The 113,476-nt window shown below is 67.9% G+C and carries 102 protein-coding genes, 1 tRNA gene, 1 pseudogene and 1 riboswitch (2 of these 105 only partly in view); of the genes and pseudogenes, 53 read left to right on the forward strand and 51 right to left on the reverse strand.

Annotated elements, in window-relative coordinates:
• Window positions 1-155 carry the 3' portion of a winged helix-turn-helix transcriptional regulator gene (locus tag G1H11_RS09540; protein ID WP_163818316.1) on the forward strand. It extends 568 nt beyond the left edge of the window, so the window shows 155 of its 723 coding nt (coding positions 569-723); its start codon lies off the left edge, out of view; the stop codon is at window positions 153-155.
• Between the two features lie 103 nt (window positions 156-258).
• Here G1H11_RS09540 and G1H11_RS09545 read toward each other — a convergent pair whose 3' ends face one another.
• Window positions 259-741 carry an OsmC family protein gene (locus tag G1H11_RS09545; RefSeq protein ID WP_163818317.1) on the reverse strand — a complete coding sequence of 161 codons (483 nt, stop codon included), beginning with the start codon at window positions 739-741 and terminating at the stop codon, window positions 259-261.
• A 67-nt stretch (window positions 742-808) separates the two neighbouring features.
• Between G1H11_RS09545 and G1H11_RS09550 the strand changes: the two genes are divergently transcribed.
• A complete protein-coding gene (locus G1H11_RS09550; RefSeq protein WP_163818318.1) occupies window positions 809-1,525 on the forward strand; it encodes a VOC family protein in 717 nt (238 codons plus the stop codon).
• Complete coding sequence (locus G1H11_RS09555) at window positions 1,522-2,229, forward strand: GNAT family N-acetyltransferase (protein WP_163818319.1); 708 nt, start codon at window positions 1,522-1,524, stop codon at window positions 2,227-2,229. Before G1H11_RS09550 ends, G1H11_RS09555 begins: the two co-directional genes overlap by 4 nt.
• Before the next feature lie 307 nt (window positions 2,230-2,536).
• On the opposite strand, the gene G1H11_RS09560 is transcribed toward G1H11_RS09555, so the two are convergent.
• The 5 genes from G1H11_RS09560 to G1H11_RS09580 form a co-directional block, all read right to left on the reverse strand.
• On the reverse strand, window positions 2,537-5,917 hold the full coding sequence (locus G1H11_RS09560) for an ATP-binding protein (protein WP_163818320.1): 3,381 nt from the start codon (window positions 5,915-5,917) through the stop codon (window positions 2,537-2,539).
• The gene (locus tag G1H11_RS09565) at window positions 5,914-6,711 is read right to left on the reverse strand and encodes a DUF4194 domain-containing protein (RefSeq protein WP_163818321.1); all 798 of its coding nucleotides are present in this window, start codon (window positions 6,709-6,711) and stop codon (window positions 5,914-5,916) included. Before G1H11_RS09565 ends, G1H11_RS09560 begins: the two co-directional genes overlap by 4 nt.
• The gene (locus G1H11_RS09570; protein ID WP_246211216.1) at window positions 6,704-8,245 is read right to left on the reverse strand and encodes a DUF3375 family protein; all 1,542 of its coding nucleotides are present in this window, start codon (window positions 8,243-8,245) and stop codon (window positions 6,704-6,706) included. Before G1H11_RS09570 ends, G1H11_RS09565 begins: the two co-directional genes overlap by 8 nt.
• 82 nt (window positions 8,246-8,327) lie before the next feature.
• Complete coding sequence (locus G1H11_RS09575) at window positions 8,328-9,914, reverse strand: cobyric acid synthase (protein ID WP_163818323.1); 1,587 nt, start codon at window positions 9,912-9,914, stop codon at window positions 8,328-8,330.
• Complete coding sequence (locus tag G1H11_RS09580) at window positions 9,911-10,927, reverse strand: cobalamin biosynthesis protein (protein ID WP_163818324.1); 1,017 nt, start codon at window positions 10,925-10,927, stop codon at window positions 9,911-9,913. The genes G1H11_RS09575 and G1H11_RS09580 overlap by 4 nt, the downstream gene beginning before the upstream one ends.
• A gap of 380 nt (window positions 10,928-11,307) precedes the next feature.
• On the opposite strand from G1H11_RS09580, the gene G1H11_RS09585 reads away from it, so the two are divergent.
• From G1H11_RS09585 to G1H11_RS09615, 7 genes are all read left to right on the forward strand, one after another.
• Window positions 11,308-12,057 carry an SCO2322 family protein gene (locus G1H11_RS09585; protein ID WP_163818325.1) on the forward strand — a complete coding sequence of 250 codons (750 nt, stop codon included), beginning with the start codon at window positions 11,308-11,310 and terminating at the stop codon, window positions 12,055-12,057.
• 46 nt (window positions 12,058-12,103) lie between these two features.
• Window positions 12,104-13,204 carry a CbiQ family ECF transporter T component gene (locus G1H11_RS09590; RefSeq protein ID WP_163818326.1) on the forward strand — a complete coding sequence of 367 codons (1,101 nt, stop codon included), beginning with the start codon at window positions 12,104-12,106 and terminating at the stop codon, window positions 13,202-13,204.
• Window positions 13,201-14,115 (forward strand): ECF transporter S component, encoded by a 915-nt coding sequence (locus G1H11_RS09595; protein WP_163818327.1) that lies wholly within the window; start codon window positions 13,201-13,203, stop codon window positions 14,113-14,115. Before G1H11_RS09590 ends, G1H11_RS09595 begins: the two co-directional genes overlap by 4 nt.
• Complete coding sequence (locus tag G1H11_RS09600; RefSeq protein ID WP_163818328.1) at window positions 14,112-15,743, forward strand: ATP-binding cassette domain-containing protein; 1,632 nt, start codon at window positions 14,112-14,114, stop codon at window positions 15,741-15,743. The genes G1H11_RS09595 and G1H11_RS09600 overlap by 4 nt, the downstream gene beginning before the upstream one ends.
• On the forward strand, window positions 15,743-17,437 hold the full coding sequence (gene cobT, locus G1H11_RS09605; RefSeq protein ID WP_163818329.1) for a nicotinate-nucleotide--dimethylbenzimidazole phosphoribosyltransferase: 1,695 nt from the start codon (window positions 15,743-15,745) through the stop codon (window positions 17,435-17,437). The genes G1H11_RS09600 and cobT overlap by 1 nt, the downstream gene beginning before the upstream one ends.
• Window positions 17,438-17,479: 42 nt before the next feature.
• Window positions 17,480-18,298 carry an adenosylcobinamide-GDP ribazoletransferase gene (locus G1H11_RS09610; RefSeq protein ID WP_174257514.1) on the forward strand — a complete coding sequence of 273 codons (819 nt, stop codon included), beginning with the start codon at window positions 17,480-17,482 and terminating at the stop codon, window positions 18,296-18,298.
• A 143-nt stretch (window positions 18,299-18,441) separates the two neighbouring features.
• Window positions 18,442-19,833: an FAD-binding oxidoreductase gene (locus G1H11_RS09615; RefSeq protein ID WP_216843610.1), complete on the forward strand. Its 1,392-nt coding sequence runs from the start codon at window positions 18,442-18,444 to the stop codon at window positions 19,831-19,833.
• Window positions 19,834-19,856: 23 nt separating this feature from the next.
• Here the strand turns inward: G1H11_RS09615 and G1H11_RS09620 are convergent, their stop codons facing one another.
• Entirely contained in the window at window positions 19,857-20,756 is a 900-nt protein-coding gene (locus G1H11_RS09620; protein WP_163818330.1) for a LysR substrate-binding domain-containing protein, read from the reverse strand.
• An 80-nt stretch (window positions 20,757-20,836) separates the two neighbouring features.
• Between G1H11_RS09620 and G1H11_RS09625 the strand changes: the two genes are divergently transcribed.
• Window positions 20,837-21,805, forward strand: coding sequence for a threonine ammonia-lyase (locus G1H11_RS09625; protein ID WP_163818331.1), 969 nt, complete (start codon window positions 20,837-20,839; stop codon window positions 21,803-21,805).
• 125 nt (window positions 21,806-21,930) lie between these two features.
• Entirely contained in the window at window positions 21,931-22,350 is a 420-nt protein-coding gene (locus G1H11_RS09630) for a TIGR03668 family PPOX class F420-dependent oxidoreductase (protein ID WP_163818332.1), read from the forward strand.
• Window positions 22,351-22,411: 61 nt separating this feature from the next.
• Here the strand turns inward: G1H11_RS09630 and G1H11_RS09635 are convergent, their stop codons facing one another.
• From G1H11_RS09635 to G1H11_RS09645, 3 genes are all read right to left on the reverse strand, one after another.
• Window positions 22,412-22,876 (reverse strand): hypothetical protein, encoded by a 465-nt coding sequence (locus G1H11_RS09635; RefSeq protein WP_163818333.1) that lies wholly within the window; start codon window positions 22,874-22,876, stop codon window positions 22,412-22,414.
• A gap of 202 nt (window positions 22,877-23,078) precedes the next feature.
• A complete protein-coding gene (locus G1H11_RS09640) occupies window positions 23,079-23,243 on the reverse strand; it encodes a hypothetical protein (protein WP_163818334.1) in 165 nt (54 codons plus the stop codon).
• A 54-nt stretch (window positions 23,244-23,297) separates the two neighbouring features.
• On the reverse strand, window positions 23,298-24,191 hold the full coding sequence (locus G1H11_RS09645; RefSeq protein ID WP_163818335.1) for a DUF1028 domain-containing protein: 894 nt from the start codon (window positions 24,189-24,191) through the stop codon (window positions 23,298-23,300).
• Window positions 24,192-24,294: 103 nt separating this feature from the next.
• Between G1H11_RS09645 and G1H11_RS09650 the strand changes: the two genes are divergently transcribed.
• On the forward strand, window positions 24,295-24,876 hold the full coding sequence (locus G1H11_RS09650) for a GNAT family N-acetyltransferase (RefSeq protein ID WP_163818336.1): 582 nt from the start codon (window positions 24,295-24,297) through the stop codon (window positions 24,874-24,876).
• A gap of 44 nt (window positions 24,877-24,920) precedes the next feature.
• Here G1H11_RS09650 and G1H11_RS26990 read toward each other — a convergent pair.
• The 4 genes and pseudogenes from G1H11_RS26990 to G1H11_RS09670 all read right to left on the reverse strand — a co-directional run.
• Window positions 24,921-25,622, reverse strand: a pseudogene (locus tag G1H11_RS26990) (phosphotransferase family protein); the annotation flags it as partial.
• Window positions 25,623-25,854: 232 nt separating this feature from the next.
• On the reverse strand, window positions 25,855-28,890 hold the full coding sequence (locus G1H11_RS09660) for an AAA family ATPase (RefSeq protein WP_163818337.1): 3,036 nt from the start codon (window positions 28,888-28,890) through the stop codon (window positions 25,855-25,857).
• On the reverse strand, window positions 28,890-30,083 hold the full coding sequence (locus G1H11_RS09665; protein ID WP_163818338.1) for an exonuclease SbcCD subunit D: 1,194 nt from the start codon (window positions 30,081-30,083) through the stop codon (window positions 28,890-28,892). The genes G1H11_RS09660 and G1H11_RS09665 overlap by 1 nt, the downstream gene beginning before the upstream one ends.
• A gap of 141 nt (window positions 30,084-30,224) precedes the next feature.
• Window positions 30,225-31,214 (reverse strand): DUF2867 domain-containing protein, encoded by a 990-nt coding sequence (locus G1H11_RS09670; protein ID WP_163818339.1) that lies wholly within the window; start codon window positions 31,212-31,214, stop codon window positions 30,225-30,227.
• 64 nt (window positions 31,215-31,278) lie between these two features.
• Between G1H11_RS09670 and G1H11_RS09675 the strand changes: the two genes are divergently transcribed.
• Window positions 31,279-31,893, forward strand: coding sequence for a TetR/AcrR family transcriptional regulator (locus G1H11_RS09675; RefSeq protein ID WP_163818340.1), 615 nt, complete (start codon window positions 31,279-31,281; stop codon window positions 31,891-31,893).
• A 117-nt stretch (window positions 31,894-32,010) separates the two neighbouring features.
• On the opposite strand, the gene G1H11_RS09680 is transcribed toward G1H11_RS09675, so the two are convergent.
• The 4 genes from G1H11_RS09680 to G1H11_RS09695 all read right to left on the reverse strand — a co-directional run bounded on the left by G1H11_RS09680 (window position 32,011) and on the right by G1H11_RS09695 (window position 37,023).
• Window positions 32,011-32,087 (reverse strand) — tRNA-Thr (locus tag G1H11_RS09680).
• 139 nt (window positions 32,088-32,226) lie between these two features.
• On the reverse strand, window positions 32,227-34,584 hold the full coding sequence (gene secD, locus G1H11_RS09685; RefSeq protein WP_163818457.1) for a protein translocase subunit SecD: 2,358 nt from the start codon (window positions 34,582-34,584) through the stop codon (window positions 32,227-32,229).
• Window positions 34,585-34,849: 265 nt separating this feature from the next.
• The gene (locus tag G1H11_RS09690) at window positions 34,850-35,239 is read right to left on the reverse strand and encodes a hypothetical protein (protein ID WP_163818341.1); all 390 of its coding nucleotides are present in this window, start codon (window positions 35,237-35,239) and stop codon (window positions 34,850-34,852) included.
• A 194-nt stretch (window positions 35,240-35,433) separates the two neighbouring features.
• Entirely contained in the window at window positions 35,434-37,023 is a 1,590-nt protein-coding gene (locus G1H11_RS09695) for a family 10 glycosylhydrolase (RefSeq protein ID WP_163818342.1), read from the reverse strand.
• A gap of 210 nt (window positions 37,024-37,233) precedes the next feature.
• Here G1H11_RS09695 and G1H11_RS09700 point away from each other — a divergent pair, with 210 nt between their 5' ends.
• The gene (locus G1H11_RS09700) at window positions 37,234-37,980 is read left to right on the forward strand and encodes a GntR family transcriptional regulator (RefSeq protein ID WP_216843612.1); all 747 of its coding nucleotides are present in this window, start codon (window positions 37,234-37,236) and stop codon (window positions 37,978-37,980) included.
• A gap of 13 nt (window positions 37,981-37,993) precedes the next feature.
• Here the strand turns inward: G1H11_RS09700 and G1H11_RS25200 are convergent, their stop codons facing one another.
• Window positions 37,994-38,596, reverse strand: a complete 603-nt coding sequence (locus tag G1H11_RS25200; protein ID WP_216843613.1) for a hypothetical protein — start codon at window positions 38,594-38,596, stop codon at window positions 37,994-37,996.
• Between the two features lie 298 nt (window positions 38,597-38,894).
• On the opposite strand from G1H11_RS25200, the gene G1H11_RS09710 reads away from it, so the two are divergent.
• Window positions 38,895-39,158: a hypothetical protein gene (locus G1H11_RS09710; protein WP_163818343.1), complete on the forward strand. Its 264-nt coding sequence runs from the start codon at window positions 38,895-38,897 to the stop codon at window positions 39,156-39,158.
• 21 nt (window positions 39,159-39,179) lie between these two features.
• Here the strand turns inward: G1H11_RS09710 and G1H11_RS09715 are convergent, their stop codons facing one another.
• Entirely contained in the window at window positions 39,180-40,580 is a 1,401-nt protein-coding gene (locus G1H11_RS09715; protein WP_163818344.1) for a trehalose-6-phosphate synthase, read from the reverse strand.
• A 156-nt stretch (window positions 40,581-40,736) separates the two neighbouring features.
• Here G1H11_RS09715 and G1H11_RS09720 point away from each other — a divergent pair, with 156 nt between their 5' ends.
• The 5 genes from G1H11_RS09720 to G1H11_RS09740 all read left to right on the forward strand — a co-directional run bounded on the left by G1H11_RS09720 (window position 40,737) and on the right by G1H11_RS09740 (window position 44,345).
• Window positions 40,737-41,030: a DUF3263 domain-containing protein gene (locus tag G1H11_RS09720; protein ID WP_216843614.1), complete on the forward strand. Its 294-nt coding sequence runs from the start codon at window positions 40,737-40,739 to the stop codon at window positions 41,028-41,030.
• Between the two features lie 62 nt (window positions 41,031-41,092).
• Window positions 41,093-41,692 carry a LytR C-terminal domain-containing protein gene (locus tag G1H11_RS09725; protein WP_163818346.1) on the forward strand — a complete coding sequence of 200 codons (600 nt, stop codon included), beginning with the start codon at window positions 41,093-41,095 and terminating at the stop codon, window positions 41,690-41,692.
• Between the two features lie 47 nt (window positions 41,693-41,739).
• Window positions 41,740-42,534, forward strand: coding sequence for a trehalose-phosphatase (gene otsB / locus G1H11_RS09730; RefSeq protein ID WP_163818347.1), 795 nt, complete (start codon window positions 41,740-41,742; stop codon window positions 42,532-42,534).
• Window positions 42,535-42,657: 123 nt separating this feature from the next.
• A riboswitch (SAM riboswitch) is annotated at window positions 42,658-42,763 on the forward strand.
• 14 nt (window positions 42,764-42,777) lie between these two features.
• Window positions 42,778-44,055 carry a threonine synthase gene (thrC, locus tag G1H11_RS09735; RefSeq protein ID WP_216843615.1) on the forward strand — a complete coding sequence of 426 codons (1,278 nt, stop codon included), beginning with the start codon at window positions 42,778-42,780 and terminating at the stop codon, window positions 44,053-44,055.
• A 2-nt stretch (window positions 44,056-44,057) separates the two neighbouring features.
• On the forward strand, window positions 44,058-44,345 hold the full coding sequence (locus G1H11_RS09740; RefSeq protein ID WP_163818349.1) for a ubiquitin-like small modifier protein 1: 288 nt from the start codon (window positions 44,058-44,060) through the stop codon (window positions 44,343-44,345).
• A gap of 631 nt (window positions 44,346-44,976) precedes the next feature.
• Here G1H11_RS09740 and G1H11_RS24995 read toward each other — a convergent pair.
• Entirely contained in the window at window positions 44,977-45,132 is a 156-nt protein-coding gene (locus G1H11_RS24995) for a hypothetical protein (RefSeq protein WP_174257515.1), read from the reverse strand.
• Between the two features lie 7 nt (window positions 45,133-45,139).
• Window positions 45,140-45,787, reverse strand: coding sequence for a class E sortase (locus tag G1H11_RS09745; protein WP_163818350.1), 648 nt, complete (start codon window positions 45,785-45,787; stop codon window positions 45,140-45,142).
• A 283-nt stretch (window positions 45,788-46,070) separates the two neighbouring features.
• On the opposite strand from G1H11_RS09745, the gene G1H11_RS09750 reads away from it, so the two are divergent.
• The 3 genes from G1H11_RS09750 to G1H11_RS09760 all read left to right on the forward strand — a co-directional run bounded on the left by G1H11_RS09750 (window position 46,071) and on the right by G1H11_RS09760 (window position 50,760).
• Window positions 46,071-48,488: an Ig-like domain-containing protein gene (locus G1H11_RS09750; RefSeq protein WP_163818351.1), complete on the forward strand. Its 2,418-nt coding sequence runs from the start codon at window positions 46,071-46,073 to the stop codon at window positions 48,486-48,488.
• Between the two features lie 186 nt (window positions 48,489-48,674).
• Window positions 48,675-49,142 carry a hypothetical protein gene (locus G1H11_RS09755; protein WP_163818352.1) on the forward strand — a complete coding sequence of 156 codons (468 nt, stop codon included), beginning with the start codon at window positions 48,675-48,677 and terminating at the stop codon, window positions 49,140-49,142.
• A 148-nt stretch (window positions 49,143-49,290) separates the two neighbouring features.
• A complete protein-coding gene (locus G1H11_RS09760) occupies window positions 49,291-50,760 on the forward strand; it encodes an NAD(P)-binding protein (protein ID WP_163818353.1) in 1,470 nt (489 codons plus the stop codon).
• A gap of 79 nt (window positions 50,761-50,839) precedes the next feature.
• Here G1H11_RS09760 and G1H11_RS09765 read toward each other — a convergent pair whose 3' ends face one another.
• From G1H11_RS09765 to G1H11_RS09780, 4 genes are all read right to left on the reverse strand, one after another.
• A complete protein-coding gene (locus G1H11_RS09765) occupies window positions 50,840-52,117 on the reverse strand; it encodes a hypothetical protein (protein ID WP_163818354.1) in 1,278 nt (425 codons plus the stop codon).
• Window positions 52,114-52,689, reverse strand: coding sequence for a SigE family RNA polymerase sigma factor (locus G1H11_RS09770; RefSeq protein ID WP_163818355.1), 576 nt, complete (start codon window positions 52,687-52,689; stop codon window positions 52,114-52,116). The genes G1H11_RS09765 and G1H11_RS09770 overlap by 4 nt, the downstream gene beginning before the upstream one ends.
• A gap of 140 nt (window positions 52,690-52,829) precedes the next feature.
• On the reverse strand, window positions 52,830-53,723 hold the full coding sequence (locus G1H11_RS09775) for a hypothetical protein (RefSeq protein WP_216843616.1): 894 nt from the start codon (window positions 53,721-53,723) through the stop codon (window positions 52,830-52,832).
• Window positions 53,720-54,151 (reverse strand): hypothetical protein, encoded by a 432-nt coding sequence (locus G1H11_RS09780; protein WP_163818356.1) that lies wholly within the window; start codon window positions 54,149-54,151, stop codon window positions 53,720-53,722. Before G1H11_RS09780 ends, G1H11_RS09775 begins: the two co-directional genes overlap by 4 nt.
• A gap of 357 nt (window positions 54,152-54,508) precedes the next feature.
• Between G1H11_RS09780 and groL the strand changes: the two genes are divergently transcribed.
• Window positions 54,509-56,140: a chaperonin GroEL gene (gene groL, locus G1H11_RS09785; protein ID WP_163818357.1), complete on the forward strand. Its 1,632-nt coding sequence runs from the start codon at window positions 54,509-54,511 to the stop codon at window positions 56,138-56,140.
• A 232-nt stretch (window positions 56,141-56,372) separates the two neighbouring features.
• Here the strand turns inward: groL and G1H11_RS09790 are convergent, their stop codons facing one another.
• Together G1H11_RS09790 and G1H11_RS09795 are read right to left on the reverse strand one after the other, a co-directional pair.
• Window positions 56,373-57,236 (reverse strand): NAD(P)H-binding protein, encoded by an 864-nt coding sequence (locus tag G1H11_RS09790; protein WP_163818358.1) that lies wholly within the window; start codon window positions 57,234-57,236, stop codon window positions 56,373-56,375.
• Entirely contained in the window at window positions 57,236-57,964 is a 729-nt protein-coding gene (locus G1H11_RS09795) for a GntR family transcriptional regulator (protein ID WP_281352305.1), read from the reverse strand. The genes G1H11_RS09790 and G1H11_RS09795 overlap by 1 nt, the downstream gene beginning before the upstream one ends.
• A gap of 80 nt (window positions 57,965-58,044) precedes the next feature.
• Between G1H11_RS09795 and G1H11_RS09800 the strand changes: the two genes are divergently transcribed.
• The 8 genes from G1H11_RS09800 to G1H11_RS09835 are packed head-to-tail and all read left to right on the forward strand — an operon-like array spanning window position 58,045 to window position 66,465.
• Window positions 58,045-59,094 (forward strand): extracellular solute-binding protein, encoded by a 1,050-nt coding sequence (locus G1H11_RS09800; protein ID WP_163818360.1) that lies wholly within the window; start codon window positions 58,045-58,047, stop codon window positions 59,092-59,094.
• A complete protein-coding gene (locus G1H11_RS09805; protein WP_163818361.1) occupies window positions 59,091-59,978 on the forward strand; it encodes an ABC transporter permease in 888 nt (295 codons plus the stop codon). Before G1H11_RS09800 ends, G1H11_RS09805 begins: the two co-directional genes overlap by 4 nt.
• Window positions 59,975-60,757, forward strand: a complete 783-nt coding sequence (locus G1H11_RS09810) for an ABC transporter permease (RefSeq protein WP_163818362.1) — start codon at window positions 59,975-59,977, stop codon at window positions 60,755-60,757. Before G1H11_RS09805 ends, G1H11_RS09810 begins: the two co-directional genes overlap by 4 nt.
• Window positions 60,750-61,928 carry an ABC transporter ATP-binding protein gene (locus G1H11_RS09815; RefSeq protein ID WP_425501200.1) on the forward strand — a complete coding sequence of 393 codons (1,179 nt, stop codon included), beginning with the start codon at window positions 60,750-60,752 and terminating at the stop codon, window positions 61,926-61,928. The genes G1H11_RS09810 and G1H11_RS09815 overlap by 8 nt, the downstream gene beginning before the upstream one ends.
• 56 nt (window positions 61,929-61,984) lie before the next feature.
• Entirely contained in the window at window positions 61,985-63,055 is a 1,071-nt protein-coding gene (locus G1H11_RS09820; RefSeq protein WP_163818364.1) for a pyridoxal-phosphate dependent enzyme, read from the forward strand.
• Window positions 63,048-64,265: a M24 family metallopeptidase gene (locus G1H11_RS09825; protein WP_163818365.1), complete on the forward strand. Its 1,218-nt coding sequence runs from the start codon at window positions 63,048-63,050 to the stop codon at window positions 64,263-64,265. Before G1H11_RS09820 ends, G1H11_RS09825 begins: the two co-directional genes overlap by 8 nt.
• Complete coding sequence (locus G1H11_RS09830) at window positions 64,262-65,443, forward strand: amidohydrolase (protein ID WP_163818366.1); 1,182 nt, start codon at window positions 64,262-64,264, stop codon at window positions 65,441-65,443. Before G1H11_RS09825 ends, G1H11_RS09830 begins: the two co-directional genes overlap by 4 nt.
• Window positions 65,440-66,465, forward strand: a complete 1,026-nt coding sequence (locus G1H11_RS09835; protein WP_163818367.1) for an asparaginase — start codon at window positions 65,440-65,442, stop codon at window positions 66,463-66,465. Before G1H11_RS09830 ends, G1H11_RS09835 begins: the two co-directional genes overlap by 4 nt.
• Here G1H11_RS09835 and G1H11_RS09840 read toward each other — a convergent pair.
• Window positions 66,462-67,415, reverse strand: coding sequence for a helix-turn-helix transcriptional regulator (locus G1H11_RS09840; protein WP_163818368.1), 954 nt, complete (start codon window positions 67,413-67,415; stop codon window positions 66,462-66,464). The genes G1H11_RS09835 and G1H11_RS09840 overlap by 4 nt on opposite strands.
• 63 nt (window positions 67,416-67,478) lie before the next feature.
• On the opposite strand from G1H11_RS09840, the gene G1H11_RS09845 reads away from it, so the two are divergent.
• Window positions 67,479-68,684, forward strand: a complete 1,206-nt coding sequence (locus G1H11_RS09845) for an epoxide hydrolase family protein (protein ID WP_163818369.1) — start codon at window positions 67,479-67,481, stop codon at window positions 68,682-68,684.
• 10 nt (window positions 68,685-68,694) lie between these two features.
• On the opposite strand, the gene G1H11_RS09850 is transcribed toward G1H11_RS09845, so the two are convergent.
• From G1H11_RS09850 to G1H11_RS09860, 3 genes are all read right to left on the reverse strand, one after another.
• On the reverse strand, window positions 68,695-69,384 hold the full coding sequence (locus tag G1H11_RS09850) for an SWIM zinc finger family protein (protein WP_163818370.1): 690 nt from the start codon (window positions 69,382-69,384) through the stop codon (window positions 68,695-68,697).
• A complete protein-coding gene (locus G1H11_RS09855; protein ID WP_163818371.1) occupies window positions 69,377-72,013 on the reverse strand; it encodes an SNF2-related protein in 2,637 nt (878 codons plus the stop codon). Before G1H11_RS09855 ends, G1H11_RS09850 begins: the two co-directional genes overlap by 8 nt.
• 185 nt (window positions 72,014-72,198) lie before the next feature.
• Window positions 72,199-72,543 (reverse strand): hypothetical protein, encoded by a 345-nt coding sequence (locus G1H11_RS09860; RefSeq protein WP_163818372.1) that lies wholly within the window; start codon window positions 72,541-72,543, stop codon window positions 72,199-72,201.
• Between the two features lie 92 nt (window positions 72,544-72,635).
• Between G1H11_RS09860 and G1H11_RS09865 the strand changes: the two genes are divergently transcribed.
• The 3 genes from G1H11_RS09865 to G1H11_RS09875 all read left to right on the forward strand — a co-directional run bounded on the left by G1H11_RS09865 (window position 72,636) and on the right by G1H11_RS09875 (window position 74,981).
• Entirely contained in the window at window positions 72,636-73,340 is a 705-nt protein-coding gene (locus tag G1H11_RS09865; RefSeq protein WP_163818373.1) for a copper homeostasis protein CutC, read from the forward strand.
• Window positions 73,337-73,594: a DUF4031 domain-containing protein gene (locus G1H11_RS09870; RefSeq protein WP_163818374.1), complete on the forward strand. Its 258-nt coding sequence runs from the start codon at window positions 73,337-73,339 to the stop codon at window positions 73,592-73,594. Before G1H11_RS09865 ends, G1H11_RS09870 begins: the two co-directional genes overlap by 4 nt.
• 235 nt (window positions 73,595-73,829) lie before the next feature.
• A complete protein-coding gene (locus G1H11_RS09875; protein WP_163818375.1) occupies window positions 73,830-74,981 on the forward strand; it encodes an acyltransferase family protein in 1,152 nt (383 codons plus the stop codon).
• Between the two features lie 62 nt (window positions 74,982-75,043).
• Here G1H11_RS09875 and G1H11_RS09880 read toward each other — a convergent pair whose 3' ends face one another.
• Entirely contained in the window at window positions 75,044-75,685 is a 642-nt protein-coding gene (locus tag G1H11_RS09880) for an HD domain-containing protein (RefSeq protein WP_163818376.1), read from the reverse strand.
• Window positions 75,686-75,690: 5 nt separating this feature from the next.
• A complete protein-coding gene (locus G1H11_RS09885; RefSeq protein WP_163818377.1) occupies window positions 75,691-76,374 on the reverse strand; it encodes an iron-dependent transcriptional repressor DtxR in 684 nt (227 codons plus the stop codon).
• A gap of 137 nt (window positions 76,375-76,511) precedes the next feature.
• Between G1H11_RS09885 and G1H11_RS09890 the strand changes: the two genes are divergently transcribed.
• Entirely contained in the window at window positions 76,512-77,315 is an 804-nt protein-coding gene (locus tag G1H11_RS09890) for an AAA family ATPase (RefSeq protein WP_163818378.1), read from the forward strand.
• A complete protein-coding gene (locus G1H11_RS09895; protein WP_163818379.1) occupies window positions 77,312-77,602 on the forward strand; it encodes a hypothetical protein in 291 nt (96 codons plus the stop codon). Before G1H11_RS09890 ends, G1H11_RS09895 begins: the two co-directional genes overlap by 4 nt.
• Before the next feature lie 103 nt (window positions 77,603-77,705).
• Here G1H11_RS09895 and nagA read toward each other — a convergent pair whose 3' ends face one another.
• Window positions 77,706-78,839: an N-acetylglucosamine-6-phosphate deacetylase gene (gene nagA, locus G1H11_RS09900; RefSeq protein WP_163818380.1), complete on the reverse strand. Its 1,134-nt coding sequence runs from the start codon at window positions 78,837-78,839 to the stop codon at window positions 77,706-77,708.
• Between the two features lie 31 nt (window positions 78,840-78,870).
• On the opposite strand from nagA, the gene G1H11_RS09905 reads away from it, so the two are divergent.
• A complete protein-coding gene (locus tag G1H11_RS09905) occupies window positions 78,871-79,623 on the forward strand; it encodes a hypothetical protein (RefSeq protein WP_163818381.1) in 753 nt (250 codons plus the stop codon).
• Window positions 79,624-80,008: 385 nt separating this feature from the next.
• On the opposite strand, the gene pdxH is transcribed toward G1H11_RS09905, so the two are convergent.
• A complete protein-coding gene (pdxH, locus tag G1H11_RS09910) occupies window positions 80,009-80,650 on the reverse strand; it encodes a pyridoxamine 5'-phosphate oxidase (protein WP_216843618.1) in 642 nt (213 codons plus the stop codon).
• A 220-nt stretch (window positions 80,651-80,870) separates the two neighbouring features.
• Here pdxH and G1H11_RS09915 point away from each other — a divergent pair, with 220 nt between their 5' ends.
• Entirely contained in the window at window positions 80,871-81,977 is a 1,107-nt protein-coding gene (locus tag G1H11_RS09915) for a citrate synthase 2 (protein WP_163818382.1), read from the forward strand.
• 127 nt (window positions 81,978-82,104) lie between these two features.
• Window positions 82,105-83,232 carry a phosphoserine transaminase gene (serC, locus tag G1H11_RS09920; RefSeq protein WP_163818383.1) on the forward strand — a complete coding sequence of 376 codons (1,128 nt, stop codon included), beginning with the start codon at window positions 82,105-82,107 and terminating at the stop codon, window positions 83,230-83,232.
• Between the two features lie 1,299 nt (window positions 83,233-84,531).
• On the opposite strand, the gene thpR is transcribed toward serC, so the two are convergent.
• From thpR to G1H11_RS25205, 4 genes are all read right to left on the reverse strand, one after another.
• Window positions 84,532-85,086 carry an RNA 2',3'-cyclic phosphodiesterase gene (gene thpR / locus G1H11_RS09925; protein WP_163818384.1) on the reverse strand — a complete coding sequence of 185 codons (555 nt, stop codon included), beginning with the start codon at window positions 85,084-85,086 and terminating at the stop codon, window positions 84,532-84,534.
• A gap of 19 nt (window positions 85,087-85,105) precedes the next feature.
• Window positions 85,106-86,428 (reverse strand): MFS transporter, encoded by a 1,323-nt coding sequence (locus G1H11_RS09930; protein ID WP_163818385.1) that lies wholly within the window; start codon window positions 86,426-86,428, stop codon window positions 85,106-85,108.
• On the reverse strand, window positions 86,425-86,853 hold the full coding sequence (locus G1H11_RS09935; RefSeq protein WP_163818386.1) for a MarR family transcriptional regulator: 429 nt from the start codon (window positions 86,851-86,853) through the stop codon (window positions 86,425-86,427). Before G1H11_RS09935 ends, G1H11_RS09930 begins: the two co-directional genes overlap by 4 nt.
• A gap of 207 nt (window positions 86,854-87,060) precedes the next feature.
• Window positions 87,061-88,536, reverse strand: a complete 1,476-nt coding sequence (locus G1H11_RS25205; RefSeq protein ID WP_343074842.1) for a DUF2530 domain-containing protein — start codon at window positions 88,534-88,536, stop codon at window positions 87,061-87,063.
• Between G1H11_RS25205 and G1H11_RS09945 the strand changes: the two genes are divergently transcribed.
• A complete protein-coding gene (locus G1H11_RS09945; protein ID WP_163818387.1) occupies window positions 88,418-89,866 on the forward strand; it encodes an NCS2 family permease in 1,449 nt (482 codons plus the stop codon). The two genes, G1H11_RS25205 and G1H11_RS09945, sit on opposite strands and share 119 nt — an antisense overlap.
• 16 nt (window positions 89,867-89,882) lie before the next feature.
• Here the strand turns inward: G1H11_RS09945 and G1H11_RS09950 are convergent, their stop codons facing one another.
• Both G1H11_RS09950 and G1H11_RS09955 read right to left on the reverse strand, forming a co-directional pair.
• Window positions 89,883-92,879 carry a sacsin N-terminal ATP-binding-like domain-containing protein gene (locus G1H11_RS09950; protein ID WP_216843620.1) on the reverse strand — a complete coding sequence of 999 codons (2,997 nt, stop codon included), beginning with the start codon at window positions 92,877-92,879 and terminating at the stop codon, window positions 89,883-89,885.
• 56 nt (window positions 92,880-92,935) lie between these two features.
• Window positions 92,936-93,712 carry a DUF3027 domain-containing protein gene (locus tag G1H11_RS09955; RefSeq protein WP_163818388.1) on the reverse strand — a complete coding sequence of 259 codons (777 nt, stop codon included), beginning with the start codon at window positions 93,710-93,712 and terminating at the stop codon, window positions 92,936-92,938.
• A gap of 73 nt (window positions 93,713-93,785) precedes the next feature.
• Between G1H11_RS09955 and G1H11_RS09960 the strand changes: the two genes are divergently transcribed.
• Window positions 93,786-95,276, forward strand: a complete 1,491-nt coding sequence (locus G1H11_RS09960; protein WP_216843621.1) for an MFS transporter — start codon at window positions 93,786-93,788, stop codon at window positions 95,274-95,276.
• 20 nt (window positions 95,277-95,296) lie between these two features.
• Here the strand turns inward: G1H11_RS09960 and G1H11_RS26995 are convergent, their stop codons facing one another.
• On the reverse strand, window positions 95,297-95,680 hold the full coding sequence (locus tag G1H11_RS26995; protein WP_163818389.1) for a cold shock domain-containing protein: 384 nt from the start codon (window positions 95,678-95,680) through the stop codon (window positions 95,297-95,299).
• 130 nt (window positions 95,681-95,810) lie between these two features.
• Here G1H11_RS26995 and G1H11_RS09970 point away from each other — a divergent pair, with 130 nt between their 5' ends.
• From G1H11_RS09970 to G1H11_RS09990, 5 genes are all read left to right on the forward strand, one after another.
• Window positions 95,811-96,596 carry a HipA family kinase gene (locus G1H11_RS09970; RefSeq protein ID WP_163818390.1) on the forward strand — a complete coding sequence of 262 codons (786 nt, stop codon included), beginning with the start codon at window positions 95,811-95,813 and terminating at the stop codon, window positions 96,594-96,596.
• A complete protein-coding gene (locus tag G1H11_RS09975) occupies window positions 96,593-96,973 on the forward strand; it encodes a DUF3037 domain-containing protein (RefSeq protein WP_163818391.1) in 381 nt (126 codons plus the stop codon). The genes G1H11_RS09970 and G1H11_RS09975 overlap by 4 nt, the downstream gene beginning before the upstream one ends.
• A gap of 231 nt (window positions 96,974-97,204) precedes the next feature.
• Window positions 97,205-98,527, forward strand: coding sequence for an ABC transporter substrate-binding protein (locus G1H11_RS09980; RefSeq protein ID WP_163818392.1), 1,323 nt, complete (start codon window positions 97,205-97,207; stop codon window positions 98,525-98,527).
• Window positions 98,528-99,442, forward strand: a complete 915-nt coding sequence (locus G1H11_RS09985; RefSeq protein ID WP_163818393.1) for a carbohydrate ABC transporter permease — start codon at window positions 98,528-98,530, stop codon at window positions 99,440-99,442.
• 10 nt (window positions 99,443-99,452) lie between these two features.
• Window positions 99,453-100,337, forward strand: coding sequence for a carbohydrate ABC transporter permease (locus G1H11_RS09990; RefSeq protein ID WP_163818394.1), 885 nt, complete (start codon window positions 99,453-99,455; stop codon window positions 100,335-100,337).
• A gap of 23 nt (window positions 100,338-100,360) precedes the next feature.
• Here the strand turns inward: G1H11_RS09990 and G1H11_RS09995 are convergent, their stop codons facing one another.
• Window positions 100,361-100,975 (reverse strand): HAD family hydrolase, encoded by a 615-nt coding sequence (locus G1H11_RS09995; RefSeq protein WP_163818395.1) that lies wholly within the window; start codon window positions 100,973-100,975, stop codon window positions 100,361-100,363.
• Between the two features lie 179 nt (window positions 100,976-101,154).
• Between G1H11_RS09995 and G1H11_RS10000 the strand changes: the two genes are divergently transcribed.
• On the forward strand, window positions 101,155-101,295 hold the full coding sequence (locus G1H11_RS10000) for a hypothetical protein (RefSeq protein WP_163818396.1): 141 nt from the start codon (window positions 101,155-101,157) through the stop codon (window positions 101,293-101,295).
• 180 nt (window positions 101,296-101,475) lie between these two features.
• The gene (locus tag G1H11_RS10005) at window positions 101,476-103,860 is read left to right on the forward strand and encodes a helicase C-terminal domain-containing protein (protein WP_163818397.1); all 2,385 of its coding nucleotides are present in this window, start codon (window positions 101,476-101,478) and stop codon (window positions 103,858-103,860) included.
• Between the two features lie 60 nt (window positions 103,861-103,920).
• Here G1H11_RS10005 and G1H11_RS10010 read toward each other — a convergent pair whose 3' ends face one another.
• Window positions 103,921-105,519, reverse strand: coding sequence for an LCP family protein (locus tag G1H11_RS10010; RefSeq protein ID WP_163818398.1), 1,599 nt, complete (start codon window positions 105,517-105,519; stop codon window positions 103,921-103,923).
• Window positions 105,520-105,719: 200 nt separating this feature from the next.
• On the opposite strand from G1H11_RS10010, the gene G1H11_RS10015 reads away from it, so the two are divergent.
• Window positions 105,720-107,384, forward strand: coding sequence for a DNA repair helicase XPB (locus G1H11_RS10015; protein WP_174257517.1), 1,665 nt, complete (start codon window positions 105,720-105,722; stop codon window positions 107,382-107,384).
• 4 nt (window positions 107,385-107,388) lie between these two features.
• On the opposite strand, the gene G1H11_RS10020 is transcribed toward G1H11_RS10015, so the two are convergent.
• The 5 genes from G1H11_RS10020 to G1H11_RS10045 form a co-directional block, all read right to left on the reverse strand.
• Window positions 107,389-109,422, reverse strand: a complete 2,034-nt coding sequence (locus G1H11_RS10020; protein ID WP_163818400.1) for a HelD family protein — start codon at window positions 109,420-109,422, stop codon at window positions 107,389-107,391.
• 273 nt (window positions 109,423-109,695) lie between these two features.
• Window positions 109,696-110,217, reverse strand: coding sequence for a GNAT family N-acetyltransferase (locus tag G1H11_RS10025; RefSeq protein ID WP_163818401.1), 522 nt, complete (start codon window positions 110,215-110,217; stop codon window positions 109,696-109,698).
• Window positions 110,218-110,366: 149 nt separating this feature from the next.
• Window positions 110,367-110,789, reverse strand: a complete 423-nt coding sequence (locus G1H11_RS10030) for an Hsp20/alpha crystallin family protein (RefSeq protein ID WP_163818402.1) — start codon at window positions 110,787-110,789, stop codon at window positions 110,367-110,369.
• 100 nt (window positions 110,790-110,889) lie between these two features.
• Window positions 110,890-111,072 (reverse strand): GTP-binding protein, encoded by a 183-nt coding sequence (locus G1H11_RS27000; RefSeq protein WP_163818403.1) that lies wholly within the window; start codon window positions 111,070-111,072, stop codon window positions 110,890-110,892.
• Window positions 111,073-111,298: 226 nt separating this feature from the next.
• Window positions 111,299-111,511: an FmdB family zinc ribbon protein gene (locus G1H11_RS10045; RefSeq protein WP_163818404.1), complete on the reverse strand. Its 213-nt coding sequence runs from the start codon at window positions 111,509-111,511 to the stop codon at window positions 111,299-111,301.
• 365 nt (window positions 111,512-111,876) lie between these two features.
• On the opposite strand from G1H11_RS10045, the gene G1H11_RS10050 reads away from it, so the two are divergent.
• The gene (locus G1H11_RS10050) at window positions 111,877-112,671 is read left to right on the forward strand and encodes a methyltransferase domain-containing protein (RefSeq protein WP_163818405.1); all 795 of its coding nucleotides are present in this window, start codon (window positions 111,877-111,879) and stop codon (window positions 112,669-112,671) included.
• 70 nt (window positions 112,672-112,741) lie between these two features.
• Here the strand turns inward: G1H11_RS10050 and G1H11_RS10055 are convergent, their stop codons facing one another.
• Window positions 112,742-113,476, reverse strand: the 3' portion of a protein-coding gene (locus tag G1H11_RS10055; protein WP_163818406.1) for a thiazole synthase. The gene runs 48 nt beyond the window's last position; the window shows 735 of its 783 coding nt (coding positions 49-783); its start codon lies beyond the right edge, outside the window; it ends in the stop codon at window positions 112,742-112,744.

A 113,476-nucleotide genomic window follows, 5' to 3' on the forward strand; every position in this document is an offset into this window, starting at 1 on the left:
CGTGGTCCCAGGCGCAACGTGCGGGTGAGCTCTCCGTGGACGGACAGCGCGGCGCTGCTCGGGCGCTGCCGGGATGGTTCCAGCTCTCGCTCTGGACCGACGTGCCCCGGCCCTCGGAACCGTCGACGGTGAGCGCGTTGCATCCCGTGAGCTGACACGATCTGAAACCCAAGCTACGGTGCCGGCTCCAGGCCGATCTCGGCCACGAATCCGCCGTGCTGGGTGAAATGAGGACTGTTCAGAGTGGGTTTCCCAGCATCAGGCATCCGGCGTGACGTGAGTCTCGGGGGCATGCCGGACAGGAAAGTTCACCGATCTGGCGATGAAGCACGTGGAGTGAGCGTCCTCGTGTAGCTCCTGCGCCTTGTCGATCATGGCCGGATCCGTGACCGTGACGGCGGGTCGGAGGAGTACTTCGCTGAACTGGCCGGAACCGTCGCGCTCCAGGACCATGGTGCCGAGCGGCGTGTCGACGTAGTGTGTGACGACCACGCCCGCCACCGCCGCCAGGTGCAGGTACGCCAGCATGTGGCACTGCGCGAGGGAGCTGACGAGCAGTTCTTCGGGATTCCACCGCTCCGGCTCGCCACGGAAGGTGCGATCGGCGGATCCGGGAATGGTGACGGTCTTTCCTTCCGCTGAGACATCGTGGCCGCGACCGTAGTCGCGGTAACCGGACGTACCTGTCCCGCGGTTCCCGGTCCATTCGACCGTGACCTGGTAGTGGTGCGATCTCTGCATCGACGACCCCTTCGCGCTGGATGAAACCTCACCGTACCTGTCGGCATCGCGGTCTATTCTCGGGTCCATGAGTCTGGCTACCTGGCACGCCCTGCACATGGACGCCACCGACGCCGGCCTGCTGGCAGGTTTCTGGTCCGCTGCTCTGGGCCGCCCGCACGCATTGCTTCCGGATGGCGGATACAGGCTGGATTCCGAGGGAGACAGTGCCGGGCTCTGGATCGATCCGGTACCGGAGCCGAAGTCCGTCAAACACCGGATCCATCTGGACGTGGACGTCGGTTCCGTGGACGGCCTGCGTTCCCTCGGTGCTGCCGGGCTGCGGGAGCCTACCGACGAGGACAACTGGTGGATCATGGCCGATCCCGAGGGCGGCGAGTTCTGTGCGTTTCCGCGGGACGGCAGGCCGCCGATGCCGGGGCGCCTCTACGAGGTGGTGGTCGACTGCGCCGATCCGCACGCTCAGGCCGACTGGTGGGGTCGCGTCTTCGGCATACCCCGGGAAGGGGAGCCGCAGCAGCACTACGCGGCGCTGGAGAGTGACGGGAAGCTGCCGTTCGACTTCCTCTGCTTCGTACCAGTCCCCGAGCCGAAGGTGGGCAAGAACCGGATCCACTGGGACGTCGTGTGTTCAGAGGTCGACGAGCTGGTCGCCGCCGGCGCGACGGTGTTGCGCACACCCGACGACGAGGTCTTCTGGCATGTCCTGGCCGACCCGGAGGGCAACGAGTTCTGCGCCACTACGCGCGGAATGCGGCAAGATGAGCGGCAGGAGGATGTGTGACTGGTTCGGATCTGGATGCCGTTAAAACCGAGCGCCTGCTGGTACGCCTGCCCCGGGAGGCCGACCGGAACCGATTCGTCGATCTCTTCTGTAACGAGGACTTCATGGTGTTCTACCCAGGTGTCCTCACCACGGAGGAGGCCCAAGACCGGTTCGATCACATGGTCGCGGTCTGCCAGGCCGTCTCGTTTGGCAAGCAGCCGGTGGTTGAGCTGTCCTCTGGGCGCGTCGTTGGGTACACCGGCGTCGACTACATCGACTTCGAGGGCAAGACCTGGCTGGAATGGGGATACCGGCTAGTGCCGGAGTGCAGGGGCCTCGGGTATGCCACCGAGGCCAGCGAGGCTCTGCTGGCCAAGGCTCACCAGACGTATGCGGGCGAGCTGCTGGCCATCATCGCCCCGGAGAACCTTGCCTCACAGAACGTCTGCCATAAGCTCGGATTCACATTCTGGAAGCAGGCGCCGGTGCAGGGCGATATCCGCAACCTCTACACCTTCCTGTCGGAGAACCCGCCCTATAGACCAGGTCAGCCAGACCATAGGGAACAGCGGGCGGTCTATAACGGCTCCGGCGAGCAGCCGTCCGCAACCGATGTCGGCTACCGAACCGGTGTGGCCATCTCGCACAAGCTCGGCGAAGGCGGCGAGCATAGCCCGGTCCAGGGCTTCGCCGCCTATTCAGCCTTCACGACCTCGGCGTAGTCGACGGCGACGGTGTCGTAAGCCACTCTCGTGGCTCGCAGAGTGGGGCGGCTCCGTCAGGCGCAGGACCCTACCCTGCGAGCGGACCCGACGAGCGGCAGCGACCGCTGAAAAAAATGTCTCGGCAGCAACGCGGTGGTGCCCGTCCGGTGCTGACGGTGAACCCGCCCGACACGGCCGGTCACTGGCCGACACGAGGGCCCAAGCTCGCTAGTTCTTTATGGTGAGCATTCTCTGGACTCGCATGTCAGCTCGGTCCCAGCTGTCCCGGGGAGCTACACCCAGGCATGAAATCCTGCTTTGAGCGTCAGCCCAGCCGCTGCGCGGAGTGTTCGGCGAACCCGGTGCCCCGCGACGCCAGCTCGCTGAACGTTGCCGACGTGGCGCTCGAGCGCGCCCCGTCGGGACTGACCCGCTTGTCCACCAGGACGGCCTGCCCGATGAAGGGCTCCAGGATCCCCGACATCCGGATCGGAGCGGCGATGATGAGCTGGAAGCCGAACTCGTCGAATGCGGCGAGGGCCTGCTGGGAAAACGCCTCGTCGGACTTGCTGAACGCCTCGTCCAGCATGAGTGGCGCGAAGTGTGGCCGGCCATCGGAATCGGGATCGGCGAGGTTGTAACTCAGCGCCGCGGCAAGGCAGAACGCCACCAGCTTCTCCTGCTCGCCGCCGGAACTCGATGCTGTGTTGCGGTACGTGGCCACGACTTGGCCGTCGCTGCCGCTCTCCACGCCGTAGAAGAAGTAGTTGGTACGCACATCCAGTACGGCCACGCGCCATCGTCGCGACTCGGCGTCGTCGTCGGTGAAACGCGTCATCAGCGTCCGGACCCGGCGGAACTGGGCCAGGAGCTTGTCCTGGTCGCGCCGTGCGGCCGGGGCGTCGCGCAGCAACGCGTCGACATTGCGGCGGAACTCCTTGACCTCACCGGGCGGATTGGCGCGGTAGGCGATCTGCAGATGCGTTCCGGCGTTGAACTCGACCCGGGACAGACCCGTGTTGACCATGGCGATGCGGCTTTCGATCTCCGTCGCCGCGTTCTCGATGGCGCGCTGCAGCACGCTGATCGACGGAACCATGTCCTCGCTGATCATCTGCTGGAACCTGCCCATGGCGTGCGGCAGCCGCCGCCGGACGATGTCGGCGTGCAGCGCGGCGAAGTCGGCGCCGGAGCGCTCGACGTCGCCGCTGGCGTCCGGCGCGGAGTCCGGCCACTCCTCGACGAACCGCTCGATGGCCGCTTTGACCTTGGCGTAGGCGTACCGGCGGTCGGCATCGGCGGTCTCCCGACGGCGTTCGAGCTCCTTGCGGAATGCCACTCGGACCTGGCCGATGTTGTCAGGCGTCACAGGCAGCTCGATGTCGGCGAACACCTCATCGAGGTAGGCGCGGTGGTCCTCGTCGCTGATCTCGTGCGGCTTCTCCACCTCCCGTTCGAGTATGTCCAGCCAGGCGGTGCGCCGCTCGGTCAGCGCGCTGAGCTTGTTGCGCACGTCGGAGCAGGCATCCGAGACGGACTGCCACCGTGTCTCCGCGGTGGTGCGGTCGTCCTCGAGTCGTTGCAGGTCGACGTTGTCGGCCTTGAGCTGATCGATGCGCTCGGCATACGCCTGTGCACCGGCCGCGGCGGACCAGTGATCGAGCTGGGTCCAGCTCTCGTAGCCGCCGAGCTGCGACGCGGCGTCGATGGTGGACTCCAGATCGCGGTAGCGGCGATCCAGAGCTTCCGCGTCCGCGCGGGCCTTCTCCTCGTCGGTGGCGAGGCGGCCGGCCTCGGCCTCCACTGCGCGGCGCTTCGCCGTGACGTCGCCGCCCAGGATGTAGGACGCGGGGTCGGTGAGCTCACGCCGGTCGTCCTTGCGGTAGTGGCTGCCGGGCAGCTTCACCGTGCCGCGCACCGTGACGGCGATCCGGTGCTCTTCCAGCTCGTCGGTGGTCTCCACACAGACATGGTCGAACCGGGACGCCAGCTGCCCGGCCAGCCATGGCCCGCACGGATGTGACTCGTCCACGGTGAGCTTCCCGGCCAGGGTGCCGGCCTTGGGACTCTCGGGTGCCTCGGTACCCTCCGGCACGACGCTGTACTCGACCACGCCGCGCATGTCGTGATTGTCGACGAACGCCTGCACCGCCGTACGGTGTCGTTCCGGAACCAGCAAGCGCAGCCCGTATGCGCGCAGCACCTTCTCGGCCGCGGGTCGCCAGCGCTCCTCGTCCGCAGCCACGTCGATCAGTTCGGCCGCGTAGGGCAGCTCGTTCACCGGCACCCCGGCGCCGTCGGCGATGGCCTCCCGCCGCTGGGTCTCGCGTGGCGGTATCAGTGAGCGGGAGCCGCCCAGCGAGTCCAGCTCCGCGACCTTGGCTTGATGCCGCTTGCGGGCCTGGCCGGCGGCGGCGAAGACGGCGTGTCGCCGCGGTTCGATCTCGTCGCGTTCCTTCGTGGCCTCCGCGATGATCCGCGGGAGGCTTTCGCGCAGCTTTGAGAAGGCCTTCTCGTCCTCGGGGCAGGGCTGGCCGATGCGCTCGACAAGGCCACCGTAGGCCCGATAGGTGCGTTCGCGTGCGCTGGCCTCGCCGCTGGCGGCCTCGTACCGGAGCTTGACGTCTTCGAGAACCTGGCCCTCGCGGCGCAGTTGCTCATCGAGCGACACATAGGCGGCTTTCGCCTCCTCGTACCGCCGCTCGTGTTCCCCGAGGTCCGCGTCGAGGACCTTGATCTCTTGGTCCAGCCCGTCCAGGGCGTCCCGAATGGCGCGCACATGAACGCCGCGGACGTACTCCTCCATCGGGTCGCCGAGCAGGGCCTCGGCAAGCGTGTGCGTGTGCCCGGATTCCCGGTACGCTGACCAGTTCTCCGGCACGTCGCGCAGCACCTTCTCCTGCGCGTGGGCCCGCCGCGCCGTCTCGTACGCCTCGTTGAGCGGGGTGAAAGCGTCGAGCATCTTCTGCGCGGCGTCGAACGTCGCCGGCTCGTCGAGCATGTTGCCGCGGATGAAGAGGTTGAGGTCGCCGACGTTCTTCATCGCTTTCGCCTTGCCCAGAAGGGACAACGCGGTCTTGGAGCCACCCAGGCCGATCCGTTTGCCGAGCTCACGCATGTAGGCGGCCTGGCTCTCCGGATAGTGCGCGGGATGTTTGGCCTTGAACCACCGGGTGTCGAAATTGCGCTGCGCCCACTCGTCGAGCACGGTGAGGTCGAGGTGGCCGTGGTGCAGCTGGAACATCGTCTTCATCGACGCGCCATCGGTCTCCGCGCCGGTGAACCACTTCACCACCACTGCCGTGGTGGTCGCGTCCACACCATCGGAGTAGGTAGCGGCGATGGCCGACCAGGTGGGCTTGCCGCCGCGCAGGTAGCGCACCTTGGACCGGTTGTGCTCGTCGTTCGTCTCCGACCAGGCACCTCGGACATAGTCCGCGACGCTCCGGGTCGCCTGCTTGGCGCCGCGTACATTGAGGTCCGCCGAGGCGTTGAAACGCTGATCGTGCGTGGGAAGCAGCACCGCGGAGTGGGCGTCCATCAGGGAAGACTTGCCCGAACCGGACGGGCCGGTGAACAGGACACCGCGCTCATCGATGGGGAGGTCCTTGTAGCCGTTGAACGTTCCCCAGTTGATCACTTGCAGCCGGATCAGCCGGAACTGGCCGAGGAAGATGGTGCGGGGGCCGGGATGGTCAGGCGTCATAGGTCGATCCCTTCGGCGGCCGGCTCTTCGGTCTCGACACCGTCGCCGCCTTCGGGCACGGCCTCGCCGCGGGCGATCGCGCGATAGCGCTGGGTCAGGGCCTCGACCCGGTCCGCGGTGAGGATCGAGGTGATGACGCCGTGAATCACGTACCGGTCGGTTCCCTTCACCGGCTTGATGATGGCGGCGTCGTCGAGCGACTTGATCGCGGCGGCGACCTTCTTCTGGAACGACGCCTCGTCGGTGTCGTCGCCCCGTTTGTACGCCATCATGTAGTCGATCATGTCCGTGGACTCGACCACCGGGCTCTCCGGCGAGGCGAGGTACTGCTGATAGAGGTAGAGCGTGAGCGTGCTGGCGGCCAGGCTCAGTGTCTTGGTGCGGAGGATGGCACGGCTGTGCGGGCTGGGGTCGTCGGCCTGGCGGGTGAAGGCGTAGCGGTGCTCGTGGTTGATCTCCAGCAGGAGGCCGAGCTCGGACAGGCGGCTGCGTAGCTGCTTCTCGTGCTGGAGCAGCACCGCCCAGTGCTTGCTGTCCTTGCCGCTCACATGCGGGGCCGCCACCAGTTCCTGCAAGGCCCAGCAGACCTGGGGCGGTAGCTGGCTGGTGTCCCCGTCGAAACGCGGCTCGAACGCCGCGGTGCCGACCCGGGTGCCGGGAGCGTCGCTCGCGGAATCGTCGAAGACCTCCGTGGGGTCGAACGTGGAGGGCGGTATCGCGCTCTCTTCGGCGAACAGCCCGTCGTCGTCGGCCATGGGAAGCCCGGAATCCATCACGCTGGGCGTATCAGCCATCGGCGGCCTCTTCCAGAAGGAGAGCTTGCTTGCGCAACATTCGGTGGCGGGTGAGCGGCGCCGCGGGGTCGGGGATCGGCTCCGCGAACTCGATGGAGGGCAGACTGATCTCGCGGACCCCCCGGAGCGTGTGGACGCGTGTGCTGACGCGCTGGCGTGGATCGACGACGCCGCACCGGGCGGCCAGCGACCACAGCCCAATGACGTCACCGGTCCGGGGCTCGTCCAGGTGATCGAGCACGTCGGGCATGGTGGCGGATCCACTGGTGGTCCGAAGCGCGGCATTGACGGCGGTTCGCAGCGCTGCCCAGTCGATGGACTCGCGCCCGACGAGAGACGCCGGGTCCATCGCGAACTCGTCGCCGGATCCTGTGATCGGATCCGGCGGGTCACCGATGCCTTCATGCATGCGCAGCCGCCCCGCCGACATGGTCTCGGCGCTGCTCATCGGCAGGACGAATCCGACGTCCCGGCCACCGTGCGTGTGCTGGAATGCCTCCGCGGCGGCGGCCTGCGCCTCGTTGACGAGGACGCGCATGCTGCGGTAATGCAACGCGTCACCGCCACGCACGAAGTTGTTCATGCGGCGGAATGCCACCGCGCGGGCCTCTTCCACTTCCCGCACGCGATCCCACATGGCGTCGATGAAGCCGGCCAGTGACTCGACGATGTCGGCGGGCAGGTCTTCGACGTGCGTGAGGATCTGCTCGATGTCCGCCTCCAATTGAGCACGCTGGGACGGCATGGCGATCAGGGTGGCGAAGGCCCGGAAGGCCTGTCCCTCGGCGGCCTCGGAGATGACATCGTGCCCCTCGAACATCCGGTCCAGCGATTCGGCGAAGGCGGCCGGATCGTCGCCGAGGCTCTGCCGGATGAGCGCGGTGGTGTTGGCCTGCATCTGCTCGCCGTAGCGGGCGATGTCCGCGGGTATGCGCTCGGTCAGCTGGGTCAGAGCGGTCACCTTGTCCACCAGCTCACGCTGGTCGACGGCGGGTGCATGCTCGTCGTCGAGCGCCTCTCGCTGCGCCGTCAGCATCGCGATCTGTTCGTCGATAGCCTGCCTGCGTGCCGCCGGATCCGGGCTCGCCTCGGTGGCGATCTGCCGGATCTCCGCCATCACCATCGACAGCGCCGACTCCGTGGCCAGCGACGTGTGCCGCTGCAGGTTGCGCATCTGCCGCACCGCCTGGCTGGCCCCGGATGTCAGCTGATACCGCTCGGTGTGGGTGGCGGGGTCGATGCTGCGCCGGACCCAGCCCTTCTTGGTCCAGCGGCTCAGCAGTGCGTCGGCGTCCGGCGTGGTGGCCGGCGCCGGTTCTCCGTCCGCGGGCAGATGGCCTCGCATCGGGCCGGTCAGGTCGGCGTCGATCTTGGCGGTGAGGGTCTCCCCGTCCACGATCTGCCCGTCGCCGAGGTGCGCCGCCATCAGCGCGAGGTGCAGGAGCGCGTCGTTGGAGCGGAGCAGCGACATCGTCACATCCGCCGAGGCGTTGGCCCGGAATTCGCGCCAGAGTTGCTCGGCGTTGCGCTCCATCCCCCTCACGCGTGGACACGATAATCCATGGCCCGGCGCGACGACGAGTCGTCTCAGCCGCTCGTTGCGCACGCGGTGACGATCACCGGGGCGTGGATAGGACAGGGAGGCCGCCAGGAGGGCCGTGCTCGATGAGGCGTAGCAGCGCCGTTGTGTCGAGGTGGGTTTCCACCGCGTCGGCCAGCCGATTCAGCATCGTCTCCCGCTGCTCGGTGAAACCGGGTGCCGCGGCCGGACGCCAGCTGTGCCCGATCGTCTCGGCGATCTCGACCAGCCAGGCGCGGCGGAAGTCGTCGTTCTCGAACGCGCCGTGCCAAGTGGTGCCCCACACGCTTCCGGCCCGCCAGCCGTCCAGGAACCGCTCGTAGCGTCCTGCAGAGCGTGCGTCCCGGCGCTCAGTGTGCAGGACGTCGGCGGGCGGAGCGTCGTCGTTGCGGGTGGCGACGCCGTGGTGGATCTCGTAGGCGGCGACGTCGTGCCCCCGCCACGACCCCGTCGGCCGGTCCAGCTTCTTGTCCGTGCCGAACGTCACCTCCGTCGGCAGCAGCCCCAGGCCGGGCACGGTGCGTCCGGATTCGACGGGATCGACGATCCGCTCGGCCAGCATCTGGTAGCCGCCGCAGATACCCAGCACCGGGAGACCGGCGCGGGCACGGGCGACGACGGCCGTGTCCAGGCCGCGTCCTCGCATCCAGGTCAGGTCGGAGACGGTGGCCCGGCTGCCGGGCAGGACGACGAGGTCGGCGGCGCTCACCACACCCGGATCGGCGGTGAGCGTCACGGTGACGCCCGGTTCGCACGCCAGCGCGTCCACGTCGGTGGCGTTCGATACACGGGGAAAGCGCACGACGGCGACGGTCAACGGCCGGCTGCCACCACTGCGTCCTGCAGACCGTGCGTCGGGACACTCACTTTGCAGGACGCTGCTCTCGGTCCAGCCACCGATGGCCAAGGCATCTTCGGAGTCGATCCACACCCCGTCGAGCCAGGGTAGGACGCCGTAGACCGGCCGGCCGGTGAGTTCGGTGATGCGGTCCAGGCCGGGGCGGAGGACGTCGACGTCACCGCGGAACTTGTTGATCACGAAACCGGTGAGGTGCCGCTGGTCAGCGGGGTCGAGCAAGGCGAGCGTCCCGTACATGGCGGCCAGCGACCCGCCGCGGTCCACATCCGCGACGACCACCACGGGCAGGTCGGCGTGTCTGGCCAGGCCCATGTTGACGTAGTCACCGGTGCGCAGGTTGATCTCCGCCGGGCTGCCCGCGCCTTCGCAGACGACGGCGTCGAACCTGGCCCGCAGCTCCGCCAGCGCGTCGAACGCGGTCTCGGCCAGTGCCTTCCGGCCGGTGGCGTACTCACCCGCTCGCAGCACGCCGTGCGGCTTGCCGAGGAGCACCACGTGGGAGGTGCGGTCGCTGCCCGGTTTGAGCAGCACCGGGTTCATCGCCGCTTCCGGCTCCACTCGGGCGGCCATCGCCTGCACCCATTGAGCGCGGCCGATCTCGGAACCGTCGGTGCAGACCATGGAGTTGTTCGACATGTTCTGCGCCTTGAACGGGGCCACCCGGATGCCCTGGCGGGTCAGCCAGCGGCAGATGCCGACTGTCACCAGGCTCTTGCCGGCGTCCGACGTCGTACCGGCCACCAGCAGACCACCACCGCGCGTCACGGGCGCCGCCCAGCGGTGATCCGGCGCGCGACGGCCAGTCCGATTATCCGGCCGACGACGACGCCGGCCAGGGAGCCCACGGAGACCGCGCGGGAGAGGCGGACCGCGCGTGGGATGTCGGCCGGTGTCACCGGCGGTCCGGACCCCAGAACCGGCCGTTCGTCCACCCCGTACGCGTACACCGTCCGGCCACCGAGTTGCCGGCCGAGTGCTCCCGCGAAGGCCGCCTCGACCACGCCCGCGTTCGGACTGGGATGCCGGTGCGCGTCACGTCTCCAGGCTAGGACGGCGTCGGCCGGACGGCCTCCTACGAGCGGCGCGGCCGCGGCGGCCAGCGCCCCGGAGAGTCGGGCCGGCAGAAGGTTCGCCAGGTCGTCGACCCTGGCGGATGCCCATCCGAAGTTGCGGAAGCGTTCGTTCTTGTGCCCCACCATCGCGTCGAGCGTGTTGACGGCGCGGTACGCGGCCAGTCCCGGCAGGCCCGCGACGGCACCCCAGAACAGGGGAGCGACGACGGCGTCGGACGTGTTCTCCGCCACCGACTCGACCGTCGCCCGGGCGAGACCGGCGGGATCCAGGGATGCCGGGTCCCGTCCGCACAGATGGGGCAACCGTTGCCTGGCCGATTCGAGATCCCCGTCGCTGAGCGAGCGTCCCAGGAGTTCGGCCTCCCGGGTCAGGCTCCGGCCGCCGAGCACCGCCCACGCGGTCGTGGCGACGGCGGTGGCCCGGGTGAGGTCGCCTGCGGACCATCGGTGTCGTGCCTGCCGTTCCGCTGCACGGCTCCCGAGCCGGGCGAGTGACCGGTCGACCGCCACTCCGGCGACGACGGGTATCCCTACGGCGACGGCTGTGTGCAGGGCGCCGCGTCGTCGTGAATCCGCCCACCAGGTGCGTTCGAGGACGCTGGCCGCGCGGCCGAAGCCGGCTACAGGATGGCCGCGCCGGGGGTCACCGAGGACGGCGTCGGCGACGAGTCCCGCGACGAGTCCGGCGGACGTGGCGACCATCACTAGGCGTTCTCGTGCTTCACCATGCCTGCAGGCCTGGTAAAGCACGGAAAGGCATGGTTTACATGATCATTTGGCAGGGGTGTGGCGGTGGGTGGGTGTGGAATGTGGCATTCTTTCATCGCATCAGGTCTCTCGCGTTCGGGGAAAGCCGGTCCGAATCCGGCGCTGTCCCGCAACCGTAGACCACCTCCGCGGAAGCGAAGAGCGACGGGCCAACGGTCCCAGGCTTGTGCTCGCCGCTCCCGCGGTTCGAGGTGGTAAGCCGGAATGCCCGGCGTGGGAGCGGCTCGAATACTCGTCGAGGATCGCGGGTGAGCCGGGAACCGTGCCGTGCATTCTGCGGGACTTTCCCGGGCTCCACCGTGGAAAGGAACCCACAGGTGCGCCTCATCTCCGCGCTGGCCGTGGTCGCCGGCACCGCTGGACTGCTGGCCGGGACGGCGCTCAGCGCCGATGCCACCGGATACCGCTACTGGTCCTACTACCACCAGACGGCCGGCGAGTGGGAGTACTCGCAGGTCCGGATGGACAGCCACGTTCCGGTCGACGGTGCGCTCGAGGCATGGCGGTTCGTCACCGCCGAGTTCGGCGACACCAGCCGTGAGCCCCGGGTGGACATCTCCTTCGCCGATGTGTGCGACGGCACCGGATCCGCCGACGGTGAGAAGCGGATCGCCCTGGTGATCGATTACGGCCGCGCGGCCGACATCGCCGGCGACGACGAGCCCCCTCAGCTCAGAGCCGCGTGCGCGGTGGTGGACGAGGACGCGACAACCGCGATGGCGCTGTCCTCGGTGGCCGATCTCCGCATCGACGACACCCGGCTGTGCGCCATCGACGATCATCCGGCGGAGGGCTGCAACGAGGCCGTCGACCCGTTGCCGGACACGGCGGCCGAACCCGACGACACGGTTCAGCTGACCGAGGTCGCGGGCCTGGCCGGAGCTGAATCACAGCGGGACTCCGGGTCTGGTGACCCTGCCGAGGGTGAAGGCGAGGCAGAGGCCGACGACCGGCCAGCGGCAACCTCCGACGGCGGCGCGGACATCGGCGCGTGGGGTGGAGCGGCCGTCGTCGCCGTCGTGGTCGCAGGGGTGGCGGTTGCCGTCCGGCGGGCGCGCCGCTCATGATCATCGACGGTTGGCGGCGCTATAGCACGGCTGATCGTCGATGATCATGGGGACCGTGCGGGCCGTTCCGCGCCTTCTCCATCCGCTGGCGTGGTGGATGTGGGCGGTGGCGATGGCCGTGGTCGCCAACCGGACCCGGAATCCGCTGATTCTGGTCATTCTCGTGGCCGCGGTGGTGCTGGTGGCGGAGCTCCGTGGTGAGGACCGGGACCGGCGGATGACACTGTTCCTCTGGCTGGCCGCGGTCGTCGTCGGCATCCGCGTGGTGGCGCAGATCGTCTTCGGCGGAGGCGCGATCGGCACCACGGTCCTCTTCCGGATGCCGCAGGTCCCGTTGCCGGAGTGGACCGGAGCGGTGCGGCTGGGCGGACCGGTCACCCTGGAGGAGCTCGCCGACGCGCTCTACGGCGGCATGAGCGTCGCCGCGATGATCGTGTGCCTCGGCGCGGCGACGGTACTCGCCAGCCCGCGGCGGTTGCTCAGATACGTTCCGGCCACGCTGTACGAGGTCGGTACGACACTCGTCGTGGGGCTGACCTACGCGCCGATGCTGATGGACGACGCGCGCACGGCGTGGGCCGCGAGGCGGCTGCGTGGCCGCGACGGGCGAGGACCGCGGGAGGTGGCCCGAGTCGCCGCGCCGGTGCTTTCCGCTGGGCTGCGCCGAAGCATGGCACTGGCCGCGTCCATGGAGTCCCGGGGCTACGGGCGGCCGGGCGCGGGCCGTCAGGGAACTCGCCGGGTGGCCGGCGCGATGGTGCTGACGGGCATGGTAGGCGTGGCACTCGGCGTGTTCGGCCTGATGTCGGCCGGGACGTCTCGTCCGGTCGCCGCCGGATGCCTGCTGGTGGGAGCGGCTCTCGCCACAGCGACCGTGTGGCGCCCCGGGGGAAGGCGCCCGCCCGGCAGAACCGTCTACCGGCCGGACCGGTGGTCGAGCGCCGAATGGAGCGTTCTGATCTGCGCCGGCGTATCCGTGGCAGCGGTCTTCGTGGTTGTCGCGGCCGATCCCGGCGCGTTGACGCCGTCTACGGTCCCCCTGTCCGTTCCGGACCTGCCATGGCCGGCCGCGTTGGGCGTGGGCGTGGCCGCGATGGTCGCCTGGACGACGCCGGTGCCGCCGGACCGCATGGAACACCGGCCATGAGCGTCGGTGACTCGGCCGCCCCGGGCTCCAGCGCCTCGGGCTGCGCCGGCCCGGCCTCCAGCGCCTCGGGCTCCACCGCCACGATGGGCGTGCGCGGGGGCGGGCTCTCCTGGCTCGTGGTCGGCGCGGCCTCGGTGACCGGCCTGCTCGCGTTCACCTGGATGTTCTTCGCCGGTCCCGGTTCCTTCCTTGCCGCCGCCGGCACCGATGGGACCTGGCTGTTCTCCGTGCTGCTCGCGCTCCTCGCGGCAGCGGTCGGCGCGCAGCTGGCGTCGGGCGCGTTCGACGCGAAGACGGTGGCGCTGATCGGCGTCCTGTCCGCGGCGGGTGGCGCGCTGCGGGTCCTCGGCGCCGGCACCGCCGGCCTGGACCCGATGTTCCTCGTGCTCGTGGTGGCTGGCCGGGCTCTGGGGCCTCTGACCGGCTTCGTCACCGGCGGGCTCACCATGCTGGCCGGGGGCGTCCTCACCGGCCGGGTGGGCCCGTGGACGCCGTTTCAGATGCTCGCGTGCGCTTGGGTGGCCATGGGCGCCGGGCTTCTCCCCGGTGGCCGCCGGCTGCGTGACGACGACGCGGCCCGGCCGCCGCGGTCGGAGCGCTGGCTTCTGGCCGCCTACGGCCTCGTCGCCGGGGTCGCGTACGGCTTCCTGACCTCCATGTGGTTCTGGCCGGTGATGGCCGGGTCGGCGGGAGGCCTGGGATACGACGCCACGGCCGGAACCGTCGCGAACCTGACCAACTACCTGAGCTTCTGGCTGCTCACGGCGATGGGCTGGGACCTCCCGCGCGGGATCCTCACGGCGCTGCTGTGCCTCGCGGCCGGCCCGGCGATCCTGGCCATGATCCGGCGAGCCATTACCCGGGCCGGATTCGCGGCACCAGTCCGCTTCCATCCGGAGGAGCGGCTGTGATCCTCCTCGACCAGGTCAGTGTCCGCTACCGGCGATCCGAGCCACTGGTGCTGCGGAACGTCGACCTCACGGTCGGCGAGGGGGAACTGGCGGTGGTGGCGGGGCCGACCGGGACCGGCAAGTCCACCTTGCTCGGCTGTGTGGCCGGACTCGTCCCGCACTTCACGGGCGGCGTGGTTCACGGCCGGGTCGTGGTCGGCGGACGGGACACCCGCACCCATCGGCCGGGTGACCTGGCTGACCTGATCGGCTACGTGGGCCAGGATCCGGCGGCCGGCTTCGTCACGGACACCGTCGAGGACGAGGTCGCCTACGGTCTGGAATGCCTCGGCACGGCACAGCCGGTCATGCGCCGCCGCGTCGAGGATGCGCTGGATCTGCTCAGCCTGGCAGCGCTGCGGTCCCGGCGGCTGCGAGGGCTGTCCGGGGGAGAGCGGCAACGAGTGGCGATCGCGGCGGTGCTAGCGACTGGATCTCGCGTCCTCGTGCTCGACGAGCCCACCTCCGCGCTGGATCCCGGCGGTGCCGAGGACGTCCTCGCGGCGGTGCACCGCCTTGTGCACGACCTCGGCGTCACCGTTCTGATGACGGAGCACCGGCTGGAGCGCGCGTTGCAGTTCGCCGATCAGCTGGTGCTGGTGGAGGACGGCCGGGTCCTAGCCGGCGAGCCTTCCCTGCTGATGGAGGTCTCGGCGGTTCGTCCTCCGGTGGTAGAGCTGGCCCGGCTCGCCGGCTGGTCACCGCCGCCGGTCACGGTGCGCGACGCCCGCCGCAGAGCGGACCGGCTCCGGCATGATCTCGCCGCGGCGCCGCCATCGAGCCCGCGGGAACCGGCACCCGGACCGCCGCCAGCTCCAGGGCGCGTGCGCATCCGCGGTCTCACGGTCCGGCGCGGCCGGAGGCAGGTATTGCACGACGCGGACCTCGACATCCCGGCGGGCGTCGTCGTCGCTCTGATGGGACGCAACGGAGCTGGCAAGAGCACGTTGCTGTCGGCGTCGGCGGGCCTGGTGGCGCGGGAGGGCGGCGTGGTCGACGTCGACGGTGCCGATCCGGCTGACCTGCCTGCCCAGCAGGCGATCAGGCTGGTGGGCCTGGTCCCGGACGACCCGCGCCTCCTGTTGCGGGCAAGCTCGGTCGCGGACGAGTGTGTGGGCGCCGACGACGACACGGGCGTAACGCCGGGCGCCACCCGGCGGATGCTGGCCCGGATCGCCCCTGGCCTGGCCGGCGCGCACCGGGTAAATCACCATCCGGACGACCTCTCGGAGGGTGAGCGGCTCACGCTGGCGATGGCAGTGATTCTCACGGCCGGGCCGTCGTTGCTCCTTCTGGACGAGCCGACCAGGGGACTGGACTACGCGGCGAAAAGCAGGCTCAGCGCGATGCTGCGCTCCTTTGCGGCCTCCGGACTCGCGGTGGTGGTCGCTACCCATGACGTCGAGTTCGTCGCGGACGTGGCCGACCGGGTCGTGACGATGGCCGGCGGACGCATCGTCGCCGAAGGCCCCGCCGCGGACGTGCTCCTCTCGTCCTACGTCCACACGCCGCAGGTGGCGAAGGTGCTGCGGCCTCACCGCTGGCTCACGGTCGGCGCCGTGGCGTCGGCCATGAAAGGAGAAGGATGATGGAGAAGATTCTCGTCTTGGGTGGTGCGCGCTCCGGCAAGTCGGCGTTGGCCGAGCGCTGGGTGACGGAGCTTCCCGACGCCGGCCCGGTCACCTACGTGGCGACCGCCGGCGACAGGCCCGGCGACGACGAGTGGGCCGAGCGGGTGCGCCGGCACCGAGCGCGTCGCCCGGCGTCGTGGCGGACGCTGGAGGAGACCGACGTCGCGGCGGTGTTGCGGACAGCCGAAGGAACGCTCGTCGTGGATTGCCTGTCGCTGTGGCTGACCGCGGTGCTCGACGGCACGGGTGCGTGGGAGGACGCCGGCGCGCTGGTCCGGGTGGATGCCGCGGTGGACGAGCTGATCGACGCGTGGCGATCGAGCCGGGCGCGGATCGTGGCGGTCAGCAACGAGGTCGGTTCAGGAATCGTGCCGGCCACACCCTCCGGGCGGCTCTTCCGTGACCTGCTCGGCACCGTGAACCAGCGGGTGGCCGCCGATGCGCATCGGGTCGTGCTCTGTGTGGCCGGCCGGGCGCTCGAGCTCCCCGCAGCCACCCCGATCCCGCCCGCATCGACGAGTGCTGACCTGATGCCGCCCTCGGCCGCGGAGAGCTCCTCCGTGACCCTCCGATGCTCGACCACCCTCGGGCGGGCATCACGCCATGCGCCGTCTCAAACGATGGAGGGCCACCCTGGAGTTCCGGCGCCCGTCGATGCGGAGGCCGAGCGGGCCGCCCGAGAGCGCGTGGACGGGCTGGCCAAGCCGGTGGGGTCCCTAGGACGGCTTGAGGAGATCGGTGTCTGGCTGGCCGCCAGGCAGGGCAGTCCGGTGCTGCGGCCGCCGGCGCGTGTCGGTGTCACGGTGATCGCGGGCGATCACGGCATCGCGGAGCTGACGTCGGCCTATCCGGCAGCGGTGACGCCCGCTATGGTCCGGACGGTCGCCGCTGGGAAGGCCGCGATCAACGCGCTCGCCTCGGAACACGGTGCGTTCGTGCGGGTGCGTGACCTCGGGGTGGACGCGGACCTGGGCGACGTGGCTCCGGAGGTCACCGAGCACAAGGTCAGCCGGGGTACCGGCCGGATCGACGTCGAGGACGCGCTGCCGCGGGAACAGGTGCGGGCCGCGATCGCCGCCGGCCGCACACTCGCCGGTGACCTGTCCGCCGATCTACTCATCGTGGGCGACCTGGGCATCGGGAACACGACGATCGCCGCCGCCCTGATCGGATCCATCACCGGGATCGACGCCGAGAAGGCGACCGGCCGGGGCACCGGGATCGACGACGCGACTCTCCACCGCAAGACGGAGATCGTCGCTCGCGCGATTGAACGGGCCCGCCCGGTGCGTGACGAGCCGGAGGACTTGCTGGCCCGCATCGGCGGCGCTGACCTGGCGGCGATGGCGGGCTTCCTCGCCGGTGCCGCCGAACGGGGCGTTCCGGTCCTGCTGGACGGGGTGGTCGTCACGGCAGCCGCGCTGGTGGCGGAGGCGATCACGCCGGGCTCGTCGACGTGGTGGCTGGCGGGGCACCGGTCGGTGGAGCCCGCGCACGACGCCGCCCTGGACCACCTGGGGCTGGAGCCGATCGTCGATCTGCGGATGCGCCTCGGTGAGGGCACCGGCGCGCTCGCCGCTCTGCCTGTGCTGCGCTCCGCGGTGGCGATCTGTTCCCGGATGGCCGCGCTGGCCGATCTGGATCTCGGATGAGCCGGTGCACAACGGGCCGGCCGCGGCGGATCGGCGGCCGGCATGCGTGACGCGTACCGGCTGGCCGTCGGTACCCTCACGGCTGTCCGGGTCGCCGCCCCGGTGGACCTCACCCGGCGCGTAGCCGGCCGGGCGATGTTGCTGGCACCGATCCCGGGACTGATTCTGGGTGTCGTAGCCGGAGGGGTGTGGTGGACCGGTTCGGCACTGGGCACGGGACCGTTCGTGGCGGCGGTGCTCGCCGTCGCCGCACTGCGCCTCGGCGATCGCGGGTTCCACCTCGACGGGCTGGCGGACACCGCGGACGGGCTGGCCGCCTCCTACGATGGGGAGCGCGCATTGGCCGTGATGCGGACCGGCGACACGGGACCGGCCGGTGCCGTAGCCGTGGTCGTCGTCCTGCTGGCGCAGGTGACTGCCGCCGCTGAACTGGGTCGCATCGTGGGTGGCGACGGCTGGGCGGATCCGGGCCGCATCACCGCTGCGGTGGGCGTCGCCGGGTGCGTCGTCATCTCCCGGACGATGCTCGCGGCCGGGTGCGTGCGCGGCGTTCCGGCGGCACGCCCGGACGGGCTCGGCGCGGTGGTCGCCGGATCGGTCGGAAGGGTCGCCGCGACGACAGCGGTGGTTCTCGTGACGGCGGCGTTCGCCGGGGGCCTTGCCCTGACGGGCGCTCCGCCGGGGGCGCTTCCCTGGTGGGGGGCCGCGGTGGCGGCCGGTGCCGCTCTCCTCGCCGCTGCGGTGGTGCTCCGCCGGTGTGTGCGCCGGTTCGGCGGGGTCACCGGGGACGTTCTCGGAGCCGTGGTGGAGGTGTCGCTCGCCGTCGGCCTCGTCGGCCTGGTGGTCGCCGGCGGCCGATGAGTTTCCGGGCCACCGCCGGTCTGTCTCGATGACCGACGGCGATTTCGGCATCGCGTGTCGATTCCGGATCGCTTCGTTCGACGTCTCAGTGAGGGCGCCTCACGGCTCCTCATACCGACGGACACGTGCGAGGGAGCAGAGACATGAGGCAGCACATCGGGGAGCAGGCGCACGGAGGCAGCACCGCGGCCGCCGCCCGTACGACGCCGCACACGGGGGCCGCACGCCGGTTGCGGATGGTGCTCGGCGACCGGCTCCACCTCCCTGGAGAGCCGGGATACGATCAGGCGCGCCGTCCGCTGATGCCCGTGATCGACCCCCAGCCGGCGATGGTGGCCGAGGCCGCAGGCGTCGATGACGTGCGTACCGCCGTCGTGACCGCGCGCGAACACGGGCTCCCGTTCGCCGTCCAGGCCACCGGACACGGCACTCGCGTCCCGTCCGACGGTGGCATTCTTCTCAAGACCGGCCGGATGGCCTCCGTCCTCGTGGATCCCGCCCGGCGGATCGCCCGGGTCGGTCCCGGAGCGCGATGGGAGCAGGTCCTCGCCGCAGCGGCGCCGTTGGGCCTGGCGCCGCTGTCGGGTTCGGCACCGTCGGTCGGGGTCACCGGGTACAGCCTCGGTGGCGGAGTCGGCTGGCTGTCTCGTAAGCACGGATTCGCCGCGGACAGCATGCTTCGCGCGGACGTGGTACTGGCTGACGGACGGCGGGTGACCGCCGACTCCCACCGGCATTCGGACCTTTTCTGGGCCCTGCGCGGCGGCGGAGGCAACTTCGCCGTCGTGACCGCACTGGAGTTCCGTCTGTATCCGGTGTTCCAGGTCTACGGGGGCATCTCCTACTTCGCGATCGAGCGAGCGGCCGACATTTTGGCGCGGTACCGCGTGTGGGCCGAGACTGTTCCGGACGAGATGAGTACCGCCGTGGTGCTGACCAGGATGCCCGGCACCGACGACATCCCGGAGCCGCTGCGGGGGCATCGGGCAGTAGCGATCAAGGTGCTCCACGCTGGTTTGGCCCGCGAAGCGGACCGGCTGCTCCGGCCGCTACGCTCCGCCGCCGGGCCCGCGCTGCACGACGGCTACCAGGTGATGCGCTATGCCGATGCCGCGATGGGAGGCACGCCGTCGCGGTACTTCGACTACTTTGCGACGCTTCCCGATTCCGTCGTCGATCAGCTCGTGGAGGGGTCGGGCGACGATGCCGCGCCCACGGTGGAGGTCAGGCACTGGGCCGGTGCGATGGCCCGGCCGGCGTCGGGCGCGGGACCCGCCGGCCACCGGGAGGCGGCCTTCAGCGTCATCGTCGACGCTCCCCGGCCCGGTCTCGCGGACGCCCTGCGTCCCCACGGTTTCGGTGCATCCTTCCTCAACTTCCTCGGCGACCCCGCGCGTGTCGAGACAGCGTTCACGCCGGCGAACTATCGGCGATTGCGTGAGATCAAGGCGGCGTACGACCCTGGCAACGTCCTCCACGTCAACCTCAATATCGCTCCGGCCGGCGTCGCGCCCGCCGGGCACCACGCGTCATGACGCCCATGGCACCGGGTGCCGCGTCACCGCGGCCAGACCGGGACATGCACGGTCGCGGACAGGACATCGAGGAACGCCTGGACAGGCCCGGGCAGCGGAGGCTTGCCGTAGGTGACTGCCAGGACCCGGCGCCGGTCCCGCGGCATCCTGGTGATCCGCACGCCGTTGTGGCGGTTGGCGAGCAGGGCCAGCCCGGGCAGAGTGGTGACGCCGATGCCCGCCGCCACCAGCGCCTGGGCTGCGACGTAGTCGTCGGTCTCGAACTCGATGGTCGGGGTGAAGCCCGCCGCTTCACAGGCGACCAGCAGATGTGCGCGGCATCGCTCACAGCCGGCGATCCAGCGTTCGCCCGCATAGGTGGACAGCGCGGACGCGGCGCCGGGCCAGGTCTCACGGGCGGGCGTGACGATGTACAGCGGTTCGTCGAGCAGGGCCACCGAGGTGACGTTGGCTGTCGGCTGGGGACGAGGCGCGTCGTACTCGAACACCAGAGCGACGTCCGCCGCTCCGTTGCGCAGGGCGTCGAGCGACTCTGGAGGCTCGGACTCGGTGAGCGCCAGCTCCAGCCCCGGATGCCGAGTGGCGAACTCGGCCGCTGCCGGAGGTACGAGCGTGGCCAGCGCGGACGGGAAGGCGGCCAGCCGCACCCGGCCGGTCTGCAGGCCGGCGTGCGCGGCGAGTTCCGCCTGTGCCGAATCGACCCTGCCGATGATCTCCTCGGCACGTGCGACGAGCAGTTCGCCCGCCGCGGTGAGACGTACTCCCCGCCCGGCACGTTGTACCAAACTCACCCCGCACTCGGCTTCCAGCCTGGCCAGGTGGTGGCTGACGGACGGCTGGGCGTAGTGCAGGGCTTCGGCGGCGCCGGTCACGGACCCTTCCCTGGCCACGGCCACCAGAACTCGGAGGCGATTGAGATCCACCCCAGAACAATAGACGATGTTGATGGAAACGGAGAGAACATGTATTGGACCTATCTATCCCCAGCTGCGATGGTGTAGGCATGCGAGCTCCGACCATCAGCGACGTGTTCCAGGCGCGACGGGTCCTGACCGGGCACCTCCGGCCGACGCCGTTGTCGTCGTACGCCGCGCTCGACGCAACCACCGCCGCGAGCGTGCTGGTCAAACACGAGAACGTCCAGCCCACGGGCGCGTTCAAGGTACGTGGAGGCCTCAATCTGCTTGCCGGGATGGCGTCCGAGGATCGGCAACGGGGGATCATCGGGTATTCCACCGGCAATCATGCGCAGTCGCTGGCGTACGCCGCGCGGCAGGCCGGTGCCGCCTGCACCATCGTGATGCCCGAGCGGCCCAACCCCAGCAAGGCCGCGGCCGTTCGCGCACTGGGAGCCGAGCTCGTCGAGTTCGGGGCGACCATGGCGGAGGCATGTGAGCACGCCGAGAAGCTGGCGGCAGAGCACGGATCCCGGCTGGTCAGCGCGGCCAACGAGCCCCAGCTCATCGCCGGGGTCGGCACGACGTACCTCGAGGTGTTCGAGCAGGCACCGGACCTCGACGTCATCGTGGTGCCGGTGGGAGGCGGGAGCGGGGCAGCCGCGGCCTGCGTCGTGGCGGCGGCGGTGGCGCCTCAGTGCCAGGTGATCGCGGTCCAGTCGTCCGCGTCACCGGCGGGACACGATTCGTGGCGGACCGGCCAGTTGGTCAGCCGGGCGAACCGGACGGTGGCCGAGGGACTGGCGATCGGCTCCGGATTCGAGCTCACGCAGCGTATTCTCCGCCAGCATCTGGCCGATTTCGTGCTCGTCGACGACGAGACCATTGCCGACGCGCAGTGGGTGCTGATGCGCGACGCTCACACCGTCGCCGAGGGAGCTGGAGCGGCGTCGATGGCGGCACTGCTCGCGTATCCTCACCTGTTCGCCGGAAAGCGGGTAGGGGTCATGTGTACGGGTGGCAACGCAAGTGAGGCGGAGCTGCGCACAGTATTGCGACCCGCGGCTGCAGCCTGACTTCGGCTATGTGGCATCGGCCGGTGACGTGGCTCAACAGGCGGCGCAGGTACGCCGGCCTGACGGTGGCATCGAGGCGCCCTGACCGAGCAGAATCGGTGGATGTCGACGACGCCGAGTAGTCCATGCGATTGAGCGCCGATGAGTGCCGGGTCCGGTTGACCGCCGCACGGGTCGCCCGGTTGGCCACAGCCGGTGCCGACATGCGTCCCCACCTCGTGCCCGTGACCTTCGTCGTCGACGGTGACGGGCTGGTGATCGGCATCGATCAGAAGCCGAAATCGACCACGAGGCTGCGCCGGTTGCACAACATCATGGAGAACCCCCGGGTCGCGGTGCTCGGCGATCATTACGACGACGACTGGACGCGGCTGTGGTGGGTACGCGCGGACGGCAGCGCGACCGTCGTCGCCGAAGGGTCGGCGCGGGACGCCGCCGTGGAGGCGCTCACCGCCAAGTATCCGCAATACCGCGACGACCCGCCGCTCGGTCCCGCGATTGTGGTCGACATCGATCGCTGGGCGGGGTGGGCCTACGCGTCCTAATGCAGGACACAAGGTGGCTGGTGCCGCTGCCTCGCGTGCTGCGCATCGGGGGTGCCGGTGCTCACTGGGGCTTCGACTTCTGCTGCCGGACACGGTAGGCGCGCTGGCGGCAGGCGGCCGAGCAGTAACGCTGGTCGGCGCGTCCGGTTACGAGACCGCCGCACTCAGCGCACGGCTTGGTGACGGGTATGCGCAGCAAGCCGTTGCGCTGCTTGCTGGCTTTGACGGTGCACGCTCGCGAACAGGTGATGTAGCGCATTCTGGCGTTCCCGCCCCGGACGACCGGGTGCCCGCAACCCGCACACGGGGCCGGGCCGGCCGGCTGCGGCTGGCGGGCCGGGCCACTCCCGTAGAGACGGATCACCACGTCGCCGCCGAGGGCATAGGGCCGGCCGGGCCGCCAGCACTTCTGGCAGATCAGGAAATCCTTGGGGCGGCCCTCGACACGGATGACGACGTCCTCGGGACCGATGTCGTGGCCGCAGCGGACCTTCGGCAACGCCGATCGACCGGGATCAGCCGACATGCGAACCTCCTTCAGGTCTGTCCGTGATGACGGTGGAGTGGTCAACGAAGCTAGAACGCTCGGGCCAAGCGAGGGAACGTCGGCCGCTGAGCGCCGCGGCGGAGCGTGGTTCCATCTACAAAACTTAATGTTTCGTAACACGATGTATTGACGATGGCGTCATGTCAAGGCTGGCGGGACAGCGACGGAGTCCGGCGCCGCTTCAGGCGGCGTACTCCACCAGCCGGCACAGCGCGTTGATGCCCTGGAGTTGCGCCACACTGCCTGCCGGAGCGCTCAACAGGGCGGGGCTGCCGACGAGTATGGCGAGCGCCCGGGCTCGTGAGACCGCGACGTTGAGCCGGTTCCGGTTGGCGACGAAGTCCACGCCGCGAGGCGGCGAAGGAGCGCCGTGCGACGCGTCAACGTGCCGGGAAGCTGGTCAACCGGCGAGGATGTGGTCCAGCACATCCTGATCGACCAGCCCCGCGGCACTGAACCTCCGCGCCACGCTCGCCATCTGCGGGTGGCGTCGCTGCAGCTCACCGCCGAGCCGGCGGGCGTCGTCCAGGTGACCAGCGGCGGCGTATACGATCGCCCGCCAGAGCATCAGATCGGGATCCAGTTCCGCGGGATCCGGCTCGGGTGGCAACAGATCCACAGCCGTGTCCGCCGCGCCGTCGAGGGCATGCTCGAAGGCCTCGACGGTCCGGTGATAGCGCCAGTTGTGCTCGGCCATCCGGCCGATCTCGCCGACCGGGTCTTCGTGGTCGTCTACTCGCAGGTCGGCGATACTGTCCTGCCACGGTCGGCCGCTGCGTCGAGCCCGGACGACGAGTATCGCCGCCGATCGTCGCCCTCTGTCGTCGCCGCCGGCATCCTCGGCGGCCTTCATCGCGGCGACCAGGCGGTTCGGCATCCACTCGGAGGCGCAGCTTTCGTAGGCTTCGACCATGGCCTCCCAGACCCGCGGGCCACGCACCATGTTCGCGAGCGCGGCGCAGGAGTCGCCGAGGAGGTGGCCTGCCGCGGCGACGCAGGCCTCGCCGGTGTACACCACGATGGCGCCGTCGGCGTCCACCATGCCCACCTGACGGCGCTCTGGATGAGGATCGACGCTGCGTAGTGCGGTCAAGGCCTCGGCCGCTGTGAGCCCGGCTCGCAGCGCGTCGAGCCCGAGATCCCCGTACATCGGCTCACCCATCGACTGGGTGGCGACGATTCCGAAACCCGGCGCCGCCCACGGAACGCTGCTTCCGACGGCGAACGCCTGAGACTGAGTGGCCACGCCCATCGAGCCGGTCCGTGGATCGCGAGCGATGATGGAGTACGTCATCGCTCGACCGTAGGCCACGGCGCCGCCGGCCTCCACCGTTGCGCCGCGCGTCGGGGGTGAAACGGGCAGGCGCCAAGTGGTGTGCCAGAACTATCATTCGAGGGTGCTCAAACCTGACTATCCCATCGAAACCGTCCGGCTGACCCTCCGCCCGTTCGCCGCCACCGACCTCGACGATTTATACGCCTACCATCGTGACCCGGAGGTGGCGCGCTACCTGTACTGGGAACCGCGTGACCGCGGCCAGTCACGAGAAGCGCTGGACGCCAGGATCGGGCAATACCTGCTGGAGAAGCAGGGGAACAGTCTGATCCTCGCCGTCGTCTGGAGGGAGACAGGCCGTGTCGCGGGAGAGGTCAACCTCGAGTGGCTGAGCGAGGAGCACCGGCAAGGAGAGGTCGGTTTCGTTCTCAATCCGGAGTACCAGGGTCGCGGTGTGGCAACTGAGGCCGGCGAAGCTATGCTGCGGCTGGGTTTCGAGGGCCTTGGCCTGCACCGGATCATCGCCCGTTGCGATGCCCGCAACCACGCGTCCGCTGCGGTCATGCGTCGGCTCGGCATGCGCCAGGAGGCGCACTTCGTCCACAACGAGATCTTCAAAGGCGAATGGGGCGAGGAGCTCGTCTTCGCCATGCTCGCCGATGAGTGGGAACGCCGGCGCGGGTCAGCGGCCACGCCGTCCTGACTCCGCGGCGGCGCGATTCTCGCGGCGGTAAGCCACGAGGCGGCCGGGTATCCGGTGTCTCCTACGTGCTCGATCAGCCAGCGCGACGCCACCAGACTGCGCAGTGACCACCAGGCGCGGATCACGTCCCGGTCCGCGCCGGCGCCGTAGCCGGCAAGCAGGTCGTCCAGACATTCCTCGTGTCCGAGCGTCAAGGTGGCGAGGTCGAACATGGCGTCGCCGGGGGCGGCCTCGGACCAGTCGATGATGCCGCTGACCTCGTCGCCGTCAACGAACACGTGAGTAATCTGCAGGTCGCCGTGGATGAACGCCGGTTCCCACGGCCGGAGCGCCGCCTCGGCGATCTCGCGGTTGCGCCGGATCACATCGGCGGGCAAAACGGCGTTGGCGAGCAGCCACGCGCACTCGCTGTCGAGCTCCGCCGCCACGTCTTCGAGCCTGGGCCCCGGCCACGGCGGCAACGGCGCATCGTGCAGCCTCCGGATGGCGGCACCCGCCGCAGCCCATGCCACCGGCGACGCGGTCGACGGTTCGCCGAGGAGGCCGAGCGCCTTGCCGGGCACGGCGGCGATCGCGAGCACGGGCGGCTCGCGCCAGAGGATCGCCGGGGTTGGTATCGGCGCCATGGCCATCGCCTGCACCTCAACGTCGGCGTGCGCCGGGTCGCCGTCGACCTTCAGGAACACGTCACCGACGCGCAGTGTCGCGCGCTGGCTGTGCGCGACGACGACTTCAACCTCTTCCATACCGGCCATCGTGGCGGGGATGGCCGCCGATGTCGCCGGATTTTGCGGGTTGGGGTTCGCGCAGTCCTCCTGGCACCGGTGGACCACTCTGGCGATGCTCGACCACGCTCGAACGGGTCCTGGCCTGGTCCCGCTGGCGCAGACGGCACCAGCACCGCGCCCACCAAGCCCACTACCAACGACGCGAAGGCAACGTCACCGCAGCCGACAGGCCCGATCTACGGCTGTGGTACTAGGCGACGACGGCCAGGGTGCTGGGCCCGCCCACCGATGTCCGCCTGACATCGATCCGCTCCGGGATGCGGGTCTTGAGCTCCTCGACGTGACTCACGACGCCGACCACCCGGCCGCCGCTGCGCAGGGCCGAGAGCACGCCCATGACGTGGTCCAGAGTCTCGGGATCGAGGCTGCCGAAGCCCTCGTCGATGAAGAGCGTGCCCATGCGCAGTCCGCCTGCCTGAGCCGTGACGACGTCGGCGAGGCCGAGGGCGAGGCTGAGCGAGACATAGAAGGTCTCGCCGCCGGAGAGGGTCTCCGTCTCGCGCCCGTGTCCGGTGTGCGCGTCGATCACCCGCAAGCCCAGCCCGGTCCGCCGGGTGCCGTGCTGTTTGCCGTCGTGGGCCTCCAGCGTGTAGCGCCCGGCCGACATCTCGACGAGCCGCTCGTTGGCGGCTTCGACGACGCTGTCGAAGACGCGCTGGAGCACGTACGTGGCCAGCGGTGTACGCGTGGCGTTGTCAGGCGAATCCGCGTTGGCGAGGCCGGCGATCCGGATGGCGGGAGCCGCCTTGTCATGCTGGGCGCGGCGATGTCTGGTTGTCTTGACTAGTCTGTCCCGGCAGTCGCGGCTGCGGTTCAACCGGTCGTGGCTGGTCGTGGCGCGTTGTCGCAATGCCGTCAGCTCCGCTTCGTGGGCGGCGAAGGCTGCTCGGGCCGCCTCGACGTCGAGGTGGGCGTCGGGATCGATGCCGACCAGATCTGGTTCGGCGAGCCTGCCCTCGACCGCGTCCATCCGACGCCGCCATTCGTTCACCAGCCGGTGCAGATCCGCCAGCTCATTGTCCGGCAGGAGAGCGTCCCGGACGGACTCGATACTCGCGAATCCGGCCGAGCTGATGGCTTGGCGTAGCTCCGAGGTGCGGCTCGCGTGATCTTCGGTGTACCGGGCGAGTTCGGCGAGCGCCGTCATCAGCTGGCTGGCCGCCTCGGCACGACGCTTGAGGTCGCTCACCCGGGAGGCGACACTCGGAAACCCGAGACGAGCCTCGGAGACACGGGCGGCGTCCCGGTCGACCGCTTCGGTGCGGGAGGCGAGGCGCGCGTCGACGGCGGCGATGTCGGCGATCGCCTTTCCCTGCTGTTCTCGGCAGGTCTGCTGCTCCTGCCTGCGCCGGATGAGCTCGTGGTTGAGTGTCGTGGTGCTCTGTTCGGCGGCTTCCGCGTCCGCGATGGCGGCGTCGAGTTCGGCCAGCCGCTGCCGCAGTTCCTGAGCTGTGCGTCCGTCGAGGCGGCCCTCGAGCTCGGCCACCCGGGTGGCGGCCTGGCTGAAGGCCTCGACACAGGCGTCGAGATCTTGCTGACAGGCGATCCTGGCCTGTTCGGCAGCGTCGACACTTTCCCGGTCGACGTGATCGAGCATGCGCTGGGCCGGCTTGGGATGCTTCACCGAACCGCAGACCTGGCACGGCTTGCGGGGGACGAGTTTCTCCGCGAGCTCGGCGGCCACCCCCTCCAGGTAGCGGCGCCGTAAATCGGCCTCCGTCTCGCTGGCCTTGGTGAACATGCGAAGCGTGGCGCGCCGCCTGCTGTCCGCGGACTCCCGCTCGTGTCGTGCGTCAAGGAGATCCTGATGAACGCCCGCAAGTTCCTCCACCGTGCGGCGCTCGGCTCGCAGCGAGGGAAGTGCCGCGGCGACCTCACGGGCCGCCGCGGACTGCTCTTCCAGCATCTCGATCTGACGCGGGAGCGCCTCAGACCTGGCCTCGATCGAGGCCAGGTTCTTCTGCAGCTTGGCGTGTTCGTCGGTGAGACTCGTCAGCTCGTCACGACGGGGGGGAAGATCAGCCTCGAGCTTCAGCATGTCGTTCAGCCCGACCACGGTGTCGAGCAGCTCGCGGTGAGCTGAGGCGATCGCTGCCTGCTCGGCCGTGGTCACGTCGATTCCGGGCAGCTCGACGGTGGCGCGGAGAACCTCGACTCGGCTCCGGGCTCGTTCCAGGCGGCCGTTCACCGCGTCGAGCGCGTCGATGGCCGACCGGCAGGTGGCCGCGCGGCGGCCGGCATCGAGGCGGCGGTCGGCTTCGTCGTGGTGGTCTCGGGCGGCTTCGAGCTGTTCCTTCTCGGCCAACGCCGTACGCAGCCGGTCTCGACGGCTCTGCCGCTGCTCGAGATCGCTCAGCCGGTCACCGGCTTCGGCGCGCGCTGCTTCGGCCTGGGCGCACTGGGTGGTCAGCGACTCGTAGGACCCGGCCAATCCGGCGATGATCTCGTCCGCCCAGCCGATCAGCGCGGCCTCGGTCTCATCCTCCTGATCCGTCACCGCGGACAGGACCTGATCGACCAGCTGCGTTCCGGTGTCGGACGCGCCTTCGATGCCGGAGGCGTAGGCGAACGACTCGACCGCGAACCGGAGCCGCGCGTCGGCGTCGTCGCACTCTTTGCGCATGTCGGCGCGGCGGCGCTTGAGTTCGGCCTGGATGCTCTCGAAGTGTTCGGTGCCGAAGATGCTCTGCAAGATGTCGCGGCGTTCGTCACTCCTGGACTGCAGGAACCGCGCGAACTCACCCTGAGGAAGAACCACCGTTTTGACGAACTGCTCCCGGCTGAGGCCCAGAGCGTCGCGGATCTCGTCGTCGGCCTCCCCGGCGCGGGTGGACAACGGGTCGCCGGCCACGCCCGCGGGACTGGTGCCGCGCCACAGTTTCACGCTCGCCTGCTGGGTCACCGTGCCCTCGCCCCGCTTCTTGGGGCGCTGATACTCCGGTGTCCGGCGTACCCGGTAGACCCCGCGCCCCGTCTCGAAGACAAGGTCGACGAAGGGCTCGGTGCCGAGGTCGCGGTGGTCGGAGACGAGCCGGTACTTGCTGGAATTGCCGCCGGCGACCTGTCCGTACAGGGCGAACACGACGGCGTCGATGATGGTTGACTTGCCGGCACCGGTAGGCCCGTCGAGCAGGAAGAGGCCGCCGGCGGTGAGTTCGCCGAAGTCGATGTGCTGCTGGTCACGGAAGGGGCCCAGCGCCGCGAAGGTGAGAGTGTGCAGCTGCATCACTCGCTCCGCTCAGCCGCGAGGACGGCGTCGTGAGCTTCCTGGAAGCAGGCCAGTTCGGCGTCGGAGATACCAGTGCCGCTCACGTGCTGCACGAAATCACGGGCGACGTCGAGCGGGTCGATGGCACGCGGATTGGCCAGGCGGTCGGAGTGGGCGGGGGTCTGCCCTTCCGGTGCGTGCCGGATCTCGAGGAGATGCGCGAAGCGCTGGGCGGCACGCTCTCGCATCTGTGGTGGCCGGCCGGGATCCGTCACGGTGATCTGGACCCACGAGTCCTCGTCCTGATCGAACCGACGGCTGGTGAGGATCTCGTCGAAGGAGCCCGAGATCCTGGCCATGGGCCGAGGCTGGGGGACCGGTACGGCGAATAGGTCAGCCACGCCACCGGCACCCATCTCCACCATTGTGACCGACTTCTCCTGAGTCGCCTCGGAGAAGGAGAACCGCAACGGGGACCCGGAGTACCGCAGCCGGGTGCGCTGATCTTTGGTCCGCGGCTCCTGTGCGCCGTGGAGATGCCCGAGGGCCACGTAGTCGATTCCGTTGAACACGGCGCTGGGTACGGAGTCCACCCCGCCGACGCGGATGTCGCGTTCACTCTCCGACGTCTCTAGAGCTAGGCCACCGACGACGAACGCGTGCGCCATGACGACCGTCCGCGCCGTGACTTCCGGCGTGTGGGAGCGTCGTCGTTCCCGGTCATCGGCCACCCGCCGCATCGCGGCGGTACAGACGGACTCATGGGACCGGGCGATCAGCTCATCACCGTCGGAGAGCTCGTGCCGGCACCCGTCGGGGTCGAGATACGGGAACGGATAGACCAGCACCGGACCATGCTGGTCGGCGAGCTCGACGGCCGTGCCGACGCCGGCCACGCCGGTGGAGACGAGAAGGTTGTGCGGGAACAGGGTGGAGCCGTATCCGAGCCGGATGGCGGAGTCGTGATTGCCCGAGGTGACGATGACGGTGGCATGCTCGGTCAGCCGCCTCAGGGTGTCTTCCAGCAGGCGCACCGATTCCACCGGAGGGATGGCTCGGTCGAAGATGTCACCGGCGACCAGGACGGCGTCAACCCGCTCTTCGGCCGCGACCTCGACGATGTGATCCAGGGCAGCGGCTTGATGCTCCAGGAGATCGATGCCGTGCAGGCTGCGGCCGAGATGCCAATCCGACGTGTGGAGCAGACGCATGTGCACCCCTTCCTGGTGGACAGCCCGATCGCCTCCGATGACACGAGGATGCCAGCCGCTACCGACAGAACCCGTCAGACGCGCTGGCGGCGGGCACCGTGGTGCGTTGAGCGTTCGTGGAGACGCGCCGTCGGGGTCGGATCAGCGAGGACTCGCCGCACCACGCGCCGCACCACGCGGAGTGCGGCCTTCGGCGAGACGGCGCAGTGCCCGGTGGAGCATCGCCCGGACGATGCGTGGGTGCGCTCGTGACACGACGGCCATGTACAGCCTGCCGCGCCGATTGTGGATGCGGACGACCGTGCTCAGCGTGACGGCGTCGTCGTCAACCAGAACCGAGGCGCGGAAGTCGAGGTGGCCGGCGTCGGTGCCGAGCAGGACCTCGCAGGGGCGGCGACCCACGGTGTCGAACGAGTGGCCGTCCCCTTTCTCGATCCCCACCAGTCCGACGAGCGCGTTGCGGGCGAGCAGCAGGGCGCCGACCCAGCGTGGCGGGTCCCGGAAGATCGCGTCGGCCCAGACCTGTGGATCGGACGGCGCACCGGGCAGCAGCGGCACCGACCAGGCGTCGGAGAAGTCGATCCGGGGGAACGCGTCGCGAGCCAGTTCTGCCTGCACGGGCACGGACACGGCCACAGGCCGGGGGAGCTCGGTGAAGCGCCGCAGTATGCGGACCCACCGAGACCAGGTGGCCGGGCGCTCGACACCACCCGTGGTGTGGCGCTCGGCGTTGTCGAGCAGGTCCTCGACCACGGCATCGTGCATTGGCCGAATCGCGACGGGCCACAGAATGCGCGTGACGCCGCGCGGCGCGCCTTCCGCGAAGTGACGCAGCACGACGTTCCCATCGGGGAGAGGTTCGATCACCAATTCGTGGAAGCCATCGATCCCGGTCTCCGGGTGGAACGTGAAACGCACTCTGCGGCCGGGCTCGTATTCGCTGACCCAGTAGCGGATCGGTCCGTGGCCTCCGTCGGCGCCGACGGATATGGGTCTGTCAAGGCGCATCGCCAGCCATGCTGGTGATGGCCACAGCTTGTCGTCATCGCTGCCGAGCGTGGACATCAGCTCTCCGAGCGCCTCCGCGGATGCGGGGATGACGCGTTCGTGAGTGTTCCGGACGAGTCCCATGGCTACCTCCGTCGACGCACCATACGGTGCCGTATGGTCAGATCCCATACGGTACCGTATGGTGATGGACTCGTCGCCTTCGGATCCCCAGAGTGGTGCCCCCACCAAGTCCTCCCGGCTGACTGCCGAAGACTGGGCACGGGCAGCCCTGGCTGCGATCAGTGACCGCGGAGTCGCGGCTGTGTCGGTGGAGCCGCTCGCCGCCGGACTCGGTGCCACGAAGGGCAGCTTCTACTGGCACTTCAGCAACCGGCAGGCATTGATCGACGCGGCGTTGCAGCTCTGGGAGAAGGAACACACCGAAGCTGTCATCACCACGATCGAAGCGGAGGACGGCCCGGAACAGCGGCTCCGTAGGCTGGGTGAGCTGGTGGTCGGGTACAGCCGCGGGGACCGGATCGAGGTGGCGCTGCTCGCCCATGCCGACGATCCCGCCGTGGGGCCGGTTCTTCGACGCGTGACGAGCCGGCGGATCGACTACGTGGCGGAGCTGTACCAAAAGCTGGGTCTCGACGAGGCGGAGGCGAGGCAGCGGGCCGTCCTCGCGGTCAGCGTCTATCTCGGACACGTGCAGCTCGCGCATACCGCGCCGGACACGCTGCCGCAGGAGTCCGCGGCGTGGAAGCGGCACGTCGACCACATCGTCAGCGCGCTCATCGTGGGCGCGGCCGCCTCGTAGGAACGATGGAAGAATCCGTACGCAGCGATGGAAAGCTTGTGTGTGCCCTGGCGCGTGCGATCTTCCACTGCTGACCACAAGGTCGTCCACCGAGAGGCGGTGGGTAGTTTGTGCAGGTGGAGCCCGAAGTCGGATTCGAACCGACGACCTACCGCTTACAAGGCGGTTGCTCTGACCAGCTGAGCTATTCGGGCGGGCGCAAGAAGAAAGTTACCCGAGGGAGCCGGGGGATCTCCAATCCGTTCCCCGCTTGCGGTGGTGCACCGGTCTACCGACATTGTCAGGGTCATGACCCTGACAATGTCGGTAGACCCGGCACTTCGCCACCCGGCCTTAGACCACCGCGCCGTAGTTGGGGTCCTCGCGGTTGCCCGCTCCGGTCTTCACCTTCTCTTCGGGCTCCGGCGCCGGGTACTTGCGCTCGAGCTCCACGGCCAGCGGCGTGGCGGTGAAGTTCGACGAGTAGGTCCCGATCAGGATGCCGATGATCAGTGCGAACGCGAAGTCCGACAGTGAGTCCCCGCCCAGGAAGTAGAGCGCGAACAGCGGGAACAGCGTGCTCATGCCGGTGTTGACGGAGCGGGGCAGCGTGTTGAGCACGGCCGTGTTCGCCACCTGGCGGAAGTCCTCGCCGGCCCGGCGGGTCCACGTCTCCCGGATCCGGTCGAAGACCACCACCGAGTCGTTGACCGTGTAACCGATGATCGTGAGGATGGCGGCCAGGAAGATGCCGTCGATGGGCTTGCCCAGCCAGGCGAAGATGCCGACGGTGACGATCACGTTCTGGAACAGCGCCACGACGGCGCCGCCGCTGAGCGTCCATCGGAACCGGATCGCCAGATACGTGAGCTGTGCGGCGAGCGCCACCGCCAGGGCGATCAGTGCGTTGCGCTGCAGCTCGTCGCCGAGACTCGGCCCGATCAGCTCGTCGCGGACCATTTGCCCGCCGCCGCCCAGTTCGCTGATGGCGTCGATGATCTCCCGGGCCTCCGTGTCGGACATCTCCACGGTGCGTACCGAGATCGCGTCCTCCCCGGCCGCCCCGGACTCGTTCACGATGGCGGTCGGGAAGCCGAGGTCGGCCACTGCCTCGCGGGCGTCGTCGATGTCGACCATCTCGGTGGGGGCCACCTCGACCAGCCGGCCGCCGGTGAACTCGATGCCGAAGTTCAGGCCCCGGATCGCGATTCCGGCACCGGCCAGGATGATGGCGATCAGTGATCCCGCGAGCAGGCGACGCGAGTGACGCATCAGGTCGGGGCTGCGTTCACGCAGCCAGAGCCGGACCCGGCCGTGCTTGGCCAGGCCGCTCGCGGCCGGGTGGGTCCGGACGAATCGCCGGTCGATCACCCACTCGGTGAGCGCCCGGCTGAGGACGAGCGCGGACAGCAGCGACGCGAGGACACCGATGGTCAGCGTCACACCGAAGCCACGCACCGGTCCGGAGGCCAGGAAGAACAGCAGGATAGCCGCGAGCAGCGTGGTGACGTTCGAGTCCGCGATGGCCGAGATCGCCTTCTTGAACCCACTGGGAACCGCGTTGCGCATGCTCTTCATCGCGCCGTCGACGTAGTCCTCCCGTGCCCGTTCGAAGATCAGCACGTTGGCGTCGACGGCCATACCGATGGCCAGGACGAAGCCGGCCAGGCCTGGGAGCGTCAGGGTGGCGCCGAGCGCACTGAGCACCGCGTAGGCGATGACGCCGTAGCCGATCAGGGCGCCCACGGCCATCAGGCCTACGAGCCGGTACGCGACGACGATGAATATCGTGGTCAGGGCAAGGCCGATGGCGGCAGCCCAGGCGCTGGCCTGGATAGCGGACTCGCCGAGTGTCGGGCCGACGACGCGCTGTTCGATGACCTCGACCGGCAGCGGAAGGGCTCCGCCCTCGATCAGTGCGGACAGTTCCTCCGACGACTCCTGGGTGAAGTTGCCGGTGATCCGGGTGTTGCCGCCGCGCTGACCGATGTCACAGGTGGCGTCCTGCACTGTGGGCGAGGTGATGACCTCGTCGTCGAGGATGATGGCCACCCGGCGCTGCGGGTCGCCCTGCTGGAAGCAGGCCGCCTGCCCGGTGAGGGAAGCCCAGTCAGTGGCGCCCTGCCCGGAGAAGTCGATGGTGACGAACCAGCCGCCGGCCGTCTGGATGTCGAACTGGGCGCTCGCGGCCGAGACTTCCTCACCGGTCATAGTGGCGGGACCGACGACGATCGGCTGACCGCGCTCGTCGGTGATGACCGACTCTTCCGCCGTCGGATCGAACTCCTCGTCGGTGGCGCCGTCTTCCGCCGTGTCTTCTTCAGCGGGCGCATCCTCGGTGGCCTCGTCCTCGGTGGCCTCGTCCTCGGTGGCCTCTTCGTCCGTGCCCTCGTCGTCGGTGGTGGCTTCCTCCTCACCCTCGACCGGTCCGTATCCGAGCACGGGGTGGAAGGTGAGCTGTGCTGTCCGGCCCAGAGCCTCGGAGGCTTCGGTGGGGTCCTCCAGACCGGGAAGCTCGACGATGATCCGGTTCTCACCGGAGCGCGACAGCGACGGCTCGGATACGCCGAGTGCGTCGACCCGCCGGCGCAGTACCTCGACGGCTCGGTCGGTGTTCTCCGAGTTCGCCTCGACAGTGGGTCCGTCCTGCGCCTCAAGGGTGATCTGAGCCCCGCCCTCGAGATCGAGCCCGAGGTTCGGGCTCGCCGTCATGGTGACCCACGCGGACGCACCGAGCAGGAGAAAGGCAAGGGCGACGCGGAACACCCGCGCCGGCTGGGTGACCGCGCGATTGCCCCTCTTCGCCGCGCGCTGGCGGAAGAGGGCATACGTCGCCGCACATATGCCGACGACGGCTAGGACAAGGTAAAAGGCGTTGGTACGGTCCACAGGAGATCTCCGGAAGGCATCGCCCAGGCAGGCGGTTCGCATGACGCGAGCCGGCGCTGGAACGGGCGGTGGGCGAACGAGGGGACGTCTACTGCTGGTTCCCCGGTGGTGCGCGGTCGGGATGCGCGGAGTTCTGGGACCCGCGCGGCTCCAGGTGACCGTCTCTTTCGAGCCACATGGGCAGCCGGTAGAGGTCGAGCGGATCGACCGTGGTCTCACCTGCCGGCGGCGGCAGCAGGCCGGCTTCCGGCGCGGGTGTGGTCGGGGCCGCGATGGCCTCGGGCAGCTCCTGGGCGGCGGCGAGGGTCACCACGCCGACAGACGACGGCTTCGTCTCGACAGAGAGCTCGCGGGACTGAGCCGTACTCGCCAGCGCGGGGAGTCCGGCTGACACCACCATGAACAGACCGGAGAGGACGACGGCGGGGAGCCGCCGGGCGATGCCATGCCAACGGCTTCTGGCATGCCGTTGATGCACGTCCCCACCTCCCTCAGCCATCCTGGGCGCCACTCACCCTACACCTGCCGCCCAGGTCGATGACGTGTGCACATAGGGCGGGCGAAACACGACGGTGGTGCCGGAGCGCGTCCCGCGTCGGCGGGACGGCCCCGGCACCACCGGTGCCGATCTTGTTGACAGAGTTGTCGGGCTTGCCAGATCTGTCCTCGGACTTACCGGATCTGAATCAGCGGTGACAGATCCGCCGAGGTGATGTCGCCGGCAGTGACGCGGACCGAGGCCACCGGCTTGCCGACCACGCCGTTGGGCAGGTCGGCCTGAACCAGGTACCGGCCGGGCGGCACGTGGGCGAAGCCGAACCACCCCGAACCGTCACTGGAGCGAGTAAGGGTCTCGCCGCCGCCAGTCAGCGGCCGGAGAGTCACCTCGACATGATCGAGCGCGTCACCGCTCCGGGTGACGAGCTGGCCCGTGACGTGGCCCTCGGTGGGTGTGTCCTTCCAGTCCATCGCGGGCACGGCTGCCGAATCCTCGAAGGGGGCGCCGTCGGCGGTGAATGTCTCCGCCAGGGCGTCGCGCTCGGCATTCTTGACCGCCGGGTCGGAGCTCGCGGTGGCAGTCTGGCTGACATTGGCGTAGGAGTAGCCGCTCCATCCCACGACGGTGTTGCCGGCGTCGGTAGGTATGAGCAGGTCGTTCAGCTGCTCCAGGCTGTGTTCGACGTCATTGAGGTAGAGGGCCGGGCCGGAGACGGACTGCCGGTCGCCCTGCCAGTCCGCCAGAACCTCGTTCCACTCGTCATACATCCGGGCCTGGTCGGGATTCCATTCCCGCTTGTAGTTCATGGCCACGACGGTGTCCATGATCCCTTCGTCCTGCCAGCCCCTCCAGTCCTGAAGGACCTCCGCGTACGTGCGGGTCTTCTCCCAGCCACCGACGCTTTGCGGACCGAAACCGTAGGTGATGGCATCCATGGAGAGCCTCACGGCCGGGTCGACTTCCCACATGCCGAGGTAGATCTTGCGGACCAGGTTGGTGACCTGCGCACGACGCCAGTCGTTCCATTCCGGGTCCGATGCCGCCGGCACCTCGGTGCGGCCGGTGGCCTCCTGGAAGCGCGCCACGGCGACGTCGTTGTAACCCCAGTCGCTGTGCGTCGTAGTGGAGCTGCCGTCCGGGTACCGCACGTAGTCGAGGTTGATGCCGTCGACGTCGTACTCCGTCACGATGCTCTGGATAGCATCGACGATGTATTCGACGGCGTCCGGGTGACCGGGATCGATGTAGGCGTTGGCGCCCACGAATTCCGTGCCGTCGGCCTTCTTGTTCAGCCAGCGGTCCGTACCGGTGGCGGCGGGCCCGTGCTGATTGAACACGTGGTCCGCCGAGCTGGGCGGGTTGACGTTGTTCCACATCGTGTTGACGTTGACCCACGCATGCACCTCGAGGCCGGCTTCGTGCGCCTTCTCGATGATCTTGTCCAGGGGGTCGTAGGGTGCGGGAGCGATAGCGGCGTCGGTGCGGGGGTACAGGGCGCGGTTGCAGAAGCAGTCGTAGCGGCGCGCCGTCTGGACGATGAGCGCGTTGGCGTTGATGGCCAGCGCATCGTCCACGAGCTTCTCGACCTGGGCCGGGTTGTAGATCCCTGGGTTGAAGGCGTCAACCCAGTAGCTGCGCCACTGTTCAGGCAGCTCGTCGTCGGCGGCCGCGGCCGAGGGCAGCGCGAGCGAGGCGGTGAGCGCCCCGGTGAGTGCCAAGCCGAGAGCGGCGCGGAATCCGCGGGTGCGGGGTGATCGTGCCATGAAGGTCCTCCCTCACTGGACTAGACCAATAGGGTCCACAGTGTGGATGATTCTGGGGTGCGGCGTCTAGCCCCAAATGAAACGAGTTGGACAACATCTGGTGGCATATCCCGCCCGACCTGCGAGACTTGAACACTCACGTGGTCATGCCAGCGAGCCGCCGAAGACGCGCCCCAGCTGGTGTGGGTTCGTCGGGATGAAGAAGAAGCGGTGACTTCGGAGGGCAACGTGGCGGCGAAATATCTCTCGATCCGGGACCAGATCCTCGACCTGGTCGCCGAGATGGAAGTGGGTGAGGCCCTGCCTCCGGAACGCACCCTTGCGCCTCAGTTCGGCGTGGCGCGGATGACGCTGCGCAGGGCTATCGAAGAAGTGGTCCGCGAAGGACGCCTCAAGCGCAAGCACGGCGCGGGCACCTTCGTGGCCGGCCCGAAGATCGCCCAGGGGCTGGCTGTCACGTCCTTCTCGGAGGACATGCGCCAGCGTGGCTCGGTGCCGTCCAGCCGCACGCTCGACGCCGGGGAACTACTGGCCGGGCCGAGGCTGGCGAAGCGGCTGGAGATCTCGTCCGGGGAGCCTGTACTGCGGATCGTCCGGCTGCGGCTGGCCGACGACGCACCGATGGCCGTCGAGACGCTGCACGTGCCCGGGCGGGTCGCGCCGGGCCTGGACGGGCGCGCGCTCGACGACGCGTCGTTCTACGAGCTCCTGCATGAGCGGCACGGAATCGTCCTGGCCGGCGGCGTCCAGACCATCGAGGCCACGGTCACCGACGAACCCGAGTCGGAGATCCTCGAAGTTGCCCTGAACTCACCCGCGTTCCTGTTCGAGCGGGTCTCGCGCGCGCGGGACGGCCAGGTGGTCGAGTTCGTGCGCTCGGTCTACCGGGGAGACCGGTATCAGTTCCGGGTCGAGTTGCGGCCGGCCCGCCACAGCACGGCAAGCGAAACCGGCTGAACTCCGGGGTCGCTCATCGGTGTCCGGCTGATTCCTCCGACGGTTCGACGATCTTGCGGTGCCGGCCACCGGACCTGCGCTGCGGCGGCACCATCGGCACCTCGTGTGCGGGCGGCTGATCCACGGCGGACGGGACGGCTCCGGTGTCGGCTGACGGGTCGTCGTCCGCGCTGGGCCACGGCGGCAACTCGTCCTCCTCCGGCGGTGGTGGTGGCGGCGGTGTCGGTGACGCGGCCGGCGCGTCCTGTGCCTCGTGCGGTTCCATGGCCGGCGACGTCGTAGCGGCGGGCTGTGGAGCAGGGGTACGGCCCGGCTGCGTCGCCGCCCGGCGGGCCCGCCGGCCACGGGGAGCGCGCGAGGAGTCGATGGCGCTCTGTAATCGGTCTCCGAGGTCGTCGATCCACTGCACGCTGGTGGCGTCACCGTGCCCGTGCACTGCAAGAAGATCGTCGATGGAGTTCCACAAGCTGGTCGCGGGGTATTCCGAGCACCACCGCAGCGCCACGTGCCCGTCGAAGAACACCACGCCGTAGGCCACCACTCCTACGCCGGAGACTCCGGTGTAGTCGATGTGGCGAACGAGGGCGAACCTGCGAGGGTACAAGCGACCACCCATCGGCGTGAGTTGTAGGAGCGTTGCCGGGACCAGCCGCCTTGCACCCCCGTACCAGTCGGCCGTGTGAAGTCCCGCTTACGCTTGCTCATCTTGCTCGATAGCCGCTCGGCATGTCACGGCGGGTGCAGCGGATGGGACAGTGAATCTCGAGATAATGGGGTATTCATACCATTCGAATCATTTATCGGATGTGAGCGGACTCACATCAGGGGCTCGAGTGTCAACTACCGCGGTCGTGGACCGGTGAAGCCGACGGGATACGGTAATGCGGCGAGTCATACAGGATGAGAGGTACGCCATGATGCAGGGCACCGAGCCGGCAAACCCGAATACCGACCCGATGGTGAGTGACGCAGTGAAAGCCGTGCGCGACCGATTCGGAGCGGTTGGCCTGCGAGGATTGATCGCGCTCGCCACCTCGGAACTCGCCCGGGTGGAGAAGGCGGAGGCCCAGCTGGCCACCATCGAGAACGCCGGGCATGTTGCGGAGCCGGCGCAGCAGCCGATCGATGCGGCGGACACTCAGGCATGGCTGGCGTATACCGAGGCCGACCCCGAGTAAAGTCAGCCCGGGCCGTGGTTGTCAGTCGCCGATGAGGGCGGCCAGAAAGTCGTCGGCCCACCTGGTGATGTCGTGCGTGAGCACGTGCTCGCGGAGTTGCTTCATCCGCTGCTCCGCCTCGGCGTCTTCGATCCGCATGGCGGCCAGAAGAGTCCGTTTGAGTCCGTCGATATCGTGTGGATTCACCAGGAATGCGCCGTCGCCCAGCTCGTCGGCGGCGCCGGCGAACTCGGACAGCACGAGTGCGCCGCGCAGGTCGGTCCGAGCGGCGACATACTCCTTGGCGACCAGGTTCATGCCGTCCCGCAGCGGCGTCACGACCATGACGTCGGCAGTGCGCAGCAGTGAGACCAGCTCGGCGCGCTCATACGAGGAATGCAGGTAGTGGACGGCCGGCTGGCCAATCCTGCCGTACTCGCCGTTCATCCGGCCGACCTGAAGCTCGATCTCGTCGCGGAGCGTCTGGTATGCCTCGACCCGTTCCCTGCTGGGAGTGGCGACCTGGACCATCACGGCCTCGTCGGGAGTGATGTCCTCGCCGGCGAGAAGCTCGCCGAAGGCTTTGAGCCGGTGGCCGATGCCCTTCGTGTAGTCCAGCCGGTCGACACCGAGCAACACGTGCTTGGGGGAGCCGATCTCGTCGCGGATGTGCGCGGAGCGCATCACCACATCCGGCTCGGACACGAGGTCGGTGATCTCGCTGACGTCGATGGAGATGGGGAATTGGCGCGCCCGTACCGTACGCCCGTCGGCGGTGCGGACTCGCCGGTCCTCCGCGGTGGCGTCGGTATAGCGCTCGGTCAGGCTGACGAAGTTGTCAGCCGCACCCTCACGCTGGAAGCCGACGAGGTCGGCACCCAGAAGCCCTTCAAGGATCTGCCTTCGCCACGGCAACTGGGCGAACAGTTCGGTGGGCGGGAACGGGATATGCAGAAAGAAGCCGATCTTGAGATCGGGTCGCAGCTGACGGAGGAGGGCAGGCACGAGCTGAAGCTGGTAGTCCTGCACGAACACGACCGCGCCCTCATCGGCCACCTCCGCAGCGGCCCGGGCGAAACGCTCATTGACCCGCCGGTAGGCGTCCCACCACTCGCGGTGATACTCCGGCGCGACGATCACATCGTGGTACAGCGGCCACAGCGTGGCGTTGGAGAACCCCTCGTAATACCGGTTGATCTCTTCAGGCGACAGCGGGACGGCGACGAGGTCCATGTCGTCCGTCGAGAACGGTGCTGGCGCGTCGTCGGCCGATCCGGTCCATCCCACCCATGCGCCGTCGTAGGCTCGCATCACGGGCGCCAGGGCCGTGACAAGACCGCCCGGGCTGCGCCGCCAGGTGGTTGAGCCGTCGGCCGCGGTGACTCGATCCACCGGCAGCCGGTTGGCGACAACGACGAAGGTGCTCTTTCCAGTGCTTTCCACGTAGCCTCCTCGTCTGTTCTACGGTACCTGCTCGGGATTTCGCCCAGCGCACGGGCGTAGCCAATGATGATCTCCACCGTGCTGCGGCGCCGGAAATCGCCTGCCGAACTGTGTCGCGATGCGTACCCGCCGGCCGGTGTGCTTACCATGGCGAGCATGGAAGCTGTTGCCGATACCGCCTCGACCGCCGCGCCGTCCGGTGCGCTCGACGACCGGGAGCGTGAGCTTCTCGATTTCGAACGGCAGTGGTGGAAGTACGCGGGGTCGAAGGAGCAGGTCATCCGTGACCGCTTCGACATGACGGCTACCCGGTACTACCAGGTGCTGAACGCGCTCATTGACCGCCCCGAGGCACTCGCCCACGACCCGATGCTGGTCAAACGGCTGCGGCGGCTTCGATCCTCGCGCACCCGCGCCCGATCGGCCCGGCGTCTCACGGCCGAGGGCTAGCTCGTGCGATCGGCCTATCCACAGCCGATGGCAACGTCGCGTACCCTACGTATTTTGTGACGATGCGCGAGCGGCTCGATCGGGTATGGCCGTCGCTTGTCGCGTTGGTCGGCACCGTGGGTGTCGTCCTCGCCCTGCTGGTGGTTTTCGGCGACAACACCGGAGACGGTGCCGGTGAGGACGTCGTCGCCAGCGACGACAACGGCGCTCCGGAGGACGACACGGGCGAGGAGTCCGGGACCGACGAACCCGGCGCGGACGAGACCGAGCCCACCGACGAGGCCACCGGCGAACCCGACGGCGATGCCGACGAGGACGGCGAAGACGGCGGGACGGACGAGCCCGGAACCGAGCCGACCCCCGCGCCGCCGGAGCTGCGCACGCCGCTGGGTATCGCGAATCAGACGTCGGTCGAAGGCCTGGAGCTTCAGGCTCGAGACCGGATCGAAGCCGGAGGCTGGGAAGTCGAGGCGACGAGCGGCTTCAACGGCTCCGTTCCCGAGACGACCGTCTACTACCCGCCAGGACTGGAGGAGTCCGCGCAGGCGCTGGCTCGTCAGTTCCCGGAGATCGGGAGGGTCGAGGAGACGTTCGACGGTCTCAATCCAACCCGGCTCGTCGTCGTGCTCGTCGAGGACTACATCGATGAGGTCGAGAGCTGACACCCACCCGGTGACGAGCCGGAACCCATGATGGGGGAACTGACACCTTGGCTGCATACGAGGATGAGCTGGAGTTGACCAGGCCCGGCCTGAGGCCCTTGCTGCCGCGGACCGTCGTGGCGCTCGACTTCGACGGCACGCTGGCGCCCATCGTCGAACGCCCGGAGGATGCCCGGGCTCTGCCCGCGGCGGTCGAGGTGCTCTCGGCGGTGGCCGAACGCGTGGCGCAGGTGGCGATAGTCACTGGCCGTCCAGCTGCCGATGCCGTTCGCCTGGGCGGTCTCGATGACGTGCCAGGCCTTGTGGTCTTCGGTCACTACGGGCTGGAGCGCTGGTCATCCGGTGAGCTCCACAGTCCCGGTGAGACGTCCGGCGTCGCGCTGGCGCGAGAACGCGTGATCCAGCTGGCGGCCAGCCGCCACGGGGTCACGGTGGAGGACAAGGGGCACTCCGTGGCGGTGCACACCCGCCAGGCCGAGGACCCGGAGGGTGCGCTCGATGAGCTGCGTCTGCGGGTATCCGCCATCGCTGACGATGCCGGCCTCCAGGTCACTCCCGGACGATTCGTGCTGGAGCTGCGGCCCCGGGGTGCGGACAAGGGCGTGGCGATCCGGTCGCTGGTCAGCGAGGCGTCGGCCGAGGCGATCATCTATGCCGGGGACGACCTCGGTGACATTCCCGCCGCGGATGCTGTCCGGGAGCTGGGCGCGACCGGTGTCGTCGGCGTGGTGATCTGCAGCGAGTCCGGTGAGGCTGTGCCCGAGTTCCGCGCCCGTGCGGACGTCGTCGTTCCCGGACCTGAGGGTGTGCTGCGCGCTCTGGCGATTCTCACCGCCGAGTGACGTGATCGGGCGGCGGGCGAGACGCGTTTGAGCCTGATGCCTGACATGTGAGACGATTCTGTCTCGCATAACGGACGTTACGCGCGTCGTTGCCTTGGCTCGGCGTACTGTTGCGGCACGTTTTACTCATCCAGAGGGGCAGAGGGACCGGCCCGGTGAAGCCCCGGCAACCACCCGCAACACGGCGGGTTTGGTGCCAAGTCCGGCCCGTTCGCGGGGAAGATGAGGAGGGATCTCGTCGCCATGACCATCACCCAGGAACCCGAAACCACGAGTGCCGGCAAGAACCGCCCCGATCTGGGGCGTGCCACGCACCTGTCATGTCGTGAGTGCGCGGCCACCGTCGAACTCGGACCCCACTACGCGTGCATGGAGTGTTTCGGTCCGCTCGAGGTCGCGTACGCCTATGGCACAGTGACACGCGAGTCCATCGAGGCCGGCCCCGCGTCGATCTGGCGGTACAAGGATCTGCTGCCGGTACCGTCCAACGTCGCCGACATCCCCAACACCGAGCCGGGCTTCACGCCGCTGCTGCGTGCCGACAATCTCGCCCGCGAGCTTGGTATGAAGACTCTGTGGGTCAAGAATGACGCCGCCAACCCCACGCACTCCTTCAAGGACCGCGTCGTGGCCGTGGCGCTGGCCGCCGCCCGAGAGCTCGGGTTCACCGTGCTGGCCTGCCCTTCCACGGGGAATCTCGCCAATGCCGTCGCGGCCGCCGCCGCGCGGGCCGGCATCCGCAGCTTTGTGTTCATCCCGAGCGACCTCGAGCAGCAGAAGATCGTCACCAGTGCCGTGTACGGCACCACGCTCGTCGCGGTGGAAGGCAATTACGACGACGTCAACCGGCTCGCCTCCGAGCTTGCCGGGCAGCATGAGGACTGGGCTTTCGTGAACGTCAACGTCCGGCCCTACTACGCGGAGGGCTCGAAGACACTGGGCTACGAGACCGCCGAGCAGCTCGGCTGGCGGCTGCCACGCCAGGTGGTCATCCCGGTGGCCAGCGGCGCCCAGCTCGTCAAGGTGGACAAGGCGTTCGGGGAACTGGTCTCGCTCGGCCTGGTCGAGGGCGAGCAACCGGCCATCTTCGGCGCTCAGGCCGAGGGGTGCTCGCCGGTGTCCACGGCTTTCAAGGAGGGCCGCAACGTGGTCAAGCCGGTCCGGCCGTCCACCATCGCGAAGTCGCTGGCCATCGGCAACCCCGCCGACGGTCCGTACGTTCTCGACATCACCCGCCGCACCGGGGGCGCTGTCGAGGACGTCACCGACGACGAGGTGGTGGAGGGGATCCGGCTGCTGGCCCGCACCGAAGGCGTCTTCGCTGAGACCGCGGGTGGGGTTACGGTCGCCGTGCTGGCCAAGCTGCTGCGTGAGGGGCAGCTCGACCCCGGCGCCGAGACCGTCATCTTCAACACCGGCGAGGGCTTGAAGACCCTCGACGCCGTCGCGCCCGTCGTCGGGCCGGCAGGAACCATCGAACCGACCACCGAGGCATTCCGCGCCCTCGTCCCGGAGGCATAGACATGAGCGTTGCTGTACGAGTCCCCACCATCCTGCGCACCTACACGAAGGGCGAGTCGGACGTGAGCGTGGACGTCGACGAGGGAGCCACCCTCGGGGACGTGGTGAAGGCGCTGGACGCCGCCTACCCCGGCATCGGTGCGCGGATCCTCGACGACACCGGGGAGATCCGCCGATTCGTGAACGTCTACGTCAACGACGACGACGTCCGGTTCGACTCCGGCCTGCAGACCCCGACGCCCTCCGGCGCCAAGATCTCGATCATCCCCGCGGTCGCCGGCGGCTGCTAGCCGAACCACCACCTCCGTTCGCCACCACCGCAGTTCGTCACCTGATCGTCGATGTGTCGCCTGATCGCTTGGCGAAAGACGATCAGGTGACCTTGTTGCGATGGGCGTAGCCGGTACGACACCTGATCGCCTCCACGATGTGGATACGAAGTGATCAGGTGGCAAAGGACGCGAAGGAATGGGCGTTGGGTCATCTGATCCAAAGGGCCGCCGGGTGTGAAACATCGATCGATGTTCCCGTGGATGACTGTGAGCGTTGACTACGGCACGTGTGCTGGTGGCGCACTCGTGGTGATCACCGTGCGAGTCTGACCGGTGGGGACGTGGTCGTGGTTATCCTTGTGTGAATATCAGCCGGTGGTTTGGCTGGCAGGGTGGCCGTGGGATGGGCCGTGTGAGGAATGCAGGCTCGAGGCGGTCGGAATTCACTCGGCTGGTCCCACGTCGTCGGCATCCGATCCTCACCGGCAGTCGGTCGATTCCTAGACGGAGCGGCCACCGTTGTCAGCTTCCGTCTCGTTGGTGCGGCTCTGCGCTAGCACACCACCGCACACGATCTGTGAGCGTGTCAGGTGACCAACCACGTCGAAGCACCGTGACTACGTCATCTGATCCAAGGGCGTGAGCCGGGTCAGCCGACCGTTACACGGTTGATGTCGAACGTCTCCTCTACCCAAGGGAAGGCCCAGAAGAACAGCCCGGCCACGATCGCCGTAACCACGATCAGATAGATCGCCAGGCGAGCCGGCCAGGGGCCGGGCAGGCGTCGCCATACCCACGCGTACATCGTCCGCCTACCGCTCCTCGGCGCTGACCAGGACGCCGGACGCATACATGCGATGGCTGGAGCCCCAGCGCGGCCAGCAGGTGGTGAGCGTCAGCCGAGCCTCGGTCGGCTCCGCATCGCGCGGACCGTCCTTGTCAGGCACCGGCTTGACCACCCAGCTGTCGCGGATGTCGATCCGGTTGCCGTCCGGATCACCGTTCGGGGCGTTGTCGAGGCGGTATCGGTAGATGCCCTTCGCTGTCTCGATCTCGACGATGTCGCCCTCACGGAGTTCAGGGAACTTGGCGAACGGCTCGCCATGTCCGGAGCGGTGCGCCGCGATGGAGAAGTTGCCGAGCTCGCCCGGGTTGGCGCTGTCCGGGTAGTGGCCCGGTCCGTTCTTCAGGTCGGCGTCCTCGACACCTTCGACGACGATCTTCTCCCAGTTCTCACCGAATCGCTCGATTCGCAGGATTCCGTAGGCGTCACCGAGTTCCAGGCCCTCGTACACGGCTTCGGGCTCGTCGACCTCCGTCTCGATCTGCAGCTCGAACTGGCTGCGCAGATCGTTCTGCGCAGCCGCGGTCTGCAGGCCGGTACCCCAGAGGGTGTAGACGACGAACAGAAGGACCACGGCGCCGGCCGTGAGCATCAGCTCACCCAGTGCGCCGGCCACCGCAGCCAGTGGACTGCGTTTTGGAGCCCTGCGGCGACCCCGCCGCGCCTTGCGATGCATGGCTCGAGCTTAACGTGCGCGAGCCGGTGCCCGCGTCGGCAGAGTCATAACTGTCCGTGAACATGTGTGACGTTGAGTGTCGAAAGGCGTGAAGATCACAAAATGATGACGTGATTCTCCGAACGGGGGATGGACCATGCGGAAAAATCTGCTAGCGTCCCCTCGGCGACTAGTAGCAAGATTCGCTGGTCCTTCCTTACGAAGTACACCCGGGAGATAACACGTGAGACACACTCACCGCAGACGGCTGGCAGCCGCTGTGGCCGCGACAGGTGCCGGTGCGCTGGCCCTGTCCACGGTCGCCTTGCCTGCCGTCGCACTCGAAACCAAACCTGACTCGACCGAGCTCGAGGGCTCGGAGTTCAACCTCCTGTCCACGCTGGTGGAGCCGCTGTCCAGCGGTGTCGAGGCGCTGGGTCAGCTGACCGATACCGACAGCCTCGACGTGGTGGCCCAGCGGGCCGGCATGACGGTGAACCGCCTGACGTCGCTTCTGCAGAACAACGAGGCGACCGTCTCGCCGGGCGGCTTTGTCGCCTTGCTTGACGAGTGGGACCCCGCCGACGCCGCCGATGCCCCTGAGCTTGGTGCCGCGGACGTGCCTGGCGATCCCGTCGCCGGTTCTCGCCCAGGCGCCTCGCACACCATCTTCATCGACTTCGACGGGCACACCATCTCCGGCACGGAGTGGAACGCCAGGTACGACGTCGCGAGCATCGAGATCGACGCGTACAACGTCAACGACGAGTTCAAGCAGGCCGTGTGGGAGCGGATCGCGCAGGATTACGCTCCGTTCGACGTCAACGTCACCATCACCGACCCCGGTGCCGACGCGTTGTGGAAGACCTCGAACGACGACAACCAGTACGGCTCGCACCTGTTGGTCATCCCTGACAGCAGTGACCTGCCGGCTGGCATGCAGGGCTACGGTGGCCTGGCCTGGGTCGGCGGGTTCGGCTCGCAGCACCTCAGCCCAGCGCTGGTGATGGCGGACAACCTCGCCAACAACCCCGCCTACATCGCCGACGCCGGCTCGCACGAGGTCGGCCACAACCTGGGCCTCGAGCACCACGGCATCGCCGGCGACGAGTACTACTACGACACCCCGGCTGACCCGAGCGCGCTGTGGGGGCCGATCATGGGCGCCCCCTATGACGTCCCGCTGAGCCAGTGGTCCGACGGCGGTTACGCCAACGCGACCAACCCGGACCAGGACGACCTCGCCGTCATGACCGACGGTGGCGCGGCCGACTTCTTCCTCTTCCTGTACGACCAGAACGGCGACCGGTTCACCGGTGGGGTCTGCTACTACCGCGACGGTCGGATCGCCACCGACGGTGACCCGCAGCAGGGTGACACGTTCTACGAGCCGGTGAACAACCGGTGCGCCGAGGACGAGTCCGCCCACACCGGCGCTCAGCTGGACGCGCAATGGGAGTTCGTCGACCGCACGTCGTACGCTTCCGACCCGCACGGTGACGACACCGGCGACGCGACGTCGCTGGACAACTCGACCGGTGAGTTCACCGCCGAGGGTGCCATCGTGAACTCAAACGACGCGGACGTTTTCGCTCTGGTCACCAACGGTGGACCCTTCACCGCCGAGGTGGCCCCGGCCGGCAACGGCTCCAACCTGGACCTCAAGATCTCGCTGCTCGACGCTGACGGCAACGTCATCGCCGAGGGCGAGGAGGAGACCAGCTCGCCGCTGCTCGGCCCGGAGGCCGACGGCCTGGAGGCCTCGCTGTCCGAGGACCTCGAGGCTGGCGCGTACTACATCAGTGTCGAGGGCCGCGGCCAGGGTGACCCGGCGAACAACACGCCCTCCAACGGTTCTGGCTACACCGCTTACGGCAGCCTCGGGTTCTACGAGCTGACCGGAACGGCCGAGCCGTTCGAGGCCGCGCCTGTGGTCATCACGGCGCCGGAGGACGGTGCTGAGGTCGAGGCCGCCAACCTGGTGGTCACCGGTACCGCCGAGCCGGAGGCCGAGGTGGCGCTGAGCATCGATGGCGACACCGTCGGTTCGGCCACGGTCGACGCCGAGGGCGCCTGGACCACCACGCTGGAGAACGACCTGCCGTACGGCGAGTCGACCATCACGGCACAGCAGGCGGTGGGCACCATCACGGTTCCCGAGACCGACGAGGTGACCGTCGTCGTTCCGCTCGGCGCTCCGGTCATCGAGCGGCCGGCCGAGGGCGACACCGCCACCACGGCTATGCCGACCTTCTCCGGTACCGGTGTTGCCGGTGCCACGGTCACCGTGACGATCACGTGCGGCGACGCCGCGCAGACCGTCGAGACCGAGGTGGACGAGGACGGCAACTGGTCGGTCAAGCCCGAGGAGGGCCTGCCCAACGGTGACTGCTCCGTCGAGGCCGTCCAGGAGATCAACGGTGCGACCTCCCCGGCTGCCGGACCCGTCAACTTCTCCGTGAACGTCGAGGAAGACGGCGACGACAACGGCGACGAGGGCGGCGACGAGAACGGTGACGAGGGCGGCACCGAGGAAGGCGACGAGGACGGTGACGACCTTCCGGACACCGGTTCGTCCAGCCTGGTCGGCCTGACCGCCGGCGTCGTGCTGCTGGCTCTCGGTGGTCTCCTGTACGCCAGGACCCGCCGGGCCACCGTGTGACACGATGAGGTGCTGAACCTCTAGGTCATTAGTGTTGACCTACCGGGGCGTGGAGATGAGCGATCATCTCTACGCCCCGGTTTCGTTTTGCTGCCTCGGCCCGCCCGGATGGAACCGAATGGCCGTCCGCGACGTCCGATTAGTGTCGATAAGCTGAGCGTGCCAGGGAGGTTGATGGTGTCGTCCATGACGGAACGTCGGAGACTGATCGTCGTCGTCGCGGTGTGCGCGGCGGCCGTCGTGATCGCGGCGGTCGGCGCGGCAGCGATCGGCTGGATGGCGGATCGCGGCGAGACCGTGGTGACGCAGACTCCTGCCGGCGAACCGGACGACTCCGGTGAGGCGAGCGACTCGTCGGAAGAGCCGCGGTCCGACGACGACGCGGAGACAGAGGCGGACGACCCTGACGGCGACACCGGCCAAGAGGAGGCCACCGAGCTGTCCCAGGTCGGTGACGTCTTGCCGGAGTCGATGGGCGGGCAGGAAGCGATCGACTCGCTGGGTGACAAGCTTGAGCGGGTCGCCAAGATGAACAACCGGACCCCGGAGGAGTTGCGTGAGCTCCTGCTCCGGGACAAGACCGTCAAGGTGAGCCCCAACGGCTTCCTCCTGTACGAGGACACCGCCACCCCGCATCAGTCCCCTTCCGAATGATCATGTAAACCATGCCTTCCCGTGGTTCACCACCTCTACAGGCATGGTGGAGCACGGGAAGGCATGGTGATGTTCGGAACAGTCGGTCTCGCGGTGACCCTCCAGCGCCTACGATGGCCGTGGTCGAGAACATGACGGAGGGCGAGACGTGAGCCAGTCGGATCAGTGCGACGTCGTGGTCGTGGGATCAGGCCCGAACGGCCTGGCCGCCGCCGTCACGATGGCTCGAGCCGGCCTCGACGTGCGAGTCTTCGAAGCACAGGCCACACTGGGCGGTGGTGCTCGGACGCTCGATCTCGGCATGGCGCCGGGGTTGATCCACGATGTCTGTTCCGCCATCCACCCGCTCGCTGCCGCGTCGCCGTTCTTCCGCTCCTTCGATCTCCGCGCCCGCGGCGTCGATCTGCGGTTCCCGGAGGTGTCATACGCGCAGCCGCTCGACGGCGGGCGGGCCGGGATCGCCTACCGGAACCTCGACCGGACCGTGGAGGAGCTCGGGGCGGATGGCGGTGCCTGGCGGCGGCTACTCGGCCCGCTCGTCCGGCACGTTGCCGGTGTGGTCGACGCAGCCTTGTCTGACCGCCGCAGTATTCCGAAGGATCCGCTGTCCGCCGCTCAGCTCGGGCTGGCGGTGCTCGAACAGGGCACTCGGCTGTGGAACCGCCGGTGGTCCGAGGAGCGGGCACCGGCGTTGCTCACGGGAGTCGGCACCCACGCCATCGGGCGGCAGCCGAGCCTCCCGGTCGCGGGGACAGCTGTGATGCTCGCGGCGCTGGCGCACACCCCTGGCTGGGCGATGCCGGTGGGAGGCAGCCAGGCGATCGTCGACGCGATGGTGGACGATCTGAAGGCGCACGGTGTGATGGTCACTGCCGGTGTCCCGATCACATCCATGGACGACCTTCCGCGGGCGCGAACTTATCTGTTCGACACCACGCCGCGGAATCTCGTGCAAGTCCTGGGCGACCGGCTACCTGCTCGATACCGCCAGGCGATGGAGCGCTACCGTTACGGCGACGGCGTCGCCAAGGTCGACTTCGTCATCTCCGAGCCGGTGCCGTGGGAGCACCCGTCGGTCGGACAGGCGAGCACCATTCACGTCGGCGGGACCCGGGCGGAGATGGCCCATGCGGAGGCCGAGATCGCGTCCGGCAGGCATGCCGAGCGCCCCCTGGTGCTCGTGTCCGATCCGGCTTTGACCGATCCGCGCCGCGAGGTAGGCGGGCTCCGCCCGTTGTGGACCTATACCCACGTGCCGTCGGGCTCCACGGTCGACGTCGGGCACATCGTCCAGGCGCAGATCGAGCGGTTCGCGCCCGGCTTCGGCGATGTCGTCGTCGCCCGGCGCACCATTACCGCCGCCCGGATGCCGCACCACAACGCGAACTACATCGGCGGAGATTTCGCAGCCGGTGCTCTCACCACGTGGCAGTTGCTCGCCCGGCCGGCGTTGCGTTGGGATCCATGGGCGACGCCCGTGCCCGGTGTGTACCTGTGCTCGTCGGCGACGCCACCGGCACCCGGGGTGCACGGCATGTGCGGCCTGCACGCGGCGCGCCGGGCGTTGCGCGCCCGATTCGGCATCAAGCGGATCCCGGAGCTCTCTCCGGCCTCCTGACGGCGCCCGTCAACGACGTTGCGTCCTGCAGAGCGAGGCCTGGGGCGCTCGTTCTGCAGGACGCAAGGATAGGGCCGGGTCAGATGTCGAGGAACGGCACCAGCCCTGAGAGCTCGCTGTACGCCGAGCTGACCTTCTGATCGAGCTCTTCAAGTTCCTTGTCGCCGGGATCATCCGGATCAGGCGTGTCACCCGTCCCGACCATGATGTACATTCCGGCGCGATCCCCAAGCTGTCCCATCGCCCCCGGCCCCACGAGGCCATCCGGTGCGCCCTCGCCGCGTGCGACGCTCAGCCCGGGCACCAGTTGGCAGCTGTCGATCCGGTCGTGGCAGAACGTGTCGTACAGGCGGTCCTTCTGCCAGACGATGAGGTCAACCTCAACGCCGTCTTCGGTAACGTAGCGAGCTGCGATGCTTCCGCTCTGTCCCTGGCTGTCGATATTGGCGACGATGCCGCTCTCCTCATCGACGGCCTCCCCGCCGGTCGCGTCGTCAGCTGTGACCGGCGTGAGCTCGCCCATGCCGAGCTGGTCCTCGAGCGCAGTATGCAACTGCGGCCACGTCTCGTGGGTGCCGCTCAGGTCAATGCCTTTGACTAGGTCACGCTCATTCTGCTCGGAACCGACGGTCCATACGGCGTCGGCGATCGCGTCGGTCTCTTCGACCGTGAGGCTCCAGTCCGTTGACTGGTCCGAAGCCTCTGCGTCCGGCTGGTTGAGTTGGACCATGGCGGCCGCCTCCGGGTCTTCCAGCACGGTCACTCGGCCGATGGATGGTGCTTCCTCGGCTATCACTCGCCAGCGCCCCTCGTCGTCGTAGCCCTCGTCACACGACTCCGTGTAGGTCCAGCCGGAGATCTTGGGGTCCGGCTCACTGCAGGGGCGGAACTCATCCAGGTCAGGGCGGGCATTCTGCAAGGAGACGGTCAGCGTGAACCACCGCTCGTCTCGCTCGAGCGAGAGATAGATGCCGGTGCCCCCGTAGCGGGATCCGTACACGTACGAGTCCTCCACGAGCTCGACATCGTCCGGCAGTTCCGCCTGGACGGCGTCCCAGACGCCCCGCAACAACGGATCGTCCGCCACCTCCGGAGCGAGCGGCGCTCCGTCGGCCATCGTCGCGGCCTGGCTCGGGTCGGGACCATCACCATCGATGAGCGACAGTGGCGACGCGGGGACCACCAGGGCACCCGCCACCAGTGCGGCCGCACCGACACCGACGCCGCCCACTCGTTGCCGCAGTTTCCGGGCGCGCAGGGCCCGCCCGCGCGCCACGTCCTCATGGACAGGGCGCATGTGGTCGGGCTCGCCTCTCAAGGCGTCCTCGAACAGGCCGCGCAGGTCCTTCTCGTTCACAGCTGCTCCTTCATCTCGGCGAGCTCATCGGTGCCAAGGAGGTCACGGAGGCGTTCCAGGCCACGCGCGGTCTGGCTTTTGACGGTCCCCTCACTGCAGTTCATGAGGCCGGCGACCTGCTCGACGGAGAGGTCTTCCCAGAACCGCAGCACCAGGGCCGCTCGCTGCCGGGGAGGCACGTCGGCGAGCACGTCAACGAGGCGTTGCCGCAGACTTGGATCCCCCATATGGGCGGGATCCCCGGCCGGACCGGAGTGTGCCCGGCTGGAACGGTCGTGATGCTCGTCGTCCCGATCTCCGGAACCGATGAGCGAACCGTCCGTGACCTGCTCGCGCCGCCACGGTCGTCGCCGGTTGTCGATGTAGGTGTTGACGAGCGCTTTGCGCACGTAGCCGTCCATCTCGTCCCGTCGCTGCACCCGTCGCCAGGACACGTACAGCTTGGCGAGCGTCTCCTGAACCAGATCCTCGGCGAGGTGCCAGTCTCCGCATAGCAGGAAGGCGGTGCGCAGCAGCGCTCGACGACGGGCGACGACGAACTCCCGATACGACGCCTCATCGATCTTCAGCACAACTGCCTCCGCGTCCCAGTGGTTGACACTCTCACTCGGTTACACGAAGACCGCCGCGAATCAGGTTGCAACGACGCGCTCGTTGCGTCCTGCAGACCGAGGCCCCTGGCGCTCGGGTTGCAGGACGCAAACGCGGAGCCCTAAACAGCCGGTGCGTGGAGGCGCTTCGGAAGCAGCTTTTCGGTGGGGAAGAACGCCAGCCAGCAGATCACCGTCGGCAGGAAGTGGATGCCGAGCGTCAGGTACGTGACGAGGTGGAAGCCGAGGAAGAACGCCGCTGCCAGGTAGAGCCACCGGCCGCGCAGGAAGAGCACGACAGGCGAGAGATACTCGGCGATCAGCATGACCCATTGGCCGATGCGCAACATCCACGGATAGTCCAGCGACCAGCGTGCGATGTCGGTGCCACGCCGGATGAACGCCCACGTCAGCACCGCGCTGTTGCCCCACATGAACGGTGACCCGTTACGGACCCACTTGGCCAGCGCCGCGCCGAAATAGGTGAAGATGACCGCCACCTGGATGCAGCGGAACGCCCATCCGCCGGCTCTGCTGGCGCCTGAATCGGAGAACCGGGCCCGGCCGATGGTGGGCAGTACGAAAGCCGCGATGACCAGCGCAAGGTGATCATGGTCGACCTTGCCAAACGACATGCTCAGGATCAGCCACTCGAAATAGCAGAGTGCCACGGTCCAGCCGGCCAGCCGAGGAAGCCGGCCGGTCGCGGCGATCAGTGCTCCGACGACGATCACGATCTGCAACGTCTGCGCGAGGCCGACCGACGGCTCCGGCAGGGGAAGCGCGCGGCCGATCCACAGCGGCTGGTACAGCTCGGGCGAGTAGCCGTGCGGGATGACGTCGTTTCTGAAGAAGAAGATGTCGTAGATCAGGAACAGATAGATGACCGCCCGCATGATCGCGACCCGGGCGAAGGGGATCTCGGGTAACCACCAGCGGGCGACGTGCGCCAGTCCGCGGCGCCAGCGTCGCGTCGGCGACTGCCGGTTCGCCGAGGTCTCGACGGAGGCAGTCATCGCACGACCTTCCATTCGCCAAGCTTCACGCGCTCGGGTTCACCCACGACGTAGCCGTTCTCGAGTTGGTAGATGTCGCGCATCAGGTACATATGGGTGTACTGGTCACGCTCCGGATGGATCGCGCGGTAGGCGTCGGCGATGACCTGCATCAGGGATGGGTCCTCGATGAATCTGCCGAGCTGGCCCTCGACCTCGGCCCGGCCGATGCCCGTCCCGGTGGCGTTCAGTGGAACCCGCACCTTCTCCTGGCCGCTTTCGGTGTCGGCCAGGATGTAGGTCGAGCGGGTCTGGCCGTTGAGATCATGCCCGGTGGCGTACTGGGCCATCGAACCAAACGGGAAAAAATCGTCGGAATCGCGCAGGGTGCCGTGCAGGAGCGCGACGAGCCCGAGTGCCGCAACGGCAAGTCGCCAGGCCATGCCCAACCGGGATAGCCGCGATCGCGGAGGGGTAGATCTCAGTGTGCGAAAGCTCACCAGAAGAGGGTACGCAGATCGAGCTCGCAGGCAAGCTTTAGCCCCTGGGAGTTCCAGCGAGCATCAGGAGGGTATTCAGCGGGAGATCGTGCGAGCGGTCGATGTGTGCTGAGCGGTGACGGCACTACGCGGCTTGCACTCTCAGGGCCAGAGTGCTAAAAACAGGATTAGCACTCTTAAGGTGAGAGTGACAGGAAGCCGGGTCGGCGAGGCTTCGGAGTTACCGGCGAAGGGTGCCGGGAATCCGTTGCCGTCCGTCGCGGGCGTCGTACCGGGCCATCCACCCGCAACCGGGAGGACCAACCCATGCCAAAAATGATTGCCTTCGATGAGGAGGCGCGGCGTGGCCTAGAGCGCGGCATGAACCAGCTTGCCGACGCCGTTAAGGTCACCCTCGGCCCCAAGGGCCGCAACGTCGTGCTGGAGAAGAAGTGGGGCGCGCCCACCATCACCAACGACGGCGTGTCCATCGCGAAGGAGATCGAGCTCGAGGACCCCTGGGAGAAGATCGGGGCCGAGCTCGTCAAAGAGGTCGCGAAGAAGACCGACGACGTCGCCGGTGACGGCACCACCACCGCAACCGTGCTCGCTCAGGCGCTCGTCCGCGAGGGTCTGCGCAACGTCGCGGCCAGCGCGAACCCCATTGCGCTGAAGCGCGGCATCGAGCAGGCCGTCGAGGCCGTGTCCGAGCAGCTGCTCGCGTCTGCCAAGCCGGTCGAGACCAAGGAGCAGATCGCGGCCACCGCGTCCATCTCCGCTGGTGACTCGCAGATCGGCGAGCTGATCGCCGAGGCGATGGACAAGGTCGGCAAGGAAGGTGTCATCACCGTCGAGGAGAGCAACACCTTCGGCCTCGAGCTTGAGCTCACCGAGGGTATGCGCTTCGACAAGGGCTACACCTCGGGCTACTTCGTGACCGACGCCGAGCGTCAGGAAGCCGTTCTCGAGGACGCGTACATCCTGCTCGTCGAGTCCAAGATCTCGAACGTGAAGGATCTGCTGCCGCTGCTGGAGAAGGTCATGCAGGGCGGCAAGCCGCTGCTGATCATCTCCGAGGACGTCGAGGGCGAGGCCCTGGCCACGCTCGTCGTCAACAAGATCCGCGGCACGTTCAAGTCCGTCGCTGTGAAGGCGCCTGGCTTCGGTGACCGCCGCAAGGCCATGCTGCAGGACATCGCGATCCTGACCGGCGGCCAGGTCATCAGCGAGACCGTCGGTCTCAAGCTGGAGAACGCCACCATCGACCTGCTGGGCCAGGCCCGCAAGGTTGTGGTGACCAAGGACGAGACGACCATCGTCGAGGGTGCCGGCGACGCCGACCAGATCGCTGGTCGCGTCAGCCAGATCCGCGCCGAGATCGAGAACTCCGACAGCGACTACGACCGTGAGAAGCTGCAGGAGCGCCTCGCCAAGCTCGCTGGCGGCGTCGCCGTCATCAAAGCGGGCGCGGCCACCGAGGTCGAGCTCAAGGAGCGCAAGCACCGCATCGAGGACGCCGTTCGCAACGCGAAGGCTGCCGTCGAGGAGGGCATCGTCGCCGGTGGTGGCGTGGCTCTGCTGCAGGCCGCGGTCAAGGCGTTCGAGAAGCTCGAGCTCGAGGGCGACGAGGCCACCGGCGCCAGCATCGTGAAGCTGGCTGTCGAGGCTCCGCTGAAGCAGATCGCCGTCAACGCCGGCCTTGAGGGCGGCGTCGTGGTGGAGAAGGTCAAGGGCCTCCCTGAGGGCCATGGCCTCAACGCCGCCACGGGCGAGTACGAGGACCTGCTGGCCGCGGGCGTTCCCGACCCGGCCAAAGTGACTCGCTCGGCGCTGCAGAACGCCGCGTCCATCGCGGGTCTGTTCCTCACCACCGAGGCCGTCGTGGCCGACAAGCCGGAGAAGGCCGCTGCCCCCGCTGGTGGCGACCCGACCGGTGGAATGGGCGGCATGGACTTCTGAGTCCAGCTCGCTTCACGTACCACCGCAACACCAGGGCGGGGTTCCGGCATCAGCTGGCACCCCGCCCTTTTCGTTCGTCAGGACTCAGCCCCTTTGTCCGGCACCTTTCGCGTGTTGACGCCCGCCCGTTCCCGTTGATCACGGAAGTCCCGTTGATCACGGGCAAGTGACCTATTCGGCCCGCTATGAGGGACATCCGCCCGTGATCAACGCGAAGGGCGGAGGTGGCAACTTACCGGCTGGATATCCCGTGTGCGAACTCTTCAACCGACGTCGCTGGGCGGCCGAGGATACGCTGCACAGTATCGGTGACCGGGATCAACAACTGGCCGGACTCGACCTGGCCGAGCGCGTCGATCAAGAACTGCGAGTAGTCACCTGAGAAGCCTCGAGTAGCCATGAGTTCCACGAACTCTTCAGGAGTCGCGTCGGTGAATGTTATCGAGGTACCCAGGGCGTCGGTCAACGCGTGACAGACTTCGGCGTGCGTGAGCGCGACGGGGCCAGTCAATGGCAGCCGGCCACGGGGTCCGTGCGGAGAAAGAGCCGCGATTCCTACGTCTGCGATGTCTCGAATCGAGATGAACGGGATCTTTCCCTCGCCGGCTGGTAGGCGGAGATTTCCTTCTCGCACCATGGCACCGAAAGACCCCACCGAGAAGTTCTCCAGGAACCAGGTGGGCCGCAGGATGGCCCACTCGACGTCTAGGTCGGTAAGGGCAGATTCCGCGACGGCGAGCGGATCGTCGCTGGCGGCTCCTTCAGCATCAAGGGAGCTGAGCAGGACGATCCGTCGCGCGCCCGCCTCGGCGGCTGCTTTGAGCACATCGGGGGTACGTTCGGCTGCGCCGGGATGGTTGAACGGGATGATGACATAGACCGCGTCACATCCGCGCAGTGCCGGGTCCCAGCCTTCGGGCTCATCCCAGTCGAAGCGGTGCCATGCCCCGACGTCCGCGGGTCGCCTCGTCAGACTGCGTACCTGCCAGCCTCGCCGCAGGGCACCCTCAGCGACAAGCCGGCCGGTCTTGCCGGTCACACCCGTGACGCCGACGTTCCAATCGTCTTCCTGATCAGCACCAAGGGATGTGGTCATCATGCGTTCCTTTCGTGAGTGTGCAGGCCATCGCCGTGACTGCGTCGCTGTTGTGCGCGCTCGATACTCCCCGACCAGTTGGCTTCGAGAGCGGCCCTGGCTGTCGATAGGTCGTGGCGCTCCAGCGCCTCGATCATCTCGGCGTGCTGGCGACAAGACTCGCCGCTCGTAATAGTTCCGCCGAAGTAGCCGACTTCTACGCGGTGGACCCGCATCTTCATGTCGACGACGATTGCCTTGAGCTCACGGTTGGCAGCGGCGTCGAGAATGACCTGATGAAAGCGGTCGTCGGCTGCGGAGGCGGCGAGTGGATCCCCGCCCGACAACGCTTGCTCCAGCTCTGCGTTCGCTTCCTTCAAGGTGGCGATGTGTGCGGGGCCGATTGATGACGACGAGAGATCCAGTGCCAGGCACTCCAAGGACTGGATGATCGGGTAGATGCGCGACGCCGCATCGAAGTCGATCGGCGCCACCTTGGTCCAGCGGCTGGCTTCGGCTACCACCAGTCCCTCGTCGGACAGTCTGCGCACTGCTTCCCGCACCGGCATTCGGCTGACGTCCAGCTGCTCTGCGATGTCCTGGTCGCGTAGCCGCGTTCCAGGAGGAAGAGTGCCATCGATCATGGCCCGACGCAGCGTCGTGTAAACCGCCTCTCGCAGCAGCTGGCCGCTCCCTGATTCCGGAAGCCGCAGATTCGTTAACAGACCTTTGGCTGAAGTGATTGACATACCGATATATTAGTATAGTGTTATCCCACTTGCAAGAAGGCGACCACTATTGCCACGACACGTGGAGGGGTGCACTGGACATGCAAATGCGCACATCGATCGCAACTGCGGGGCTCAGCATCGGCTCGCTCGCTCTTGCCGCTTGTGGCTCTTCTGCCAGCGAGGACGCAATTACGTTCATGTCCGGTGGGGGAACATACGGTGACGCCCTGAACGAGGTGTTCCTCACTCCGTACTCGGAGGAGAGTGGCGTCACCGTGGTCGAGGATCCGACCATGAGCTACGCGAAGGTACGGACGCAGGTTGACGCCGGGCGGGTCGAAACCGACATGATTCCGGCTGAGGGCTATTGGTCTGTCCAGCAGTGTGGGATCTTGTTGCAGCCCCTTGACCTGGAGATCGTGGATCTGTCCGGCATCAAGGAGGAGCTCATCCAAGATGAGTGCGGCGCGCCGCTGCTCACCTACTCGACGGCTATCTACTACAACACCGAGACGTACGGTGAGGACGGTCCCGATACGTGCGAGGAGTTCTTCGACACGACGACCTTTCCAGGCAGCCGGTCAGTCAGATCCGCAGCGGTTCCGAACCCGCTTATTGAATGCGCCTTGATCGCCGACGGTGTCGCGCCGGAGGAACTTTACCCGCTTGATGTCGAGCGTGCTTTCGCCAAGATCGAGACGATCGAGGATGACCTTCTCTTCTGGGAGGCGGGTTCGGACTCGGAAACCCAGATGGCCACTGGCGAGGTTGACATCATCATGGCCTGGAACGGCCGGGCGTATGCGGGAGTCTCGCAACAGGACGCATCGTTCGCGGGCGGGGAAGGCGACTCCTTCCTGATCTACGACGCTCTGGTGGTGCCGGTAGGAGTTGAGAATCCCGAGGTGCGGATGGAGCTCGTCGCCTTCATGATGCAAGCGCAGCGTCAGGCCGAGCTGACCAAAGTGATCCCATACTCGCCGGCTGCGGCACACGCCGAGCTTTCCGATCTGCCTGCGGACCTTGAACCGTTCCTCCCGGAAACGAACCCGGCGATGGTCGCAGGCAACCACGTCCAGGACCAGCGATGGTGGGCGGAGAACGCAGACTCAGTGGCCAACACGTGGCAGTCGCAGTTCGGGGGATGACAGACGTGCTGGATGCCACGGTCGGGTCAGGTTCGCGCTGGCTGACGCCCCTTCGCGGCAGGCACGGCCCGACGGGCCTGCTGCTAGCGGCTCCATTGGTGCTGCTGTTGCTCGTGGTGGGTTACCCGATGTGGGTGCTGCTGCAGCAGAGCGTGAGCGGACCATTGGGTTGGAATATCTTCCTCGAACTACTCGCATCGGATGTCACGCGAGCGGTGTTGTTGCGAACGCTCCTCACGGCAGCCTTGGTCACGTTCGTCTGCCTTGTCCTTGGTTACCCCTATGCCTATTTGCTGACCGTCGCCTCGCCTTTGCTGCGTGCCGTCCTGATCGTCCTTGTCGTGTTGCCCTTCTGGACCAGCTTCACGATCCGTACTCTGGCCTGGGTGGTCCTGCTGCAGGACCAAGGCATGATCAACAACACGCTATCCACGCTGGGTCTGCCGTCCCTGTCTCTCATCCGCAATGTCACCGGCGTCGTCATAGGGATGGCACATGTCATGCTTCCCTTTGCTGTCCTGCCTCTTTATGCAGCAATGCGACGGATCGACCGGCGCCTGGTCGACGCCGCGGTAGCATGCGGCGCCTCGCGCCGCGCCGCATGGCGGCAGGTGTACTTGCCTCTATCTCTTCCCGGCATTGTCGCTGCATCCGTGCTGGTGTTCATCCTCTCCCTGGGATTCTTCATCACTCCGCAGCTCCTGGGCTCACCGCGCAACGCGTTGCTCTCACAGCTGATCTACATGAATGTCACCCAGGTCGGCGATAACACCACGGCATCGGCGCTGGGCGTTCTCTTGGTCGCTGTGACGCTGCTTTTGCTCGTGGCATTGACAGTGATCGTGCGAATTCTGCCCGGCAGGACCCCCAAGGGGGCGCGATGACTGACCGGGCCTTTCTGAAACTGACGGGTCTGCTCATTGGGCTCTGGCTAGTGCTGCCTACACTTGTCATCGTTCCAGTCAGTCTTAACCCACGGCGGAGCTTGGCCGTGAGCTGGTCGGACTGGTCGCTGCAATGGTTCCAGCGCTTCTTCGACGATCCGCGTTGGCTCGATGCTCTGACTACATCAGTGGTAGTGGCAGTGCAGGCCTCCGTCCTTGCCACCGTTCTCGGGACAATGGCCGCCTTTGCTCTCGAGCGAGTGACGGGAAAGTTCCGGCGGGTGCTCGACGCGAGCATTGCTACTCCGATTGTGATCCCCGTGATCCTCCTGGGAATTGGCATTTATTTCGCGTTCCTTAGATGGGGGCTGGCGGGCACGACGCAGGGCCTGGTTCTCGCTCACGCAGTCACCGCGCTGCCGTTGGTCGTGCACCCGGTGTCAGCTGCCTTGAGCAGGTATGACCGCAGCCTGGATCGAGCTGCGTCCAGCCTGGGAGCAGGCGCGGTGGCGAGGTTCTATCAAGTGACTCTGCCGATGATCGCCCCCGGCGTACTGGCGGGTGCCCTTTTCGCCTTCATCTGGTCCTTCGACGAGGTCGTCATGGCGATCTTCCTGTCGTCTCCACGGCAACCCACGCTTCCGGTGCTGATGTTCAACTCCGTCACGCAAAGCGTCGACCCCACGGTCGCGGCGGCGTCCGTTCTCGTCCTCGCCAGCAGCACCGTCGTGGTTCTGCTCGCGATGGCCCTATCGAGAAAGGGAGCAAGAAGTGGCTGACCAAACTTCGCTCAAGTCGCGAACGAGGTGGCGCACTGCCACGCGACCACAAACGTCGCACGGCGGAGTCGAACTCCGATTGACCGGGCTGACCCGATCCTTCGGCTCGGCCATCGCGGTCGACAACGTCGATCTCACCGTCAAGCCCGGTGAGTTCATGACCCTGCTCGGACCATCCGGATCTGGCAAGACCACCACCTTGAACATGATTGCCGGATTCCTTGCACCCGACAGCGGCCGAATCATGTTCGACGGGCGAGATGTCAGCAGCTTGCCGGCGAACCGCCGCAACATCGGCATGGTTTTCCAGAACTATGCCCTGTTTCCGACCATGTCGGTTCGCGACAACGTCGGCTACCCGCTGCGACAGCGACGCGTCAAGGCCAGCCAACGGCGATCCCAGGTAGATGCAGCACTGGAGATGGTGGAATTAGGCCACCTTTGGGACCGTCGTCCGGCGGAACTCAGCGGAGGCCAGCAGCAGCGAGTGGCGTTGGCTCGAGCTATCGTGCACCGACCCCCGTTGCTGCTCATGGACGAGCCGCTCGGTGCTTTGGACCGGCGGTTGCGGGACTCCCTGCAATCGGAGATCGCCGCGATCCATCGGCATGTCGGTTCCACCGTGATCTATGTCACGCATGACCAAGACGAGGCGCTTTGTCTCTCGGACCGTATCGCGGTGTTTCGAGACGGACGCATCGAGCAGCTCAGCAGTCCAAGCGATATGTATGAGCAGCCGGAGACGTCGTTCGTCGCCAGCTTCCTGGGGGACTCGAACATCCTCGTCGGCACCTTCACCCGCGACGGCAATCTACGACTCCCCGATGGAACAGAGGTTCGATGCGGACCAGCTGATGCTGGTCGCGGTGACGCGGCAGTTGCCGGACCGGCAACAGTGGTAGTCCGGCCCGAGCGGATGCGCCTGACGGAACTGGAGGCCACACCGCGTAGCGGCACGAACTGCTTAGTTGGCGTGGTCATCGAGGAGCGATACCTCGGAGCCACCCGGATGGTGGCTTTGGACGTCGGTGGCGATAGACGAATCGTCGTTCGGGAGAACTCCGGTGCTGGCCAGACAAGGCCTATCGGTTCTCGGTTACGCGTGTGCTGGGAACCAGCCGACGGCGTCTGGATCGACCGCGGCGCTGATCGACATGGGGAAAGTTCATGAGGCTGCTTGTCGCGCCGCGCACGCGACGGTGGGAGCCAGCGCCACTACCGAACGGCGTGGCTGAACTGCACCAGTCGCTGCCCGGCTACCGGCCAACTCTCCTGCGCACAGACTTTCCCGGACTGGTCCAGCGATGGTGCGCCCGCCAGGTAGCGGTGAAAATCGAGAACGACCGCTGGGGACTCCCGTCGTTCAAAGTTGTCGGTGCGTCGTGGGCCCTGGTAAGGGCGCTTCGCGACCATCTACCCGCCGACTGGGCACCCGATGCCGGCTTACCGGCTCTGAAAGGCCGGCTGACGGGCGTGTCACTGCTAGCCGCCAGCGAGGGCAACCACGGTGAAGCGCTGGCCTACCTAGCCCGCTTGTTGGAGCTTGACTGCCGAGTCTTCGTCTCCAACGAGGTTCCAGACCATGTCCGGAGCCGGATCTGCGCGCAGGGCGCTGAGGTGATTGTGGTTCCAGGCACATACGACGACGCCGTTGCGGCGTCAGCGGCCGCTGTGACTGAGGACCGAGTTCTCGTCTCGGACACGTCCTGGTCAGGTTATGAAGACGTGCCACAGGCCGTGGCGGTGGGCTACAGCACAATCCTGCGCGAGTGCTCTGAGCAACTGACGTCGACCAGCGCTCCCGTGCCGGATCTAGTGGTCGTTCCGCTCGGCGTTGGTGCTTTGGCGTCGGCGGTGATCGACCACTTCGCTAGGATCGGGAGCGATCCTGTCGTGGTCGGCGTCGAGCCGTCCGCCGCCGCGTGCGTCATGGCAGCCATCTCCGCGGACCGCATCGTCTCGCTGACCGGGCCACTCGAATCCCGGCTCTCCGGCCTCAACTGTGGCACGACGTCGATGGTTGCTTGGCCGTCACTACGGGCCGGCCTTGACGCAGTCGTCGCTCTCGACGACGACGAGGGTGTGGCTGGGAGCGTATTGGCGGAACAGATGAAATTGCACGTAGGCCCATGTTCCGGGGCGGCGCTGGCCGCAGCAGATGCACTGCTGAAACACCCAGCACGCCGGGCTGTGCTCGGGCTGCCAGAGCAACCTTCAGTCCTCATTCTGGCCACCGATGGCCGACCCGCACCGGCGACGGACGCGCCGACCTACCCGCAGGAGGCCCAGAATGTCTGAGAATCGACACGAACCTGGGCCGGGTAGCCTGGCCCCCGCAGGGCTGGCCGAGGACTTGCCCACGCGCTGGAGCCGTTTGCGTGGGCAGATGGACAGCCGGGAATTGACGTGGCTCCTCGCAGTCCGCGACGAGTCAGTCACCTACCTGTCCGGCTATGTGAGCACTACTTTTCGAATGCACAGCCGGCCGATCGTCGCACTTCTCGGTCACGACGACCTGCATGTGGTCGCAGCCGAAACGGAGGTCGACTCGGTCAGGCTTCGCGCGCCGGGCGCGATCGTGCACTCCTACGTGGAGATGGATCCTCCGGGACCCGGCCTCCCCGACGGGTACCTCCAGTTCGCTCCACACGCCGCGCGCGTACTCGATGCGATCATTTCGGATTCTCCGGGCTCGGTTGGGGTGGATGGATTTCGGGCGTCGTGGCCCCCCGTCGGCCAGCTGACCGACCTCATGCCTGCCTTGTCAGATCGGCGTGCGTCCAACAACACCGCCACCGTCGACGCTTCGGCCCTCGTGTGGGCATGTCGGAGCGTCAAATCCGCGTGGGAGCAAGCACGGATGCGGCATACCGCCGGGGTACTGAGCCGGGTCTTCGACGTCATGCCCGACCGAATTCGCCCAGGGATGACCGAGCGGGAAATCTCACGAGAGTTCAGCATCGCCCAACTTGAGCTGGGGGCGCACGAGGTCGGGCCGCACGGATCCGTGGCTCGGGTCCATCACGGCCTCTTCGGCGGCCCAACGGACGCGGTGTGGCACCCCGGCGACTTGCTGTACCTCGACGGGGCACCCATCATCGATGGCTACTGGGCGGACTTCTGCCGGATCTACGCAGCTCGTCGGCCCAGCCCAAGCGAGCGCGAAGGCTACGCCCGGGCGGTCGCGGGACTTGACGCGGCACGGGAGCTCGTCGCTGCGGGGGAATCGGCTGCTGTTGTCGGCGAAGCAATGCGACGAGCGATGAGGGTGGAACCAACTGAGGTCGGTTTCGGTCGCTTCGGACACGGTATCGGGCTGCACGTTCCGGAACCGCCTTCCTTGCACCCGGACGACCCAACCACGTTCCAGCCGGACAACACTGTGTGCCTCGAGCCATGTGTCAGGCATGACGGCTTGAACTTCGTGGTCGAAGAGACATGCGTGATCACCGACAGCGGCCTTGACCTGATCTCGCCAGCTGCCGTCCGCAGCATCATCGAGCTGTGAGAGAGGCCATGCACAACGTCACACGCCTGGTAGAAGCTGTGGTCGATCGGACCGTAGCGCTACGTCGCCAGCTCCATGCCCGCCCTGAACTCGCCTTCCGCGAGTATGAGACGGCAGCGCTCGTCTCGGCCGAACTCGACGATATCGGCGTTCCCTACCAGATGGGTGTCGCGGGCACCGGCGTGGTGGCGCGGCTGGCAGGGCGGGCGGGGCCCGGTCCCGGTCCCCGGCTGTTGTTACGCGCTGATATGGACGCGTTGCCGATTACCGAGGTTGACGACGGCCGGCCACATCGTTCGGTGATTCCAGGTGTGATGCACGCGTGTGGGCACGACGGTCATGTGGCCGTGTTGCTCGGTGTGCTGCGGTTGCTTTCTCATACGGCTCCGAGCTGGCACGGAGAGGTGGTCGCCATCTTCCAGCCCGCGGAAGAGACCGACGAGGGAGCCGCAGCCGTGATCGCCACGGGGGTGAGCGACGGCGCCGATATCGCCCTGGGGCTGCATCTGGACTCCACGATCCCGGTCGGTTTTCTTGCCGTAGGAGACGGCGTTCAGTTTGCCTCGTGTCACCAGTTCACTATCGAGATGATGGGGGACGCGGGGCACGCCGGGTTTGGGACGGCGGTCGACGCGGTCGCTTCGGCTTCCGAGTGCGTGCTTGCGATCGAGCAGCTGTCCGCGACGTGGGATGGCCAGCGAGCATCGGTCGCCGTCCTTCGCGCGGCTGACATGCCGAATATCGTCCCGGAGGCAGTCACCATCAGCGGCACGTTGCGCTCCTTGCGGCCCGACGGTGAAGCCCACAGCAGGCACCAGCTCGAACAGATCGTGAAGTGGGTTGGCAACCGGCGGCGTGCCCGTGCGTCGGTTATATGGGGACCGGACTGTCCGGCACTCGTCTGCGATCCTGGAGTAACAAACATGGTGCGTGCAGCCGCTGAGAGCTCGACATTTGTGCGCCAGGTGGTCCCCGGAACCCCGACAACCGGGTGCGACGATTTCGCAAGGTATGCCGAACGTGCTCCTGCGTGCTATTTCCGTGTCGGTTCGGCTCCGCGTACCGGCGCGATAGATCACCACCATCCGGCGTTCGACCTGAACGAAGATGCACTTGCGCCCGCGTTGGAGGTGTTGGCACGTGCCAGCCACGCCGTCCTGGCGGAAACGCACTCATGAGACGAGTAGTGCTCTTGACGACGGGCGGCACCATTGCTTCTCGGCTGCTGCCTCAAGGTGGCTATGGCGTTGCCACCAGTTCCAGCCTTGCTGCGCCGGTTGTTGACGACATCGGTCACGTCGACGTCCGATCAGTGACGCACCGCAACTCCTTCGATATGACGCATCGCGACATACGGCAGATCACCGAGTCAGCCGCCGATGCCCTTTCCTCCCCAGACGTTGCCGGCGTAGTGGTGGCTCACGGAACGGATACTCTCGCCGAGACAGCGGCGCTGCAGGCCCTCATTCATGCAGACCGAAGGCCGGTAGTTGTGACCGGCGCACAACGGCCACCCGATCATGCAGAGCCGGACGGCCCGCGCAACCTTGCCGATGCCATCCGGGTGGCCGCGCACCCGTCCGCCCAGGGACTCGGGCCACTGGTGGTGTTCGGGAAACGGGTGCTTCCTGCTTGGGGGACGACAAAGGCTCACACCGCGTCACTGTCGGCCTTTCTGAGGGTGCTCGACGAGCCCGCTGCCTCGCATGGCGGGGGACGTGACCTATCGGTTCCCGGACTCGTGTCGCTTGGCTTTCCGATCCGTCGTCCGGATCCGCTGCCAGCGCCCACTCCGGTGTTCGACCACATGTCGGTGCCGGTCGTCACCAGCCACGTGGGAGCGGATGGGCAACTGTTGGATCTTGTCGTGGCGGCTGGGGCGGACGCCGTCCTGATAGTCGGCACCGGATTGGGCAACGTGACAACGCCGCTGGCCCGTGCGGTGGAGAGAGCTGTGGCCCGAGGGTTGCCGATCGGGGTGTCGAGCCGAACTTTGCAGGGGCCACTGGCTCCCATCTACCGAAACGGCGGCGGACGTGACCTCGTCGACGCGGGTGCGGTGCTGCTCACAGGCGTCGATCCTGGCCAGGCACGAATATTCCTGGCACTCGTGGCGTCCCTTAATGATCACGACTCCCGGCTGAGCGAGTTACGTCGATACGCGAGCCGCTGGTGTGCACAAGACCCCGGCTCTCCCTAGCCGCCAGCGGCACGGAGATAGCGATCGGCTTGCCGCCGCAGGTGGTCGGCGAACTCGGGCGGCTCGATCACGTCGAAGTCGACGTCGAGCATCGACACGTAGACGGCGAGCATGGTGAAGGAGTCGGACCCGGCGCTGATGATGCAGCTGTTCTCGTCCACTGCCTCGACCTTCACCACCGAGGGCAGCCGTCGGGACGCGTCGTCAGCCGGCATGTGCAGCCGTACCTGGGCACGCGCCTGCCAGGTGGCCGTGTCCACGCCGCTCGCCACGAAGGCAGCCACGTCGCCGCCGGGCAATTCACGCGGGGTGAAACGAGGGCCGGTGGGGATGCGCGGCGTCATCCGGTCGGCCCGGAACGTCCGCCAATCCATCCGCTCAACGTCCCACGCCACCAGGTACCAACGACGTCCCCGATGCACCAGGCGGTGTGGCTCCACCTTGCGCACACTCTCGGTGCCGTCGTGCCCGCGGTAATCGAACCGCAACTGCTCGTGGTCGCGACAAGCCACGGCGATGGCCATGAGCACGTCTGTGTCGACGGTAGGACCCGACTCCAGCGCAGGGACCGTGGACGACAGGAGCGTGGAGACCCGGTGACGCAGCCGGCTCGGCAGGACCTGCTGGAGTTTGGCGAGGGCACGGACGGACGTCTCCTCGATGCCGGTGATGCTGCCGCCCGCGGCAGTGCGTAGCCCCACGGCTACGGCCACCACCTCGTCGTCGTCGAGCAAGAGCGGCGGCATCTCGGCGCCGGCACCGAGCCGGTACCCGCCGGTGACACCGGGCGTCGAGTCCACCGGATAACCGAGGCTGCGTAGGCGTTCCACGTCCCGGCGTACAGTCCGGACTGCTACACCCATCCGTTCCGCTAGATCCGCGCTGGCCCATTCCCGGCGCGCTTGGAGGAGGGACAGCAAGCGGAGGAGTCGGGCGGAGGTTTCCAGCATGAATTCAAGTCTGCCACCAATCGCGGCCTTAACCTGGCCGCAATTGGCGGCAATGTTGTCCTCATGACACACACAACAGACATCCGCCCGTACCGCATCGACATCCCGCAGGCCGACCTTGACGACCTGCGCGACCGCCTGGCCCGCACACGGTGGCCCGCGGTCATCAAGGGCACCGGCTGGGAGCGTGGCGTCCCGGTCGACTACCTCAAGGAGCTGGCCGAATACTGGCGCACCGAGTTCGACTGGCGCGCACAGGAGGCCAAGCTCAACGAGTTTCCGCAGTTCGTCACCACCGTCGACGGCCAGGACATCCACTTTCTGCACGTGCGCTCACCGGAGCCGAACGCGCTGCCGCTCATCCTGACCCACGGCTGGCCGAGTTCGATCGTCGAGTTCACCGCGATGATCGGCCCGCTCACCGACCCTGCGGCGTATGGCGGCGATCCCGCCGACGCATTCCACGTGGTCGTGCCATCTATTCCCGGATACGGCTTCTCAACGCCCGTCCGCGAGGCAGGCTGGGGGAACCTGTTCCGGGTGGCGCAGGCGTTCGCCGAGATGATGCGCCGTCTGGGATACGAGCGTTACGCGGCTCAGGGTGGCGACGTCGGCGCCGGCGTGGCGGGGATGTTGGCCATGCTGGAGCCCGAGCGTGTCGTCGCCACCCATGTCAACGGGCCGACGCCGTATCCGTTCGGTCCTCCGCTGGAACTCGACGGGCTCTCCGACGACGAGCGGGCGCGGGCCGAGCGGTTCAACGAGTTCAAGGACGACGGCCTCGGCTACTTGCATCTTCAATCAACCCGCCCGCAGACCGTCGGCTACGGCCTGACCGACTCGCCCGTCCAGCAGCTCGCGTGGATCGTGGAGAAGTTCAAGGAGTGGACCGACCCGGCGGCGGAGCTTCCCGACGATGCCGTGGATCGCGACCGGCTGCTGACCAACGTGAGCATCTATTGGTTCACCGGAACCGGTGTTACGGCCGCCCATTCGACATACGAGGGCATGCAGGCATTCCGTCAGTTCATCGAGGAGTCTGCCGGATTGGGGAACGACGACGACCCGTCGGCCCACGAGGATGCACCTGCCCTGCCGCCTGGCGGTGTCGCCGTGTTCGCCGCCGACAACAGCATTCGTCATCTGGTCGACCCAATGGGCAGCGTCGTTCATTGGTCCGAGTTCGACCGCGGCGGCCACTTCGCCGGCATGGAGACGCCTGACCTGCTCACCGGTGACGTGCGCCAGTTCTTCCGGGCCTACCGCTAGCGCTCTGCACCTAACGGTGACAGAGGCGGGTGAGGAGCTCGGCGGCGCGGGCCGAGGCCTCGGTGATGATGCGGTCTGCCGTCGCGGGGTCGAGCTCGGGTGCGGCGTTCGTGGAATCCGGCGACGACGGGTGGGCGTTGCGGCGCTGGAGCTCGGCCAGCACGTCGTCCTCGGCTCGGCCGCGCATCAGCAGGAGTAGGAACGGGTCGGCGTCGAGCAGCCACGACGCCTGGTAGCACAGGGCCGCGGCGTGGGTGCAGGGATGTCCCCAGTCGTCACAGGTGCAGCGCGGTTCTAGGTCGTCGATGCCGGGCAGAAGGGACACACCTGCGTCATCGGCGGTCTCGGCCAGCTCGTACGGCATGTCGCGGTCCAGAAGGGCCGCGACGTGACCGGCCTTGGACGCGATTGCGTCCAGTAGGCGCTCCCAGTCCGCCTCGGAGAGCTCGTCGAGCGCCACCACGGTGTCGTGTGGCGTGTGGTCGTCTCCGAACACGGTCGCGGAGATACGGCCCGGGCTCACGGTGATGGTGCCGACATGCCCGCCGTGGGCGAAGACGCGGCCACGGCGGAGTGCGTCGGAATCCAGAGACGTGTCCTCCAGCGCGTCGATCCAGGCGTTGCCCCACCAGGTCTGCGCACGGCGGGTGCGGCGCTTGCGGGCTGGGAACGCCGGGAAGCCTTTGGCCAGCTCACTCATGGGCACCTCGAAGTTCGACGAGTTCAGCGAGCTCGGCGTCGGAAAGCTCGCTGAGGGCGGTTTCGCCGGAGCCGAGCACGGCGTCGGCGAGGTCGCGTTTGGTTTCCAGCATGGCGGCGATGCGATCCTCCACGGTGCCCTCGGCGATCAGCCGATGTACCTGGACCGGGCGGGTCTGCCCGATCCGGTAGGCGCGGTCCGTCGCCTGCTCCTCGACGGCGGGGTTCCACCAGCGGTCGTAATGGATCACGTGGCCGGCGCGGGTCAGGTTCAGCCCGGTGCCGGCGGCCTTCAGTGACAGGATGAACACCGGCGCCGCTCCGTCCGGGCTTTCCTGGAACCGGCGCACCATCTGCTCGCGCTGATCCACCGGCGTCCCGCCGTGGAGCACTTGCACCGGCACACCCTGGGCGCCCAGATGCTCATCCAGCAGGCGCGCCATGCTGACGTACTGGGTGAAGACGAGCACGGCATCGCCTTCGGATGTGATGGTGCCGACCAGCTCGTCGAGCAGGTCGAGCTTGCCCGAGCGGCCTGGTGCTCCGAGCGGCTCCTTCAGGTACTGAGCCGGGTGGTTGCAGATCTGCTTTAGTGCGGTCAGCAAGGCGAGCACCAGGCCCCGTCGGGCCATACCCTCACTCGTCGCGATCCTGGCCATGGTGTCCCGCACGGCGGTCTCATACAGCCGCACCTGCTCAGCGGTGAGCGACACCGGCCGGTCGGTCACCGTCTTCGGCGGCAGCTCCGGCGCGATCCCGGGATCGGACTTGCGGCGGCGCAGCAGGAAGGGACCGACCAGGCGGGTGAGACGGCGCGCCGCCTCGGTGGCGTGCGGCGCCCGGCCTGATTCGATCGGATCGGCCCAGCGAGATTGGAACTGGTGGCGCGAACCCAGGAGGCCCGGCGTGGTCCAGTCCAGGATCGCCCACAGCTCGGCCAGGTTGTTCTCCACCGGGGTACCGGTCAACGCGATCCGGGCGCTCGCCGGTATGGCCCGCAGCGCTTGCGCCGTCTTCGACCGGGCGTTCTTGATGTGCTGGGCCTCGTCGGAGACGAGCATCCCCCAGGGCGCAATGGAGAGGGCGTCGTCGTTGTCACCGGCGTCGAGGCGCATCGTGCCGTAGGTGGTGATGACGAAGCCGCGGTCGGTGTGGTCGAGCACCGCCTCGATGTCCCGGGACGAGCCGTGGAACCGCCGCACTGGCGTTCCCGGAGCGAAGCGGGCGATCTCGCGCTCCCAATTGCCCATGAGCGACGCCGGACAGACGACGAGGGTCCGCCCGGCGGTGGACGGATCGGACTGACGGTGCAGATGCAGCGCGATGACGGTGATCGTCTTGCCCAGACCCATGTCGTCCGCGAGACATGCGCCGAGTCCCAATGAGGTCATCCGGTGCAGCCAGCGCAACCCGCGCAGCTGGTAGTCCCGAAGCGTCGCCCTGAGCTGGGCGGGTGCTTCGACCGGCTCATCTCCCGACTCGGGCGCCGCGATCCGGTCGCGCAGCTTCTCCAGCCAGCCCGTCGGCTCCACGGTGAACCGCTCGCCGCCGATCTCCGCCGTTCCGGTCAACGCCGCGCCAAGCGCATCGAGGGCATTCACCGTCTTGGGCTCGGTCTCGCTCGCCTTCTCCGCGAGCCTCGGATCCACCAGGACCCACTGGCCGCGAACCTTGGCGAACGGCCCTCGGCTGGCGGCGATCACATCGAGCTCAGTCTGGGTGAGCTCGGCGCCGCCCAGAGTGAAACGCCAGCTCAGATGCAACGGCTCGATACCGTCGAACGCGAATATGTCATCCACGCGCCGACCATGGCTAGAGGGGTGCGAGAGCGGGCCCGACGTTGGTATCACCGCGGTGACGCCGAGCTCGGTGGCGATCTCGGGCGGCCACGCCAGACCGATGCCAGCCGCGGCCAGGCGTTCCGCGCCGCCACCCAGTAGGTCGCTCACCTCGTCGTCGTCCAGGGCCAACCGGTCCGGAACCTGCTGCCTCAGCAGCCGTTCCAGAGGTGCCCAGACGCCCGCCGCCCGGCGCAGACCCAGCATCGTGGCGGCGCGGGCTCCGGGGCCGAACCGCTCCCCATCTGTCCACAGTTCGGTGAGGTCCTCGATGTTCGCCGTTTCGGCCAGAGCGTGGATCTGGACGACGGCGAGAAGGCGTTCCCCCGGCGTGCTGGCCTCCAGCGCGTCAACGCCTCCAGGCAGCTCCAAGCGCAGCGCGATACCCACGCCGGCGTTGACATCCGGTGTCGCGAGATAGTCGGCGACGGCGTCGAGGTATTCCCGGGCATTGCGGACACCGTCCGGTGCGCGTGACTCCAGATCCTCGAGGAGCTCGTCGTCGCCGGAGCGGTCCAGACGCCAGACAACCGAGCCGGTCACGGTGTGGACGTCCGGGACTATCCGGCGCTCCTTGACCTGCTCTACGGCGACGAGCGTGGCGGCACGCCAGAATTCCACCGTGGGATGCGCGCCGGAGTGCCGAGCCCGGCAGAGCGCCGGAACCGCCTCGGCCAGGGACCACTCCACGGTGGACCCCGGATCGTCCGGGCTCCGGAAGATCAGCCGGCCGCTTCGGGGTGGAGTGTTCGGCTCGAAGGTGGTGATGCTTCGTCGGAGCTCGGAATCCACGCACTACCTCTTCTGCCGGTCCGTCTGGGCGGGATGCCCAACGCCGCCGTCACGCCGCATATTCCGCGAGCTCCGGATCGGAGGGCTGGGGGAGGCTTCTGCGGGCACTTTAAGAGCTGTCCGTGCGATGCTTTTCCCGCACGGGCCGCGACGCCCGCAGGGCCTTCCCAGCCCGCCCATTGGGGCTACCGAAGCGCACCGAGCGGGGCGACGACGATTCCGCCCTTCTCGCAGACCCAGTGCGGGTCGGGGCCGAGTTCCGGCTCGATCCGCATCTCATGCGGGGAGGTCTCGTCGCAGGCCTTGCACAGGGGCCAGCGTCCTAGTCCCTGGTCGAGAAGCCGGTCCTGTACATCCTGAGCGATCTGCCCGGCGACGAACGCGGCGCCATCGGGCCACTGCTCTACCCACCAGCGGCGCTCGGTGACGGCCTCGTCCAGAACGTCGACCGCGGCGGCCGCGTCGGCGCCGCGGGCATTGAGGTCACGGAGCACCACGGCGCGCGCCGAGAAGAGGACATCGTCGTTCACACCATCGATGGTGCCAGGTGCCGGGCGCAGCGCGAAACGGGCTGGAACGGGCCTGACCGCCTGAGGCGGCGGAGGTGGCACACTGTGCACCTATGCAGCCCCTGCTCGAAGTCATCGTCCTCGGTGCGGCTGATGCCGCCGGGGCGGTGGAGGGTGGCGCGGACCGCCTCGAAGTGGTGACCGACATGGGCGCCGGTGGCCTGACGCCGTCCGTCCAGACTGTGCGCGACCTCAAGCGCGCCTGTGACCTTCCGTTGCGGGTCATGCTCCGAGCCAACGACGGCTTCGCCACCAGCGGTTCCGAGCTGTCCCGGCTGATGGGTGCCGCGCATCAGCTCTATGCCGCGGGCGCGGACGGCTTCGTTCTCGGCTTTCTCAACCCGGCCGTGGAGATCGACGTCGACGCGACCCTTGCGCTGGTCGAGGAGCTCAGCGGGGCGCCGTGGACGTTCCACCGGGCCATCGACCAGACCCTCGACGACGACCGTGCCTGGGAGACCGTGTCGGGCCTTCCGGGGCTGGATACGGTGCTGACCGCAGGCTCCCCGCGGGGGGTAGGGGCCGGGCTGGACGAGCTGTGCCGCCGTGCGGTCGACTCGCCGGTGGCGGCGAAGCTGATGATGGCCGGCGGCGGACTGGCGCCGGACCATGTTCCGTGGCTGGCTCGTGCGGGCGTGCGCCAGTTCCACATCGGCGCGGCGGCTCGCCCTGGCCGGTCGTGGAAGGCGTACACCGACGCCGCCTTGATCCGGTCCTGGCGCAGGCTCATCGACGATGCGGTGGCGTCGGCTCTGTGATCCTCGTCGACCCGCCAGCCTGGGCCCGCTACGGACAGCTGTGGTCCCATCTCACCTCGGACCACTCGTTCGAGGAGCTGCACATGTTCGCCGCTGAACTGGGCCTGCCCGCACGGAGCTTCGACGGTGACCACTACGACCTGCCGGAATCGATGTATCAGGCCGCCGTGGCGGCAGGAGCCGTCCCGGTCAGCGGGAAAGAGCTGGTGGCCCGGTTGGTGGCGGCGGGCCTGCGTCGCCGCAAGCGCCACTGATCGCGGTTTGGGGTGACTGGCGGGGTGGCCAGGGGTGGCCGGGGGCGGTACGGGCGGCCGGGTGCGGTACGGGCGGCCGGTGCGGTAGGGGTTCTGGTGCCTTTGCAATGCACACCTATACGCACATGGGCCGGCGGGCTGCGTGGAGGCTCGTGGTGGTGCCCTGTGCTCTGAGCTAGATCAATGATGCGTATCTGTGCGCATTGCAAAGGCTGGGGGAGGGAAACCACAAGAGATGGGATCATGCGGCCCGATCGGCCGGGCGCTCGCCAGCGTCGACGAGCGTGTCGATAGCACGCCCGAAACACGCAACCGGGCGATCGACTTCCTGCGGGTCGCCGCCATCTGCGTGGTGGTGATCTGGCACTGGGCGTTGTCCATCAATCACCGCCGAGACGGACAGCTGGTCAACCCGAACCCGGTCGAGCAAGTTCCCGGTGGATGGCTGCTTACGTGGGTGCTCCAGGTCATGCCGATCTTCTTCATCATCGGTGGATACGCGAACCTCACCGGCTGGGACTCGGTCACGAGGCAAGGCGGCGCGGCCTACGCATTTCTCCGCAGACGCATGAGCCGCCTGCTTCTGCCAGCAGCGGTGTTCGCAGCCGTCTGGGTGCTCGTCGAGCTCACGCTGCGGCTGACGCTGACCGACTACGCCGGTGCCCTGGATCTCATGCCGATCATCTTCACCCCGTTGTGGTTCCTCGGGGCATACGTCCTGGTGACCATGCTGGTCCCACTTACCGCGCGTCTGCATCGCCGGTTCGGTGCCGGCGCCACGATCGCGTGGGGCGTGCTCGTCGTCGTGGTGGATCTCGCCAGGTTCGGCGTGGGTGAGGAGTGGCTGGGACTGGCCAACTCGGCATTGGTATGGATCTTTGTTCACCAGCTCGGTTATCTGTGGCGCGACGGTTCCCTCGATCCGATCGGCCGGCGCTGGGTACTCGTAATCGGCGGCTACGCCGCCGTCGCCGCAGCGACGACGTTGGACTCGTACCCGAGATCGATGGTCGCCGTCGCGGGTGAAGACGTGAGCCACATGTGGCCGACGACGGCGGTGATCGGCGCTTTGGCGCTCGGCCAGACCGGTCTGGCCTCCCTCGCGGCGCCCGCGCTGCGCCGCTGGATGCGGCATAGAGCCGCATACCGGCTCGTCGTCCTCCTGGGCGGCGTGCTCCTGACGATCTTCCTTTGGCATATGACCGCGCTGTTGATCGTCTTCCTCATGGTCGAGGCGCTCGGGTTCACGCCTGGCGCCGAGCCGACGCTCGAGTGGTGGTTGCTGCGGCCGTTCTGGGTGGTCGCGCCCGCGCTTGTCCTGGTGGTGTTCGTCGCCCTGTTCGCGCCGATCGAGCAGCGGATCCGCCGTGCTCTGTCGCTGACGTGAGTGGGCGGTGGGGGCGCGGGCGTGCCTCCCAAACCGGGAGTGCGGGACCGGTCCCAGCCGCTTCAGCCAGAGCGCAGCTCGGCGAGTTCGGCCGTGAGGTTGTGGCGGGCCGCGCTCTCCCACAGTGCCCGCCCGGTCACGGTCCGGAAGATGGGATCCCTGGCGACGAGGCTCTCCAGGACGGCGGTCCGGCCGGTGCGGAATGCGTCGTCGGGCACGTGCCTGTATTCCTCTCGCACCGCCTCGGTATAGGTGCGATAACCGTCCGGATCCCGGCCGAGCACCGACAAGTCGGCGTCGCACATGACGGCGCCGTTCGCATCGTCCGACGCGGGTTCGTGGTTGATGGTGGTCAGGACCAACCTGATCACCTCGCCGACGCGGGCGGCGGCCAGGCCGAGATCGCGTAGGCACTGTGCGGCCAGTTCGGCGCTGGCTCGCTCGTCGTCGCCGGGTCGTCCGTCGTACACGGCATCGTGGAACCACACGGCAAGCCGCACGGCGTCGGAGTCGGCAGCCTCAGCGGCCAGTGTGTCGACGGCGTTCAGAACGTCTCGCAGATGCGTGATGTCGTGGTAGCGCCGGTGCGGCTGCGACCATCGGTCCAGCAGGTCGCGACCGCACCGGATGGCGTCGTCGCCACGGCCGGTCAGGCTGGCCCACCGGGCGGCAAGGCGAGCCTTCTCCGCCACCGCCGGCTGCATTGGGATCAGGCGGCGCTGACGAACACGTGGCTGGCGTCGCTCTGGGTGAGTTCCACGGCCTCCGTGCCCAGCAACTCGATACCGGAGTCGGTGGTGGTAGCGCGCACGGTGCGCCCGGGGGTGACCTCCGCCCGGCGCAGTGTGGCCAGAAGCTTCTCGTCGACCTGCAACGGCTCGCCGATGTGCTGGATGGTGACGTTCACGCCGGAGGAGTTGCTCGCATGGCGAAGAGTCAGAACCCCGGCCCGGAACTCCTTCACCTCGACGTCGCTGTCCAGTTCCGCCATTCCGGGAATCGGGTTGCCGTAGGGGTCCGACGACGGCTCGTGCAGGAGGTCGACCAGGCGCCGCTCGACAGCCTCGGACACGACGTGTTCCCACCGGCAGGCTTCGTTGTGAACGAGTTCCCAGTCCAGCCCGATGACGTCTACGAGCAGCCGCTCTACCAGGCGGTGCTTGCGCATGACGCGCGTGGCCAGGACGCGGCCCTTGTCAGAGAGTTCCAGATGCCGGTCCTCGTCGACGTGGAGCAGTCCGTCGCGCTCCATGCGGGCCACCGTTTGACTCACCGTAGGGCCGGACTGGTGCAAGCGCTCGGCGATCCGGGCGCGGAGGGGCACGATGCCCTCCTCCTCAAGCTCAAAGATGGTCTTGAGGTACATCTCTGTGGTGTCGATCAGGTCGCTCACCGAAACGCTCTCCTCGCTTATGCCAACCCGGACCCGCCAGTGCAGGCCCCGTTACCCGCTCGTGCCTCTCCACGCTCAACCATATCTCTCGGCGAGGCCTGACGCCGGTGTGTTCATTCGTGGCAGACTCCACAGTTGTGCCGATTGTCAGCGTTGTCAGCCTCAAGGGAGGCGTGGGGAAGACGTCGGTCGTTCTCGGACTGGCCGGGGCGGCGCTGACACAGGGTCTGTCCACGGTCGTTGTCGATCTCGACCCTCAGGGCAACGCCACCACCGCTCTCGACCCCGACGAGATCAAGCTCACGGCCAATGATCTTCTGTCCGACGGTTATCGTGGGCGTCTCTCCGACGCGTTGGTGGCGAGCGGGTGGGGGGATGAGGTCCGGCTGCTGGCAAGTGAGCCCGCACTGGAGCGGCGCAATACTCCGGCGGACGGCTCCGGTGGCGAACATCGTTTGCGGGTGGGGCTGTCCGGGCTCCCGGACAGCGATCTTGTGCTCATTGACTGCCCGCCGAGCCTGGCGCAGCTCAGTACCAATGCGCTTGTGGCCAGCGACTTGGTGCTTGCTGTCACCGAACCCACGATGTTCGCGGTCACCGGCGTCCACCAGGCGCTGGCCGCGGCCGACGTGGTGCGGCGAGGTTACAACATGCGGCTGCGTCCCGTCGGCATCGTCGTCAACCGCTACCGTTCTCGGTCGGCGGAACATCGTTACCGGCTCGACGAGCTCATCGCCGCCTACCGGGACCTCGTGCTCGACCCCGTGCTCCCGGAACGGTCCGCGATCATGCAGGCCCAGGGAAGCTGCGTGCCCGTGCAACGATGGCCTTCGCCGGGGGCACGGGAGGCGGCCAGGGTGTTCGCCGCTTACCTGCGTGAGATCCTGAGTGCGGTACGGAACGCGGACCGGACCACGTTCCCGGGAGGAGGATCGTCGTGACTACCTCGACACCATCCCCGCGGCCAGCTTTGACCCGGCACGGCGACGGTTCGGTGATTCCGGCTGCGCCGCACCTGTCGTCGCTCGCTGTCGACGCGGCCGCCGTCGTCAAGTCCGCCAAGAAGGCCCGCAAGCGGGCCAAGAACAAGCCGGCTGACGACACGGTGAACCTGACGGTGGTCCTCAGCAAACGGGACCGCAAGCGGCTTCGCCGGCGAGCCGAGGACTACGGCTGGACTGCGGAGGAAGCCGCCGCGCATGTGTTGCGTGCGTGGGCGGACGATTAGCCGCTCCGGGCCGCTCCAAATGATCATGTAAACCATGTTTTCCCGTGCTTCGCCATGCCTGCAGGCCTGGTGCCGCACGGGAAAACATGGTTTACATGATCATTTAGGGGGTGCTCGTCCAGGTGCCGCGGGACATGACGGCCTGGACATTGAGGTCGGCGTCGAGCAGCACGATGTCGGCGTCGTAGCCCTCGGCCAGTGCGCCCGTCCGGTGCCCGATGCCCAGCAGCCGTGCCGGATTGGTGGAAGCGGCTTGGACGGCGTCGGTCATCGTGAAGCCGGCCTCCGTCACGGCGAATCGGAACGCCGCGTCCATGGTGAGGGTGCTGCCGGCGATGGAACCGCCGTCGACGAGCCTGGCCACGCCATCGCTTACGGTGACGGCCAGTCCTCCGAGGACGTACTCGCCGTCGCCCACGTCGGTTGCCGCCATCGCGTCGGTGACCAGCGCCACCCGTCCGGCGCCGGCGGAACGGTAGGCGTGCGCGGCGACCGCCGGATGCAGATGCACGCCGTCGAGGATGAGCTCCACAGTGACCCGCTGGTCTTCCAGCAGCGCCAGGATCGGGCCGGGCTGCCGATGATGGATCGGAGTCATGGCGTTGAACAGATGCGTCGCGACGGTCGCCCCGGCGTCGATCGCCTTGCGAACCTGCGCGTACGTGGCATCGGTGTGGCCCACAGCGGCGATCGCGCCCGCGTCCACGATGCTCCGGATGGCGTCCAGCGCCCCGTCGAGCTCCGGGGCCAGCGTCACCATGCTCACCCGGCCACGACCCGCGTCGAGCAGCCGGTGAACCACGCGCTGCTCCGGAGCAGCGAGGGCATTGGGGTCATGGGCGCCCTTGCGTTGCGGCGAGATCCAGGGTCCTTCTAGGTGCACGCCGGCGATCAGTCCGTCATCCGCCAGATCGGCGAGGGCTCGCACGTCGCGCTCCAGGGCGTCCGGAAACCCGGAGACGAGGCTGGCGACGATCGTGGTGGTGCCATGCCGGCGATGCGTCTCGGCGAACGTCCGCACCTGCTCCGGATCGGCGCCGACGACGGTCGCTCCGCCACCGCCGTGGGTATGCAGGTCGACGAAGCCGGGGACCAGCCAACCGGAGACCTGGCGATCGGCCGGCCGTGGTGGTGTACCGGCGCCGATACTGGCGATGCGCTCGTCGGTCACTTCGAGCCAGCCGTCGTCAACGACGCCGTCGAGGGTCACGATCGACGCGCCAGCGATAAGTGTCATGCACTAGAAGGTAGCCGGTACCGTCGAACCCATGACGCTGACCATCGACCGGCGCTTCCGCGGCCCGGCCTCGTCGGGCAACGGCGGCTACGTGGCGGGCCGGCTAGCCGGGTACCTGGACGCCGACGCGGTGACGGTGACGTTGCGCCGTCCGCCTCCCCTGGAGGTGCCCCTCGATGTGCGTGTGGACGCCGGTGGCGTCGTACTCCTCCTAGACCCCGCAGGCGAGGGCGAGACGGACGACGCGACCGCCGCGAGCATGCCGGCGGCGTCGGCCCCGGGCCACGTCACGGTCGCGGAGGCTGCCCCGGCGGATGAGAGCGCTCTGGTGGCTGTGCCGGCCGTCGGTGAGCACGACGCCCGGGAGATATCGCGCGCCTATCCGGGGCTGCGTGAGCATCCCTTCCCGGAGTGCTTCGTCTGCGGTACTCGACGCCGGGCCGGTGACGGCATGCGGCTCTTCCCCGGCAGGCTCGGCGACGGAAGGACAGCGTGCGTATGGACGGTCGACGAGGATCTCGCGGCAGACCCGTGCTTCGTCTGGTCGGCGCTGGACTGCCCCGGCGGCTGGAGCGCGCCCATCGAAGGGCGCCCGATGGTGCTGGGGCGAGTGACGGCTCAGGTCGACGACGTCCCGGCCGCAGGCGAATCGTGCGTGGTCATGGGCAGGTTGCTCGGCACGGAGGGACGCAAGACGTGGACCGCGACCACCGTGTACGGCGCGGACGGTCGGCGGCTGGGAAGTGCCCACGCCACCTGGATAACCATCGGCTCTGCTCGCTGAGAGAAAAACCATTGCCTCGCGCCCCGTGTCCCGTCTAGCGTATTGAGTACACGGGAAAGGAGGTGGTCTCAGGAATGCATAGTTCTTGGACTCGTGAGGTGGCTGCTCGTTAGCCGCCCTGCTCGACGCAGGACCTGGTGACACCTGGTTCGCCGGCCGGACGGCTGGCAATCTCGAGCAGTCACCCGGCCCGTGGGCTCCCGGGGCTTAGTCCTCCTGGGCCGTGTCATCCGACACGGAAGCAGCCCACGGGCCGCTTTTTTGTTCAGTCGAAAGGACTTCCAGCGTCGTGGTGCCGGTGTGCGCCCGGTGCGCACATGCTCGGACGCTCCGCCGTCACAGCGCCTGCGAATACCGGCGCCGTGGCCGCTCCGTGGTTTTCACATCAGGGCGCCAGCCGCTGGATCGCCCAGCCGTCGTCGCCGTCACGTCGGTAGACCAGGCGGTCGTGGAGCCGCCCGGGACCGCCTTGCCAGAACTCGACCGTCTCCGGCAGGACCCGGTAGCCGCCCCAGAACTCCGGCAGGGGGATGGTGTCAGGGAACCTCTCGGCCACCTGGGCAGCCTGTGCTTCGAGCTCGTGCCGCGATGTCAGTGGAGAGGACTGCGCGCTGGCCCACGCCCCGAGTTGCGACTCTCGGGGTCGGGTGAGCCAGTACGCCTGGCTTTCCTCCCGCGAGATGGCCTCGGCCACTCCGCAGACGCTCACCTGCCGCTCCATCGGAAACCAGGGAAAGCAGAGGGCGACGTGCGGATTCTGCGCGATTTCGACCGCCTTGCGAGAGCCATGATTCGTGAAGAACACGAAGCCCTCGGCATCCAGCTCCTTCAGCAGCACGTGGCGGCTGCTCGGTATGCCCGACGATGTGGCGGTGGATAACACCATCGCGTTCGGCTCGGCGAGCCCTGCGGTAAGCGCGTCGTGCAGCCAGTTCCGGAACTGGGTGAAGGGGTCCGGCGGCGCATCCTGTTCCAAGAGCCGCGCCGCGGTGTAGCGTCTGCGCATCCGGCCCAGATTGTTCTTCACACGCCAAGCCTTTCATTCGTGGAGCCTCCGCGCCTACCGACTCTCCGGTGCAAGATCTTCGGACGGAGAGCCGTTGCGCACGAGAAATGTGGGAAACAGCACATTAGGTGCGTCTGAACTTGTAACAAGTCACCATGCCGTGGGCATGATGGACACTCTGCCTTGATGGCTATCGTCCCGTGTGCGCTGTGTTACATGGGCCTGACACGAAGGAGTGTGCATGTCGGAGGTCCAGCATGGCCTGGAGGGCGTTATCGCATTCGAGACGCACATCGCCGAGCCGGACAAGGAAGGCAGTGCGCTTCGCTACCGCGGCGTCGACATCGACGACCTGGTAGGGCGTGTGCCGTTCGAACGGGTATGGGGCCTGCTGGTCGACGGGAGTTTCGATCCGGGTCTGCCGGCCGACGAGCCGTTCCCGATCCCGGTGCACACCGGTGACGTTCGTGTCGACGTGCAGAGCAGCGTCGCGATGCTGGCTCCGTTGTGGGGCTTCCAACCGTTGCTGGACACCACCGACGACGAAGCCCGCGCCCAGCTGGCCCGAGCCACCGCGATGGCGCTGTCCTTCGTCGCCCAGTCGGCTCGCGGCACCGGGCTGCCCATGGTCCCGGAGAGCCAGGTCGACGAAGCTAGCAGCGTGGTGGAACGGTTCATGACGCGCTGGCGCGGCGAGCCCGACCCGCGGCACGTCAAGGCCGTCGACGCCTACTTCACCTCTGCCGCCGAGCATGGGATGAACGCCTCTACTTTCACCGGCCGGGTGGTCGCGTCGACCGGCGCCGATGCCGCGGCGTCGCTGTCCGCGGCTATCGGCGCCATGAGCGGGCCTCTGCACGGCGGTGCCCCCTCGCGTGTCCTTGCGATGGTCGAGGAGATCGAGCGCAGCGGCGACGCCGTGGGCTATGTCAAGGGCATCCTCGACCGTGGTGAGCGGCTGATGGGCTTCGGCCACCGCGTCTACCGTGCCGAAGACCCACGGGCGCGCACCCTCCGCCGGGTTGCCAAGGAGGTCGGTGCTCCCCGCTACGAGGTCGCGGAGGCCTTCGAGAAGGCCGCGCTGGCGGAGCTCGCCGAGCGCAAGCCGGACCGTGTGCTGGCCACCAACGTCGAGTTCTGGGCCGCGATCATTCTGGACTTCGCCGAGGTGCCGGCCTCCATGTTCACGTCGATGTTCACCTGCGCCCGGACCGCCGGTTGGAGCGCCCACATCCTCGAGCAGAAGAAGACCGGACGCCTGGTCCGGCCGTCGGCCATCTACACAGGCCCGGGCGGTCGCTCCCCTGACACGATCGAGGGCTGGAATCCTGACTGGTCGACCGCCTGAGTAGCCCAGCGCCACGAAGGCCGCGCCGCACCCGGGTAGGAATCCGGGCGTCGGATGCGGCACAATGGCTTCGCGACAGCGTGGTCACGTACCTGAAATCAGCCGGACACACACCGGAGAGGATCAGATGACCACCGACTTGCAGATCCCCGCTCACCTCAAGCCTGCCGACGGCCGATTCGGTTCGGGACCCAGCAAGGTCCGTCCAGAGGCGCTGGCCGCTCTTGCACAGCACGGCGCCTCGGTGCTAGGCACGTCGCACCGGCAGGCGCCGGTCAAGAACCTCGTGGGCCGGGTCAGGGAGGGCGTCGCGGCCCTGTTCGGCCTCCCCGACGGATACGAGGTGATTCTGGGGAACGGCGGAACGACGGCCTTCTGGGACGCTGCCGCGTTCGGGTTGATCCGCTCCAAGTCGCAGCACCTGTCGTTCGGCGAGTTCTCCTCCAAGTTCGCCTCGGTCGCCGGTGGCGCGCCGTGGCTGGAGGCGCCGAGCGTCATCAAGGCTGAGCCGGGCACGCTGGCCGCGCCGGCTCCGGAGGACGGCGCCGACGTCTACGCGTGGCCGCACAACGAAACGTCCACCGGGGTTATGGCGCCGGTGCGCCGCGTGGAAGGCGCGAGCGACGACTCGCTCGTCCTGATCGACGCCACAAGCGGTGCCGGAGGCTTGTCGGTCGATCCCACGCAGGCCGACGTCTATTACTTCGCGCCGCAGAAGAACTTCGGTTCCGATGGCGGTTTGTGGATCGCGGCATTCTCGCCGGCGGCGCTGGCGCGGGTGGAGGAGATCGCGGCGAGCGGCCGGTACGTGCCGACCTTCCTGGATCTGCCCACCGCTATCGACAATTCCCGCAAGAACCAGACCTACAACACACCCGCGGTGGCCACGCTGTTCCTGCTTGCGGAGCAGCTCGACTGGCTCAACGGAAACGGTGGTCTGGAGTTCGCGGTGGGACGGACCACGGACTCGTCCAGCCGGCTCTACAGCTGGGCGGAGAAGACGCCTTACACGACGCCGTACGTCGGTGATCCGGATGCGCGTTCGCTGGTGGTCGGGACTGTCGACTTCGACGACTCCGTCGACGCGGCCGCCGTCGCCAAGGTGTTGCGCGCCAACGGCGTGGTCGACGTGGAGCCGTACCGCAAGCTCGGCCGCAACCAGCTGCGGGTAGCGATGTTCCCCGCTGTCGACCCGGCTGATGTGGAGGCGTTGACGGGCTGTGTCGACTGGGTCGTGGAGCAACTCCGAGCCTGAGCGAGGAACGAGCGATGGTCGGAGTGTGACCATTGGTTTGTGCAACTCCGAGCCTGAGCGAGGAACGAGCGATGGTCGGAGTGTGACCATTGGTTTGTGCAACTCCGAGCCTGAGCGAGGAACGAGCGATGGTCGGAGTGTGACCATTGGTTTGTGCAACTCCGAGCCTGAGCGAGCAACGAGCGATGGTCGGAGTGTGACCATTGGTTTGTGCAACTCCGAGCCTGAGCGAGCAACGAGCGATGGTCGGAGTGTGACCATGGTTGTGCGGCTCCGGGCGGGACCGTCGAGAGTCGTGGCTGGTTCCGCTGGGCGACTCACGACGAGGAAGGGCCCGGAACCGTTGGGGGTTCCGGGCCCATCCTTATGTGGGTGTCTCCCGCTTCACCAGAGTGATAGGTCGTAGCGCAGCGGGAGAAGTGTGGCGGACGGACACGTCGGGAGAGGCACCTGGCTGTGCGGGCGGCAACAGCCAGGCGCTACCCCGGATACCTCCGCGTGGAGGCTTTGCGCTCCCCCGCCGTGTTCGTTCGTGTCGATCGTAGACTCCGGCCTCGTGCCGACGCGATCATCCTTTCGGACACCTTCGCGTGGCCAGGTGGTGTATGAATGTCGACGTTCGCCCGGTGAAACGCGGAACGGGACGGCGAAGCCGTCACCCGGTATTCGGAACTCAATCCCCGGCGTGGGATCCTCAAGTAGAGCGGCGACGGGGCCGAATCCCCGGTAAGGTCGCAGCTTGGAGGCGGTGTGAGGCCCAAGGAGACGCGACGTATCGTCGCGACGGTGCTGGTGGTGATGATCGCTGTGGTGGTCATCGCTGCGATCGTGTGACGTCGAACGCACCCGAGAGGGGCCGTTCCGCGTCGGAGTTGGCGCGGTGACTTCGTCTCGGCTGGATGGCCACGCGGCTCTCCCGTCATAGTGGGAGTTCGGGCTGCGTTGCCGGGCGTGAGCCGGCGTGTACCTGAGCCGGCGTGTCCCCAGTCCTGGGTCGCGGGTAGGGGATGCCCACGATATGCGCCGTTGGCGTGTGTGAAGCGTCGTTGGAAGGGCGTGTGAAGGGCCGTGGAAGTTCCGGCCGGTGCTCGTGGGTTTAGGACGGTCGTGCCTCGTGCCGTGTGATTTCCGCCCGGTTGTGGCGGCGGGGCGCTACACGACTGACCGCACACCTGTTGTGAAGATCGTCGTGGGCGTTATGACTGGAGCAAAATCCGTGGTCAAAAGGTTGTGAAGATCGTCGTGGGCGCTATGGCCGGGTAAGAGCCCGGCGGGGGAGGCGCGCGGGTCTGTGGCCTGTCAAGGCTTGCCGAAGGGAAGTTCCGCGACGGTCTCGTAGCGGGCGCGCCCGTCGCTCCCGGCTCGCAGATGTGACTGGATCAGGCTGAGGTGAGTGGCCCGCCAGGGTGGCCCGTTGTATTCCGACAGGGCATCGGCATACGGCCGGAGATCGGTGTCCGGAGTACGTGTCCGGGCAACGGTGACATGCGGGCGGAACGGGCGCGCAGGCGCCTTCTGGGACGATCCGGCTCGCCGCCCAGCGGCTTCGGAGGAGGCGGCGAGGCGGCGCAAGAGGTCGGTGTCGCCGTCGACTCCCGCCCAGAGCACGGCCCGCCCGAACCGGCCGGAGCCCACGACGCGGAGATTCATCGGCACGTGCCGACGTGCGGCCCGGGTCAGCCGTTCGATCAGCTCGCTCAGGCGTTCCGGTGGCATCGACCCGTAGAAAGCCAGGGTGACGTGCAGTGATTCCGGCCTGACCCAGCGTAGATGGTCGTCCCGGACGGCATCCACGGCCGCGGCGAGGTGGTCGCGGACGGAGCCGGGCGGATCGATCGCCGCGAACAGTCTCACCGGCAGCCTCCTGCTGGGATTACGCGGCCTGAGGGCCCGCATCCCTACCGGGCCCGGTATTCAGCCGGCCGCGCTCGTGGGGCAAGTTGACGATGACAGCGAGGCCGGGTCGAGGGCGGATCCTCGGCCGCACGACGATACCGCTTCGCGGAGCGATGAACACCAGCGCGACGATGGCGATGATGATCGTCAGGATTCCGCCGCCGATGAACGACCATGGTGCGCCGAAGACGTCGGCGACCCAGCCCACCACGGGCGCACCGATGGGCTTGCCGCCCATGAGGATCATCATGTAGAGCGCGAGCACCCGTCCGCGCACTTCGTGGGGAACGGTGGTCTGGACGTATGTGTTCGACGCGATCAGCACGGTCATGGTGATCAGGCCCAGCGGAGCCAGCGCCAGGGCGAATAGTGCGTAGGTGGGCATCAGCGCGGCGATGATCTCGACGATCCCGAAGACGACCGCGCCGCCTACGATCAGCCTGCGGCGGGGGTACTTCCTGCGCGCGGCGAGGAGCGCTCCGGTGAGCGTCCCGACGGCCAGGATGGAGCCGAGGATCCCGTACTCGCCGGCACCTTTCTCGTAGACCTCGGTGGCCATCAGGGCCATCGTCAGTTCGAAGTTCATGCCGAACGTGCCGAGGCCGAACGCGACGAGCATGACCATTACGAGATCCGGCCTGGACCGCACATAAGTGACGCCCTCGAACAGGCGGCTGATGGCGCCGCCGGCGTCGGACCGATCCGCCTTGGCCGCGGGCCTGGCGCGCAGGAGGATCAGCGCGATGATGGGCGAGATGAAGGTGGCGCCGTTGATGAGGAAGACCCACCCGGTGCCGATCGCGTGAATGAGCAGCCCTGCCACGGCGGGTCCGATGAGCCGGGCGGCGTTGAACGACGTGCTGTTCAGAGCAATGGCGTTGGGCAGTTCATCGGGCGAGACCAGTTCGGAGACGAAAGACTGGCGGGCGGGATTGTCGAGTGCCTTGCCCACTCCGAGAAGGAACGCCAGGACGTAGACGTGCCAGATCTGCGCCACGTCGGTGAGCGTGAGGGCACCGAGAACGAGGCCGATGGTGCCCATGAAGGCGTTGGTGCCGATCAGCAACGGACGCTTCGGCAACCTGTCCGCCAGGAGTCCGCCGAACGGCGCGACGAGCAAGAACGGCACGAACTGCAGCCCGAGCGTGACACCGCTGGCCCGGGCGCCGCCCTCGAGGACGATCAGGACGAGCCACAGCTGGGCGATCTGCTGCATCCACGTCCCGATGTTCGAGACGAACATGCTCGACCAGTAGAGCCGGTAATCGCGATGTCGGAGCGAGCGGAAGGTATTTTTCACGAGCGCGTCAACTTCTCCAAGATGGGTAGTACGTCCCGCAGCTGTCTTCGTTCCTCCCTGGTGAGCTCGCGCAGCCGGTGAGCGAGCCAGGCGTCGCGGCGCTTGCGGTCCGCCGCTGTGCGGCCGAGCCCCGCCTCCGTGATGCGGACCACCGCGAGCCGGCGGTCCACCGCGTGCGGTTCCCGGACCACGAGCCCGAGTTCTTCCAGGCTGGAGACGGTGCGGGTCATCGACGGGGGGCGGACCCGCTCATGTGCGGCGAGCTCGCCGACGGGTGTGGGCCCCAGGCGTTCCAGGGCACCGAGGGTGGCGAGCTGGTTGAGCGTGAGGGAGTCATCCTCCCGCTCATTGCGCAGCCGGCGACTCAGCCGCCCGATAGCGATCCGAAGCGAACTCGCCAGCCCTGCTTGAGTGCGCGGCGGCACCGCCGGGGATGTACCTGGGGCGGTGCTGGAGGAGGGATTCACTGTCGGCACTTTGGTTACTATAACTCATTACCTTTGCTAAATGCCAGTGGCAAAGGTCGAACTCAGTCCTGACGTCTTGACGCGGTCAGCTGCTCGACGAAACGGGTGGCGACCTTCACGGGCAAGCACACAGCACAGTGCGCCCGCTATGTCCCGGAAGTGGCGCTAGGCGCTGTCCGGCCGCCGCCGCGCGCGGCGCCCGCGGTACACCCCGCCACCGCCTTCGGTGATCTCGTCGATGTCCTCTTGCATGTCGTAGCGCTTGGCGCGGCGGCCGCCCAGGGTCGTCTCGTCGATGAGCGGCTCGTCCGGATCAGCCGCGGACACCTGCGACTGGCGGGTCGAGGTGGTGTCGATTAACTCCGACCACATCGGGCTGATCTCGACATCGGACTCCGTGACGCGCGCACGCGCGTCCGATGCCGGCGGACCGATGCGGGGGGCCAGATCACTGACGTCACCCACATCTACGCGCCCGGGCCGGGCCGGGCCGAGCGATTGCTTGCGCCGGCGCTTGCCAGGCTCCACCGGGACGGGATCGGCCGGCTCCGCGGGCTCATGCGCGGCCGCGCTCGGCGCGTCATTCGGCCGTGGCCCGGCGCTACCCGTGGAACGCCTCTCGGGGGTTGTGGGCGAAGCAGTGTCCGGTGAGGTGGCGGGGGCCATCGGTGCACCGGACCAGGTCGGCCCGCCGGGCATCACGGGCGCGGCCACGGGAGGGGTGGCCCTGATGGGCGAGGTGCCGGTCGTGGGAGTGGTGCCGGTTACGGGAGGGGTGGCCGTGAGGGGAGAGTCCGATGTCACTGGCGGCAGAGAGGACTGAGGAGTCGCTGACATCGTCTGGGTGTTCCGTGGTGGGTCCTCCCGCGGGGACTGCGGGCGCCCGGCCCTCGGTATCGGCTTCGTGGGAATCACGTCGGGCGGGGTCTCGGGTTGGTTCCCACCGGCAGCGTTCTGAGCCTGTGGTGTGCTTTGCGCCGGCCCACCGTGCTGATCCTCTGCCACATCGGCGTTGTCATCGGCGCCCTGTGCGTCGTCGTCGTGATTGGAAGCGTCGTCGTCCTCAGCCTCTTCCTCAAGAAGAGAGAGCGCGATGGCTTCCCGGCGCTTGCGGGTGTACTCCAGGCCGAGCAGGCCCAGGCCCACCCCCGCGAGGCAGGTCCACAGCAGCCAGCCGATGCCGGCTTCGTCCAGGCGTTCCCGGTTGAAGGCGAGGGCGACGAAGGCCACGGCCCACAGGACGGTGAGAATAGAGACCGTACGAACGCCGTCAACGTCCATCGGCTGGACGTGAGGCGCCTCTCGATGACGACGCCGTCCATTCCCCATATAACGACAGGTTAGCCGCCTGACCCGGGTTCTTGCGAGTTGGAGCCAATCGCACCGAGGTCGACCTGCGAAAACGTCGGTCCCGGGCTTGGTGGGTGCCGGTCCGTGCTGTCGCGATCTTGGGGGTCTGGCATGCTCACGCCTCGGGGCCGGAGACAACGGCCGTGTCCACGAGACCATCAGGGAGCTGTAGATGGCAACGACGACCACCCGCTCGTCGCTCGACAGGTATTTCCGGATCACCGAGCGCGGGTCCACCATCTCGCGCGAGATCCGCGGTGGACTGGTCACGTTCTTCGCGATGGCGTACATCATCGTGCTGAACCCGCTGATCATCGGTACGGTTCCGGACATCGACGGGGTGTTCCTGGGCGGGGGTACCGAAGCGGACCTGGCCAAGGTCGCGGCGGCGACAGCCCTGGTGGCCGGCATCGTGACGATAGCGATGGGCGTCTTCGCCCGGTTTCCCCTCGCCGTCGCCGCGGGACTCGGCCTCAACGCGTTCGTCGCGTTCGGCCTGGCGACGCAGATGACCTGGGCAGACGCCATGGGCCTCGTTGTCATCGAGGGCATCGTCATCCTCGTGCTGGTGCTCGCCGGGTTCCGGCAGGCCGTTTTCAACGCAGTCCCGCGGTCCTTGAAGACGGCGATCAGCGTCGGCATCGGGCTGTTCATCGCCCTGGTGGGCCTGGTGAACGCCGGCTTCGTGACCGCGACCGGGCTCGCGTCTCCTCCCGTGCAGCTCGGCGCCGACGGGTCGTTGTCCACCTGGCCGGTCGCCGTCTTCGTCGTCGGCCTGGTGGTCCTGATCATCCTCTACGTGAACAAGGTCAAGGGTGCCATCCTCTGGACCATCGTCGGCACCGCGATCCTCGCGGTGATCGTCGAGACCGTTGCGGATCTCGGCACGGCGAACGAGAATCCCGGCGGATGGAACCTGAACGCGCCGGCGCTGCCGGACCGCGTGGTCGACCTCCCGGATCTCGGCCTGCTTGGCCAGTTCAGCCTGCTCGGCTCCTGGGAGTCGGTAGGTGTGGTGAGCGTCATCCTGTTCGTGTTCACCCTTATGCTGGCCGACTTCTTCGACACCATGGGCACAATGGTCGCCGTCGGTTCCGAGGGCGACCTGCTGGACGAGGACGGAAATCCCCACAACACCAAGGAGATCCTGCTCGTGGACGCGGCCGCGACGGTGGCCGGAGGGGCGGCGGCCGTCTCCAGCAACACGTCGTACATCGAGTCCGCCTCCGGCGTCGGCGAAGGCGCCCGTACCGGGCTGGCGAGCGTGGTCACCGGGGTGTGCTTCCTGCTGTCGATGTTCTTCGCGCCCCTGGTGGGAATGGTGCCCAACGAAGCCGCGGCACCTGCCCTGGTGCTTGTCGGGATCTTGATGATGACGCAGGTCAAGAACATTCCCTGGGAGGACCTCGAGCTGGCGATCCCGGCGTTCATGACCATCGCGCTGATGCCGTTCACCTACTCGATCACCACCGGGATCGGTGCGGGATTCGTCACTTACGTGCTGATCAAGCTCGCCCGCGGCAAGGCCCGCCAGGTTCATCCATTGCTGTGGATCGTGGTGGCGTTCTTCCTGGTGTACTTCGCGATCTCGCCGATCGAGCAGCTCCTCGGGGTGTCCTGACCCGGCCCGTGACGAATCACCCGAAGGTCTCCTCGGCCAGCAGTGTCGGCAGGGCCGCCGGGTCCTGGAGCGCCTCGGCCAGGACCCAGCGACGGTCCCACTCGCCCGCGACCCAGGCCAGCCCGCGGGCCAGTCCGTCGAGGGTCGCCGCGTGGATCTCGTCGCCGACCACCCACCAGTCGACAGGCAGCCCGGCGACCACCAGCTCGTCGTGCTCGACGTAGCTTGTCGCCGCGGACGGCAGCACCTGGTACGCGACCTGGGGCACCGGCAGATGCTCGCCGCCGCCGGCCACGTCGGCGTCGTACGCGTCGCTCGCGAGGTCGACGTCGAGCGACGCCGCGAGCTCGGGTGAGCCGGGGACGGCGGCCGGTAGCCCGAGCTGGAGCCAGTGTGGGCCGTCGCACACCACGGCCTGATCGGCATCGACGACGCGGCTGCCGCGACCGTCGGGAATGCGCACCCGCCCCGGTGCCCCGAGCGGCTCGGCGGGGCGCTGGGAGAGCTCGGCATACACCTCGAGCAGGTCGGCCGACGGCAGCCGGACGTCGTCGTCGGCGAGACGCCGGAGGAGCACGGCGGTGGGCACCTCCTCGACCGACCGGGAAATGCCGAGCGCCACACGGAAGGCGTCGTCGACGGGTACGTCCAGACGCTGCAGCAGGGCCTGGACAACCGGATCGGCGTCGTCGGCGCACAGCTCCGGCAGCGGCAGGCCGCCGACACGCGCATGCGTCCGTAGCCACCACGTCGTGTAGGAGGGGATCCGACGCCGGGAGCCGTCGGCCATAAAAACGAACGCCGGCTCCACCACAGCCGGCCGGATGGCGGGATCCGCGGCCAGCAGGGCCAGGAAACGTGGCCACGCGTCGTCTCGGACCAGGTCGAGATCACGTACAGCGACGAACTCGGCGACCAGAGGCGGTAGGTCCGTGTCCGGAAGCAGGTCCGTCGCGTGGTCGGCCCAGCCCTCTTCGTCGTCGAGATCGAACCAGAGGTCGTCGTCGAGTGGGACGTCGGATTCGCGCGCGAGCGCCAGGCCGTCGCGCACTCCGACCGCGCGCAGGGTCTGCGCGCCGTGCCGGGCGAGCAGTTCACCCGAGGCCGTGTACGACGCGACATCCACGTCGAGGAGATCGAGCAGCTCGCTGCCCGGAAGAAGGAGCTCGCGAGCGGGGCCGAACTCACCGGCCTCGTCCGGCAGCGGCAGCTGATCCAGCCACGGCTCGTCGGCGACGGTGAGCCCCGATTCGGCGACCAGCCGCAGCACCGCCTCGGGCAGGGCTTCGGCTTCATCGTCGCCGGCTGCCTCGATGCCGGCGCGGACAGCAGGGTCGCGCAGGACCGATGCCGCGGTGACTTCGGTCGCGCCGAGCCGGCCGAGAAGTGGATGGGCCGCGTCCGGATGGGTCACCCGCAGCCGGAACGGAGCGAGCAGGGCGGGTTCGAGATCGCCAGGGAGCAGAACGCTGCGCGGCCCCCTGACGACGCGTCCGTCGGCCAGCGGAACAGGCAGCGCTCCCAGCGCCTCCAGTTCGGCGCCGTCGAGGGCCGCGTACATGGCACGCCACTGGTCCGGGGACAGCGTCAGCGCGCTCAGCTGATCGACCAGGTCCGTGAGCGGCGTGACCTTCGCGCCGAGCCGCTGGAGGGCGTCCGTGCGCCACCAGCCGGGTGCAGGCAGACCGGCGACGACGTCGGCCAGCGTGGCGAGGCCGGCCGCCCGGTCGAGCCCGTCGACGACGTTCACCTCGGTGGGCCTGAGCCGTGCATCGCCGGTAGCGGAAGGGATGAACGGTGTGCGGGTCAGCGCATCGTGGATCCACCGGTGCAAGGTGGCGTCGAGCTCGTTCGCGCCCAGCGGCCCTGGTATCAGTGTCAGGGCCAGAGGCGTGTCGAACGAAGCCACCAGCCGCGCGTAGGCGGCACCGACGCGTTCGGCGAGATGCTCGGTCAACGGGCTCGCAGTGACATGGCGTCGCGTGGAGTCGAGGGGGAAGCTGCCGATCACCAGGGCCGGCAGCGTGGTGGTGTCGTCCGTGGGCGTAGGCGCGTGCACGACGGGATGAACCTGGGTGGTGCCCGGTGTCCCGGCCTCGTCGACGGGGACGGCGACCGTCACCGACCACTGCGGCCGTAGCCGCTCCTCCAGCGGCCGGCCGGCCAGCAAGCCGGCCTCCGCCGTTCCGGTGGCCGAAGCCAGTCGCCACCTCCGGGTCCCGATCTCGCGTTCCCAGACGCCGGAGGCCTCATCGACGGCTACCGGCTCGCCCGCCGTGATGACGCGCCTGTCACCGCCGGTTTCGACGACGATCTCGGCCAGGGCGGGTAGGACGAGGGGCAGGACGTCGTCGATCGTGGCCAGAGCCTGGCGTACGGACGCCAGCGCGTCTTCGTCGCGCAAGGGCAGGACGACGGCAGTCTCGTAGCCGGCGGGGACCGCTGTCGCCGCTCCAGCGGGAAGGAGTGGTCCGGCGGCGGAGCCGGAGCGCTCGCTGCCGCTGAGATCCTCTGCCGAGAAGGGAAGCCGGAGAACCGGGACGGCGTCGCCGCGGTGGGTGAGCTCCGCCGACAGCTCCGGCAGCTGTGCGATCAGGTCCCGGGCGCGCGCCCGGGACCATCGGACGCCGCCGTTCCGGGAGAGCACAGCGGGCTCGTCGCTCACAGCCAGGACGGCGGCGAAACCGACGCCGAACCGGCCTACCGAGTCACCTGATCGTTTGGGCGAGGAACGCAGCGTGGACAGGCCTTCGACGCCTTCGGGGTCCAGCGGGGCACCGATGTTCGCGGCGATCAGGGTAGAGCCGTCGAGGCGTAGCAGCAGGCGGCCCCGGACGCCGGCTCGCCCGGCGGCATCGGCGGCGTTCTGCGCCAGCTCCACGACGAGGCGGTCCCGGTAGGCGCCGAGACTGAGCTCCTCCTCGGCGTTGGCGTCCTCGCGGAACCGGGCCGGAGAGGCGGTCCATGCCGCCAGTACGCGATCACGGAGCGCTGCCGTGCCGAGTGTGTCCACGATGCAGAGTATCCCGCCCGAGGCGGGTCAGGATCCGTGCTGCCTTGCCGCGCGGCTCAGGAGGCGGGATCCCCTTCGAACGGCACGAGCTCGTAGGACAGCGTGTCGACGACATGCTCGGGGGATTCGCCGGAAGCCGTGGGCAACCGGACGTCACTGTGTCCGCCGCACCCATGATCATGACTGACGACGGTGCCGTCGAACGGGGTGCGCTCGTTGGTGCAGACACTGAAGACCTGGCCGAGAGAACCGCCCAGGGCCACGGCGAAACCACAGGTGCCGCACTGTGCCGGGGCTGCCTTGGCGATGTCGGTGTGCGGGCCGGAATCTCCTTCGTACCAGCGCTGCGCGGCGTCGTCGCGGCCCTCGCGGGACAGGACCCACTCCCGGCCGAGGCCGAGCTCGTCGACGATCTCCATGGTCTGCTGGTCGCCGATGGCGGTGTACCCGGGATCCAGCCGCGGATCGTCGTCTGTGACCGGGAGAAGGTCACCGGGGCCGAGATCGTCCGGTGACACTCGCTCGTCCCACGGCACCCACCTGGGTGCCAGGACAGCGGTGCTGCCTGGAAGGATCACGCATTCGTTCACCGTGGCTTGCTTGGAACGTGAGGCGCGGGTGAGGGTCACCGCCCAGCGCCAGCCCGCGTAGCCCGGCAGCAGGCATTCGAAGTAGTGGGTGACGACCCGGTCACCCTCGACGTCGTGCCCCTGATGGTCGCCGACGGCTTCGGCGCCTCCGGTGGACACCGCGCTCTCGCGGGCGACGTCGACCGCCCCGGCGAGGACGGCGTCGGGCTTGGCGGCACGGGGGCGACTGGCGGTAGGGCTCACAACAGACCATTATCTCAAAGGAACTGGCGCAACCGGTAACCGCATTCGAAGCGTGATGCGATTGGATGGCTACGTGTCCGAAGTTCCACGTCCGCCCCGAGGGGCCGCCAGCGACGACGAGCATCCGCCTGGGCGCACCGGTGCCTCCGGGCAGCGGCCCGAGCTGCCGCCGGGGCCGGGCGGGCCGGCGCGTGGGCCGAGCCGGGCCGACGTGTCCGGTTCACGTACGCGGCGGGTGGCCGGCGTCTCCGCGCGGGCTGCCAAACGGGCGGCCTCCGGCACCGCCAAGGCCACCCGAGCCGGCGCCAGCCGACTGCACCGGGCGGCCGAGGCCAAGGGCGCGGGCCAGACTGGGCTGTCGCGCTTGATCGAGCTCAACGCGCTGAGTGCGTTCGCCGATGCGCTGGTGATGATCGCGCTCGCCGGAACCCTGTTCTTCACCGTGCCCACCGATGAGGCCCGCGGCAACGTGGCGCTGTACCTGGCGTTGACGATGGCGCCGTTCGCGATCGTGGCGCCACTGATCGGCCCGTTCCTCGACCGGTTCAGTCATGGCCGGCGCTGGGCGATCGGCGTGACCGCGGCGGCGCGCGGCTTTCTCGCATGGGTGGCCGCCGACGCCGTTCTCACCGAAGGAGTCTGGCTGTTCCCGGCGGCGCTGGGCATCCTGGTGGGGCAGAAGGCCTACGCGGTGACCCGCGCCGCCGCCGTCCCAAGGCTGTTGCCGCCGGGGATCACGCTGGTCGCGGCCAATTCCCGCCTTCAACTGGCCGCTACCTTCGGCACCATGATCGGCGCGCCGATCGGCCTCGGCCTGAGCCAGATCGGCGACGACTGGCCGCTGCGCGCGGCCTTCCTCGCCTACGTCGCCACCACGGTGTTCGCCGTCATGCTCTCGAAGCAAGTGGACTCCGCCGCCGAGGAGTCCACTGCCCATCTGCGCCAGACAACGCCGGGCCGGCGGTTCCGCGTCAGTGGTGCCGTGGTGCGGGCACTGCGGGCGAACGCCGCTCTCCGGTTCTACTCCGGATTCATGATCATGTTCTTCGCGTTCGTCCTGCGAGAGGAGCCGGTGGGCGGTCTGGACGGGTTCCTCCTGCTCGGCATCGTCGCCGCGGGCGCCTGGGTGGGCAGCGCCGCCGGGACGTCGTTCGGCGCGCTGGTGCGATCCCGCAGCCCGGACGGGGCCATCCTGGTGCTTGTGGGGATCGCCGCCGGCACTGCGCTGATCTCGGCGATGTGGTGGGCGATGATCACCGTCATCGCGGCCGCGATCATGGGCGGCTTCGGGCAGCAGCTGGGCAGGCTGTCCCTCGACGCGATCATCCAGCGGGACGTGCCGGACCGGATGCGCTCCAACGCCTTCGCCCGGTCCGAGACGTCACTTCAGCTGTCGTGGGTGCTGGGCGGCGGCGTGGGCATCCTCCTGCCGCTCATGCCGGCACTGGGAATGGCGATCACCGCAGGCGTCTTGCTGGCAGGGCTTTTCTGGGCGCTGCGGGTGAACGTGTCGCCCAAGCCGGCGCCCGGCTCGGGCCTGGCGGGCGCGTCGGACCCGGATTAGTGGATCAGGACACTAGCCACTCAATTGTCCAGATCGTCGGCGACGGCGCGGAGGACCGTGGCGACCTTGCGCGCGGATTTCTGCTCCGGGTGCCGTCCGCGGCGGTAGCTGTTGGAGAGCCCGTCGAGCAGCTTGATCAGGTCTTCGACGATGGTCACCATCTCGTCCGGCTTCTTGCGCACCGCGGCCGACACCGAAGGCAGCGGGTCGAGGATCCGCACCGACAACGCCTGTTCTCCGCGCTTGCCTGCTGCCACGCCGAACTCGACTCGCTGGCCCGGCTTCAGGGCGCTCACACCACCGGGAAGCACAGAGGAGTGCACAAAGACGTCGCCGCCTTCGTCCTTGGAGAGGAAGCCGAAGCCCTTCTCCGTGTCGTACCACTTGACCTTGCCGGTTGGCACCGCAGACCTCGTTCGTCGTGGGATGTCGGACCGTCGCCGCCCCGCGGAGCGCGACCCTTCCAGCCTATGGCCGGTGGCGAGTGCGTTCCCAGTGGGGCCTTGCATCGATACGTGCCGTAGCGTCGCCTCCATGGGAGACACCGCCACGGCGATCACCACCCTACCCCTCGTCCGCGCTGTCCGGTATGTGCAGGCACTTAGAGAGGGCGGCTCCCTACCCGGGTTGATCGAGACCGATGATCTCGGCACGTACGTTGTGAAGTTCCGAGGCGCCGGCCAGGGTACGGCGGCCCTGGTCGCGGAGATCGTCGTCGGGGAATTGGGCCGCCGGCTCGGCATCCGGGTCCCGGATCTCATCCTGGTGGACCTCGACGAGGCGATCGGCCGGCGAGAACCCGACCCGGACATACAGCAGCTGCTGCTGGCCAGCGTCGGCGTGAATCTCGGCATGGACTTCCTGCCGCGGGCCGTCGGCTACGACGGCCGCGGACGGCGTCCGCCGCCTGTGGACGCAGCGGCGATCCTGTGGCTCGACGCACTGACTGTGAACGTCGACCGGAGCTGGCGTAACCCCAATCTGCTGCTGTGGCACGGTGATGTGTGGGCGATCGACCACGGCGCGTCGCTGATCTTCCACCACGGCTGGCCGAGCGTGACCGCCTTCGCGGGGCGCGACTACCCGACCGGCGAGCATGTGCTCGCGCCGTTCGCCGACCACGTTGCGGAGGTGCACGAGCGCCTCGCACCGCTGGTCACGCGGGAGGCATTGGCGGAGGTGATGGGGGCGGTACCGGAGGAGTGGCTCCCCGAAGCGCCGGAGACAGACGGACCGGAGGCTGTGCGCAGCCGGTACGCCGACTATCTGCTGTCCAGGCTGGAGCAGGCGCCGCGGTGGCTTCCAGGGAGAGCTGCATGAGCGAGCGGTACCCGTTCGATTACGTCACGGTGCGGATCGTGCCGCGGATCCAGCGTGGGGAGTTCATCAACGTCGGAGTCATCGTGTATTGCCAGGCGATGGACTATCTGGACGCCGCGGTAGAGGTCGATCAGGACCGGCTGCGGGCGCTCGATCCCGGCGCCGACGCCGACGAGCTCACCGCCGCGGCGAAGGCGTATGTCACGCCGTGTTCGGCCACCGCGGAGGATCCGGCAGCGCCATTGAGCCCGGGTGAGCGGTTCCGCTGGCTGGCCGCGCCGCGGAGCACGGTGGTGCAGCCGGGCGTGGTCCATCCGGGGCTGACCGCCGATCCAGCGGGAGAGCTCGCCTACCTCCTCGACACGCTGGTTCGCTGACGCGTGGTACCGGTGCTGGTCGGGGTGCTGCGCCACCGGAGATGACCGGTCTGCTCAACAGTCTCGACCACGTCGGTTCCGAGGTGTACGATCAACGACCTCACCACGGTCGGGGAGGCGAGGTGAGCTGCTTGATGTCGACATTCCATCGCGCTTGTGCGGCCGTCCCCGAGGAGCGTCCACGTGCCTGCCGGGGCCTGATCCGGGCGAGCTGAGAATGCAGGAGGACCGATGCCGAAACCACTACTGCGCCGGGCGGCGGCACCACTTGTCGGTGTCCTGCTGATCATCTCTGGTTGTGGGGAGAGTGAGGATCCCCGGGACGGTGCCGCTCCTGCCGACAACGGCGACAACGGCGACACAGGCAACGGTGAGGTTCAGCTCGTCATCGAGAGCTGGCGCAACGACGATCTCGGAATCTGGGAGGACGTCATCCTCCCGGCCTTTCACGAGCAACATCCGAACATCCAGGTGACGTTCCAGCCATCCGCGCCTGACGAGTACAACGCCGCATTGGAGGCGAAGCTCGCCGGTGGTACGGCTGGAGATCTGATCACGTGCCGGCCGTTCGATGTCGCTCTGCAGCTCTACGAGGCGGGGCACCTGACCGCCCTGACCGACCTGCCGGGCATGGACGCATTCGATGACGTCGCCCGCAGCGCGTGGATTACCGACGACGGCTCGGACGTCTTCTGTGTCCCTATGGCATCGGTGATTCACGGCTTCCTGTACAACACCGAGGTTTTCGACGAACTCGGCCTGGAGGAGCCCGCCACCGAGGAGGACTTCCACGAGGTACTCGATCAGATCGCCGCCGAGGACATCACGCCGTTGGTCATGGGAACCGCTGACCAGTGGGAGGCCGCCACCATGGGCTTCCAGAACATCGGCCCCAATTACTGGAACGGTGAGCAGGGCCGGCAGGCGCTGATCGAAGGTGAGCAGCGTTTCGACGACGACGCCTACGTCTCCGTGTTCGACGAGCTCGCGTCGTGGGCGGATTACTTGCCGAACGGCTACGAGGCAATCACCTATCCGGACTCGCAGAATCTCTTCACCCTCGGCCAAGGGGCGATTTTCCCGGCCGGCTCCTGGGAGATCGCGCTCTTCCGGGAACAGGCGGACTTCGAGATGGGTGCGTTCCCGCCGCCGCTCCCCGAGGGCCAGGGCCAGTGCTACATCAGCGACCACACCGACATCGGCATCGGCATGAACGCGGACACGGACCACCCGGAGGAGGCGCGGACCTTCTTGGAATGGACCACCACAGCCGAGTTCGCCGAGCTCTACGCGAACTCCTTGCCAGGATTCTTCCCGCTCTCCGACCACAGTGTGGAGCTGGATGATCCGCTTGCCCAGGAGTTCCTGGACTGGCGCGACGATTGTGAGTCCACCATCCGGAACTCGTACCAGATCCTCTCGCGCGGCGAGCCCAACCTCGAGAACGAGCTGTGGGATCTCAGCGCGCAGGTGATCAACGGGACCATCGAGCCGCGGGCCGCCGCCGAACGAGCCCAAGAAGGGCTCGAGCGCTGGTACGAGCCCCAGCAGTAGATGACCGCGTCGCTGCGGCCGGCCGCCTCCCGGGTGGGTCGCCGGCCGCGGTTCCGTCCGCACCTGTGGGTGTTCCTCGCCCCGGCCGTGCTCATCTACACGGTGTTCATGGTCTACCCGCTTCTCGACTCGATGCGGCTGAGCATGTTCGCGCCCAGGGACGGTGTGCGGGTCTTCGTAGGGCTGGAGAACTTTGTCCACCTCCTCACCGACGACCTGCTCTCGGACCGGTTCTGGAATGCGGTGTGGAACAACCTGATCTTCTTCGGGGTTCACTTCGTCGTCCAGAACCCCATCGGCCTCCTGCTCGCGGCGCTGCTGTCCGCGCCGGTACTGCGCGGCCGCGCCACGTACCGCACTCTGCTGTTCATTCCCACCACGCTGAGCGTGGTGATCGTCGGGTTCATCTGGCAGCTCATCCTGAGCCCGGCATGGGGCTTGGTGGAGACACCGCTGCTGGGACAGTCCAGCACCGCGTTGCTCACGTTGTCACTGATGTCCGTGTGGCAGTACATCGGCATTCCGATGATTCTCTTCTACGCCGTGCTCATCGGTATTCCCGACGAGCTTCTCGAAGCGTCGCGGGTGGACGGCGCCAACGGCTGGCAGATCTTTTGGCGGGTCAAGTTTCCGTTGATCTTGCCGACAATCGGCATCGTGTCGGTCATCACGTACGTGGCCAACATGAACGCGTTCGACCTCATCTACACCGTCAAGGGCGCGCTTGCAGGCCCGGACTTCGCCACCGACATCATGGGGACGTTGTTCTATCGCACATTCTTCGGTTTTCAGCTGCAGCGTGGCTCGAGCACCATGGGCGCCACGGTCGCCACGATGATGTTCCTGCTCATCCTGGCCGGGGTTCTCTTCTACTTCTACGGCTGGCAGCGGCGTATCGAGAGGTATCAGCTGTGATGGGGGCACCATGACCGCCGTCGATCAGCGGGCTCGAATCACCCGTCGCAGACCGAGCTCCGGCCCGACGCTGCGCCGGCGGGCGTCCACGCTGGTTCCGCATGTGATTCTGGTCGCCTACGCACTTGTGGCGTGCGGCCCCATCGTGTTGATCGTGATGAACTCATTCAAGTCCCGACGGTCGATTTTCGAGGAGCCGTTCGCCTTCCCCACGGCCGACACGTTCGACATCAGCGGCTTCCAGACGGTGTTCACCCGGGCGCGGTTCGAGCTGTACTTTCTGAACAGCTTCATCGTGACCGTCACCGCGGTGTTCCTGGTGCTGTTGCTCGGGTCGATGGCAGCCTTCGCGCTCGCCGAATACCGGTTCACAGGGGCCACACTCCTCGCGCTGTACATGGCCTTGGGCATCATGATCCCGATCCGCCTCGGCACGGTGGGCATCCTTGAACTTCTCGTCTCGTTGCGCCTGGTGAACTCGCTGACCGGGTTGGTCCTCGTGTACACGGCGATGGGTCTGCCGCTCGCCGTGTTCGTCCTGACGACGTTCTTCGCGCAGGTACCGGGCGATCTCAAGGATGCGGCGAGGATCGACGGCGCAGGCGAGTACCGCGTCTACCGGCTGGCGCTTCCACTCGTACGGCCCGGGCTAGCCGCTATAGGCGTGTACACGATGCTGCCGATCTGGAACGACCTGTGGTTCCCACTCATTCTCACGCCGAGCGAGAGCGTGCGCACGGTGACGCTCGGTGCCCAATTGTTCCTCGGTCAGTTCGTCACTGACTGGAACGCCGTGCTCGCGGTGCTGACGTTGGCGATGTTGCCGATGCTGGCGCTCTACATCGTGTTCTCGCGCCAGTTCATCCGGGGTTTGACCAGCGGCGCGGTCAAATGAGCTATAGAACGCGGCCGGCTGGATCAGGTGGAGGTCGCGGTGAAGTCTTCCCACCAGTACGGGAAGTCCAGCAGGTCCGCGAAGACGACGTCCGCGCCTGCTTCCCGCAGCGCGACGGCATCGTGCGATCCGGTGGTGACGCCGACGGCGTAGGCTCCCGCGGCTCGAGCGCCGATCATGTCGCCGGGGTGGTCTCCGACGTGGACACCGGCCCCGTGTTCCCGCAGCGCGTCGCCCTTGGTCTCGGCGAAGCGTTCGCCGACGACGTCGTCTACCGTGAGCCCGACGTGCGCGAGCACCAGCCGGACCGCCGACGCGATCTTGGCGCTGACGACGATCACCTTCCCGCCGGCGCCCGTCACGGCATCAACAGCTTCGGCCGCGCCGGGAAGTAACTTCGACGCGGGAACGCCCAGGTCGGGGTACACCTCGCGGTATGCCGCCACCGCCTCGGCCAGCGACTCGGGCGGCACGAAGCGGCCCATGGTCTCGGGCAGCGGAAGACCGATGAGCGGCCGGAGTTCCGCGGGGTCGATGTCCACACCGACTGTCCGGGCGGCGGCGACGTATGAGGCCGTGATGCCGTCTGCGGAGTCGACAAGAGTCAGGTCCAGGTCGAATCCGACGACTAAGCGCATATCGCCACCCTACCGGTGGCCGTCTGCCCCGTCGTGCACCTGTTTGCATGAGAGGCTGGGGTGGACAGGTCACGGCTATGGGCCGTTCGGTTGCATGACCATCGCCCGAACGGTTCGTCGCGCCCGGTGTGGGCATCGCGGGTTTGCTCTCGGCCGCCGAATCGATTAAGACCGTAATGGTGAGCTTTGAACGACGACGGCCCAGAGAAGTACCGGTCGACCCCGAAATCACGGCGGAGCTGCTGGCCGCCGACGAGGAAGCCAGGCTGGAGATCGCTGAGCGGGGCGCTGAGCTTCTCGATCACCTGCGGCGCCTCTAGCGTGCGTCCGCGGCTGGTCAACACCCTCAAGAGCAACCGGCCCCACGTCGATCCGATGCTCTGACCGAGTTTCGGTAGTAGCCCGTTACCTTGCCTCCTCGGCCTTGCGAGGCATCCAGCAGAACCAATGTCAGACGCGGATTTCCGGTGCAGGACATTCGTGCGGGACACTGGAAGGCGATGACCAGGACCATGCCGGTTCCGCGGAGCCTGGCCGATGATCTGCGGGCTCGATCCGACGGCGAGCTAGCGACGTTGCTGCGCGTGCGCCCGGACCTTGTCGTGCCGGTGCCGGTCGACGTCGCGCAGCTGGCGTCCAGGGCCGCCACCCGGGCGTCGGCCGTCCGCGCCCTCGACCGGCTGGATCAGTACACCCTGCTCGTCGTCGACGCCCTGGTGATCTTGCCGGATCCCGTCACCCCCTCGGCCGTGGAACAGCTCGTCGGGGCGCCGTGGGACGCCCTCAGCCACGCGCTTCACACCCTCCGCGAACAGGCTTTGACGTGGGGGGCCGACGACGAGATTCACCTGCTTCGGGTGGTGCGAGAGATCATCGGCCCGCACCCGGCCGGCCTTGGGCCGCCCGCGTCCCAGCTTCTCGCGGGGCTGCCGCCGGCCCGGCTCGCCGCCATTCAGGCCGACCTTGGTCTGCCGGCTGCGGGTAACCACGCGTCCAACGCCGAGCTTGTCGCCGGCCACATCAGCAACCCTGGCACCCTCGGCGCACTGCTCGACGAGGTGAGCACGGAGGCCGTCGCCGCACTTCGAGCGCTCGCAGAGGGCCCTCCCACCGGGCGGGTCGAATCCGCGTGGCGTGAGGTGGACCGGGCCGGAGCCCGTACCCCGGTCGATCAGCTGCTGGCCACCGGTCTGCTCATCCCCGTCGACGAGAACATGGTCGTCCTTCCTAGAGAGGTCGGCCTTCACCTGCGCGGCGGCGTGCTCAGAGGCGCGGCGCACATGGCGCCACCGTCGCCCACGACCACGGAGCCCGACCCGGCCCGCATCGACCGCACAGCGGCGGCCAGTGCTTTCGACCTGGTACGCAAGGTCGAAACCCTGCTCGACGCGTGGTCGCTCGAACCTCCAGGTGTGTTGCGTACCGGCGGTCTGGGGGTTCGAGACCTCCGCCGGCTGCCGGACCTGCTCGACACCGACGAATCCGGCGCCGCGCTGGTCGTGGAGCTGGCGTACGTCACGGGCATGGTGGCTCCCAGCAACACGGAGGACGAGACATGGACGCCGACGCCCGTGTACGACACGTGGCAACGCGGTGACGTCGCCGAACGGTGGCTGGCGCTGGTTCGGGCCTGGCAGTCGAGCAGCCGCGTAGCCGGGCTCGTGGGAACGCGGGACGAGCGTGACCGGGCGATTCCCGCATTGAGCGGTGAGCTGGACCGGCCGGTGGCTCCGGAGATCAGGTCGCAAGTCCTGGATGTGCTGGCCAGCGTGCCCACGGGGCACTCGGCCGATGCCGAGAGCATCGGCGAGGTGGTCCGTTGGCGACGTCCTCGGCGCGGCGGCCGGTTGCGTGACCGCGTCGTCGGCTGGACTCTGCGCGAGGCCGAGTTTCTTGGGATCACCGGTACGGGTGCGCTCGCCTCGTACGCTCGTCCGCTGTTGGCGCATGGCCGGGAGGAGCAGCTGGAGAAGGAGATCCGCATCGGGCTGGACGCCCTGCTTCCGCAACCGCTCGAGCACATTCTCCTGCAGGCCGACCTCACCGCGGTGGCGCCGGGGCCGCTGCGCTCTGACCTGGCCCGGGAGCTGAATCTGATCTCCGACGTGGAGAGCAGGGGTGGCGCTTCCGTGCATCGTTTCACCGAGAGTTCGATCCGGCGCGCTCTCGACGTCGGCCGCACCGCCAGTGACGTACACCGGTTCTTGGCCACCATCTCCCGCACGCCGGTACCGCAGCCGCTGACTTACCTGGTGGACGACGTTTCCCGGCGGCATGGACTGCTGCGCGTCGGGGCCGCGTCGTCGTTCGTGCGCAGTGACGACCAGGCCATGCTGAGCGAGATTCTCGCCCGGCCGCAGGCGTCAGCGCTCGGGTTGCGGCAGCTGGCACCGACTGTGCTCGTTTCCTCCCTCGACGGGCTCACCTTGCTGGAGCGGCTCAGGCAGTTGGGTTTCGTGCCGACTCCGGAGAGCGCGGACGGCACCGTGGTGATCGCGCGTCCGGAGCCCAGGCGTACACACGGACGCGCCGCACCGTCACCTACCCTGGTGGAGAGACCGGCGCCCACCGAGGCCGTGCTCGCAGCGGCTGTGCGGGCCCTACGAGCGGGTGATCGTTCCTCCGCTGCCCGGCCGCCGGACACCGTGCCCGGAAGGCTTGGCCGCAAAGCGTCCGCCCAGACGCTGGCAGACCTGCGAGAGGCTATTGAGCGGGGGTCGACGGTGTGGATCGGTTACGTCGACCAGCACGGCTCCACCAGCGAGCGGATCATCGACCCCGTCCGCCTCGAAGGCGGGTGGCTCGCCGCGTTCGATCATCGTCGTAACGAGATCCGGTCCTTCGCCGTGCACCGGATCAGCGGCGTCGCCCTCGCCACCGAGTAACTATCCGCTAGCTCCGAATGATCATTTCGGGACCGGGTGGAAGGTGGGTGGGCTGGGAGTTCAGCAGACCTCGTCGATCGACTGGGCTCCCTCGGATTCGTCCGGCTGGGTCTCGTCGGTGATCTCGTCCGTGGTGTCTCCGGTCTCCTCGTCGTCCGGCTGCTCGTTCTCGGCGGACTCGTCGGGCGCGCCGTCGGTCTGATCGTCGCTGATGTTCTCCCCTGAGGGCGGTGGTTCGGTGAACCCGGGTTCGGGTTCGGATTCCGGTTCGAGCGACTCCCGCACGAAGTCCTGGATCAGGGCGTAGTCCGGCCGGTGGTACTCGATGACCTCGTCAGTGAACGGCAGCGTACGGATCTCGGCATCCTGGATACGCAAGGCCAGCTCGGCGAAATCTTCCAGCCTCCGTTGACTGATGTCAGTGCTGATGTTTTCCCGGATCGCCCCCTCCAGTCGCAAGTAGCGGGTGATCAGGGTGAACGGGTCGGCTTGCTCGGCTATGGCGCCGATGAGGCAGCGCTGCCGCCGCATCCGCTCGTAGTCGTCGTCGATGGGTGGCGGTCCGCACCGCGCGCGGGCGAACCATAGCGCCTTGGCGCCGCTGAGGCGTCGCTGCTCGCCTTCCTCGATCCAGTCTCGTGCAGCAGTGCACGTGCCCCAGTTCGTGGCTTGATTGCCCATCGGGATCCGGTACGGCACGTCGACGACGACGCCGCCCAAGGCATCGACGATGGCTTTGAACCCGTCCAGGTTGACCATGACGTAGTAGTGGATCTCGAGGCCGAGCGCTTCTCCGACCGCCAGCTTGAGTGCTTCCGCCCCCGGGTCTTCAAGGCCCTCGAAGGCCTCGGGGAACTGCGCCGGGATGTTGCGGTAGACGGCATTGAGCCAGAACTCGCCAGGCGGCTCGCCCCGGAATCCGTCGGGGTACGCGTCGCGCACCGGCCCCTCCGGGAATGGCACGTGCTGCAGATTGCGTGGGAGGGAGAACAGCGCGGTGTCGCCGGTCTGGGCGTTCACGCTGGCCACCATGATCGTGTCAGTGCGGACGCCGTCCCGGTCCGGCGCGCCATCCGAGCCGAGGATCAGCAGATTCACCCGATCCCGGCCTGCCCACGGATCCTCGTCGGTCGCCTCAGCGGGGATGGTCAGGCTGAACTGATGACGGTCATCCGGAAAAACGGATTCGATGAAGTTCCGTTGGGTGAAAGCGTAGCGGGCGCCGACCCCCATCGGAGCGACGACGACAGAAGCGACGACGATCACCAAGGTGGCCGCCAGCAGCCGCTGCCCGGTGCCCAGCCGACGGGAGTCCAGGAGGTAGAAGCTCACGACGGCGATCAGCAGCCATATGGCGGCGACGGCCAGGATGCCGAACGCGAAGACGTTGATCCGGCCGGTATCAGTGCCAAGACGGACCATGCCGTCGAATCCCTCGCGGCGCGCGTAGACAATGAGGGCCGCCACGCCGAGCACGAAGACGGCCAGCACCGCGAACCCGATGCGGCGACGGCCCGCAGCGATCAGCCCGAGGCCCGGCAGCAGGACGCCCAGCACGGCCAGCCCGAGAAATCGGGGAAAACTTGAGCTGGTGGACGCCGATCGTGGCGGCTTGCCGCGCCGGTCTGCAGACCGGTTCGGCTGAACGCTTCCGGGCATCGCCGCCTCATCTTCCGCTACGAGTGGGCAGGCACTGCTACGAGTGGTGTTACCCACACGGGGATCTCGTGATCAGCGTACCGGTCTCCTTGACTGCGCAAGTCGCCGCTATGTGGGTCGCTCGTTGCCGCCTCCACATCGTGAGCGTTTGCGCCGGCGCCAGAGCCGCGATTATGGAACTGGGCAGCCAGGAGAGGACAATGGCGGACGTGACTGACGGACCGCTCATCGTGCAGAGCGACAAAACCCTCCTTCTCGAAGTGGACCACGAGCAGGCGGAGGCGTGCCGGCGTGCGATCGCGCCGTTCGCCGAGCTGGAGCGTGCACCCGAACACGTCCACACCTACCGGCTCACGCCGTTGGGCCTGTGGAACGCCCGGGCTGCCGGCCATGACGCCGAGCAAGTCGTCGATTCGCTGATGACCTATTCGCGGTATCCGGTGCCGCACGCGATGCTGGTGGATGTCGCCGAGACGATGGCGCGGTATGGGCGGCTCCGGCTGGAGACGCATCCAGCTCACGGCCTGGTGCTGCACAGCACCGATAGGGCCGTCCTCGAAGAGGTGCTGCGCTCCAAGCGGGTCAAGCCGCTGGTGGGAGCGCGGATCGACGACGACACCGTCATCGTGCACCCGTCCGAGCGGGGAAATCTGAAGCAGAGCCTGGTCAAGCTCGGCTGGCCGGCGGAGGACACAGCCGGGTACGTCGACGGCGAGGCGCATGAGATCACTCTGCGGGAGACGGACTGGACGCTCCGGCCGTACCAGCGGGAGGCGGTCGAGGGATTCTGGCACGGCGGGTCGGGCGTCGTGGTCTTGCCGTGTGGTGCGGGCAAGACCCTGGTGGGCGCCGCAGCGATGAGCCGAGCACAGAGCACCACGCTGATTCTGGTGACCAACACTGTCGCGGCGCGACAGTGGCGGGACGAGCTGATTCGCCGGACCAGCCTCACCGAGGACGAGATCGGTGAGTACTCGGGCGCCAGAAAGGAGATCCGGCCGGTCACCATCGCCACGTATCAAGTGATGACGACGCGCCGGAAGGGCGCCTACACGCACCTGGAGCTGTTGGAAGCGCGGGACTGGGGTCTGATCGTCTACGACGAGGTCCATCTCCTGCCGGCTCCGATCTTCCGGATGACCGCGGACCTGCAGGCGCGGCGCCGGCTGGGTCTGACGGCGACGCTGGTGCGCGAGGACGGCCGGGAAGACGACGTGTTCACGCTGATCGGCCCGAAACGGTACGACGCCCCCTGGCGGGAGATCGAGAACCAGGGCTACATCGCGCCCGCAGATTGCGTCGAGGTCCGGGTCACCCTCTCCGAGGGGGAGCGTCTCACCTACGCCACGGCCGAGGCCGACGAGCGGTACCGGCTGGCTTCCTGCACCGAGACCAAGACTCGGGTGGTGCAGCGGCTGGTGGAACGGCACGCAGGACAGCCGTTGCTGGTGATCGGGCAGTACATCGATCAACTCGACGAGCTGGGCGAACGGATCGGCGCGCCGGTGATCAAGGGCGAGACGACAGTCCGGGAGAGGCAGCGGCTCTTCGAGGCGTTCCGCACCGGCGAGATCGAGACCCTGGTGGTCAGCAAGGTGGCGAACTTCTCCATCGACCTGCCGGAAGCCAGCGTGGCGATCCAGGTCTCCGGCACGTTCGGCTCGCGTCAGGAGGAGGCGCAGCGGCTGGGCCGCATCCTCCGGCCGAAGGCGGACGGACGTACCGCTCGCTTCTATTCCGTGGTCGCGCGGGACACAGTGGACCAGGAATACGCCCAGCACCGGCAGCGCTTCCTGGCGGAGCAAGGTTACGCCTACCGGATCGCTGACGCGGAGGACGTCCTCTACGGCGAAGAACCGGCCTGAGCTGTCATCGGAGTTCGACGGGCAGAGGCTCCGCGTGAACAACGGTGAGTGACGAGACCGCACGGGTCAGGACCACGTAGAGCCGACGCAGGCCGTTCGCTTCTGCGGCCACGATCCGGGCGGGCTCGATGATCACCACGTGATCGAACTCCAGACCCTTGGCCAGAGTCGCCGGGACCAGTGTCAGCGGCGCGTCGTCCTCCAACCGGCCGAAGGCGATGCCGGTCGCGTCGAGCAGCGCGGCGAGGTGGTCCACCATGCTGTCGGCCGCGATGATGCCCACCGAGCCCTCGCGCTCCGTGACCTCTCGGATCACGGCAGCCGACTCGTCGTCGTGGCCCGCAGCGACGACGGACAGCAAGCCGCGGTTCGAGCGCACGGGTTCGGGCGGTTCGATGCCCGGCGCGATCGACGGCAGCAACCGTGCCGCCAGCTCCACCACGGAGGCGGGGACACGATATCCCTTCCGGAGAACCTCGAGGTGGGTGTCGGGCTGGCTTAGGTGGGAGAGAGCTTCCGGCCAGGACGGTGTGGCCCACGGGGTGGTCCCCTGGGCGATGTCGCCCAGGACGGTCACGGAGGCGCCGGCCGCTCGGCGACCCACCGCGCGCAGCTCCATCGGCGACAGGTCCTGCGCTTCGTCAAGTACCACGTGTCCCACGCCACTGGAGCGTTCGACGACGCCACGTGCCTCGTCGACGAGGACGGCATCGGCATGCGACCATGGCGCCGACTTCGGGCCGCGGGCCGGTCTCGGCCACAGCACGAGCTTCTGCTCGTCCGGGCTGAGAACCCCGTCGGCGGCCCGCGCCAGCAGGTCAGCGTCGCTGAGCAGGCGCATGACCAACTTGACGGGATCGAGCGCCGGCCAGAGAGCATTGACGTACTGTTTCGTCGGCTGCGAACGGGCCACGGCGGACTGCACCCGGTCATCGGTGATGTCCCCGGAGGCCTCCATGCGCAGCAGGATTCGGTGTGCCAGGCGTTGCGGAAGCAGCGCCCGGCCCGTGGCGTAGCCGTCGCCGCGGTCACGCAAGCTGTTGATCGCGTCCCTGACCTCGTGCGCGGGAACGCGCCACGTCCTGGTGCCGCGCGGGACCAGGAGAGCCTCCGACGGCTCACCGACGTGATCCCAGACAGCACGGCGGATCACGTCGGCCATCCTGGCGTCGCCCTTGACCGCAGCGGCCCGCGGCTCGGATTCGGCGCGGATCGGCACACCGTCGACGAGTTCCGCGATGGTCATCTGACGTACGTCAACCTCACCGAGCGTGGGAAGCACCTGGGCGATGTAGTGCAGGAAGGCGCGGTTGGGCCCGATGACCAGGACACCGTTGCGGGCCAGCCGACTGCGGTACGTGTGCAGCAGATACGCGGCCCGATGGAGCCCGACCGCGGTCTTTCCAGTGCCGGGCGCGCCCTGGACGCATACGGATCTATCGAGCGGTAGACGAACGACGTCGTCCTGCTCCGGCTGGATCGTCGCGACGATGTCCCGCATCGGCCCCACTCGGGGGCGTTCGATCTCCTCGGTCAGAATCCGGCTCGCGGTGTCCGGCTCGGCCGGGTCCAGCAGGTGTTCGTCCTCGAACGACGTGAGTTCGCCGGCGGAGAAGCCGAACCGGCGCCGCAGCGTGAGCTGATGCGGATCGCGGCGAGTGGCCTGGTAGAAGGCGCGTGACACATCCGCGCGCCAGTCGATCACCACCGGGTCTCCAGCGTCGTCCATGACGTGCCGTCGGCCGATGTGGAACGTCTCGAGCGTGGTGGCGCCCGGGGATGAGGTGTCGTCGGGAACGTCGTCGTGGTTTCGCAGCCGGTCGATACGGCCGAAGAAGAGCGGCAGGCCGGGGTCGTCCTCCAGCGCCTTCGCGCGCCGATGCAGTGACGCTTTCAGATACTCCGTCGACACGCGGTCACCACCCTGCGCGTTCAGGGAGAGCGTGCGTTCTCGCATGGCCCGCAAGTGCTCGCGGGCCTGGCGCATGAGCGCACGTTCGTCCGCGAGGGCGTCGTCGTTGGTGTGTACAGCAGCCATGGAAGGGCCTCCTCAGGCTCGGCGGAAGATGGAACTTTCCGACGGCCCGGGATCCCGGTCCGGTCGCGAAGAGCATAGAACGTTAGCCAGTCCAGGGCCGGGCGTCAAGTTGATGCTCGTCTTCGCGGCGTGCATGGAGTTCTGCATTCTCAGCTGCCTTTGCAATGCGCACAGATACGCATCACCGCAGAGTTGCGTATATGTGCGCATTGCAAAGGCAGGGAGAAACAGGGGAAGCCGACGAAGGTTGGCCCGGCGACGCGAAGTGTGAGGCTATGCGAGGCGATCCAGATTCAGCGTGGCCCGTGCCGTGGGCTGGTCGGTGGTGGGCCGGTCGCCGGGCAGATCGAATCCGAGGGATCGGAGGAAGCCGTCGCCCGCGGGCCACCGGTCCGTCGTGGTGGCGGTGACCTCCTTGAACCCAGCCTCGCGGGCTTCGGACAGCAAGATCTCGGCCACCGCCGTGGCGACGCCGCGGCCGCGGTGAGACGGCGCGATCAGGAAGGCGCCCACCGCGCAGGCTCGGGGCCTGGGATAGCCCACGACGGCGTCGACGAGCCCGACGATGCGGGATCCGTCCCGGAGCGTGAAGATGCGCTTGTCCTCAAAACTGTAACCCTCGGGCAGGGCGTAGAAGAGGCTCTGCACATCACCGGGACCCGATGGCCCACCGGTGGTGGCCTCGAACCAGTCGTCGCATTCTTGGAACAGTCTCAAGACGCCCGGTTCATCCTCGGGCTCGAGCTGCTCGCGCAGCATCAATGGACCGATCCTGGTGCGCACAGTCCAGATCATGGTTCACACGGTACGAGATCGGCCGCAGGAAGGGGAGAGATCGACGGCGTGCCGTAGCGAGTGCGCCCGAAGCGGTGCTTCCCATAACTGGGGAGCACCGCTTCGTCGGTATGTGCGGCTTAGGTCTCGCCGCGCAGCCTGCCTCGGACTCAAGCGGCCTTGGTGACCTCGATCCGGCGAGGAGACGTGCCGGCGTAGACATCGGCGACGGTGACCGAAAGAACGCCGGCGTCGTATGTGGCCGTCACCTTCTCCGGGTCCGCCGCGACGGGAAGGGCCACCGTGCGGCGGAAGCTGCCGTAGCGCACTTCGTGGAGACGGCGGCCATCGCGCTCTTCCGCGCGGGTGTCTTTGCGCTCGCCGTGGACGACGAGCTTACGTCCCTGTACCTCGACGGCGACATCCTTCTCGGGGTCGATGCCGGGAAGGTCGAACCTGGCGACAAGGTCGTCCCCGTCCCGGTGCAGATCGGCAGCCGGGGCATGCGCTTGAACGGGCTCCGGAGCGTTCCACAGTGTCTGGAACACGCGGTCGATGTCGGCGAACGGCCTGGGGATCAGTGTGGTGGTCATGCTGGATTTCCTTTCCTTGCTTGTGCCTGGCGGGCCAGCTTCACCACATATAACTTGAGTCAGCTCGACTCAATTCCGAATGAACGTTCGCCCCCAGCGATCACGCCGCGGAGGATTGTCCGCCCGCGCCGTCCCATAGGCAAAGGGTCTGCGGTCTTGTCGGCAGCCAGAACCTTCCACGCGCGCGGACCCGGCCGGTGCCGAGTTGCTCAATGGACCGCATGAGCCGGCCCGGGATACTCGTCTGGCATCGCGTAGCTGAGGACGACGGCTGCCGGGGCATCAAGGGAGATGGCCATGGCTGTGAGGTGAGTGGCGAATCGATAATGATTATCTATAGTGGAACTGGACAAGGCCCGGGCAGCGTCTCATCTTGGAGAGTCATCATGTCTGCTCGTTGCCAGGTCACTGGCACCACGCCCGGGTTCGGGAAATGGCACACCGTGGCGAGCTGCCTGGCGTCACCAAGTCGAGCTGGTAACCAGCTCGGTCGGGCACTAAGGAGTCGGTCAGCCGCAGCCGCACGCGCCCCCACAGCAACCGCCACCTGCCGCGGGGGCGGCAGTGCCCGCGGCGCGGCCGGTCATGCCGACCGTGGTGAGCAGTTTGACGGTGTCGTCATGTCCGCCCGGGCAGGGCGCGGGCTCGTTCGACTCAGCCATGGGCCGCGCGACGTCGAAGGTGGAGCCGCAGGTGCGGCAGCGAAACTCGTAGGTAGGCACGAGTCAAGTGTAGAGGCCGGCCACGACGGGCCGCGCGCGTCGTTGGCGCCATTCCATGCTCTCGATCGCGACTGTTGTGTATAGCCGGGACGCGGTCCACCCGGGCATGAGACCGACCGCGCCCCGACAAGGCCTTACTCTATATGAGAGTGATTCTCATGTCTAGGTCTTTCCGGCGCCATTTGCCCGGCAGTGGCGGTGAGCTCAGCGAGTGTGCTCGGCGCACATGAGCATGTACTTCATGGCCGTTCCCTCCTGCGTGTGGATGGCTGTCTATCACCTCTGACGGACATCCGGAGCGAGGATCGGCAGCGCGTTGAGAAATTCGGTGTGTAATCAATTCGTTATCGGGGGACTATGAGTTGGTGAGAAACGAAGATGATCATCAGCGCTTCTGGGAGGACCGCCTCGCAGAGGACTGGACTGTCAGTGGAGTCGGCTATCAGGCGCTGGGCCGCCCGTTCAACGCCTGGATGTACCGCGTCCGGAGGGAGGTGTTCCTTCGGGAGGTGCGATCGCTGTCGATATCCGACACCAGCAGGATCCTGGACGTGGGCTCGGGCACGGGCTTCTATGTCGACTGCTGGCGTGAGGCCGGAGCCGGGGAAGTGGTGGGAAGTGATCTGACGGAGTCCGCGGTGGGACGGCTGCGTGGGCGATTTCCGGACGTGACGTTCGTCCAGGTCGACATCACCCGGGCCCAGGACGAACTGCCGGAGGCGTCATTCGACGCCGCGTCGTGCATGGATGTGCTCTTCCACATCACCGACGACGAGCGGTACCTTGCCGGACTGCGCAACATCGCCCGGCTGGTGAAGCCGGGCGGCTCGTTCGTGTTGTCGGAGAACTTCCTGAATCGTCCGCGTGATCGCACGGCCCACCAGGTCAGCCGGACAAAGGAGTGGATCGTCTCTGCCCTGGAGGGCGCGGGCTTCCGCGTGGAGCGCCGAGTGCCGATGCTCGTCCTCATGAACGCTCAAGTCGACGCTCCCCGGGTGTGGCGCAAGGTGTGGGGCGGCGCGCTGCGGGCGGTCACGCTGACACAACCAACCGGCTGGCTGGCAGGTGCTGCGTTGTACCAGGTCGATCGGCAGCTAGTCCGGCGGATGAGCGAGAGCCCCACCACCGAGCTGATGATCTGCCGCCGAACCGGTTCCTGATCTGCGGGGTGGCCGGCCCTGGGCTGCCATTCGCTGGGCGCCCAGGGCTCGTTCGCGACGTTCTCCTTCGCTACAGCGCGAGATCGAGATTGGCCCGCCCATCGGCGGGAGACGAGGCCAAAGCGTCCTCCCGGCGTGGAATGCGCCCGGCGAGGTAGGCATCGCGGCCGGCCTGGACTGCGCGCCGCATGGACCGCGCCATGCGGACCGGGTCGGCGGCACGGGTCACTGCGGTCGCGAGGAGTACCCCGTCGCAGCCCAGTTCCATCGCCAGTGCGGCGTCCGAGGCGGTGCCGATCCCGGCATCCAGGATGACCGGGACCGAGGAGTCCGCCACGATCGCGGCGATGTTGCGGGGATTGAGCACCCCAAGGCCGGTGCCGATGGGTGCGCCGAGCGGCATCACCGCCGCGCAGCCCACGTCGGCGAGCTTTCGAGCCGTGATGGGGTCGTCGTTCGTGTAGGGCAGAACGGTGAAACCGTCGTTCACCAGCGTTCGCGCGGCGGAGATCAGCTCAACCGGGTCCGGTAGCAGCGAAATGTCGTCCGCGACGACCTCCAGCTTCACCCAGTTGGTCTCGCAGGCCTCGCGACCGAGTTTCGCGGTGAGGACGGCCTCGCTGGCCGTGAAGCAGCCTGCGGTGTTCGGCAGTGCGCGGATCCTGTTCCTCTGCAATAGGTCCCAGATCGAGCCTTCCGTTCCGGTCTGGACCCGACGGAGCGCCACGGTTGTCAATTCCGTGCCGGACTCCAGGAGGGCGGTTTCCAGGCCGAGGAGACTCGGTGCACCCCCTGTACCCATGAT

Origin of the sequence: Phytoactinopolyspora alkaliphila, from assembly GCF_010550695.1 — a bacterium.
In the GTDB taxonomy this organism is placed as follows: domain Bacteria; phylum Actinomycetota; class Actinomycetes; order Jiangellales; family Jiangellaceae; genus Phytoactinopolyspora; species Phytoactinopolyspora alkaliphila.

What these genes read in the sequence shown, in the direction of transcription:
- G1H11_RS09545 (WP_163818317.1), bottom strand. Translation starts at nt 741, where the DNA reads ATGCAGAGATCGCACCACTACCAGGTCACGGTCGAATGGACCGGGAAC.
- G1H11_RS09550 (WP_163818318.1), top strand. Translation starts at nt 809, where the DNA reads ATGAGTCTGGCTACCTGGCACGCCCTGCACATGGACGCCACCGACGCC.
- G1H11_RS09560 (WP_163818320.1), bottom strand. Translation starts at nt 5,917, where the DNA reads ATGACGCCTGACCATCCCGGCCCCCGCACCATCTTCCTCGGCCAGTTC.
- G1H11_RS09565 (WP_163818321.1), bottom strand. Translation starts at nt 6,711, where the DNA reads ATGGCTGATACGCCCAGCGTGATGGATTCCGGGCTTCCCATGGCCGAC.
- G1H11_RS09570 (WP_246211216.1), bottom strand. Translation starts at nt 8,245, where the DNA reads ATGGAGCGCAACGCCGAGCAACTCTGGCGCGAATTCCGGGCCAACGCC.
- G1H11_RS09590 (WP_163818326.1), top strand. Translation starts at nt 12,104, where the DNA reads ATGGGGACCGTGCGGGCCGTTCCGCGCCTTCTCCATCCGCTGGCGTGG.
- G1H11_RS09595 (WP_163818327.1), top strand. Translation starts at nt 13,201, where the DNA reads ATGAGCGTCGGTGACTCGGCCGCCCCGGGCTCCAGCGCCTCGGGCTGC.
- cobT (WP_163818329.1), top strand. Translation starts at nt 15,743, where the DNA reads ATGGAGAAGATTCTCGTCTTGGGTGGTGCGCGCTCCGGCAAGTCGGCG.
- G1H11_RS09610 (WP_174257514.1), top strand. Translation starts at nt 17,480, where the DNA reads ATGCGTGACGCGTACCGGCTGGCCGTCGGTACCCTCACGGCTGTCCGG.
- G1H11_RS09615 (WP_216843610.1), top strand. Translation starts at nt 18,442, where the DNA reads ATGAGGCAGCACATCGGGGAGCAGGCGCACGGAGGCAGCACCGCGGCC.
- G1H11_RS09625 (WP_163818331.1), top strand. Translation starts at nt 20,837, where the DNA reads ATGCGAGCTCCGACCATCAGCGACGTGTTCCAGGCGCGACGGGTCCTG.
- G1H11_RS09630 (WP_163818332.1), top strand. Translation starts at nt 21,931, where the DNA reads ATGCGATTGAGCGCCGATGAGTGCCGGGTCCGGTTGACCGCCGCACGG.
- G1H11_RS09635 (WP_163818333.1), bottom strand. Translation starts at nt 22,876, where the DNA reads ATGTCGGCTGATCCCGGTCGATCGGCGTTGCCGAAGGTCCGCTGCGGC.
- G1H11_RS09645 (WP_163818335.1), bottom strand. Translation starts at nt 24,191, where the DNA reads ATGACGTACTCCATCATCGCTCGCGATCCACGGACCGGCTCGATGGGC.
- G1H11_RS09660 (WP_163818337.1), bottom strand. Translation starts at nt 28,890, where the DNA reads ATGCAGCTGCACACTCTCACCTTCGCGGCGCTGGGCCCCTTCCGTGAC.
- G1H11_RS09665 (WP_163818338.1), bottom strand. Translation starts at nt 30,083, where the DNA reads ATGCGTCTGCTCCACACGTCGGATTGGCATCTCGGCCGCAGCCTGCAC.
- G1H11_RS09670 (WP_163818339.1), bottom strand. Translation starts at nt 31,214, where the DNA reads ATGGGACTCGTCCGGAACACTCACGAACGCGTCATCCCCGCATCCGCG.
- G1H11_RS09675 (WP_163818340.1), top strand. Translation starts at nt 31,279, where the DNA reads ATGGACTCGTCGCCTTCGGATCCCCAGAGTGGTGCCCCCACCAAGTCC.
- secD (WP_163818457.1), bottom strand. Translation starts at nt 34,584, where the DNA reads ATGACGGCGAGCCCGAACCTCGGGCTCGATCTCGAGGGCGGGGCTCAG.
- G1H11_RS09695 (WP_163818342.1), bottom strand. Translation starts at nt 37,023, where the DNA reads ATGGCACGATCACCCCGCACCCGCGGATTCCGCGCCGCTCTCGGCTTG.
- G1H11_RS25200 (WP_216843613.1), bottom strand. Translation starts at nt 38,596, where the DNA reads ATGGGTGGTCGCTTGTACCCTCGCAGGTTCGCCCTCGTTCGCCACATC.
- G1H11_RS09710 (WP_163818343.1), top strand. Translation starts at nt 38,895, where the DNA reads ATGATGCAGGGCACCGAGCCGGCAAACCCGAATACCGACCCGATGGTG.
- G1H11_RS09720 (WP_216843614.1), top strand. Translation starts at nt 40,737, where the DNA reads ATGGAAGCTGTTGCCGATACCGCCTCGACCGCCGCGCCGTCCGGTGCG.
- G1H11_RS09725 (WP_163818346.1), top strand. Translation starts at nt 41,093, where the DNA reads ATGCGCGAGCGGCTCGATCGGGTATGGCCGTCGCTTGTCGCGTTGGTC.
- thrC (WP_216843615.1), top strand. Translation starts at nt 42,778, where the DNA reads ATGACCATCACCCAGGAACCCGAAACCACGAGTGCCGGCAAGAACCGC.
- G1H11_RS09740 (WP_163818349.1), top strand. Translation starts at nt 44,058, where the DNA reads ATGAGCGTTGCTGTACGAGTCCCCACCATCCTGCGCACCTACACGAAG.
- G1H11_RS24995 (WP_174257515.1), bottom strand. Translation starts at nt 45,132, where the DNA reads ATGTACGCGTGGGTATGGCGACGCCTGCCCGGCCCCTGGCCGGCTCGC.
- G1H11_RS09755 (WP_163818352.1), top strand. Translation starts at nt 48,675, where the DNA reads ATGACGGAACGTCGGAGACTGATCGTCGTCGTCGCGGTGTGCGCGGCG.
- G1H11_RS09775 (WP_216843616.1), bottom strand. Translation starts at nt 53,723, where the DNA reads ATGACTGCCTCCGTCGAGACCTCGGCGAACCGGCAGTCGCCGACGCGA.
- groL (WP_163818357.1), top strand. Translation starts at nt 54,509, where the DNA reads ATGCCAAAAATGATTGCCTTCGATGAGGAGGCGCGGCGTGGCCTAGAG.
- G1H11_RS09790 (WP_163818358.1), bottom strand. Translation starts at nt 57,236, where the DNA reads ATGACCACATCCCTTGGTGCTGATCAGGAAGACGATTGGAACGTCGGC.
- G1H11_RS09795 (WP_281352305.1), bottom strand. Translation starts at nt 57,964, where the DNA reads ATGTCAATCACTTCAGCCAAAGGTCTGTTAACGAATCTGCGGCTTCCG.
- G1H11_RS09800 (WP_163818360.1), top strand. Translation starts at nt 58,045, where the DNA reads ATGCAAATGCGCACATCGATCGCAACTGCGGGGCTCAGCATCGGCTCG.
- G1H11_RS09805 (WP_163818361.1), top strand. Translation starts at nt 59,091, where the DNA reads ATGACAGACGTGCTGGATGCCACGGTCGGGTCAGGTTCGCGCTGGCTG.
- G1H11_RS09810 (WP_163818362.1), top strand. Translation starts at nt 59,975, where the DNA reads ATGACTGACCGGGCCTTTCTGAAACTGACGGGTCTGCTCATTGGGCTC.
- G1H11_RS09825 (WP_163818365.1), top strand. Translation starts at nt 63,048, where the DNA reads ATGTCTGAGAATCGACACGAACCTGGGCCGGGTAGCCTGGCCCCCGCA.
- G1H11_RS09835 (WP_163818367.1), top strand. Translation starts at nt 65,440, where the DNA reads ATGAGACGAGTAGTGCTCTTGACGACGGGCGGCACCATTGCTTCTCGG.
- G1H11_RS09840 (WP_163818368.1), bottom strand. Translation starts at nt 67,415, where the DNA reads ATGCTGGAAACCTCCGCCCGACTCCTCCGCTTGCTGTCCCTCCTCCAA.
- G1H11_RS09845 (WP_163818369.1), top strand. Translation starts at nt 67,479, where the DNA reads ATGACACACACAACAGACATCCGCCCGTACCGCATCGACATCCCGCAG.
- G1H11_RS09850 (WP_163818370.1), bottom strand. Translation starts at nt 69,384, where the DNA reads ATGAGTGAGCTGGCCAAAGGCTTCCCGGCGTTCCCAGCCCGCAAGCGC.
- G1H11_RS09865 (WP_163818373.1), top strand. Translation starts at nt 72,636, where the DNA reads ATGCAGCCCCTGCTCGAAGTCATCGTCCTCGGTGCGGCTGATGCCGCC.
- G1H11_RS09875 (WP_163818375.1), top strand. Translation starts at nt 73,830, where the DNA reads ATGGGATCATGCGGCCCGATCGGCCGGGCGCTCGCCAGCGTCGACGAG.
- G1H11_RS09880 (WP_163818376.1), bottom strand. Translation starts at nt 75,685, where the DNA reads ATGCAGCCGGCGGTGGCGGAGAAGGCTCGCCTTGCCGCCCGGTGGGCC.
- nagA (WP_163818380.1), bottom strand. Translation starts at nt 78,839, where the DNA reads ATGACACTTATCGCTGGCGCGTCGATCGTGACCCTCGACGGCGTCGTT.
- G1H11_RS09905 (WP_163818381.1), top strand. Translation starts at nt 78,871, where the DNA reads ATGACGCTGACCATCGACCGGCGCTTCCGCGGCCCGGCCTCGTCGGGC.
- G1H11_RS09915 (WP_163818382.1), top strand. Translation starts at nt 80,871, where the DNA reads ATGTCGGAGGTCCAGCATGGCCTGGAGGGCGTTATCGCATTCGAGACG.
- serC (WP_163818383.1), top strand. Translation starts at nt 82,105, where the DNA reads ATGACCACCGACTTGCAGATCCCCGCTCACCTCAAGCCTGCCGACGGC.
- G1H11_RS09945 (WP_163818387.1), top strand. Translation starts at nt 88,418, where the DNA reads ATGGCAACGACGACCACCCGCTCGTCGCTCGACAGGTATTTCCGGATC.
- G1H11_RS25205 (WP_343074842.1), bottom strand. Translation starts at nt 88,536, where the DNA reads ATGTACGCCATCGCGAAGAACGTGACCAGTCCACCGCGGATCTCGCGC.
- G1H11_RS09970 (WP_163818390.1), top strand. Translation starts at nt 95,811, where the DNA reads ATGGGAGACACCGCCACGGCGATCACCACCCTACCCCTCGTCCGCGCT.
- G1H11_RS09975 (WP_163818391.1), top strand. Translation starts at nt 96,593, where the DNA reads ATGAGCGAGCGGTACCCGTTCGATTACGTCACGGTGCGGATCGTGCCG.
- G1H11_RS09980 (WP_163818392.1), top strand. Translation starts at nt 97,205, where the DNA reads ATGCCGAAACCACTACTGCGCCGGGCGGCGGCACCACTTGTCGGTGTC.
- G1H11_RS09985 (WP_163818393.1), top strand. Translation starts at nt 98,528, where the DNA reads ATGACCGCGTCGCTGCGGCCGGCCGCCTCCCGGGTGGGTCGCCGGCCG.
- G1H11_RS09990 (WP_163818394.1), top strand. Translation starts at nt 99,453, where the DNA reads ATGACCGCCGTCGATCAGCGGGCTCGAATCACCCGTCGCAGACCGAGC.
- G1H11_RS09995 (WP_163818395.1), bottom strand. Translation starts at nt 100,975, where the DNA reads ATGCGCTTAGTCGTCGGATTCGACCTGGACCTGACTCTTGTCGACTCC.
- G1H11_RS10005 (WP_163818397.1), top strand. Translation starts at nt 101,476, where the DNA reads ATGACCAGGACCATGCCGGTTCCGCGGAGCCTGGCCGATGATCTGCGG.
- G1H11_RS10010 (WP_163818398.1), bottom strand. Translation starts at nt 105,519, where the DNA reads ATGCCCGGAAGCGTTCAGCCGAACCGGTCTGCAGACCGGCGCGGCAAG.
- G1H11_RS10015 (WP_174257517.1), top strand. Translation starts at nt 105,720, where the DNA reads ATGGCGGACGTGACTGACGGACCGCTCATCGTGCAGAGCGACAAAACC.
- G1H11_RS10020 (WP_163818400.1), bottom strand. Translation starts at nt 109,422, where the DNA reads ATGGCTGCTGTACACACCAACGACGACGCCCTCGCGGACGAACGTGCG.
- G1H11_RS10025 (WP_163818401.1), bottom strand. Translation starts at nt 110,217, where the DNA reads ATGATCTGGACTGTGCGCACCAGGATCGGTCCATTGATGCTGCGCGAG.
- G1H11_RS10030 (WP_163818402.1), bottom strand. Translation starts at nt 110,789, where the DNA reads ATGACCACCACACTGATCCCCAGGCCGTTCGCCGACATCGACCGCGTG.
- G1H11_RS27000 (WP_163818403.1), bottom strand. Translation starts at nt 111,072, where the DNA reads ATGCCCCGGCAGCCGTCGTCCTCAGCTACGCGATGCCAGACGAGTATC.